Raw genomic sequence first — 109,530 nt, forward strand, 5'->3', positions numbered from 1 at the left:
AGACTTCCTCCACACCTACAACCACCACCGCTGCCACACCGCACTCGGAGGCCAACCCCCGATCAGCCGCGTCAACAACGCTGCGGGTCAATACACCTAGGGAATGCCGGTGAGGTCGGGTTCCTCGTGCACCACCCGGTACATGAGGGCGTGCGGGCGCCCCTCGGGCGTGTCGAAGGGGAGACGTCCGCCGGCGGCGAAGGCGAGGACCGAGCCCAGCGAGAAGACGTCGCAGGCGGTGGTGAGCCGTTCCCCGCGCACCTGCTCGGGTGCCATGAAGCCCGGGGAGCCGACGACCACGCCGGTGGACGTCAGTCCGCCGTGGGTCGGGCCGTCCAGCGCACGGACGATCCCGAAGTCGATCACCTTGGGGCCGTCGATGGTGATCATGACGTCGGCCGTTCAGCGTGCGGGTCGGCGTCGAGCACGGCGGCCGTCCAGTCGCCGCCCACGCGCTGGGCGATGGCGGCACGAGCGACGAAGATTTCACCGAATGCGCTCCGTTCCCGGCGACGGCCGGCGGGCCACGGCCCGCTATTCGTACCGGTACTTCAGCGATTCCGCCTCCGCCTGCTCGATGTCGGCGATCGTGAGCTCCGGCATGCGCAGCTGAGCGAGCGTCACCTCGGCGGAGGTCGGCTGGTCGTCGGCCGAGAGCCACTGCTCCGGCTTCCAGGCCCCGCTGCGCAGAAGCGACTTGGGACAGTGCGGGTAGACCTCCTCGATGCCCACCACCAGCGCGCTGGCCGGCGGCTTGCCCACGGGGGTCAGCCGCTCCAGCAGCTCCGGGCGGGTGGAGACGCACGCCCGCCCGTTCACGCGGAGCGTCGTGGTGCGCCCCGGGACGATGAACAGCAGCCCGGCCCGGCCGGTGGCGATGACGTTCTGCAGGGTGTCCAGCCGCCTGTTGCCGGTCGCGTCCGGAATCGCCACCGTCCGCGAGTCCAGGACGGTCACGAACCCGGCGGGCCCGCCGCGCGAGGAGACGTCGCAGCGCCCTTCCGGGTCCGCGCTGGCGACCAGGACCAGTGACGAGCAGGCGATCAACTTCTGCGTCCGTGCGTTGAGTTCGGTCGTCTGCTTGCGCAGCGACGTGTCCCTCGGGAGCTCGTACGTGCGGCGCAGCTCCTCGTGATCGCGTACCGCGTCGGCTCGGAGCGCGTCGAACGCACTGCCGGTGGAGAGTGTCGTCATACGGCGACCCTACGGGTGTGGCCCGGACGGTCGCACGGGGCCCGCAATCCCCTGCAGGGGTGACCCGACCTGATCGAACGAGTTTCAGCGGCGACGGCATAGAAGCCCCACGGCCTGACCCCTCCAATAGAACTTGCGTTCACACAATGCCCTTCGATCCGGCCGTAACGGGACCGGATCCCTCGCGTTTTTAGAGCATCAGTGCCACATCGACGCCCAGACGGAGGAACGCCATGCACCCCACCCCTCCCCCTCGCAACAGCCTGCCTAAATCGAACGGCGACGTTCCGGGACCCCGCACCGTCCCCTTACCGCCCGAGCCCGAGCCGCAGATGCGTTACGTCGACCTCACCGGCAGCCGCGAGGCGGCCGGCCGGTCGATCCGGATGCGCGACATGGCCCGCCGGCTGCCGCAGCTGGTGCGCCGCTCGCTGGCCCTGGCCTGGCGGGTCGACCGGCGGGCGACGCTCGGCCTGCTGCTCTGCCAGCTGGTCACCGGGGTGATGCAGGCCCTGGGCCTGGTCGCCATCGCGGGCACCCTGACGGCCCTGCTGCGCGACGGGGAGGTCTACCACCGCCTCCTCGACGCATGGCCGTCCGTCGCCCTGCTCGCCGGGGCCGCCGGAGTGCGCGCGCTCCTCGGCATCACCGTCAACTGGCTCTCCTCCAGGCTGGGTCCGCTGATGTCCCGCGAGGCCGAGCAGATGCTGCTCACCGGCTGCGCCGAGGTCGAGTTGTGCGCGTACGACGACCCCGACTTCAACCGGGACCGCGAGGCCGCCGACCGGGGCGCCCAGGTCACCGGGGACCTGATCAACGAGGGGCAGGACCTGATCGCCTCGGCCGCCGCGTTCCTCGCCGGGGCCGTCGTGCTCGCCGGTGTGCACTGGGTGCTGCTCCCCCTCCTCGTCGCCGCGAGCCTGCCGCAGGCCGTGGCCCAGGTCAGCGCCGCCCGTGTGCGCTACCTGGCCAATCTCCGCAGCAACGGCGACAACCGGATGCTGTCCGTGCTGCGCTGGCACATCTACACCAAGGACGCCGCCGACCAGATCCGCGCCGGCACCATGGCCGACTTCCTGTCCGGCCGGTACCGGCACACCGTTGCCCGGATCAACCGCGAGGACCGGGCCGCGGCCGACCAGGGCGCGCGGATGTCCCTGGTCGGCGCGGTGTGCGGGGGGCTGGGCTCGGCGGTGGTGTGGGCGGCGGTCGTGTGGCTGCTCGCGACCGGCCGGATCAGCGTCGGCCGTGCCGGAACGGCCGTCTTCGCCCTGCAGACCGTCGGCATGTCGGTGCGCGGCCTGGTGGCCGTCGGCGCGCGCGCCGTGCGGACGGGGCTGTACATGGACGACTGGACCGGCTTCCTCGACAAGGCGGGCGGCTTCCGCATCCGCCGGGGCCCCCACCACCCCGCGCCGCCGGAGACGATCGAGGTCACGTCGGTCACCCACCGCTACGCGGGCAAGGAGCACGACGCACTGTCCGAGGTGTCCCTCACCCTGCGCCGGGGCGAGGTGACCGCGCTGGTGGGCTTCAACGGCTCCGGCAAGTCGACGCTGTCGAAGCTGGTCAGCGGCCTCTACCTGCCCACCGACGGGCAGGTGCTCTGGGACGGCGTCCCCACCACCGAGGCCGACCCGCAGGCGCTGTGGCGGCACGTCGCCCTCGTACCGCAGGATTACGCGCACTGGCCGCTGACCGTCCGCGAGAACGTCACCCAGGGGCAGCCCACCGAGCGCGGCGACGCGGCGGTCCGTGAGGCGTGCGAGGCGGCCGACGCCGACGAGGTGGTCGACAAGCTGGGCGCCGGACTGGACACCCTCCTGGCCCGCGAATGGCTCAACGGCGAGGAGCTCAGCGGCGGCCAGTGGCAGCGCATCGCCCTGGCCAGGGCGTTCTTCCGCCAGGCCGGGCTGCTGGTCCTGGACGAACCGACGGCCAACCTCGACCCGCGAGCCGAGTTCCGCATCTTCCAGCGGCTGCGGTCCCTCGCCCGGGACCGGGCGGTGCTGCTGGTGACCCACCGCATCGCGAACGTGGCCGTCGCCGACCGCATCGTCGTGCTGGACGCGGGCCGCGTCGTCCAGGAGGGCACCTACGCCGAGCTCGCCGAACAGCCCGGCCTCTTCCGGCAGTTGCTGTCCTACCAGATCACGTCCGAGCCGGACGACGACAAGCACGAGGCCCCCGCGTGAGCCGCCGCCACCTCCCCGTACCCCTTCCGCCGTCCCGAGGTCACGACATGCCGCTCACCCGCTCCCACATCCGCACCACCACCGAGGAGTACCTGGCGCGCCATCCGCACGAGCGGGAATCCCTCGCCGGGCTGCTGTCCCTCCTGGGCGGCGCCGACGACCCGGCCGACCGTGCGACGCTCCCCGCCCACGTCACGTGCAGCGCTGTCGTCATCGACCGCCGGTGCCGGGTCCTGCACATCCGGCACCGGGCCTCCGACGGGCTCGCGCTCACCCCGGGCGGCCACACCGAGCCCGGCGACCGCAGCCTGCTCACCGCCGCGCTGCGCGAGCTCCAGGAGGAGACCGGAATCCCTCCGGGCGCCGTATGCCTGACCCGGCAGGTGCTCGGCTCCCCCATCGACATCGACGTACACGACATCGACGCGCGCCCCGCGAAGGGCGAACAGGCGCACCGGCACTACGACTTCCGTTACGTGTTCCACCTCGCCGACGAGGAGCCGCCGCCGATCACCCTCCAGGACGAGGAGGTGTCCGGCGCGCAGTGGCTCCCCCTGGCGGAGGTCAGGTCACCGACCCTGCGTACAAAGCTCCTCCAGGCGCGACTGGACGGGCAGCCCGAGCCGGTGAACGCCTCCGCGCTCATCCACGACGGCCACGGCCGGTACCTGCTGCACCTGCGGGACGCCAACAAGCCGTGGATCTGGGAGTCGGGGTGCTGGTCCCTGCTCGGCGGCGGCTGGGAGCCGCAGGACCGCACGCTGCTCGACACGGTCCGCCGGGAGCTGCGCGAGGAGGCCGACCTGACGGTCGCCGGCCTGGTGCCGTACGCGGTCGAGCACGTCACCGGCACGAACGGGACCCGGGTGCCGGTCCAGGTCTTCACCGGCCGCTGGAACGGCGACCCGGCCCATCTGCCGCTCGCCGAGGGCGTGATGGTCGTCTGGGTGCGCCCGGAGAAGTTCCCGTACATGACGATGCTGCCGTCGACCCGGGCGCTACTGGAGCGCCATGCCGCCGAGCACGACGCGCCCGCCGGCCCGGCATCGGAGACGGTCCTGAACGTCGTCGGCGTCCACCTCTACCTGGAGCGGGACGGCCAGGTCCTGCTGGGGCTGCGGCACCCCGACTCGGCGTACGCGGGCAACATCTGGCACGTACTGGCGGGCCACTGCGAGGCGGAGTCCGCGACGGCCTGCCTGGTCAGGGAGGCGTACGAGGAGGCGGGGCTGGTGATCGACCCGGCCGATGTCGAACTCGTCCACACCGTGCACACGGTCAACCGGCCGGGCGGCAGGCCCAGGATCGGCCTGTTCTTCCGCGCACGGCGCTGGGAGGGCACGCCCGAGCTGAGGGAGCCGGACAAGTGCGTCGCCTGGCAGTGGTGGAACGCGAAGGACCTGCCCGAGCCGCTGGTCCCTTACGCACGGGCCGCGATCGAGGGCATCCGGGCCGGACGCGTCTACACGGAGCTGGGGTGGACGCGTTGACCCGCGCCGACGCACCGGTGGACGCGCACCTGCTGGCCGTGCGCGACGGCGACCGGGGGCCGGAGGTGCTGCTGTCCCGGCGCGCTGGTGACGTGTACGCGAGCGGCCTGTGGCACGCGCCCTCGGGCCATGTGGAGACCGAGACCGTGGTCGACGCCGTCGTACGCGAGACCCTGGAGGAGACCGGTCTCGTGGTGGCTCCGGCGGACGTGCGCGCGGCCGTCACGGTGCACCACCGGCCACCGGTCGGCCGGGCGAGGATCGGGGTCTTCTTCGAGGTGCGGCGGTGGAGCGGCACGCCGCGCGTCATGGAGCCGGACAAGTGCGATGCGATGGGGTGGTTCGCGCTGGACGCGCTGCCGGAGCCGATGGTCGCGTACTGCCGGGCGGGGCTGGACGCCTACCGGAGCGGTGCACACCTGGCCGTGCACTTCCAGGAGCCGGGCGACCCCATCGCGTACGACCCTGCCGTGGACCGGTTGCTCCTGGTCCCCGGCGACCGGGGCGCCATGCCGGACGGCCCGGTGCGCGCCTTCGCCGAGCGGGCGGTGGGGCGGATCAGCCGTTGGACGGACGTCTCCTGGGCGAGGGAGGAGAGCCGCGTCTGGCGGGCGTACGGTGCCGAGGGCGGCACCTGGTACGTCAAGGTCCACCAGAACGAGCGTTTCCACCGGCGCGAGGTCACGGCGTTACGGGGCTGGGCCACCGGGCTCGGTGAGGCCGCGCCCCGGTTGGTGGCCGCCGACGCCACCTTGCGGGCCGTCGTGCTCACGGCGGTGGGCGGCCGCTCCCTTCACGGTGCCGTGCTGGCGCCCGAGCAGGAGCGCGAGGTCTTCCGCCGCATCGGGCAGCTCGCGGCGGCCATCCACAACAGCGCCGCCCCGCGCCGACCTGGTGGCGGGGTCCCGCCCGTGGAGAAGTGGGAACGGCACCTGGACGGAGCCCGGCCCCATCTGGTCGACGGTGACGAGGAGTTCGTACGTATCACGGTCGAAGGCGCCGCCGCCCTGCCCGCCGTCCCCACGCACGGCGACTTCCAGCTGCGCAACCTGCGCTGGGACGAGGACACCGGCACGCTGTACGTGATCGACTTCGAGCGCTCCGAAGGCGGCCCCGCGATACGGGACTTCGTACGGCTCTCCGACAGCTGGCACGGCCGCCCCGACCTTCTGGCAGCCGTGATGAACGGCTACAGGCGCCCGTTCACGCGCGAGGAGGAGGCCCAACTCGTCGTCCTGGCAGCCCTCGACGCCGTCTCCGGCATCGCGTACGGCGCCGCGCACGGAGACCCCGAACTCATCGAACGCGGCCGGCGCACCCTGGCCCGGCTCCGCGCCGACCACCCGCGCCCCCGGGTGCCCGGATCCTACGAGTGACCCGAATGAACCCAAGGAGAAAGGTATGGAGATGACCACGGCATCCGCACCCGGCGAACCTCCCCGTGTCGCGATGAGCGACGAGGCGTACGGGACGCTGCGCGCCTCGGCCGCGCTGTGGGCCGGCACCAGTGTGCTGATCACCAACCGGCTCGGCCAGGTCCTGCTTCAGCGGGTCGGCTACCGGCCCACCCGCCTGCTGCCCGGCGGAGCCGTCGACCGGGGCGAGTCACCGGCCCGGGGCGCCGCCCGCGAGCTGGAGGAGGAGCTCGGCATCGCGGCGGCCGTCACCCGTGGGCTGGCCGTCGACTGGGTCTCCCCCGCCGGCCGGGCGGCGTCCCCGGCGCTGCGGTTCCCGGGCGAGCTGCTGCACGTCTTCGACGGGGGCGTCTGGGACGAGGACCGGATCGCGGCCATCCGGCCCGCGCCGGGCGAGATCGAGGGCATCGAGTTCGCCGAGCCGGCCGATCTCCCCTCGCTCATGTCCCCCGGCGATGCCCGCCGCACCCTCTCCGCGCTCCGCGCCCGGATCAACGGCGCCGGCCCGGTGCTCCTGGAGGACGGCCTCCCGATCGCCCCCACCGTCCTCGACCGGGTCGGTGTCCTGCGCACCGCCCGGGCCTGTCACCACCTGCCGTTCCACCCCGGGCCCGTGCCCGCCGGCCTCACGGTCCGGCAGTCCTGGGTCTGGGCCTTCGCCCCGGACGGGCGGGTCCTGGTGCTCTTCGAGCCGGACACCGGCGCGCCCTGTCTGCCCGGCGGCACGACGGAACCGGAGGACGGCGGCGATCCCCTGGTGACCGCCGTCCGGGAGTGCCGCGAGGAGGCCACCGCGGAGCTCGGAGACGCCCACTACCTCGGGTACCTGTCCGACCCCTCCGGCCGGCGCGCGCGGGTCCGTTACGCCGCCAGGCTGGCGAGCGTGGGCGAGGCCGCCGTCGATCCGGCCACCGCTCAGACGTACGTACGCGTCCTGGCCACCCCGGAGCAGGCCCTGGAGTTCTTCGACTGGGGGCCGTCCGAGGCGGCCGAGCAGCTTGCGGCCGCCCACCGGGGCCGCGCCGTGCTCGGCATCCCCGAGGCCCCGCACCCCCAGCCCATCACCGAGATCGTGCGCCCCACCACCTGGTAGCGCTTCTTCCCGTACCGAATCGAGGATGCGATGACCGCCGCCCCCATGCCGCCGTCCCAGCAGGCCCGGACCGGGCACTGCCAGTGCCACTACATCACGTTCCGGGTCCTGGGCGACCCGATCGACCCGCACCTGTGCTCATGCCCGCACGACACACGTATCTCCGGCGCGCCCACGGTCCTGTGGGTCGGCTTCGACGGGGACGGGCTGACGTGGACCGGTCCGGGCGGCGAGCCGACGTGGTACGCCACTTGGCCGACCCTGCGCCGGGGCTTCTGCCCGCGCTGCGGGACGCATCTCGTCTCCGTCGCCGACGACTCCGACACGATCATGGTCACCGGGTTCAGCCTCACCGACCGCAGCGGCACCGACCCTGTCGGGCACTCCTACCGGCAGGAGGCCGCGCCCTGGATGACCATCGACCTCGCCTCACCGAATCCGGACCCTACGGGACGCTCTACAACTACTGGCTCGGCTGCGCCGTACCGGCCCAGTTCAGCGCTACGGTCCCTCGGGCATCGTGGCGCCGGGCGGCGCCTCTGAGGACGGGAGCCCGCCTGCTCGGTCTACCTGGGGACGGGGTCCGGCGGAGGTTCGGACTCGGTGGTGGGGATGGAGCCCGGCGCCCAGCCGAGCACTTCTTCGAAGCGGCGGGCCGCGAAGGGAAGGGGAGCGTCTCCTCGGTCGCTTTCATGCAGCCTGATGGTCGCCTGGCTCAACCGGGTGCGCCGTGCGAGCTCCCCCACGGACATGCCCTCGGCCTCCCGTAGCGCCACGAGAGCCTTCGCCAGCCGCTCGGATTCTTCGCTCCTGCCCACGTGGCCCACCCCTGTTGTTCGCCGCATTCGTTGAGGACAGGCTACGGCTGGGTCGCCTGCCCCCGCCCCGGAGCCGGGGCGGGGGCAGGCGCCAGGTTCAGCAGGGGCGGATGTGGAAGACCGGGGTCCAGGAGGCGGTGCCGGTGCCCTTGGCGACGTGGGACCAGCGTTCGCTGCCGTCGCTGTTGTAGAAGCGGGCGCGGGTTCCTGAGGTCTGGTTGTTGTTGAAGGTGCCGTCGCCGATGCCGTTGAAGTCGTAGTAGCCGCAGCGGTAGTAGTCGTAGTTGACGCCGCGCCCGTCCGTGATGCACAGGTGCCCGTTCCCGCAGGCCAGGGCCGTGCGGGGCGAAGCCGGACTGCGGGTCTCGGACTGTCCGGGGGCGGGGAGCGTGACGGTGCCGCCGGGGATGTCGAGGGTGTTCGCGGACGTCTGGCGGGCCCGGGGCTCCTGGGCGCGTACCGCGTCGACCTGTCGCTGGAGCTCACCGGCCTGCTGGTCGGTGAGGCCGGCGGCCCGCGCCTGCGCGGCGTAGGTCTGCTGTCCGCTCGGGGCGGCGGGGGTCATGGCGTGAGCGGACAGGGTGGGACCGGCGATCAGGGCCGCCGCGGCGGCCATCAGTCCGGCGGTACGGCGGAACGGGACACGCTTCAAGGTCTTCTCCTCGGGTTGGCCGTGCGCCTCTTTGAGGTGCACGGCCAGCCTTTCCAACTGGCTCCCGTTTCAAGGGACATAGCAGCCAGGTTCACCGTTAAGTGGTGCAGATGCCTTTTTTCGCACGCTCAGGAATCCACCGCGCGCCTGTGTCAATCCCGGCCGCAGGTCTACGCAAGCACCCACCGAGGCACATGGCCGGGCTCCGCCGGGCAGACGAAGACGTGCAGATCGTGGTCCCGGCCGAACCGGAGCCGCGTGGGTTGCGCGACCGAGACACCGCCCCGGATCGACGCCTTCCCCCTCAGCGGCGGGTCCCGGTCCTCCAGCGGCGCCCAGCTGTGCGAGCCGCCGTCCATCTCGTACCCCTCCGCCGTCAGCAGCAGCTCCATGGGGGTGCCGCAGGACGCGCAGCCGATGGTCATGGGGCCCGTCGACGCCCAGCTGGGGTAGCCGCCGACACGCCAGCCGGGAGGGATGGACAGGTCGTACTGGTAGCTCGGTGCGTCGGGTCCGTGTTCCGCCACCTGCGCGTCGTCCCACGCGTCGATGTCCGCGATCAGGGACGCCGGCAGCGTGTCGTCCTCCGCCCAGGGGTACGTGTCCACCTCTTCCGGGTGCAGCACGCACGGTTCGGGGAGTTCATGCTCCCACCGCAGCAGGGGCACCTGGGGCGGCGCGGCGAGGAAGGGTTCCGCCTGCCCGGTGCGTGCGGCCTGCCTCCAACGCAGGTGGTAGCGGCGCTCCAGGTGCGGGCCGTGGGTGAACGGGCAGCGGAAGAGCTGCACCAGGTCGGCGCCGTCGGGCCCGCAGGCGAGGCCCGGGATGTCGCGGCGGAAGAGCTGGGCCAGCCCGACGAAGGGCGCCGGGCCGTCGCCTCCGGGAGACTCCCTGCTCGGCGGCCACACGCCGGCGGCGCGGGCGCTGCGGATCTCCTCCGGTGCGTACCCCTCGGTCTCGCGCCGGTGCGGCTCGTGGCAGAGGGGCCACGGCTCGTCCGCCGGCCACAGCATCGGCCCGCCGATATGGCTGTCGCGCGGGCCGGGCCGCCCCGGCCTGGGGTGCAACCGTGTGGTCCGGGCCCGGTAGGGGGCCAGCTCCGGGAACACGGCCTCCACGGACACCGGTCGGGCCGGCGTGGTCCTCGTCATGCCGGGTCCCCTGCGCGCAGGAATGCGCGGGCGCCCCGGAGCCGGGTGTCGAGCTTGCGCTGCGTGGCACGGCAGTCCAGTCGTACGTCGATCCCGCCGGGCAGACCCGTATCGCTGCGGCGGGCGGAGGGCAGCCGCGCGGGGTCGAGGCCGTCCCGGCGGGCGATGAGCTCGCCCAACCGGTGGCGGCTGAGGGCGTCCGGGCCGGCGAGGTGGAAGACCCCGGCGGCGTCGGGACGGGAACGGTACGTGGCGGCCGGGGGGCCGTCCGAGGGGGCGGCCTGGCGCACCAACTCGGTGCCCAGCAGGCCGCTGCCGCCGATGATCAGCACAGTCATGCCGCCCCACGCTACGGGCGGTCACCGCCACCCAGTGCCACTTCGGCGGAACTCATATGGCTGGAAAGCGATCTTCCCCCTCTCGGACGTAGAGGTGGCAGACACGATGAGCCGTAACCACCGCAGTTGTGGCACCCGGTGCTGGTGAGGCCCACAGGCGTCGCCGCGCCCGTCTGGTGCGCGCCGGTGTGGAAAACCACGCCCGGGCGGCGTCGAAGAACACTTCGACGTCCACGGCCGCGTAGTTCAGCGCCGAGGCCGAGGGCGACCTGAGCTTCGCCCTGGGCAGCCTGCACACGGCGGACTTCCCATACCAGGCCGTGAGTTACCGGGTCCGCCCCATCCGCTGACCGGTCAGCCGGCGCCCACCCAGGTCACGACGGCCAGCGTCAGCGGGACGGGGCACGCCACCGCAGCCAGGAGCAACCAGCGCCGGGGCGGGGCCATGCGGCGTACCGGCGGCAGGAAGGCGAGTGCGACGAGCAGCGCGGCTCCGCCGGCCAGGCATGCGGCGTAGCCCCCGAGGAACCCGCCGACCGCCGCCCCCGAGGCCGCGCCCCAGACGGAGATCATCAGGACCATGAAGGTCAGCCACGTCACCGACAGGGCCGTGGCAGCGCCCAGCAGGGCGGTGGCCACGGCGACTCCGGGCCGCGCAGCGGAAGCCGGCTGGACAGGTGCCCACAGGGCGGGGGGCGTTGCTCGGGGTCGTGTGTTCATGAGGCGATGCTCTCCCGCAGCCGCCGGGCCGCTCATGAGCGTCGATACTCACTCGAACGCACCAACGTACTCAGTCCCGTCCCGCGCGCCCCCGCCCCCGGTCGGTTCAACCGGTCGGCAGCGTCGGCAGGTACCGAGGCGCGCGCCGGCCGTCCAGCCGGTGTTCCACCGCCGCCCCCAGGGACAGCAGGTCGGCGTCCTGGTTCTTCCCCGCCATGAGCAGCAGCCCGACCGGCAGTTCGCCCACGAAACCGGCGGGCACCGACAGCGAGGGGTAGCCGGCGACGGCGGCGGGCGTCGACGACGGGATCACGTCGTTGTCGCCCCGGCCGCAGTCGGTGGTCCACGCGGGCGGGTTCGCCGGGGAGGCGATCGCGTCCAGGCCGTGTTCGGTCATGACCTCGTCGATGGAGCGACGGGACAGATCCGCCAACTCGGCGCGCATGGAACGGTATTCCGGGTCGGTGGTGGGCGGCGCGGCGAGTGCCTGCTCGAAGAGCTCCTGTCCGGCGAAGCAGGTCCGCTCCTGCGGGTGGGTCCGGTTGAACTCGATGAGCCCGGCCAGGTCGCGCGGCCCCTTTCTCGTCGCGAGGTAGGCGTCGATGTCCCGGTGGAACTCGCTGAGCAGGGCCGGGAATTCGAGTGCGGCCAGGCGCTCCTGGTACGGAAGGTCCACCTCCACGACCTCGGCGCCCGAGGCCCGCAGCCGTTCGGCGGTGCGCGTCATGAGGGCGTCGACCTCGGCGCCGAGCACCGGCAGCCGCCACAGGCCGATCCGCTTGCCGCGCAGCGCACCGGGGCGGGCCGCCGCTGCCGCGAGGCCGGGGTCGGGGTCGCCGCCGCTGAGGACCGACAGAGTGAGCGCGGTGTCGATCACGTTCCGGGCCATGGGGCCGGCGGTGTCCTGTTCCGCGGAGATCGGGACGACGCCCGACTGGCTGACCACGCCGAGGCTCGGCTTGAGGCCGACGACGGCGTTCATCCCGGCGGGGCAGACGATGGAGCCGTCCGTCTCGGTGCCGATCGCCACCTGTGCCAGCGACGCGGCGAGCGCGGCGGCCGAACCGGCGGACGAGCCGCAGGGGTTGCGGTCCAGTACGTACGGGTTGTGGGTCTGGCCGCCCACCGCCGACCAGCCCGATGTCGGCTTGGCCGCACGGAAGTTGGCCCACTCGGAGAGATTGGCCTTGCCGAGGATCACCGCGCCGCCCGCGCGCAGCTTCGCGACCAGCTCCGCGTCGGCCGCCGGCGGCTTCCCGGCGAGGGCGAGCGACCCGGCGGTCGTCGGCATGTCCCGGGTGTTCACGTTGTCCTTGAGCAGGACGGGGATGCCGTCGAGTGGGCCGCGGGTCCGGCCGAGGCGGTGCCTGATGTCACTGGCCGCCGCCTGCCCCAGTGCCGTGGGGCTGGTGCGGAGGACCGCGTTGATCTTCGGGTCGATGGCCTTGATGCGCCGCAGGTAGGCGAGGGTGAGCCGGACCGAGGACAGTGATCCGCGGGCCATGCGGGTCTGGAGCTCGGGGATGGTGACCGTATCGAGGTCGATGCCGCCGACCAGCGCGGATCCGGCGGATCGCGCCGAGCCGCCGGGGCGGGACTGAGGGGCTGCCTGCGCACCGGGCGCCACCGCGGCCAAAGGGGCCACGACCAGGATCGCGGTCAGGGCCGCCACGCTTCTCGTCTTCATGGCGGCCACCCCACTACACCGAGCCGGTACGGCACAAGAGGCCCTCACCGCACGCCCGTTCGGGACCCTCGCATCAACTATTCAAATTTGACTAGACTGAAGGCATGAGCGAGAAGACGATCCCGATCCTGCCCTGCCGGACCATCCAGCCCATTGTCGACTTCTACGCCGCCCTCGGATTCGAGGCGACCTTCCGGCAGACGAGCCCCAACCCGTACGCGGTCGTGGAGCGCGGTGATATCCAGCTGCACTTCTTCGGCATGAAGCGGTACGAACCCGCCGCGTCGTACAGCACGTGCTACATCCGGACCGATGACGTCGACGGGTTGTACGCGTCCTTCCGGAGCAGCCTCAAGGCCGCGTACGGCAGGATCCCGACGCGCGGGCTCCCCCGCGTGGGGCCGCTGAAGGACACCTCGTACGGCGCGAGGCAGTTCCTCGTCACCGATCCGGCCGGCAACTGCCTGCGCATAGGGCAGCCAACCAGCCGGGACCAGCATCACCGGCCCGCCCCCGAGGAGACCTTCGCACGGGCGCTGCATCACGCCTCGCTCTTCGCGGACTCGAAGAACGACCCGGCGGGCGCCGCGAGGATCATCGACCGGGTGCTCGGCCTGGAGGACGAATCGCCCACCCCCGTGCAGTTGTTGCGCCTCCTGATCCTGCGTGCGGACGCCGCAGGGCGCCTCGGTGACGACGCGACCGCGGCGTCCGCGCTCGCCCGGGCCGCCGCGCTCCCCCTCACCGAACGGGAGCGCGAGTCGGCGCGCGACGACCTGGAACGCGTTGAGGAGCTACGGGACTGAGCCGGCGCCCGGCGCAGGGCGGATCAGGTCCGGAGCAGCTGCCGGGCGAGGAGTTCGGAACGGGTCAGCTCCAGCAGCCGGCCCATCCAGTTCCGCCCCCGGTCGTCGGGGACGTCGCGCCAGAAGGGGGAGTCCTCGAAGCCGGTGTAGCTGATCCTGGCGTCCCCGGTGGAGAGGAGGACCTGGGCGAGTTCGGGGTGTTGGGTGAACTTCGCGCGCAGGAGTCCGGCCATGACCGCGAGCCGGACGTCGGGCCAGTCGCTCCGGCGCGCGGCCCGTCCGCCCAGGTCGTGCGCCTCCCTGCCGGAGGCCGCGTCCCGGATCCCGCGCCTGTCGGAGGCGTCGGACGCCGACAGGGCCCAGTACCCGTGCAGTACGGAGGCGTAGGAGTCGCCGGCGAACTCGACGGGGGCGGGAAAGTCGTTGCGGAGCACGAACAGCCCCGGCTCGTCGGGCCATCCCTGCGGGTAGACGGTCTCATGGGAGACGAGCGCCGGGCGGCCGGGTTCCACGGGATCGTCGGCATGCTGGACGGCCCGCCGCTCCCGCTCGTCCTGGACGGCCTTGCTCGTGCGGGCGAAGTAGTCCAGGGCGCCCTGGTGCATCTCCGGCGTCACCACGGGGCCGTCGCCGTCGACGGCCTCGCCGATCTCCGTGAGCAGGATCCGCAGGGGCCGGTCCTGGAGGTCCATGTCGCCGAGGACATAGACCCGGAGGTGCGCGGGAACCGCCAGGTAGGCCGCACGGAGCAGTTCCCGGTTCGCCTCGGTCGGCTGCTGCTCGTGCTGCCGGATCGCGTCCCAGCAGCGCTCACCGGAGGTCGGCCGCTTGTTGAGCTTCTCGATGCGGTCGGCGACCTCCAGGAGGAAGCCCTCCGGTGTCACCCGTTCGCTGTAGCGGGCCTCCCACTTCGACGGCGGGTCCGGCGGCGCCGGAATCTCCGGGTCGGTCACCGCCCAACGCCCCGCCACCAGCTTCTTCGCGAGGCCGGCCAGATCCGTGCGCTCTCCGCAGGTGATCCTTCCGTCCGCGAAGACGATCAGGTCGTCGAGGTAGTACCCACCATCCATCTGGTGCCGCCGCCAGATGTGGCACCAGGCCCCGTCGATTCGTTCCCCATCCACCATCCGATACGTCGGTCCCCGCCATGTCATGGACGCACGCTATCGCCTTCGGCACGCACGTCGGCCTCGGGCCGGCGAAGGACCGGCTCAGCGGATGGATCGACGTACACGAGCGGTTGCCGTGAGCGGCGGTCAACGGCGGGCGCGGCGGCGGTAGTAGTGCGTGGTGACGACCGCCAGCAGCGGTCCCCACGCCACGATCGGCACGTAGCAGACGGTCATCACCCACTCTCCCCACGGGGTGATCGCCATGTCGGAGTGCAGCGTCGTCCAGACGAACAGCACGCCGTATACCGTGCAGGCGAGTGCCCCGAGCGCCGCCGGTATCGTCGTGGCGAGTACGCGTATCCGGCGCCCGCGCAGGTGAGGGACCCACCGCGGCCACACCTCGCCCCACGGCCGTACCAGCCCCAGCGTCAGGAAGGCCAGGGCTTCCTGGAACACGGAGAGCAGGGGCACCGCGAGATACCCCCAGCCGGGAATGAGCATCGCCTCGTACTCGGAGTCGGCGAGCCCCAGCGGGACGCCGAGCACCACGGCGAACCGCCACAGCGCGGACGGCACGGACGCCCACAGAACCGCCGAGGCCGTACGACGGGCCCACAAGGGGACGGGCGCCGTCGTCACGGTGCGGGCGGGGGCGGACGGCAGCGCGCTGCTGGTCATGCGGAGGCTCCTCGTGGTGCGGCCGATGGCGACATCACGGAGGCTGCCACGCGCCCCTGTACGCCCACATCCGTCCCGGCGGCGGAGCGGGCACGCCTTCCGGCGCACACACCGGGGGCGGCATCAGACCGTGGGCGTAACGCCCCTCCCCCCGCCGGGGGGTCAGGCGATCGGGGCGCTGCCGCACGTGAACACGGTGTCTTCGAGCAGTTCCGGCGTGACGGCGACGCCGGTCAGGTGCTGGGCGAGAGCGAATGCGGCCAGGGGCGAGAGGTCCGGGTCCGGGGTGTCGTCACCGAAGTGAAAGCCGATGCTCAGCATGGCCTGCACCAGTTCGTCGGGTGTGGTGCCCCAGCGCTCGTCGGGAAACATCGGCTCGAACCAGAGGCGCCGCACGGAGTCCTCGGCCCAGAGAAAAGCATCGAGACCGTTGATGTTGACGAAATGCGACACCCAGCGGGTGCCGGCCGAGGCGGCCAGAGCCAGTTCCTCGGTGACTCCCAGGTAGCCGTTGGGTTCGATCACAAGGGTCCATGACCCGACGGTGGCCATGGCGACGAGCTGCCGCTTGCCGTCCGGGCGGTCGAAGAGGTCGTGGGCGGCCTCGACGAGTGCGCCCGTGCCGGTCAGGGCCGGTTCCGCACGACCGCCGAGGCGGTGGAGCAGCGCGGACGGCGCGAGATCGTGCACCAGCGTGAAGCAGTACGCCTCTGCGAGGTCCGGGAAGCGTTCCTCGAACCATGCGTAATCCGTGGCAGTGGTCGTCATGCGGGGGATCTTGGCACGCGCCGGCCTGGACGTCCCTTCGGGCGAGACCGGCGACGCCACGCTGGGCGGCATCGACTGGAAGGGCCTGGCCGAGGATCACGAGCTCTGGCCGCGGGCCCGGGCAGCCTCCGTCACTGGTCCAGACGCGCTTGACGGGGCAGCCGGGGCGGGCGCGGCCATCATGGGGTGGGCGGGGTGACCCATCTGTGAGGGAGAGGCATGAAGGAGACCGGCGCGGACGTGGGGCTCTCCGGTGCGGTGGATCTGCGGCGCGTCGGTGCTGATCCCGACTACTGGTACCCGGTGGCGCTGACCCGGGACGTGCGTGTCGGGAAGGTGGTCGCGGCCGTGTTCGCCGGTGAGCGTCTCGCGCTGTACCGGGGGAAGAGCGGGGCCGTGCACGCGCTGGAGGACCGGTGCGCGCATCGGCAGGTTCCGCTGAGCATGGGCGTCGTGGAGGGTGACGTGCTCCGGTGCCGGTATCACGCGTGGGCCTACCGGGGTGACGGGCGCATCTCGCAGATCCCGTATCTGACGAAGGAGGACCGCAGGCCGCCCCGGGGTGTGCGCGGCTTCCCCGTGCGCGAGGCGTACGGTCTCGTCTTCGTCTTTCCCGGCGACCCGGACAAGGCGCAGGCCACCGCTCTTCCGGAGTTGCCCGCCTTCAGCTCGGGGCGGTACAAGACGCTGACGTACTCGCGGCTCGTGCGCTGCCACTACTCGTTCATGCACGAGAACCTGCTGGACATGAACCACCAGTTCCTGCACCAGGGTGTCGTCGGCCGGCTCCGTCCCGAGCTCATCGGCCAAAGCGGCGACGGCCGGTCGGTGGAGGCCCGGTATCTGTTCACCCACGCCGGAGGCAAGCGGAACGCCGGCGCGAGCGTGCTGGCGGCCGAGGGGATCTCGGGCGGCTCCCGCGACGTGATGACCATCCGCACCAAGTACCCGTACCAGACTCTCGATCTGGTGCCGGAGGGCGCCGACGAGCCGGTCTTCAGCCTCTGGGCGGTGTACGTGCCCGTGGGCGCCGACCAGCGCGCCTGCCATGTCTACGGGCTGCTCATGATCAAGAAGCCCCGCGTCCCCGCCGCGCTCACCGTGGCCGCGCCCCTCATCCGGCGCTTCACCGAGCGCATCTTCGCGCAGGACCGCATGGCGGTCCAGGCGGAGCAGCGGGCGTGGGACGAGCAGGGCGAGGACCGTAACCACGAGGTGTTCTCCCTGATCCTGGACGTACGCGAGACGCTGCGGTCCAACGGAGTCCCCCTGGCCGTCTCCGCGGGGCCGCGTGGCGCGGAGCCCTGCGCGGGTGGGGCGGGGATGTGCGGGGGCGGAGCCCCGGAGCCTCTGCGAACGGACTCGGCACCTGTACGTTGAGGGCCGCTCGCGGGTACGGGTGGGCCCCGGGACCCGTCAGCGCCCGGCCAACAGCCCCTCCACCAGGGCCTTGAGGCCCTCACCGTAAGTGTCCTCGGCGGTCAGCGGGGCCCAGCGGTCCGCCGCCCGCGCGAGGCGGGGCAGCTCGTCCGGGTCGAGACCGGAAAAGACTTCCTCCCGGTACGTCGCGCGGTCGTCCTCGGCACGCCGTCGGGCGGCCGTCCTGCGCACCACGATCTCCCCGGCGGTGTAGTACCAGATCGCGCGGTAGCCGTGCACGGCCTCGTCGAGGGACAGGCCGCCTTCGACCAGGCCGCCGACGATCTGCTCCACGAACCACAGCGCGCTCTTCGACATCAGATCGTCGGCCGTCAGCACCTCCACGATCCACGGGCAGGCGGCCAGCGCCTCGTGGATGGCGGCGGCGGCCACGACGACCCGCTCGCGGGGGTCGGCGGGCAGTTCCGGGCGGTGCAGGGCGCGGACTGCGTAGTCGTCCAGCAGCAGGACGAGCAGTTCCTCCTTGTCGCGGACGTGGTGGTAGAGCGCCATCGGCGTACTGCCGACTTCCGTGGCCAGCCGCCGCATGGTCAGCCGGTTCACGCCCTCCTCCTCCACGATCCTGCGGGCCGTCCCGATGATCGCCTCGCGCGAGATACGAGGAGGCCGGCCCGGGGTTCTGCGTGCTTCGGATGGTTGCGGCATGCCCCCCATCATTCCTCAGCCATCGACAACGGCGGATCCCGGCGCTACATTTTTATACATGTATAGAAACTCTCGTGGGAGGCCCGGTCTGGTGCTCGCGGCCGCCGCCGTCGCCCAGTTCGTCGTCGCCCTGGACATGTCCGTCGTCAATGTCGCCCTGCCCGCGATCCGCTCGGCGCTGGGATTCGCGCCGCTCGACCTGTCGTGGGTCGTGCACGTGTACGCGCTCACCTTCGGCGGGTTCCTGCTGTTGGGGGGCCGGGCCGCCGATCTGTACGGCCGGCGCCGGATGTTCGTGCTGGGGCTGGCCGTCTTCGGCCTGTGCTCGCTGGCCGGCGGGCTGGCCCAGGCGCCTTGGCAGTTGATCGCCGCGCGCGCCGGCCAGGGCCTGGGCGCCGCCGCGGCGGCACCGGCCGCGCTGGCGATGCTCACCACCACCTTCACCGAAGGCCCCCAGCGGGTCAGGGCGTTGGGCGTGTGGAGCGCGGTGACCGCCGCGGGCGGTGCGCTGGGCGTGCTGGCCGGTGGGCTGCTGACCGAGTACGCGGGCTGGCGCTGGGTCGTGCTGATCAACCTGCCCATCGTCGCGGCGGCTCTCGCGCTCGTCCCGGCGGGCGTACCGGCCGACGTCTCACCCGCCCGGCGGGAGCGGCTGGACACGCTGGGCGCCGTCCTGGCGACGGGCGGCATCGGGCTGCTGGTGCTGGGTGTCGTCCGCACCGACACCGTGGGCTGGGGCTCCCCGGTCACCTGGGCGACCCTCGCCGCCGCGGCTCTGCTGCTGGGCGCCTTCGTCTTCGCCGAAGCGAGGATGGCCGCGCCGCTGCTGCGGCTCGGTCTGCTGCGCAGCCGATGGGTGTCCGGCGCGAACGTGCTGGTGTTCCTGGCGGCGGCCGGGCAGTTCACCGCGTTCTACTTCGTGTCCCTGTACATGCAGCAGGTCCTCGGCATGGGGGCCGCGGCGACCGGCGCCGCGTTCCTGCCGTTCTCGCTGGGCCTGGTCGCGGGGACCGTCGTCGCCACCCGCATCACGTCGTCCCGCACTCCCCGGGTGGCTCTGGTGCCCGGGGCGCTGCTGGCGGCGGCGGGCCTGGCCTGGTTCGCCCTCATCAACCCCGGCGGCAGTTTCCTGGTCGACGTGCTGGGCCCGTCGCTCGTCACCAGCGTCGGCGCCGGGCTGGTCCTGGCACCGGTCGCCGCCGCCGCGACGACGGGCGTCGCTCCGCACGAGGCCGGTATGGCCTCCGGCCTGATGAACAGCTCCCGCCAACTCGGCGGCTGCATCGGACTGGCCGCCCTGGCCACGGTTGCCGCGCACCACACCGGCCCGACCACGGACCCCGTCGCGCTGAACGACGGCTACGCCCTGGGCCTGGCCGCGGCCGCCGCCATCTTCGCGCTCGCGGCCGCGGTGGCCGTCTGGGTGCTGCCGCGCCGCCGGACCGTGGCGCCTGTCCGGCGGTCCGGCGACACCGCGGAGAACCGGCTGGAGGGAACCCCTTCGTGACGACCGCGACCATCAATCTGTTCGCCACCACCGGGCGCCCGTTGCTACAAGTGGGGCATGGGAATCTGGACCGACGCCTTCATCGCACCTCCCGAGCCGGTTCTTCTCCAGCCGGAGGCCTTCGGCCGGCTGGCGGTCGAGTTGGCGCGCGAGCGTGTGGTGCGGACGCCGTGGGCGCTGGTCGCCGGACGGCTCTGCGTCAACGCGAGTCTCAACTGGGGCAGCGTCAGCGGGCAGGCCAGGTGGGGCAAGGCGTCCGTGGGAGCCGTGCTGTGGACCGAGCAGTTTCCGTGGGACACGGACGACGAACCCCCGCCGTGGGGCCCGTCGCACGAGGAGGGGCGGCTGCTCGCCACCGGTGACAAGCTGCTCGACCTGCCGGTGGCGCTGCGGGCCGCCCCGTACGGGGACGAGGACGTCGCCGTCGTCTTCGCACACATGGACTTCGGCAACCGGGCGGTCACCGACTATTTCCGGTTCGAGGACAGACGCACGACGTTGGCCTGCTTCGCCCTGGCACGTCCGCAGAACCGGCCGTGCAGCGCCAATTCCCTCGGGGACATGGACGACGGCCCGATGCATCCGGTGCGCACCTGTGTGGTTCATACCTTCAAGCACGCCTGGGGTGCCTCGGAGGGCGAACCCCTCCCGCCGCTCGCCTCCGTGACCGTCCGCTACTTCGGGCCCGACCAGGTGAGTGGCAGGACTTACGACTGAACCGTCCGGGCATGCCAACGGCCCCGCACCGCTACGTGGTTCGGGTGCGGGGCCGCGTGGCGTGACCGGGGTTCAGACTCCCGTCAGGGAGTACGTGCCCGTGCCGTCCTGCCTGCCGCTGGAGTACTGGCGGATGAACTCGCCGTCCGCGTAGCGGTCGTGGCCCATCATGGAGCCGGTGTACTTGTTCTGGACGCCGATCGACGTGCTGCCGGGGACGTCGCGGTAGATGTAGAAGCGCTGGAGGTCGTCCTCCGTGCAGGAGGCCGTCGTCAGGATCGCGCGTTCGGTGGCGGCATCCGGTTCGGCGATGGTCGCGCAGCCGCCGTTGCCCCAGTTCCACAGGGTCGCTTCGAGGACGCCGTTGCTCTCCGTCACGTTGCACAGGCGCCAGTTGTCCAGGTGGGCGCTGAAGATGGAGGAGGGCCGCAGCCGGACGCCGTCGTCCGCGAGGAGCGGCGCGCCCCAGGACAGGGGCTTTCCGGGTACTTCGATCTTGTACACGGCGGACTGGCAGTCGAGAGCGGCCTGCGCGGCGGCCCCGGAACGCCCTGCCGGGGCCGCGGGCTGGGCGGCGCGGTCCTGGCGCTGCTTCGCCGTCGGGGCGACCGCGCCCGCCGGGTGCGCGGCCTTCGCGGTGGGCGAGCCGCAGTCGAGGAGGCTCTGCGCCTTGGCCATGATGCTTCCGGCGGGGACCTGGTCCTCGCAGCGCACGGCGCCCTCTTCGAGGGTGGTGTACGTGGTGAAGCCGCCGTTGCCGGGGCCCTCGGCCCACCGGAGCGCCCAGCTGCCGTCGGACTGCTGGGCGCGGTTGCAGTTGAGGCTTCCGTAGGTGCCGGTGACCTTCTTGGTGCCCTTGTAGACGCCGTAGTAGCCGGGCTGGTTGAAGCTCCACGTCACCGCGTTCGACTCGGTGCTCGTGGTGGAGGACTCCAGCTTCACGCTCAGGCCCACGGTGACGCCGGCCTTGCTGAGGGCGTCGGCGGCGAAGCTCGCCTCGATCTTGTCGTCGAGGCCGACGGAGACCGTGATGGTGGTCGCGGTGGTGGTGGTGACGGCTTGTTCGCCGGTAGTGCCCTCGGTGACGTACCAGCCCTTGAAGTGGGTGATCGTCGGGGACACTTCGGTGCTCTTGATGTACGGGTGGCGGGTACCGAGGTCGGCCGTCGTACAGGCGTCGCCGGGCTGGGGCGAGGTCGCTCCGGCGGGTGCCGCGGCGGCCGGTGCGGCCGCGGCGGGGCCGATCGCGGTGACCGCCAGGGTCGTCGCCGTGGCGGTCACCGCGATGAGCAGAGCGGTGGTGCGGCTGCCGGAGCGTAAGCGTATGGCTCGCATCGTTACGTGTTCCCCCTCAGGTGTACGGGTCCGGGTCGGGGTGAATGTAACGGCCACGGGAGTTGCGGCGTGAGGGCGTAACTGGCCAGAGATGTGCCGTGAGCGGCCGGATTCCCGGGGTCAGACCGCCTCGCTCTGGGGCTCGGGCGCGGGAACCGGCGCGGCCACCACGGCCGCGCCCGGCGTCATCCGGAACATCAGGACCGCCGCGACCAGGCTGACGAGGCTGATGCCGCCGGCGTAGAACGTGACGCCCAGCGAGGAGCCCGTGGCGTCCTGGAGGGCGACGGCGATCATGGGGGCGAGGCCGCCTCCGATGATCGCCCCGGTCTGCATGACGAGGGAGGAGCCGGAGTAGCGGACGTGCACCGGAAAGGTGTCGGCGATGATCGCGCCCTGCACGCTGTGCGTGATCGGCATGACGAGCCCCATCAGCAGGAAGGCCACCAGGGTGACGGCCCGGGAGCCCGAGTCCATGAGGGGCAGGAAGGCGGAGCCCGCCACCAGGAGCGCGACGGAGCCCGCCAGGAACATCCGGCGGCGGCCGAAGCGGTCGGCGATCGTCGTCCAGAACGGGATCAGGCAGCACCAGACGGCGGCAGCGGCGGTGACGCACAGCACCAGGAACTGGCGGTCGAAGCCGACGGTGGAAGTGCCGTAGGAGAGGCCGTAGACCATGAACACATAGCCCACGGCACCGCTGGCGACGGCGGCGAACAGGGTGGTGGTGAGGCGCGGGAATCCGACCTTGAGGGATTCCGCCAGGGGGTTGGCGACGACCTTGTCGTGGGCGACGGCGGACGCGAAGGACGGCGACTCGGTCACGCGGAGGCGTACGAAGAGGCCGACGACGACCAGCACTGCGCTGAGCAGGAACGGGATGCGCCAGCCCCAGGCGGTGAAGGCGGCGTCCGGCATGACGGCGCCGGTGGTGAGGATGACCAGGTTGGCCAGGACGAGCCCGGCCGGTGTGCCCATCTGCGGGAAGCCCGCGAACAGGTTCTGCCTGCCGTCCGGGGCGTGCTCCATGGAGAGCAGGGTCGCGCCGGCCATCTCGCCACCGAGGGCGATGCCCTGCACGAAGCGCAGCAGCACCAGGAGGACGGGCGCCCAGACGCCGATGACGGCGTAGTTGGGGACGAGCCCGATGAGGGTGGTCGCGATCCCCATCATCAGGAGGGACACCACCAGGGTGCCCTTGCGGCCGACCCGGTCGCCGAAGTGCCCGAAGACCAGGCCGCCGACGGGGCGGGCGGCGAATCCCACGGCGAAGGTGCTGAACGCGGCGAGCGTGCCCGCGGTGGGGCTCAGGGAGGGGAAGAACTGGGAGTTGAAGATGAGGGCGGAGGTCGTTCCGTAGACGAAGAAGTCGTATCCCTCGAGTACGGTCCCGCTGAGGGTCGCCAGGGCGACTCTGCGGGTCGCCCTGCCGTCCCGGTCGTTGTTCTCGGTGTGCCTGCGGTTCGACGTCATGTCTCGGTTCACTCCTCGAAAGGGACCGGGTGGGAAAAGGACTGCCGCGAGGTGCCCCAGACGGGGGCGGTGATGAAGCGGTCGAGCCGGCCCCGCTCGATGACGCGCCGGGCCTCCCCCGCCGCCTCGGCGACCACCTCGGCCTCGTCGACGAGGGTCGGGCGGCCGGCGCGCAGGAGGACGCGGCCCGCCACGACGACATGGCTGACGTCCTGGCCACTGGCCTTGTACACCAGCGCGTGGACCGGCATGTGCAAGGGCTGGAGATGGGGCCGGCGGGTGTCCACGACGATGATGTCGGCCGCCTTGCCCTCTTCGAGCGAGCCGATCTCGTCGTCCCAGCCGAGGGCGCGCGCCGCGTCGACGGTGACCATTTCGAGCAGCTTGCCCGGGGGCAGCAGGTAGGGGTCCCGCTGTTGCAGCTGGGTGAGCGTCTGCGCCTGGCGTACGGCGGTGAAGAGGTCGAAGCCCGACATGGGGGCGCAGCCGTCGGTGGTGACCGCCACGGTGACCCCGGCGTCGAGGAGTTCGGGGACCGGGCAGCGGCCGCGCAGGGCGCCGACCACCACACCGGGCCCGTGCGTCACGCTCGTCCCCGTGTCGGCCAGGACGGCCACCTCGCGCGCGCTGAGGCCGAAGCCGTGCTGGAAGTGGACGTCCGGGCCGAGCAGCGCGTGCGGGTCGAGCCGGTGGGCGAGGTCCACCATGCCGCCGAAGGCGTCCGTGTGGATGCGGGTGCCGTAGCGGGCGGCGAGGTCCCGTACACGCTCGGACTGCTCCCGGTCCTGGCCGGTGAGGCGGGTCGCGCGGTCCGGGGTGGTCGGGCCGCTGGGGTCGAGCGAGGGGACCATGGTGTACGGGGTGACGCTCACCCGGATCCGCCCGTCGGCGCCGTTGTGCCAGGCGGCGACGGTCTCCTCCGCTCCGGCCATCATGCGGTCCAGGTCCACGGTCTCGCGGTGGTGCGTGCCCCGGTCCGTCCAGTGGCCGGCCTCGCGCGGCCAGGGCAGGCCGCTGGGCCCGACGCCGAGCACCTGGCGGATGCCCGTCCCGGCGTAGGCGCGGGCGTGGGCGTCGCCGAAGGCGGGCTGGTCGGAGCGGGGCTGGGAGCCGAGGACGCTCACCCCGCAGGTGACGCCGGACTTCAGCCGTTCCAGGGCGGCGAGGCGCCCGTCCGCGTACCAGTAGCCGGTGCTGACGTGCTCGAAGTAGGTCCGGGTGGCGATCCGCATCCACCAGGACAGGGTGTCGACGCCGATGGTCTTCAGCAGGGCGTGCCCGCCGTGGCCGTGTGCGTCGATGAGCCCGGGCAGCACCACCTGTCCGGTGCAGTCGATCGTCTCGGGGGCCGTCCAGCGGGCCCGTATCTCCTGGCTGGTGCCGAGGTCCGCGATGCGGCCGTCCTGCACGGCGACCGCGCCGTCGGTGAGCACGCGCCGTCGCGGGTCCATGGTGATCAGGCAGCCGCCGGTGAGGAGGAGGTCGGCGGTGCGCGGGGCGGGGCCGTCGTGGGCGGTCATCGGGCGGCCCTCCTGACCGGGTAGGTCGGCGGGAAGAGCTCCCGCTCGGTGCGGCCGAGGTGGTCGCGTTCGGTGTAGCCGGCCCGGTAGCGGTCGAGGTGTGCCTGGGCGCGTACGCGGTCGTCGGGGCGGGCGCCGAGGAGGACGCCGTCGTCCACGACGGTGCGTCCGTCGACGACGGCGGTGCGGACGTCCCTGCCGTTGGCGGCGAGGACGAGGGTGCGTATCGGGTCGTCCACGGGGCCGGTCCTGGGGGTGGACAGGTCGATCACGGTGAGGTCCGCCCGGGTGCCCTCGGCCAGGCGTCCGAGGTCGGGGCGGCCCAGGGCGTCGGCTCCCGCGATGGTCGCCGCGTGGTACAGGTCGCGGCAGGAGCCGGCCGAGCGTCGCCGTTCGACCGCCTTGGTGAGGAACATCCCGGTGTCCATCGCGCGGATCATGTCGGGCGGTGCGGTGTCGGTGCCCATCGCCATGCGGATGCCGTGGGCGAGGTAGCGGTCGAAGGATTCCAGGACCACGGCGTACCGGGCGACGGCCATGGGGCAGAAGATCACGGTGGTGCCGCTGTCGCGGAGCAGGTCCAGATCGTCGCCCGGGACCGGCAGTTCGCTGTGGCCGGCGACCGCCCAGGCGTGCGGGATCAGGGTGCGCGGCCCCAGGAAGCCGAGTTCGTCGAGGAGTTCGATGGGGCGGCGGCCGTGGGCTTCGCGGAGCAGGCCGACCTCGAACATGGTCTGCCCGGCGTGCAGGCGGACCGGGCAGCGCAGTTCGTCGCTGAGTGCGCGGGTGCGGCGCAGGAGTGCGGGCTCGACGGTCTCGATGCGGGAGGGGGCGAGCATGCCGTGCACCAGGCCGTGGCCGGTGCCGTCGAAGTCGGCGACGAAGCGGGCGGCTTCGTCCAGGCCGGTCGCGCCGAGCCGTGGTTCGTGGTGCAGCCGGGTGCGGCCCCGGGCGTCGACCACGGGCACGGCGGAGCGGTAGCTCGGGCCGAGGTAGACGCGCAGGCCGAGCTCCACGGCGGCTTCGGCCGCGTCGGCCAACTCCTCGTAGGTCTCGGCCCACTCCTTGGATATCTCGGAGGCGATGGGCAGGGCGGTGGTGATGCCGTTCAGGAGGAGCTGTCCGAAGGCGTAGCGGCGTTTGAACGCCTCCTCCTCGCGGCCGAACACCTCGTGGCGCCGTGCCAGGTACGCCTGCGACCAGCGCTGGCCGGTGGCGAGTTCGTCGTCCTGGTACGTGTCGAACACCGCGTGGTCGATGTCGCCGAGGGCGTTGAGGTCGACGAAGCCGGGGCCGACCAGTGCCAGGCCCTCGTCGCGCTCGATGTCGACGTGCCCGTCGAAGCCGTGGCCGACGTGGATGACGGTGTCGTCCTCGTACACGACCGCGCCGTCCTCGTGGACGACGTGCCCGGTCCCGTCGTAGCCGACGACGAACCGCGCGGAGATACGGGTCCTCATCGGGCGGTCCCGTCGGCGGCGATGATCTCGCGGAGGTGGGCGGCCGTACGCGAGATGAACCGGAGCTGTTCGGGGCCGTCGCACGGGTTGCCGGTGAGGTGGTCGAACGTCGGCCGCTCCCCCGCCGCGGCCATGTCCTCGTAGGCGTGGGTGAGGCGGAAGGTCTCGGCGAGTTCGGCGGTGGTGAGGTCGGGGTGCGCGGCCAGCCACTCGGGGTCGTACACATGCAGGGGCATGACCGTGCGGTCGCGGGAGTTCTCGATGGAGAGCCGGAGGTCGGGGCGGTGTTCGCCGAGGGCCGCGAGGATCGCGGGCCAGTCCATGACGCCCTCGCCGCAGGGCGCGAGCATGCGGCCGATGCCGTAGTCGGTACGGAACAGCGCGACGTCCCGGACGTGGCTCATCCGTACGTAGGGCGCCACCCGGCGGGCGGCCTCGACGGGGTCCTCGGCGCGGGCAACGACGTTGGCGGAGTCGTAGGTGATGCCGACGGCGTCGGGGCCGACGGCCTCCACCAGCCGGACGACCTCGAAGGAGGTGATCTCCTCGTGGGTCTCGACGTTGAGGTGGCAGCCGAGGTCGAGTGCGGCCGGGCGGAGCGTGGCGAGGAACTTCTCCGTGGCGGCGAGCTGGTCGCTCCAGGTGACGTCGGTGCGGAACCGGTCGAAGACGCGGTAACCGGGCAGCCGGGGCTTGTAGTTGGCGGTGCCGACCCAGAGTTCGCGGCAGTCGATCTCCGCGCACGCCTCCATCATGCGGAGCATGCCGGCGGTGTAGTCGCCGCCGCCCAGCTCCCGGACCTCGGGGGCCTCGGCGTTGGCGTACGGATTGACCTTGGCGAGGCCCATATCCAGGTACAGGCCGAGTTCGTCGGCGCGCCGGCGCAGTTCCTTCAGGATGTGCCGGTCGAGCGTGGGGGTGATGTCGAGGACGGTCCTGAAGAAGACCCCATCCATTCCGAGTTCGGCGGCGGCTTCGAGGTTCTCCACCGCTGAGCGTGCCGACGCCCCGGGAAGCTTGCGGCCGTCCACTCCAACCTTCATGCGTGTTCTCCTTGCGCTGTTCCGTGGCGTTCTCATGGTGTATTCACGGCTTGGCGGCGACCGGTGCCGGAAGGTGGCACTTCACGGTGACCGCGCCGTGCGGTGAGGCGTACGGGGTGGGGCCGGGGATCTCGTGGCGGCACCGGTCCTGGCCCCGGCCCCGGGGGCAGTGCGGTTCGAAGAAGCAGCCCCTGCCCGTTCCCGTGCCGTCCGGGGGTGCGGTGGAGCCCGCGCGCAGCGCTTCGGTGAGGCGGTGGCGCGGCCGGGCGCGGAGTTCGGCGGCGGGCCCCCGCTCCACGATCCGCCCGCCGGCGACGACCTGGAGGGTGTCGCAGAGGGCGGCGAGCGTCTCGAAGCGGCCGCCCAGGACGATGAGCGCGGTGCCGTCCGCGTCCAGGGCGGGGGCCTCGGCCCGCAGCCGGTCGGTGCGGGCCAGGCCTTCTTCGTCGGACAGGGCCGTCAGGTCGGCGACGAGGACCCGGGGCCCGGGGTGCGGGCCCGGGGCCGCCGCCGGGTCGTACGGGGTGACGCAGCCGCGCTCCCCGGCCTGTACCGGCCCCGCCGCGAAGAGGGCGGAGCCCGCGAGGAACCGGTCCCCGGGGGCGGGGCGGCCGGTCAGGACCCGGGCGAGCAGCGGGAGGGCGCGGGCGGTCTCTCCGAGGACTCCGAGGCGTTCGCCCCGGCGCAGGTCGAAGTTCACGTCGTCGAGCACCGGGCGCTCGGCCGCCCCGCCGGCGGCCGCCCTGACACCGCGTACCCGGAGCAGTACCTCGCGGTCCGCCACCCTCGGTCCCGGCGAGGCGGGTATGTGGTGCGTCACGTCGTTCTCCCGCCCCGCCGGTCCACCCGGCCGTTCACGTGGTGTGCGTTCCCGGTGAGTCTCAGCGCGGGGAGACATGTGTGTCCAATGCCTCTTACGGACTACGACATAGCCGTGTGGGCATGTTGCGTCATAGCCGAGGAGGCATAACCTGAGGCGATGGACGATCCCGAGAGGCTGCTGGACGGCCGCCTGAAGCTGCGTCATCTGGTGCTCCTGACGACCATCGCGGAGCACGGCAGCGTGATGCGGGCCGCCGAACATCTGCGGGTGACCCAGCCGGTCGTCACCCGTGGTCTGCGGGAGCTGGAGACGATCCTCGGCGCGGAGGTCTTCGCCCGGGGCCCGCGCGGCGTGACGCCCACCGTCTGCGGCGAGGCGTTCATCGAGCACGCGCAGCTGGCCCTGGCGCACATCCGCAAGGCGGGCCGGCATGTGGCGGAACTGAACAGCGGCCAGGTGGGCACGGTCACCGTGGGCACGCACCTGGCGGGGGCCGGTCTGCTGCTGCCCAAGGCGATCACCCGGCTCAAGCGGGAGCGCCCCCGGGTGACCGTCATCGTGAAGGAGGCCCCGCCGGACGTGCTCCTCGCCGACCTCATGGCCGGCCAGGTCGATCTGACGGTGGGCCGGCTCAACGCACCCGACAGCGCGGGGCGCACCCGGCAGATCCGGCTGTACAACGAGCCGGTGAAGCTGGTCACCCGGGCCGGGCACCCGGCGCAGGCCCTCGGCTCACCCCGGCTGGCGGACCTGCTGGACTACCCGTGGAGCCTCCCGGTGGCCAACACGTCGCTGCGCCGGGAGGTGGAGCGCGTCTTCCACGAGGCGGAGCTGCCGCTGCCGGAGGACCGGGTCGAGTGCACGTCGATCCTGACCCTGCGCACGCTGCTGGAGGAGTCGGACACCGTGGCCACGCTGCCGGTGCTCATCCCCCAGCGCGACGACCGGCTCGCCGTCCTGCCCACCCCGCTGCCGTCCGTGTCGCGGCTCGTCGGTGTGACGCTGCCGGACGACCGGGCGCAGAGCCCCGGCACCGGGGCCCTGCTCCAGCATCTGCGGGACGTGGCGGCCGAGATCCGGGGGATGCTGGCCGACGCCTGAGCCCGTCAGCGCGGCGGCGCGACGAGCGGTGCGGGCAGCGGTCCCGGGTCGCCGGTGCGGGCGAAGGAGGCCCAGGCCGCGCGCATCCCCCGGCCCACCGCGTCCACCTCCGCCCGGCCGAGGTCGCCCAGCATCGGGGCGTGCCGCCAGGCGTGCTCCGACCCCAGGAGCAGCGGGATCTCGACGCAGTGCGTGGCGCCGTGGGGCGAACCGGCGGGCCGCCAGTCCAGCCGGTAGCCGTGGACACGGGCGCCGTGGGCTTCCAGCCGCGCGTGCAGGTCCCGCAGGGGCTCCTCGTAGATGCGCCGGGTGCGCTCGGCGACGCTTCCCGAGTCGGACGGGCCCTCGGGGAAGGCCGACATGTCGTCGGCGTTCCACCCGTGGAGCACGTCCGGCGCGGGGCCGGTGAAAGGCGCTGGGCCGGTCCCGGCGGGCAGCGGCGCGAGGCCGCCGACCGGGCCGAACGGCGGGGCCAGGAAGTTGCCCGTCCGCCGCTGGTAGTCGGCCGCGGTGCGCGCCTGGGCGGTGAGGAGGTCCGCCGCCGGGGCGGTGCGGGGGTCGGCGCCGAGGTGGGCGGCGAAGATCCTTCCGGTCTCCCGCGCCTCGGCCGGGGTGCGGGTGGCGATGGACAGGGGCGGGCTCTGGAGGATCACCCGGCCGAACAGCCCGTGCGCTTCGGGGGCCTTGAGGAGCAGCAGGGCGGACAGGGCTCCGGCGGACTGCCCGAAGACGGTGACGTTACGGGGGTCGCCGCCGTGGTCCGCGATGTGCGCCCGGACCCAGCGCAGCGCCTCGATCTGGTCGTACAGGCCGAGGTTGCCCTCGCTGACCCCGTCCCGGAGGAGGTAGCCGAGGGCGCCGAGCCGGTAGCTCGCGCCGACCACGACGACGTCCTGTTCGGCGGCGAGGGAGCTGCCGTCGTACCAGTCGAGGATGCCGGCGCCGCTGCTGAAGCCGCCGCCGTGGAACCAGACGAGGACGGGGCGGCCCGTCGTGGTCGGGGCGGCGGGTGCGGTGACGGTGAGGTGGAGGCAGTCCTCGCTCTGCGGGTGCCGGCCGGGCGGCGGGCCCATCAGCGCCTCCAGGCGGGAGGGCGGCTGGGGGCAGACCGCGCCGGCCTGTGGTGCGTGGTCCTCGGCCGTTGCGGGGCGCGGCCGGGCGAAGCGGGGCGCTGTGGCGTAACGGAGGGGGCCGGTACGGACCGTCCGGGGGGTGTTCATGCCTTGCCTGCCGTTTCGGGGACGCGTGGGGCCCGCTCCACAGGAGTCTCGGGAACCATCCGGAACAGCGCCACCGCACCGACGAGGCTGAGCGCGCACATCCCCACGAGATACCAGGTCACACCGGTCGAGGAGCTGCCGCCGCCGAGGAGCGCGCTGGAGATCATGGGGGCCAGTCCGCCGCCGAGGACCGCGCCGATCTGGAGGACCAGCGAGGTGCCGGAGTAGCGCACCCGGACCGGGAAGGTGTCGGCGATGATGGCGCCCTGGACGCAGTGGGTCACCGGGATGATCACGCCCATGCCGGCGAGCGCGAGCAGGGCGGACGCCCGGTTGCCGGTGTCGAGCAGGGGGAAGAACACCGCGCACCACAGCAGGATGGCCACGGAACCGCCGATGAAGAGGGTGCGGCGCCCCTTGCGGTCGGCGACCTTCGTCCAAACGGGGATCGACACGAACCACAGCACGGCGGCGCCGCTCACCCCGAGGACGAGGAACTGCTGGTCGAAGCCGAGGTGCTTGGTGCCGTAGGACAGCGTGAAGACCATGAAGACGTACGCGACCGCGGAGTTCGCCACGACGGCGAGCAGGGTGACGGCCAGCCGGGGCAGTCCGGCCTTCATCGCCTCGGCCAGCGGGAAGCGGACCACCTCGTCCTCCTGCCGGGCCCGGTCGAAGGACGGCGATTCGGTGACGCGCAGCCGTACGACCAGTCCGACGCCGACCAGGACGAAGCTCAGCAGGAACGGGATGCGCCACGCCCAGGCGGTGAACGTGGCGTGTCCGGCGAGGGAGTTGGTGGCCAGGAAGATGAGGTTCGCCAGGACCAGGCCGGCGGGCGTCCCCATCTGCGGGAAGCCCGCGTACAGGTTGCGCCGGCCCTCGGGGGCGTGCTCCATCGACATCAGAGTGGCGCCGGCGCCCTCGCCGCCGAGGCCGATGCCCTGGACGACGCGCAGCAGGACCAGGAGGACCGGGGCCCACAGGCCGATGGAGCCGTAGCTCGGGACGGCTCCGATGAGGGTGGAGCCCAGCCCCATCATCACCAGCGAGACCACCAGCGTGGAGCGGCGTCCGAGGCGGTCGCCGAAGTGTCCGAAGACCAGGCCGCCGAGGGGCCGGGCGACGAAGCCGACCGCGAGGGTGGAGAACGCGGCGAGGGTGCCCGCCGCGGGGCTCAGGGACGGGAAGAACTGCTTGTCGAAGATGAGTGCGGCGGCCGTGCCGTACAGGAAGAAGTCGTACCACTCCAATGTGGTTCCGAGAAGGGTGGCAAGCGCAGTCCTGCTCGCGCCCTCGGGACGGTCCGCGTCGCTCATGGAACACCTCGTCTGCTGGGGAAGGCGGGGAAGCCCGCGCTTTCGGTGGATCCTGGGTCCCCGGGCAGAGGGGAACAAATGCCGTTTCGTCCCGCCGCTATAGCGGGACGGGTATACCGGGCGACCGAACCTGTACTCGCGGCCGCCCGCTCCCCGGGAAAACGCCTGTTCGCCGGGGACATACCGAAGTCGGCATAGCTGAGCCCCGAAACGTCATTTGTCGTCATGGCCGTGTGATCCCAGGGTGTGAGTCATGACGGCACAGACTTCGCGGTGGATCCGCAACTTCGTGGACGGGCGTTTCATCGACCCGGCCGACGGCGGCAAGAGTTTCGAAGCGACGGACCCGGCCACCGGCCGCGTGCACTCGCTCGTCCACGAGGCCGACGCCCCCTTGGTCGACCGGGCCGTCTCGGCGGCGCGCAAGGCGCTCGGGCCCTGGTCGGCGACCCCGGTCCGGGAGCGCACCGAGGTCCTGCGACGGGCGGCCGACCTGATCGAGGCCCGGTTCGAGGAGTTCGTGGCCGCCGAGGTGGCCGACACGGGCAAGCCTGTGACCCTCGCCCGCGACCTCGACGTGGCCAGGGCCGTATCAAACTTCCGTACGTTCGCCGATGTCGTCGCGGCCGCCGGACAGGAGTCCTTCCTGACCGACCTGCCGGGCGGCCGCCAGGCCCTCAACTACGCGGTGCGCAAGCCCCTCGGGGTGGTCGCGGTCATCGTCCCCTGGAACCTGCCGCTGCTCCTGCTCACCTGGAAGGTCGCCCCGGCCCTGGCCTGCGGCAACACCGTCGTGGTCAAGCCCAGCGAGGAGACGCCCGGCACCGCGACCCTGCTGGCGGAGGTGCTCGCCGAGGCGGGTCTGCCGGCCGGCGCCTACAACGTGGTGCACGGCTTCGGCGGCGGCTCGGCCGGGGAGTACGTCACCACGCACCCCGGGATCGACGGCGTCACCTTCACCGGGTCCACGGCGACCGGCGCGCAGGTGATGAAGACCGTGGCACCGCGCGTGCGCCCCGTCTCCTTCGAGCTGGGCGGCAAGAACGCGGCGCTGGTCTTCGCCGACGCGGACATCGAGGAGACCCTGGACGGCCTGACCCGGTCGGTGTTCGCCAACACCGGCCAGGTGTGCCTGTGCACGGAGCGGGTCTACGTCCATCGCTCGGTCTTCGCGGACATCGCGGACGGCCTGGTGGAGCGGGCCCGTTCGCTGCGGCTCGGCAGCCCGCTGGACCCGGCGACCACGACGGGGCCGCTGATCTCGCAGGCGCACCGGGAGAAGGTGCGCGGCTACCTGGACCTGGCCGGACAGCTCGGCGCGAAAGCCCTCACCGGGGGCGGCACGCCGGGCCTCGGCGAGGAACTGGACGGCGGTTCGTGGATCGAGCCGACGCTGTGGACGGGGCTGACGAACGCCGACCGTCCGGTGCGCGAGGAGGTCTTCGGGCCGGTCGCGGCGCTGATCCCGTTCGACACGGAGGAGGAGGCGATCGGGCTGGCCAACGACACGGAGTACGGCCTCGCCGCGTCCGTGTGGACCCGGGATCTGCGTCGCGGGCACCGCGTGGCCCAGGCGATGAACGTCGGCATGTCCTGGGTCAACACCTGGTTCCTGCGCGACCTGCGCTCGCCCTTCGGAGGCGTCGGCCTCTCCGGGCTCGGCCGCGAGGGAGGCGCCTCGTCCCTGCACTTCTACACCGAGCCGACCAACGTGTGCGTCCAGCTGTGACGCCCGGACGCGCCTCGGCTTCCCCGACTCCGACCGAGCAGGCCGCCCCCGACCCGGGCGGCCGGAAGGACATGACCATGGGCGACCACGCCCAGCACCCAGGTGAAGGAGGCCTCCGTTGATTCCCGAGGAAACGGTCAGGACGCTGGCCGCGCGGCTCGACACCGCGCAGCGCACCGTCGCGGACACCCTCAGCCTCGCCGACACGCACACCCTGACCGTGGACGACGCCTACGCCGTGCAGGCCGCGCTCCTCGCCCTGCGCGAGGGGCGCGGTGAGCGGATCACCGGCGTGAAGCTGGGCTTCACCAGCAAGGCCAAGATGGAGCAGATGGGTGTCTCCGAGATCATCGTCGGCCGGCTGACCGACGCCATGGGTGTCGCCGACGGCGGCGTGGTCGAGCTGTCCCGGTTCATCCACCCGAAGGTGGAACCGGAGGTCGCCTACCGGCTGGGCCGGGACGTGGACCCGGACGATCCGGACACCGACCTCGTCTCCTGCGTGGACGCCGTCGCCCCCGCCCTGGAGATCATCGATTCCCGCTACCGGGACTTCCGCTTCACCTACGAGGACGTCGTCGCGGACAACACCTCGGCCGCGGGCTATGTGATCGGCGCCTGGGCCCCCGTACAGGACGTGTCCGACCGTGCCGTACGGCTGTCGGGCGCGAGCCGGGAGGTGGCGGGCTCGACCGAGGCCATCCTCGGGGGTCCGGACAACGCGCTGCGGGCCCTGCTCGACCTGGCGCGGCGGCGGGGCATCCCGCTGCGGGCCGGCCAGGTGGTGCTGGCCGGGGCGGCGACCGCGGCGATCCCGCTGGGGCCCGGGGAGACCGTGTGCGAGGTCGACGGCGTCGGCCGCGTCGGCGTGAGGGGGATCTGATGGGACAGGGACGGGTCATCCCCGGCAAGGCGCGCCCGCGCGGCCGGTTCCCGCACTTCCGCCGCGCCGGAGACCTCGTCTTCGTCTCCGGCACCAGCTCCCGCCGGCCCGACAACTCCTTCGCCGGGGTGGCGACGGACGAGCTGGGCACCACCGACCTCGACATCCGCGCGCAGACCCGGGCGGTCATCGAGAACATCGGGGAGATCCTCACCGACGCGGGCGGCACCCTGGCGGACGTCGTCCAGGTCACCGCGTACCTCGTCTCCATGAACGACTTCGGCGGCTACAACGAGGTCTACGGCCAGTACTTCGACGAGACGGGCCCGGCCAGGACCACCGTCGCCGTGCACCAGCTCCCCCACCCCCATCTGCTCATCGAGATCCAGGCCGTGGCGCATCTGCCGGCCGCGACCACCACGAAGGAGACACCGTGACCGACATCCCCGAGGTCATCGACTTCCAGGGCTGGATCGACGCCCACGCGCACCTGCTGAAGCCCCCGGTGAACAACCGCACCATGTCGCTCGGCAACGACTTCATCGTGCAGATCGTCGGCGGCCCGAACCAGCGCACGGACTTCCACCTCGACCCGTACGAGGAGTGGTTCTACCAGGTCAAGGGGGACATGCACGTCAACCTCATGACCGACGAGGGCCCGCGGACCGTGCACATCAAGGAGGGCCAGGCGTGGCTGCTGCCGGGCCATGTGCCGCACTCCCCGCAGCGCCCCGACCCCGACTCCATCGGCCTGGTGATCGAGCGGGTGCGTGAGGAGGGCACGCTGGAGAAGTTCCTGTGGTTCTGCCCCTCCTGCTCGGCGACCGTGTACGAGGTGGAGCTCCAGGTCCGCGACATCGTCGCCGACCTCCCGCCGGTCTTCGAGAAGTTCTACGAGGACCAGCGGGCCCGGGTCTGTTCCGCCTGCGGTGCGCTCCACCCCGGGAAGGGCTGACCGGTGGCCGACCTGATCGACGTCCACACCCACTACGTCCCGCGCGGCTGGCCCGATCTGTCGGAGCTCGGCGGGCCGGACGCCCCGTGGCTGCGGATCGAGTCCGAGACCGAAGCCATGATCATGACGGGTTCCTCGGAGTTCCGCCGGATCCAGGCGGACTGCTGGGACGCCGGGGTCCGGCTGCGGGACATGGACGCGGACGGGGTGGGCGCCCAGGTGGTCTCCCCCACCCCGGCGTTCTTCCACTACGGCCGCAGCGGCGACGAGGCCGCGAAGATCGCCCGGATCTTCAACGATCTGGCCCTGGAGATCACCGCTTCGGCGCCGGACCGGCTGATCCCGTTCTGCCAGGTGCCGCTCCAGGATCCGGACGCCGCGTGCCGCGAGGTGGAGCGGGCGGTCGCCGCCGGGCACCGGGGGGTGGAGATCGGCAACCATGTCGGTGACCGGGACCTGGACAGCGAGGGGGTCGTCACCTTCCTCCAGCACTGCGCGTCGCTCGATGTGCCGGTGTTCGTCCACCCCTGGGACATGGATTCCTCGCCCCGGCTCGACCGGTGGATGGCGCGGTGGCTGACGGCGATGCCGGCGGAGACCCATCTGTCGATCCTGGCGCTGATCCTGGGCGGTGCGTTCGACCGTATCGACGAGCGTCTGAAGATCTGCTTCGCGCACGGCGGCGGGTCGTTCGCGTTCTGGCTGGGCCGGATGGAGAACGCCTGGCACGGGCGCAACGACGTCATCGGCACGTCGCAGTACCCGCCCTCGCACTACCTGGGCCGGTTCTACGTGGACTCGGTCGTCTTCGACGACCGCGCGCTGCGGCTGCTCGTGGACACCGTGGGCGAGGACCGGGTCATGGTGGGCAGCGACTACCCGTATCCGCTGGGCGAGCGCCCTGCGGGTGCGGTGGTACGCAAGAGCCGTTCGCTGAGCGAGACGGCCCGGCAGAAGATCACGCGCGGGAACGCGGAGCGCTACCTCGGGCTCTGATCCTCGGCTCGTCCGGCCCCCGGTCCGCCTCTCGCGGGTCCGGGGGCCTTGCCGTCATCCCGGCGGCCGCCTCCTCCAGGCTCTCCATCAGCGCCCGTGCGGACGGGCTGAGGGTGCGGTCGGCCGACAGGGTCAGCCCCACGCGGTGGCCGATGCGGTCCAGCGGTACGGGGAGCTCGGCCAGTCTGCCGTCGTCCCGGACCAGGGAGCCGGGCAGGACGGCCACCACCTCGGTCTCCAGGAGCAGTTGACGCACGGTCAGGAACGAGGTGGCCTCGACCCGGTTGCGCGGCAGGCCGAGGCCCTGGAGCGCGAGAAGCTCCTCCACCTCGCGGCGGAGCACGGTCTGCTGGCCGGGCAGGATCCAGGGGAAGTGGAGGGTGTCCGCGAGTTCGGCGCCGGGGGTGGCGGTCAGCGGATGGCCGGACCGGACGACCAGGCCGATGGACTCGTCGTAGAGGGGGCGCCGGATCAGGCCCTCGCCGGAGGAGGCGGTCAGCCGGCCCACGATGAGGTCGACGCGCCCGGCCTCCAGGTCGAGGAGCAGGTCCTCGGGGGACGCCTCGCGGACGACGACCGTGAGGAAGGGGTGGGCCCGCTTCAGCGCGGCGACGGCCCTGGGCAGCAGGAGGTTGGAGCCGGCCAGGTGGGTGCCCACGACGGCGGTGCCCCGGTCCGCCTCGGCGAGTTCCACGACGTGCCGGCCGGCCTGGGCGAGCTGGGCGAGGACGGCGCGCGCGTGCTGGGTGAACGCCTCGCCGAAGACGGTCGCGCTGACGCCCCGGGGGCCCCGTTCGAAGAGCGGGACGCCGAGGATGTCCTCCAGCTCGTGGAGGCTGCGGGTGGCGGCGGGCTGCGTGGTGTGCAGCTCACCGGCGGCCGCGACGACCGATCCCTGCCGCGAGAGGGCGTCCACCAGGAGCAGGTGCCGCATCTTCAGCCGGCCGTCGAGCAGGCGGGGAATGTCCACGTAACGACCCTAACGGAGCCGTCCCCGGCTCCCTTCTCGAAGCGGCGGCGGGCCCGGTCGTCACCGTGGTGCACGATCGGGCCCGCCCATTCGTCTCACGCGGAGGCGTCCGCCCCCGTCAGGTCGAGCGCGATGTCCGTGATCATGTCCTCCTGGCCGCCGACCATCTTGCGCCGCCCCACCTCCACGAGGATGTCGCGGGTGTCGAGGCCGTACCGGCGGGCGGCGGTCTCGGCGTGGCGCAGGAAGCTGGAGTAGACGCCCGCGTAGCCGAGGGTCAGGGTCTCCCGGTCGACGCGGACCTCGCGGTCCTGGAGCGGGCGGACCACGTCGTCGGCGGCATCCATCAGGGGGAACAGGGCGCAGCCGTGGTCCCAGCCCATGAGGTCGGCGACGGCGACGAACGCCTCCAGCGGGCAGTTCCCGGCGCCCGCGCCCTGGCCCGCGAGGGAGGCGTCGACGCGGGTGACGCCGTTCTCGACGGCGACGACGGAGTTGGCGACGCCCAGGCCGAGGTTGTGGTGGGCGTGGATGCCGAGTCCGGTGGCCGGGTCGAGGACGTCGCGGTAGGCGCGGACGCGGTCGCGTACGCCGTCCATGGTGAGCCGCCCGCCGGAGTCGGTGACGTAGACGCAGTGGGCGCCGTAGGACTCCATCAGCTTGGCCTGGCGGGCGAGTTCGGCCGGTTCGGCCATGTGGGACATCATCAGGAACCCGGCGACGTCCATGCCCAGGTCCCGGGCGGCCGCGATGTGCTGGGCGGAGATGTCGGCCTCGGTGCAGTGGGTGGCGACGCGCACGGAGCGGATACCGAGGGCGTGTGCCTGCCTGAGGTCGTGCAGGGTGCCGATGCCGGGGAGCAGCAGGGTGGTGGGGACGGCGTGTTCGACGCTGTCGCAGACCGCCTCGATCCACTCCCAGTCGGTGTGGGCGCCCACGCCGTACGTGATGCTGGAGCCGGACAGGCCGTCGCCGTGCGCGATCTCGACGGCGGCGACCCCGGCGGCGTCGAGGGCCGTGGCGATGGTGCGGGCCTGGTCCACGGTGTAGCGGTGGCGGACGGCGTGCATGCCGTCCCGCAGGGTCACGTCCTGCAGGTAGAGAGCGGTCATCGCGGGGCCACCTCCGTGGCGCGGTGGGCGGCCATGCGTTCGGCGGTGCGCAGGGCGGCCGACGTCATGATGTCGAGGTTTCCGGCGTAGGCGGGCAGGTAGTGGGCGGCGCCCTCGACCTCCAGGAACACGGAGACCCTGGCGGCGGCCCCGGACCGGGTGCCGGCCGGGAGGAGCGTGCGCAGCGGGTCGTCGCCGGTGACCCGGTCGAACTGCACCTTCTGCTTGAGGCGGTAGCCGGGTACGTAGGTCTGGACCCGGGCCACCATCTCCTCCACCGAGGCGGTGACCGAGGCGTCGTCGCAGTCACCGACCAGGCAGTGCACCGTGTCCCGCATGATCAGCGGGGGTTCGGCCGGGTTGAGGACGATGATCGCCTTCCCGCGCGCGGCTCCGCCGACCTGTTCGATGGCCGAGGAGGTGGTCTCGGTGAACTCGTCTATGTTGGCCCGCGTCCCGGGTCCGGCCGAGCGCGAGGAGATCGAGGCGACGATCTCCCCGTAGTGCACCGGGGTCACGGCGTTCAGGGCCGCGACGACGGGGATGGTGGCCTGGCCGCCGCAGGTGACCATGTTGACGTTGGCGGCGCCGAGGTGCGCGTCGCCGTTGACGGGCGGCACGACGTACGGGCCGAGGGCGGCCGGGGTGAGGTCCACGACCGTGCGTCCCAGGGCGCGCAGCACCTCGTCGTGGCGGCGGTGCGCGCCGGCCGATGTGGCGTCGAAGACGATCTCGACATCCGCGAACTCGTCCAGCTCCACCAGTCCGTCGACGCCCTCGTGGGTGGTGGCCACCTTGAGGCGGCGGGCCCGGGCGAGGCCGTCGGATGCGGGGTCGATGCCCGCCATGGCGGCGATCTCCAGGGTGTCGGAGAGCCGCAGCACCTTGATCATCAGGTCGGTTCCGATGTTCCCGGACCCGATGACGGCGACCTTCGTGGTCATGCGCGCGCTCCTTGCGTGGTGGCGGACGCGAACGCGGCGGAGACCGTGCCCAGTCCTTCGATACGGGCGGTGAACTCGTCGCCCTCGGCCGCGACGGCCATGGGCCCGAGCGCGCCGGTCAGGACGAGGTCCCCGGCCTTCAGCGGATCGCCGAGCCCGGCGAGGGTGGAGGCGAGCCAGAGCGCCGCGGTGAGCGGGCTGCCCAGGCAGTCGCGGCCGGTGCCCCGCGAGACGGTCTCGCCGTTCCTGGTGAGGGTCATCGCCACGTCGCGCAGGTCGACCCGGTCCAGCGGGACCGGGGTGCCGCCGAGCACGTACAGGCCGCAGGAGGCGTTGTCGGCGACGGTGTCCACGATGCCGATGTCCCAGCCGGCGACGCGGCTGTCCACGATCTCCAGCGCGGGCAGGGCGAAGGCGGTGGCGCGCAGGAGGTCGGCGACGGTCGGGTCGCGGTGCGGCAGGTCCGTGCCGAGCACGAGCGCGACCTCGGCCTCCACCTTGGGCTGCATCAGCCTGCCCGGGGCGATCGGCAGGCCCTCGGGCACGGCCATGTCGGCGAACAGGGCGCCGAAGTCGGGCTGTCCGACCCCGAGCTGGCGCTGCACGGCGGGCGAGGTCAGGCCGATCTTGCGGCCCACCAGGCGCCGGCCCTCGGCGAGCGAGCGCTCGACGTACAGCCGCTGTACGGCGTACGCGGCCGCGACGTCCTCCTCGGGGAGCAGCGTGCGTACCGGGGGGCACGGCACGCCGGTGCGCGCGGCCTCCCGCAGGACGGCCGCCGCCTCGTGCACGGCGTCGGGGGCGCTCACGACCGCCGCCCCTCGGTTGCGGCACTGCGGTGTGGGACGTACATGCGCGTTACCTCCGGCAGGAAGGGGGTGGGGCGGCCGTCGACCGCACGACAGGTATAGGCGTGCGGCCGGAGGCGCGGCAAAATATGTTCCATGACACGGAACAGCGCGTCGGGAAACATGCTCGACAAGGCGGCAGCCGTCCTGGATTGCTACCGCCCGGACGGCGGAGCGTTCCGTCTGACAGAAATCGCCGCGCGTACGGGCCTGGCCAAGACCACCGCGTTCCGGCTGTGCGCCGATCTGGTGCGCCTGGGCCTGCTGGACCGTGCGGGTGAGACGTACCGCCTCGGCGGCAAGCTGTTCGAGCTGGGCTCCCTGGTGCCGCGCCGGCAGGATCTGCGGGAGGCGGCGCTGCCCTTCCTCCAGGACCTGTTCGAGGCGACGCACGAGACCGTGCACCTGGGCGTGCGCGAGGGCTTCGACGTGGTGTACGTGGAACGCATCCACGGCCATGACGCCCTGGCCCTGCCGTCCCGCATCGGCGGCCGGCTGCCGCTGACGTGCACGGGGGTCGGCAAGGCCCTGCTGGCGTTCTCGGACGGCGCCCTGGTCGAGGAGGTACTGGCCCGGCCGCTGCCCCGGCTGAGCCCCCACTCGATCACCGACCCGGCCCGGCTGCACACGGTCATCGAGCAGATCCAGGTCTCCGGGCTCGCCTACGAGGAGCAGGAGGCGGCCCTCGGCGTCAGCTGCATCGCCTCACCGGTCTTCGACGGCCCGACGGCGGTCGCGGCCCTGTCCGTCGCCGTGCCACGCGCCCGGTACCGCCCCGCCCAACTGGCCCCGGCCGTACGCACGGCCGCCCTCGGGCTCTCCCGGGTGATGCGGGGCGGCGACGCACCGCGCAACCGCGCCACCTGAGGCGGGGCGGCACGCGGGTGATGCGGGGCGGCGACGCACCGCGCAACCGCGCCACCTGAGGCGGAGCGGCACGCCGCCTTCAGGACTGAGGCGGTACGAGACATGGTGCGGCTCCTCGGACCGTGGAGTTGACGGACAGTCAGAAGCGGTGCAGGGCCGCCGGCCGCCGGCGGCGCAGCGCCGGGCGGGCCGGCAGGAGGATGCCCGCCGCCACGGTCACGCCGACGACCAGGACGATGGCCGCCACCTGGACCGGCGGCAGATAGGGCAGCGATCCCGTGACGGACAGGCTGAACGTGGTGAGGGGGATCAGGGCGGCCGCCGCGCCGACCACCAGTCCGGTGACGGTCACGATCGCCGCCTCGACCCGCAGCATGCGCCGGACCTGGCCGCGCCCCGCGCCCACCAGCCGGAGCAGGACCAGTTCCGGCCGGCGTCCGATGACGATCAGGACCAGGGTGCTGAGGACGGCGATGACGGTGAACCCGCCGACGACGCCGACGGCCACGGCGGTGAGCACCTGGCTCACACCCCGGTCCTCGGACCGCAGGTGCTCCGGGCTCGGGTGCGCGGTCACCCGTGCGCCGAGCACGGCACCGGAGAGCGCCTTGTCCACCGCCCGCCGCACGGCCTCCTGGTCGGCGTCCGGGGCGACCCGGGCGAGGATGCGGGTGTCCAGCGGCGAGGTCACATGGGGTGCCAGCGCCTCGCGGGCGAACAGGAAGTCGCCGAGCGCGAGGGCCCGTTCGTATACCGCGACCACCCGCAGGGAGGCGGTGACCCCGTCCCCGTAACGCAGCCGCACCATGGAGCCGACTCCGGCGTCCAGCGCGTCGGCCCGGGCCGCGCCGAGCGCGACGGTGCCCTCGCGCAGGTCCCGCAGCGAGCCGGAGGTGACGTCGGGGTCGAGCGTGGCGGGCAGGGCGCCGGGCGTGACGCCCACCACCGGGAGCCGTTCGAGGACGGGCTCGCCGGCCTCCTTCCCGGCGAGGACGACGGTGCTGTGCAGCACGCCCGTCGCGGCCTCGACGCCCGGTACGGCGGCTACCCGGCGGACGGCCCCGGCGGGCAGTCCGGTGTCCTCGGTGGTCACGACGAGGTTCGCGCGCATCGCCTGCCGCGCCTGGGCGCTGCCCTCGTGGTCCATGGTGGCGCCCGCCGCGAGCTGGACGCCCACGAAGGCGACGACCAGGACGACCGGGGTGATCGCCGCCCCGAGCCGGTGCGAGTTCGCGGTGGTGGAGGCGGCGGCGAGGTAGCCCCCGGCGCCGCCGAGCTTCCGGGCGGGCGGTGCGAGCAGGCGCATGGCGCCCCGGGCGATCCAGGGGCCGAGGAGCGCACAGGCGATCACCAGGGCCAGGGCCGCGCTGCCCGCCGCCATGGCCGCCGGCTCGCCCGACTGCAACGCCGCGGTGCCCGCGGAGCTGAGGCCCGCGAAGAGCACGATCAGGCCGGTCACGGTGCGGCCCCGGCCGGGCTGCCCCGGTTCGCTCCGGGCCTCGCCGAGCGCCTGGGCGGGACGGATCTTGGCGATGCGGCCGCAGGCCAGGGCGGCCGCGACCCGGGCCACGACCAGGGTCAGGACGGCCGTCAGGACCGGGGTCGCGAACATCCAGGGCAGGACCGGGAGGTCGAGCCCGACGGGGACGGCGCCGCGGTCGCGCAGCATCCACAGGAGCATCAGGAAGACCGGGACGGCTCCCACCGCGCCCACCACGGCCGCCGTGGTGGCGACGCCTGTCACCTCCCGGCCGACTGTCACACGCAACTGCCAGGGGGTCGCCCCGACCGCGCGCAGCAGCGCCAGCTCGCGGGCCCGCTGGTGGACCGCCTGGGTGACCGTGCCGGCCACCACGAGCACGGCGATCATGATGACGGTCGCGCACAGCATGGCCAGCAGGTTGAGTAGGCCGGCCCGGCTCGGCGCCGCGTCCAGGAACTCCGCCTGGCCACGCCCGTTGCCGGTCAGGACCCGCAGCAGGGAGCTGTCCTGCGGGTCCCGGCTGCCTGCGACGGCGTCCCGGGCCGGTTTCTCGCCGGCCAGGGCCTTGCGCAGGGCGGGGTAGAGCTCGTGCACGCTCACGCCGTCGTCGGCGAGCACCCCGATGGCGTCGACGGTGCCGGGGTGGCCGGACAGCCGGCCAGCCTCGCCTTCGGTGAAGAAGACCGCGCCCTGGTGGTCGAGCCCGGTGTCGTCGGCCTCGCCCTTCGGGGCGACGATGCCGGAGACGACGTAATCGGCGGGTGCGCCGAGCATCTGGAGCCGAAGCCGGTCGCCGGGGCGTACGCCCGCGCGTGCGGCCAGATCGCCGTCGACCGCCACCTGGCGGGCCCCCGCGGGCGCCTTGCCGACGCGCAGGGTGAACGGGGCGAGCGCCGCCGTCGGCCAGCCGTGGCCGTGGACGGGCGCGGTCCCGGAGTCGCTGTCCGGTCCGGGCACGCCGCGTCCGTCGGGGCGGGCGAGCGCGACCGGGAAGCTGCTGTCCGGGACGGCGGCACGGACGCCGGGCACCTCGGCGAGCCGGTCCACGACGGCGGCCGGGACGCGGACGCGTTCGGTGAGCGGCTGGGTGACCGTGGTCATCGGGTCGCCCCAGGGCTTGGCCCGGTAGCGGGTGGTCTGGTCGGCGGCGACGACGGCGGTGGTCGCCGCGTAGCGCTCGACGTGGGCGTGGCCCATGAACGCCGACAGGGTGGCCAGGGCGAAACTGCCGAGAAGCAGCGCGGTGAGCACGAGGGCGGTGAAGACGGCGGCCCACGCCTTGCGGTGCAGCCGCATGGAGCGGCGGGCGAGGAAGCGGGCGGTGCGCCGGCCGCGCCCCACCGGCTCCCCGCGCCGTTCCCGGGGTCCGGTGCGGCCGGCGGGCGGCAGGGTGTCGACGGCCACGGTCATCGCTCCCCGAGCCCGGCGAGCCGCCGGGCCACGGTCTCCGGCTCGGGGCGGTCCTCGCGGGCGACGATGTGCCCCGCCTCGATGAAGACCGCCTCGTCGGTCCAGGCGGCGGCCTGCGGGTCGTGGGTCACCATCACCACGGTGTGGCCCGAACCGTCCACGGCCTCGCGCAGCAGCCGCAGCACCTCGCGGGCGGTGACCGGGTCGAGCGCCCCGGTCGGTTCGTCGGCGAAGATCACGGCGGGGTCGGTGACCAGGGCCCGGGCGATGGCCACGCGCTGCTGCTGGCCGCCCGAGAGACGGAGCGGGGAGTCGTCCGCGCGGTCGCCGAGGCCGACGGCCGCCAGCACCCTCAGGGCGCGCTCGCGCACGGCGGGGTCCTGGGGGTTCATGCCGCGCAGCAGCAGCGGCAGGGCGGTGTTCTCGCCGACGGTGAGCGACGGTACAAGGTTGAGGGACTGGAAGACGAAGCCGATCCGGTCCCTGCGCAGCCGGGTGAGCGCGGCCTCGGAGAGCCGGGAGAGGTCGGTGCCGCCGACCCGTACCGTGCCGGAGGTGGGCTGGTCGAGTCCGGCGGCGCACTGCAGGAAGGTGGTCTTGCCGGAGCCGGAGCGGCCCATGACGGCCAGGAAACGGCCCGGCGGCACGTCCATGCTCACGTTGTCCAGCGCGTGGAAGTCCCGCCCGCCGCGCCGGTAGCGCCGGGTGACGGATTCGAGGGTGAGCGCGCCGGCGCCCGCCGTGTCCGCTTGCGCGGGGATCCTTCTCCCCATGCGAAGTGCCATTGATTCGCCTTCCGGTCGTGCTCCTGCCGCGCCTCTGTGGCGACGGTAGGGCCGCGACCAGGGGCGACACGATGGAGCACGCACCCCTGTACGGGTTCAGCCGGCACCACCCGGCTTCGGGCAGATGAGACCACCGACCGGGGCGCCCACCGCCGACTACGGTGCGTTCATGGCGTATCTCTCCTCCCAGCTCCAGCGGTCCTGGCAGGCGTCCTGCCACCTGTTCTTCGGACTGCCGTTGGCCATGGCCGCGTTCCTGGGCTGCTTCGCGGTCCCGGCCGGGGTGTTCTTCACGCTGGTCCTCGTCGGCGCTCCGGCCTGGCCGGAGATCGTGCGTGTGCTGCGCCGGTTCGCCGGATACGAACGGGGGCGCGCCGGCGGCTGGTTGGGCAAGCCGATTCCGGAGCTGTATCTGCCGCTGGACGGCTCGCCGAGCGACCGGGTGCGTCTGGCGCTCACCGATCCCGGCACATGGCGGGACGCGCTCTGGCTGCCGTACGCCACCGTGAGCATCCTCGGCTTCAGCGCGGTGGTGCTGGTGCTGTGGCCGGTGGCGCTGCTCGTCGACGGTACGGCGGCGGCGTTCGGCCGCCGCCCCCGCGCGCTGACGGTGTTCGAGAACCTGGCGGACGCCCAGGCCCGGTGGACGGCCGCGCTGCTGAAGCCGTCGCCATCGGCGAAACTCGGCCAACGTGTCGCGGAGCTCTCCGAGTCCCGGGCCGGGGCCATGGAGTCGCACAGCGCCGAGCTCCGCCGTATCGAACGGGACCTGCACGACGGGGTGCAGGCCCAGCTCGTGGCGCTGTCCATGCGGGTCGGGCTCGCACGCCAGCAGGTCAGGAGCGACCCGGACGCGGCGACGAGGTGGCTGGACGAAGCGCAGGAGGAGATCGACGCCACGCTCGCGGCGCTGCGGGGCATCGTCCGTACGGTGCATCCCCCGGTGCTCACCGACCGCGGCATGGCCGGGGCGGTCCGCACGCTCGCGGTCTCCGCAGACATCCCGGTGGAGATGAATCTGGCGGCCGTGGAGACCGGACACCGGCTGCCGGCGGCCGTGGAGGCCGCTGTCTATTTCGTGATCGCGGAGTGTCTGACGAACATCCGCAAGCACAGTGGGGCGACCCATGCCTCAGTACGCTTCGCCAGGGCCGACGGGTCACTTCAGGTCGTCGTCACGGACAACGGGCGCGGCGGCGCCGAGGAACACGGGGGAAGCGGGCTGCTCGGCATACGCCGCCGGGTCGCCGCGCTCGACGGCACGACCGAGATCACCAGCCCTCCCGGGGGGCCGACGAGGATGAAGGTGGAGCTGCCATGCGGATCTTGATCGCGGAGGACAACGCGCTGCTCCGGGAGGGGATGACGCTGCTGCTGACGCACAACGGCCACGAGGTGGTGGGGACTTGCGCGTCCGGCCCGGAGATCATGCCGATGCTGCACCGCACCCGGCCGGACGCGGCGGTCCTCGACGTGCGGCTGCCGCCGAGCTTCCGCGACGAGGGCCTGCGCGCGGCGGTGGCGGCCCGGCAGGAGTTCCCGGACCTGCCGATTCTCGTACTGTCGCAATACGTCGAACAGGCTTACGCGGCAGAGCTGCTGGCCCTCGGTGCGCGCGGGATCGGCTATCTGCTCAAGGACCGGGTGGGCCGGGTCGAGCAGTTCCTGGAGGCCCTGGAGCGCATCAGCGAGGGCGGCACGGCGCTGGACCCCGAGGTGGTCAACGAGATCATCCAGCAGCGGGCGTCGACGCGGGCGCTGGACGGGCTGACGGCGCGTGAGCACGAGGTGCTCGGGCTGATGGCCCAGGGGCTGGCCAACGCGACCATCGCCGAGCGGCTGTTCGTCACGGAGCGGGCCGTCAGCAAACACATCCGGGGGATCTTCGACAAGCTGAACCTGCCGGCGGAGGGCACCAGCGTCCACCGCCGTGTGTTGGCGGTCCTCGCCTACCTGGGCAACGACATCTCCGACGAGGCGTCACGGTAGGTGTCGAGCGGCCGTTCCACGGCGGTGGTCCCGGCCGAAGCGAGTGCTTTGTCAGCTCGCGGACCGGCGCCGGCGAATGACCGCCCAGATCACCGCGATCGCGTCGAGGGCGAAGCCCGCGCTCATCACGGCGGTGTAGGCCCCGTCGTCCACGGCGTGCGAGACCACGGACGTGAGCATGGCGCCCACGAGGAACACCAGCAGCGGCGGCACGTACCACGCTCCGCGGGCCTTCCGGGAGGAGCGGTCCTCGTCGTAGTCGGTCGAACGTCCCATGAGAACTCCTACTTCGCTCCGTGCTCGTCACGCGGTCGCCCGCGCCTTCCCCTCCATGCTGCCCGGCGGAGGGGGCGCGGGTCAGTACACCGCGCACCCGGACCGGGGTGAAGCCCGCACCACCGTCCGGGGTTCTCCGTCGGCCGGGCAGGTCGATTTCAGCCCTCTCGGTTCCCGCCGGTCATCCGTGCTCACCCGCGCCGACGGGCCCCGTGGCGGCCGGCCACCACCGCGCGCACGGCGCGGTCGCCGCGGGGGTCGGCCATCAGGCGGGCGATGTCCCACCAGCGCAGCAGCAGTGCCGGGAAGTGCGGCGGGATCGCGTTCAGGCGGTCCTGCTCGAACCGTGCGCGGACGCTTTCGTGGCGCAGGGCGGTCCGGATGTCGTCGAAGGACGGTGGCCGGTGGCGTAGCGCGGGCGGCAACGCGGCCTCGTGCTCCGGCGCCAGATCGCGGCCGGGCTGGGCCATGATGTTGCCGCGCAGCGCGGAGGCGATGTCGTCCTCCAGCTTCTCCTGGGCCTCCACGGCGCGCCCCCACCAGTGGTCCAGGAAGGCGGCGACGGCCTCCGGTTCGGCCAGGTCGAGCGCGTCGCGCCGCTCGTCGAACGCGTCGCGCTCGTCGCCGGGCAGGGCCTCCCGGATCGCGCCGAGGGTCTTGGCGGGATGGCGCGGCGGGGCCTGGCCGAGGTGGCGTACCCACTGGTCGGCGCCCTCGCCGGCCGGCGGTCCCCACACCAGGGCGCCGTTCAGCATGCCGGGCTTCTCCGGGCCCGCCGCCGTCAGGGGGGCTTCCAGGCTGATGGCCATGAGGTCGAGGTAGGCGGGCAGCGACTCGTACTCCCGGTCGCGATCCCCGTACCTGGTCCAGCGGTGCACCGCGCCGGTCCGGCCGTCGAGGTAGAGGCCGTAGACGGTGTCGTCGGGGCCGTAGGAGCAGAACGGGATCCACGCGGGCTCCCAGAACGCCGGTCCTTCGTCGCCGAGTTCCTTCTCGATCTCCATCTGCCGCCGGTGGACCTCGGCCACGGCGTCGAGCGGCATCAGGGCCCAGTCGCCGAGCATGAGCCCCGAGCCGTTCACGCCGTCCTCACCGGCGGACAGCTGCCACACCGCCTTCAGCTCCTCCGGGACCTCCGCGCCCAAGGCCGCCTCCAGCGCGGCTATGTCGTCGTCGGATGCGCCGGGCCGGAGGGCCGCGTACGACTGCGGGGTGTACTCGGCCAGCCATTCCAGGATCTGGGCCCATGCCCGGGCGACCCGGGTCTCTGGTGCGTCAGTGGTCATGGTCCTACGTTCGCATCACGCGTCGGCCCGCCAGGCGGCGGGGCGGGTCAACTCCCCACGGCGGATGGGGCATTCGCCGCCCGGCACGGCCCTCGCCTACGACGTACGCGGCCCGCTGCCGGCCGCTCCCGGAGTCCCTTGAGGACGCCGCGCAGGCGGACGGCCGCTGCTTCGGGGGAGTCTGGCTTGTCGCGCGCATGACGATCAGCCCGACAGGGGACAGTCACAGAGCGTCACGGAGAAGCTCGGGACGGCCGGCGGCGGCAGCTGCGGCGGCCCCTTCACCTCCGGCACCGCCCACACCGTCTTCGACCAGCAGGTCAGCTGCCTCGCCCAGGGGCTCGGTGACACCCTCGTGCAGAACGTCGTGACCTACCACTGGTCCGGCGGGCAGACGAGCACCATCACGTACCCCGTCACCACCGTGGTCCACGCGGCGAACCAGGAGATCGTCACCTCCACGGGCACGGTCACCTCCGGTTACGGCGTGGGCTCGGTGTCGGAACGCATCGCCGTCCACCCGAGTCTCAGCCTCCTGGACTGCCTCGGCTCCGCCATCACCCAGCAGACCGGACTGCTCACCGTCACCCTTCTCTGAGGCGACGCGCGCCGCCCGCCGACCGGGCCGGCGCGTCTTCTGCCGGTGCGGGGCGGGCGGGTGCGGTGTAGAGAGGAGACATGGCGCAGCACGCCGAAAGACGCCGCCGGCCGCTGCGAGCGGGCCGGGCACTGCTCGCTGTCCCCATCGGCTGGATCGTCGCGGTCTTCCTGGTGGACATATTCGCACCGCCCGACATCCATCTGGGCCCGCTGCTCGTGGCGGCCCCGGCGATCACTCCCTCGATCGGCGGCCCCCGGGCGGTCGGGTTCGTGGCCGCGCTGGCGGTGATCGCGCAGACGCTGGTCGGGGTGCTGCGCGATCCGGACGAGCTGCTGTCGGCCAACCACGAGGCGCAGATCGTCGCCCTGGCCCTGGTCGGGGTGTGCCTCGTGGTCTTCTGTGTGCTGCGGGAGCGCCGCGCCCGGGAGCTGGAGCAGGTGCGGTACGTCTCCGAGGCGGTCCAGCGGGTGGTCCTGCCCCCGCTGCCCCGGCGTCTCGGGCCGTTGCGCGCGGCCTCGCTCTATCTCGCGGCGGAGGCTGAGGCGCAGATCGGCGGGGACCTGTACGCGGCGGCGCGCACCGAATCGGGGACGCGGGTGATCATCGGTGACGTACGGGGCAAGGGGGTGAGCGCGGTCAGTGACGCGGCGCTGCTGCTCGGCGCGTTCCACGCCGCGGCCCGGCACCGGGCGAGCCTGGACGAGCTGGTCGCCTATCTCGACGAAAGCGTGTCCTGGGGGCTGCCCGATTCGGACGGTCCCGGGGAGTCGTTCATCACCGCCACCGTTCTGGACATCCCCGACCGGCACGACCGCGTGCAGATGGTCTCCTGCGGGCATCCCCCACCGGTCGTCCTGCGCGACGGGCGGCCGCTGACGGTGGACGCCGCGTCGCCCGCTCCCCCGCTGGGGCTGGGCGGCCTGTCGCGGCCGCGCTATCACACCGACAGCTTCCGGTTCGTCCCCGGCGACCTCCTGCTGCTGTACACCGACGGTGTCACCGAGGCCCGTGACGCCTCCCGCGCCTTCTACCCGCTCGCGGAACGCGTCACCGGCTGGACCGAGGACGACCCGGACTCCTTTATCGACCGCTTCCGCGACGATCTGCTGCGGTACGTCGGCGGGCATCTGGACGACGACGCGGCCATGATCGCGATCGGGTACGCCGCCACTCCCGGGGCCTGACTTGGCGGGCCGGGACCGGCTCCCCCTTGACGACACCGTTGGTCCAGTCCAATCTTGGGCACCCCATGCGTTGTTGTGCCCCTGCCAAGACGGTGAGGTCCCGCCATGCTTCGTACCCCTTCCTCCTCCGGCCGGTCCGGGCGCCCGGTGCGGCGCGCCGCTGTCGCCGCCGTGCTCGTCGGCGCCGGCCTGCTCTCCGCCCCCGGCGCCGCCTCGGCCGCGACCGGGACCGCCGACGCGGCGGTGCGGGTGACGAACGGCAAGGAGCTCAAGGCCGCGCTGGCCGCCGCCGTACCGGGGCAGACGATCGAGTTGGCGGACGGCTCCTACTCGGGCAACTTCAAGATCACGCGGGGTGGCGCCGCGAGCGCGCCGATCACCCTGACCGGCTCGCGGGCCGCGGTCCTCACCACCCCCTCGGGCGGCGGGAACGGCATCCAGCTCACGAGCGCGCCCTACTGGGTGATCCGGGGCATCACCGTCACCGGCGGCCAGAAGGGCATCATGATCGACGCCTCCGACCATGTCGTCGCCGACTCGGTGGAGATCCACCACACGACCATGGAGGGCATCCACTTCCGGACGTCGAGCAGCTACGGAGTCGTACAGAACTCCTTCATCCACGACACTGGCCTGTCGGGCAACGGCATGGGCGAAGGGGTCTACGTCGGCACCGCGAACACCCTCACGGACGCCAGCGACCACGTGCGCATCGTCGACAACGTCATCGGCCCCGGTATCGGCGGCGAGAACATCGACGTCAAGGAAGGCACCACCGGCGGCCTGATCTCCGGGAACACCTTCGACGGCGACGGCCTCACCGGGGCCAACTACGACGACTCCTGGGTCGACATCAAGGGCAACGGCTACACGGTCGAGAACAACCGGGGCACCGGCACGACCAACGACGGATTCCAGACCCACACCCAGGACCCGGGCTGGGGCTGCGGCACGGTCTTCCGCGACAACACCGCCGACCTGACCGGCGCCACCGGCCCCACCCGCTTCGCCATCGACATCACCAACTACTCCGCGTCGGACTGCCCCGCCACGGTGACCTCGGACAACCGGGTGACCGGCGGAGCCGGGCTGGTCAACCCGGGCGTCCCCGTCAGCTGACCGCCCCCGACCGGACCGCCGCGCCCACCTGGGCCGGTGAAATGCGCCAGGGCTCGCCGTGGCCGGGGAGCACCCAGGAGGCGGACAGGCCGGCGATCCGGTCCAGCGAGGTGAGCGCTTCGGCCGGGTCGTCCGTGAAGGGCGCCGGCTGGGGCCCCGTGCGCCCGGTCAGGACATGCCGTGTGGTCAGGGCATCGCCCACGAAGACCGCGTCGGCGAGCGGGACGTGCACGGCCACGCTCCCCGGGGAGTGCCCGGGCATGCCGACGATCACCGGGCTGCCGGGCAGGTCGAGGACGTCGCCGTCGGCGATCTCCGTCACCTCGCCGACGTAACGGGGGCGCAGCCCGTTCTTGCGGAGGGAGTACCCGAGGAAACCGAGGGCGGGGCCCGGGCGCATGGGGCCGGCGGCCACCTTGGGCTTCTCCCCGGTACGGGCGCGGAGCGCGTCGTCGGCGTGGACGAACACCGGCACGCCGTGGGCGGTGCGCAGGCGTTCGGCGAAGCCGATGTGGTCCGAGTCGCCGTGGGTCAGCACGACGCCCCGGATGTCATCGGCGGACTTGCCCAGGGCGCGGAGTTCGCGCCCCAGGTCCCGCCAGTGGCCGGGCAGCCCGGCGTCGATGAGGGTGATGCCCTCGTCGGTGTCGACGAGGTAGCAGGACACGACGTCGTTGCCGAGTCGGTGCAGATGGGGCGCGAGCTGCATGGGGGACCTTCCTGGAGGGAACGCGGGCCGGACTTCGGAGGTATGGACTAGCTCATCAGTGCGTGCAGTGCGGTGATGACCTGGCGGCCGGTGGGGTCGGTGAAGTCGCGGACCATGTCGGTGACCAGGCTCGCCACCGAGGTCGTGGTGGCTCCCGCCGCCTCGATCCGACGCAGCGCCGCCGTCTCCGTGCGCTCCGACATGCCGCCGCACGCGTCGACCGGGACGATCACGTCGTACCCGTCTGCCAGGGCGTCGAGCGCGGTGTGCAGGACCACGATCTCGGTGGTCACCCCGCAGAGCACCAGGGTGCGGCGGCCCCGGGCCGCCACCGCTTCGCGCCAGGGCCGGTCGTCCCAGCAGGACGGCCCGCCGCGCACGTACGGGGGCGCTTCGGGGAGTTCCGCGATGATGCCCGGGCCGCCGGGCCGGGGCGCGGCGGACACGGTGAACGGGATGTCGAGCACCTGGGCGACGTGGCCGAGGACTCCCGCCGAGCGCCCGATGTCCGCCGGACTGTTGGTGCGACTGAGGGCCACGATGCTGTCCTGCAGATCGGCGAAGACCACCTGCACGGTACGAGGGTCGATCACTGTTCTCACCTCAAATCATTCACACTATGAATGGTTCGAGGAAGGTAGCATGGTGTCCGTGAACGACGTCAAGTGGACCGGGACCCTGAGCTTTCGCCTGGGTTCCCTGGGCGCGCTGATCTCCGATCAGTACGCGGAGGCTCTGGCCGAGGTCGGCCTGAAGCCCAAGCACGTCGGGGTGCTGGGCGTCCTCGATGCGGGTCTTGCCGCCTCGCAGCTGGAGATCGCCAGGCTGATGCGGGTGGCCCCCAGCCTCGTCGTATCACTCGCCGATCACCTGGAGTCCAAGGGCGCGATCAGGCGGCTGCGCGATCCGGCCGACCGGCGCCGCCAGATCCTCAGCCTCACCGACGAGGGCCGCGAGCTCCTCGGGCGGTGCACGGACATGGCGCTCGCGATCGACGCGCGGCTGGACGCCCGACTCACCCCGCCCCAGCAGGCCGCGCTCCGTGACGCACTCGGCCGCCTGGCGGAGTCGTACGGCCTTCCGGTACGCGAATAGCACGCGCCCCGCCGCCCGGCACCCGGGACGTACTCCGACCGGAGGAACCGCGGGGCGACACGCCGTCCCGAGCCCTGTACTCGGCGGCGGGCGGGGTGAGATCGCCCGATGCGCGTCCCGGCAGGAGGCCGGCGTGCGTGCGACCGAGAGCGAAGAGGGGGCCGCGCATGCCCGGACCGCCGGACGGGGAGGCCGGATGAAGGGCGTGCCGGGCCCCACGGACCATGTCGTCGTAGTGGGTGCGGGCTTGTCCGGACTGGCCTGTGCCCTCCATCTGCTGGGCGCGGGCCGCCGGGTCACCGTCGTCGAACGGGACGCGGGTCCCGGTGGCCGGGCGGGGCGGATGCGGCTGGGCGGCTTCGAGATCGACACCGGCCCCACGGTCCTGACGATGCCGCATCTGGCGGACGAGGCGTTCGCCGCCGTCGGCGACAGCCTGTACCGACGCGTCGAGCTGACGGCCCTGCACCCGGCATACCGGGCCTGCTTCGCGGACGGGTCCTCGCTCGACGTGCACACCGACGGCGAGGCGATGGAGGCGGAGGTGCGGCGCTTCGCCGGGCCGGTGGAGGCGGCGGGCTACCGCGATCTGCGGCGGTGGCTGGAGCGCCTGTACCGGGCACAGATGAGCCGCTTCATCGACACGAACTTCGACTCGCCGTTCGGGCTGCTGCACCCGGACCTGGCGCGGCTCGCGGCGCTGGGCGGGTTCGGACGCCTCGACGCCCGGATCGGCCGCTTCCTCTCCGACGAACGACTGCGCCGGGTCTTCTCGTTCCAGTCGCTGTACGCCGGCGTGGCCCCGGCCAAAGCACTCGCGGCCTACGCCGTGATCGCCTACATGGACACCGTGGCCGGTGTCTGGTTCCCGAAGGGCGGGATGCACGCGCTCCCCCGGGCCATGGCCGACGCGGCGGCGGACGCGGGCGCCGATCTGCGGTGGGCGGCCGAGGTGAGCGCGCTGGAGCGTTCGGCGGGGCGGGTGCGCGCCGTGCGGCTGGCCTCCGGCGAGCGCATCGTCTGCGACGCGGTGGTGCTGACCTGCGAGCCGCCCGTCGCGTACGAGCTGCTGGGGCACCGCCCCCGGCGCCCGGTCCGGCCACGCCACTCGCCGTCCGCCGTGGTGCTGCACGCCGGTACCGACCGCACCTGGCCGCACCTCGCGCACCACACCCTCTCGTTCGGCGCCGCCTGGGAGCGGACGTTCGAGGAACTGACCCGGACGGGCGCGCTGATGAGCGACCCCTCGCTGCTGATCACGCGCCCCACGGCGCACGATCCGTCGCTGGCGCCCCCGGGCCGTCATCTGCACTACGTCCTCGCCCCGTGCCCCAACACCACGACCGGCCCCCCGGCCACCGCGTGGGCGGATCTCGGCCCACGCTACCGCGACACGCTGGTCCGCGAACTCGAACGCCGGGGCCTGGACGGCTTCGCGGACAGCATCGAGGAGGAACTTCTGGTGACCCCGCTCGACTGGACGGCCCGGGGCCACGCCGCCGGCAGTCCGTTCTCCCTGTCGCACACCTTCGCCCAGACCGGCCCCTTCCGCCCGCGCAACCTCGTGCGGGGGACGGAGAACGCGGTCCTCGCGGGGTGCGGTACGACTCCGGGCGTCGGCGTGCCGACGGTGCTCATCAGCGGCAAGCTGGCCGCCGCCCGGATCACCGGCGTCGCCGGGCCCCGCCCCCGCCGGGTGCGCGCCGGCGCGTCCCCTCTGGTCGGGGCAGGTGCCGATGACCCGTCGTGAACTGGACGCGGCCGGCATCACCGACCCCGGGCTGCGCACCGCGTACGCCCGGTGCCGGCAGCTCAACGCCCGCCACGGCCGTACGTACTTCCTCGCCACCCGCCTGCTGCCGACCGAGCGGCGGTCCGCCGTGCACGCCCTGTACGGCTTCGCCCGCTGGGCCGACGACATCGTCGACGACCTGGACCGGCACCGGACGCCCGTGGAGCGCGACCGGCTGCTGCTGCGCCTCGAACGCGATCTGGCGCACGGCCTGCGGACCGGCACGGGCGACGAACCGGTGGTCCGGGCCGTGGCCGACACCGCCGCGCGGTACGGCATCGGCCACGATCTGTTCGCCGACTTCATGGCCTCGATACGGGCCGACCTGACCGTCACCCACTACCCCACCTACGCCGATCTCCAGACATACGTGCACGGTTCGGCGGCGGTGATCGGTCTGCAGATGCTGCCGGTGCTCGGTACGGTCGTGCCCCGCCAGGAGGCCGAGCCGCACGCGGCCGCGCTGGGGGTGGCGTTCCAGCTCACCAACTTCGTACGGGACGTGGGCGAGGACCTCGACCGGGGCCGTGTCTACCTGCCCGGCGATCTGCTGTCCTCCCACGGGGTGGACCGGGCGCTGCTGGAGTGGAGCCGTCGCACCGGGCGCGGGGACACGCGCATCCGGGCCGCGCTGGTGGCCGCGACGGAGCTGACGCGCGGGGTGTACCGGACGGCTGAGCCGGGCATCGGCATGCTCGATCCACGGGTACGCCCCTGTATCCGCGCGGCGTTCACCCTCTACGGCGGCATCCTCGACGCGGTCGCCGAGCAGGACTACCGCGTCCTGCACCGCCGTGCGGTCGTCTCCCGGCGACGGCGCGCCGCCACGGCCGCCGCCGGGGTGCTGCGCGTGGCCGGGGCCCGGTGGCGTGCCCGCGGCCGGGTGCCGGCGGAGGAACTCGAGGTCGAGCGGAAGGAACCGGTGCGGTGACCCGGCGGAACGGGAGGCGGTGGTCGCCGCCGCTGCGGCTGCGGGGGTCCGGCCCCGACTGGGCTTCGCAGGAGCCTACGTGGCGCGCGGCGCGGCCGGCGCTCATCGCCGGGGCGCTGAAGCGGGCGACGACACGCCCGTCCGGCAACTGGTACGTGGTGGGCGCCTCGCGCGAAGTACGCGTCGGTGAGCGCCCGTACGGCCGGACGGTCGGCGGCACGGAGGTCGTACTGTGGCGCACCGGAGGCGGTGACCTACGCGCCGGGTCCGGTGTCTGCCCGCACCTGGGCGCACCGCTGCGGGACAGCCGGGTGGTGTGCGGCACGCTGGTGTGCCATTGGCACGGACTCGCCCTGGACGGCGCCCCGTTCGCGGGCTGGCAGCCGTTCCCGGTGCACGACGACGGCGTACTCGTGTGGGTGCGGCTTGACGAGGTGGGCGGCGAGGAGCCCACCGACCGGCCCGTGGTGCCTTTGCGACCCGCACGCGAGGGCGCGGTGGACGCGGTGTTCACGGCGGTCGGACGGTGCGAACCGCAGGACGTGGTGGCCAACCGGCTCGACCCGTGGCACGGTTCGTGGTTCCACCCGTACTCGTTCATCGATCTGTCGGTGGTGCGTGAACCGCAGGGCGACGAGGACGACGCGTTCGTGGTCGATGTGTCCTTCCGGGTGGCCGGGCGCCTGGTGGTGCCGGTGCGGGCCGAGTTCACGGCTCCGGGGCCGCGTACCGTCGTCATGCGCATCACGGACGGCGAGGGCGCGTCCTCCGTGGTGGAGACGCACGCGACGCCCCTGACCCGCCCGGACCACGAGCGCCCGCGCACCGCCGTCGTCGAGGCGACGGTCGCCGCCTCGGACCGGCCGGGGTTCGCGGTCGCCCGGGCCGTCGCCCCGGTGCTGCGGCCCCTGATGCGCCGCACGGCCGGGCGCCTGTGGGTGGACGATCTGGCGTACGCGGAGAGGCGCTGGGCGCTGCGCAGCACCGGGCGCTTCCCGGGCTGAGGCGTTTGCCGAGGCGCTTCAGGCACGCCCTGCGGCGGCGAGCGCCCGGAGTGCGCGGGAGCGGCCCCTCCGGGGCACCGTCCACAGCACCTGGCCCCGGACGCCCCGGTCGGCGAGCAGGGCGTTCGCCGCCAGGAAGCCGGTAGTGGCGGCCCGTTCCATGAGGGCGACGGGCAGGTCGCAGCGGATCGCGTCCCCGGCGAGGGCCAGCCAGGGGTGCGGGGTGCGCACGGTGGGGCGCAGAGGGTACGTACCGGCCTCGAAGAGCGGGCAGTCGGCGCGCCATTCGTGCCGGGAGTCGACCACGCGCGCGTCGCGGGTCTCCGGGTACACCCGGTGCAGCCGGTCGATGAGCCGTTCCTGCACCTCCTTGTGTTCGGCGCCGGGATCGACGGCGTACGCGTGCAGTTCCACGACGGAGCCCCCGGTGCGCGCGGCCCAGCGGGCGGCCTCGCCCTCGTACCGTTCCAGGACGCTGATGTTGTCGAGCCCGTCGTAGCCGCTGGTGCCGAGGAAGCCGGGCCGGTCCGCGCGCACGGGGCGGTCGAGCCAGAGCCGGGAGACGAGGAAGGGCGGTGCCGTGCGCAGGGCGGCGATCCCGTCGCGCCAGGGGTCGGTGCCGAGGCCGGGCGACGCGGCGACGGTGTGCCGCAGGCCGTCGGTGTCGAGGGCGAGCACCACGGCGTCGTGCCGGTGGGCACCGGTCTCGGTGTGGACGTGGGCCCCGCCGCCGTCGCGAGGGGCGATCCGGTGCACGGGCGTCCCGGTGCGGATGTCCGCGCCCAGACCCTCGACGTACGCGGCGAGCGGTTCCCAGAGGGCCTGTGGGAAGGGGTCGGCCGGTACGTCGAAGAGCAGGCCCTCGGACGAGCCGAGGAAGTAGATGTGGAACATCAGCAGGAGTTCGGCGGCGGAGAGCCGGCGCGGGTCGGCGAAGAAGCTGCGCGAGAACACCTCGAACGCCAGATGGTGGGCGGCCTCCGGGAAGCGCACGCCCTCCAGGAAGGCGGTCGCGCCGACGCCGTCGAAGCGCTCGTACACCTCGGGCACGCGGACGTCGAGCAGCGGGAGCGCGGCCCGGGGGTCCATGGCGGCCAGGTCCCGCCATCCGAAGGTGGGGCTGAGCGCGACGAAGCCGAGCGCGCTGAGGGGCGGTGTCCTCGGGACCCGGGCGAAGCTGTCGGTCAGGCCGCCGCTGTGCCGCAGGGGGTAGTCGGGCAGCGGTACGAGGCGGGTGAGGGCGGGGTCGGTACGCCGGAGCAGACCGCGCAGGTTGTAGTACTGGCGGAAGAACGCGTGGAACCCGCGCGTCATCGTCACCGGTGAGCCGTCGGCCAGCGCGGTGCGGTGGCCGGAGAGACGGCCGCCGAGTGCGTCGTCCTTCTCGTACAGGGTCACTTGGGCGCCGCGCTCGGCCAGCAGGGTCGTCGCTGCCAGGCCGGCGATTCCGCCTCCTACGACGGCGACGGACGGTTCGTCACCCCGTCGGAAGCGTGGTGCGCCGGGGGTGGGCAGCAGGACTTCGGCCTTGCGGTCGCGGCCTCGTCGGGCGGCGGGGGGTCGGGGGTTCACGGGGCGTGCTCCGGTGTCGTGGCCGGGTGGCCGTTGCGGGCGAGGAAGGTGTGCACGATGCCCGTCTGCCATCCGGCGACGGGGGCGACCCGCACCGAGGTCAGACCGGCCCGGGCCAGCCGGCCGGCGAAGACGGGCGCGGTGTCGAAGAAGAGGACGCTGCGCCAGAGGTGGCGGTAGAGGGCCCGGTCGCCGGTGAGCGTGCCCGCCGGGATGATCACCCCGTGGCAGACCCCGGTCCACAGCGCCCGGTGCGCCCGGGAGCCGCTGAGGCTGTACTCGTGTGCGGCGAAGCGGCCGCCCGGCGCCAGCAGGGCCCGTACGGAACCGAGAACCGCGTCCGGGTCGGTGACGTTGCGGAACAGGTAGGCGGCGAACACCGCGTCGAAGGGCCCTTCGCCGGCCGTGGCCAGCTCCTCGGCGGTCAGATGGAGGAAGCGCACACGGGCCGGCCAGGGCTTCGTCAGGGCGCGGCGCAGTATGCCCGCCGACGCGTCCACGGCGGTGATCCTGGCCAGGGGCGCGGCGGTGAGCAGGGCGCGGGTGGACGCGCCGGTGCCGCACCCGAGGTCGAGGAGGTGCAGCCCCGCACCGCCGCCGGGGAGGCGGAGGCGGCGGGCCGAGCGCAGCAGGTCGGTGCGGTAGCCGGGGTTGAGGGAGGTCAGGCCGTCGTAGGTGCGGGAGGCGTGGTCGAAGGCGTGGGCCAGGTCGTGGTCGCGCAGAAGGGTCATCGGTGGCTCTCTCCGTCTCCGGCGGTGGACCGGATCCGGCGTGGGAGGAAGGGGAGTTCGGCGGCGGTGGTGAGCATCGGCCGGACGGGGGTGCGCAGCCCGATGCCCCACTCCTCCCGGAGCGAGGCCGTGCCGTCGAGGAACCTCAGCAGCCGTTCGGCCGGGACCCGGCGGAACAGGCCGGTGAAGAAGTCGGGGCCGTCGATCCGCCCGGTGTCCAGGGCGCGGAGCACGATGGCGTCCATGGCGAGGGCCCGCCGGCCGTGGGGGGCGGGGACGGCGCCCCGGCCGTCGCGCAGTGCGGCGGCGATGGCCCGGGCCTGGCGTTGCACGGCGGCGAAGGTGTAGCCGGTGGCGGGGCGGGTGGCGCCGCCCGCTGTGCCGATCCGGAACACGGAGGGTCCGGCCCGGTGCGGGAAGCGGGCGTCGGTCATGGGGATGACGCCCTGCTCCGTACGCTCCACGGTGAACGCGCCGAGCCGGAGGACGTCGCGGCAGTAGTGGCCGAGCGCCGACTCGTACGCCTCGGTGGTCAGCGGGCGGCGGGAGAACTCCGTGTACTCCACGAGCGCCCGGTCCGGGGCCAGCGGCAGCACGTAGCCGAAGGCGAGTCCGTGGGCGGGCCGGGGGACGCGGAAGTCCATCAGGTCGGCGACCCCGGGATCGAACCGGTCGGCGGCGGTGCGGACGAACCAGCCCCGGAAGTGCTGGAGCAACTGGGTGCGCGCGGGCGGCAGTGCGGGCAGCGGCCGGGAGTCGAACACGCGGCGGGCGCGCACGTTCACCGTCGAGCCGTCCGGCAGCGTGCAGCGGACCTCCGCGCCGCCGGGTACCGCGCGCACCGCGTCCGCCGTGGCCCGCAGCACGTGTCCGCCGTCCGCGCGGGCCAGGCGGCCGTGGACCAGGCGCTCGAAGTCGGCGGAGCGCACCATGCGGTAGGTGAAGGGGGCCGGTTGGACGGTGACCGGGCGGCCGTCGGCGCCGTGCACCCGCAGCACGGACCAGGACGCGCTGACGGCTTCGTCGAGGCCGTCCGGCTCCGCGTGCCAGTAGCACCAGGTCCGCTCCGCCGGGCGCGGCGGCCCGTCCGGCGGCTCGATCACGGTCACGGTGGCGGCGCGGGTCTCGGTCAGCCGGTGCGCGAGGCTGAGCCCTGCCGCGCCGCCCCCGATCACGGCCACGTCGCAGCGGCTCATGTCCGGCGCGCCAGGTCCGCCGCCACCTCCCGGGCGGCCCGGGTGCCCGAGGCGAGGGCGCCCTGGACGGAGCCGGTGGCCCGGTGGTCCCCGCACACGTACCGGCCCGGGCGGATGCGGGTGGTACGGCTGAGCGGCCAGGGCGGGCGCATGGCCGGCAGCGCGCCCTCGACCGTGCGGGCGGCGATCTGCGTCCAGCCGCCGGTGTCGGTGGCGTACAGGTCGGCCAGGCGCCGCAGCACCGCCTGCGCACGGCCCGGGAGGTCCTCGCCCAGCACGGAGGTGGAGATCAGCGCGGTGCCGGGGGGCGCGTACGTGGGGGCGACCTCGCTGAGCACGCAGGTGTTCACGACCGGTCCGGTGCTGTCCACGAGCAGGGTCGGTTCGGCGAGCGGGGTGCGGTCGGTGGCGTGGTAGTACGTCGTGACGGTGCGGGTGTCCGGCACGGTCAGGTCCGGGAGCAGGCGGGCGGCGGCCGCCGGTTCCGTCGCCACCACGACGATGCTCGCGGGGACTTCGCTCCCGTCCTCCAGGGCGACCCCCGTGTCGGTGATCTGCGCGACGGGGGCGCCGAGCCGCAGTACGCCGTCGGGGAGGCCCTGGGCGAGCTGGTGGGGGACGGCGCCGATGCCCTGGGCGGGCAGGCACAGCGTGCCGCGCACCATGCTCCGCCAGACGAGGTGGAAGAAGCGGGCGGAGGTCTCCAGACCGTCCTCCAGGAACACCCCTGCCAGGAACGGCCGGAGTACGCCGGTGATCGCGTCGTCCGACAGGCCGGCCCGGAACAGCGCCGCCGAGGTGGTTTCGTCGCGGCGGCGCCTGACCGAGGAGGCGGGCAGCATCGCGTCGCGTGCCGTGAGTGCCGCCAGTACGCCCAGATCACGGGCGGAGAGGATCCGGCCCGGCAGCAGGGCGCCCACCGCGCCCTGTTCGCGCGTCGGGTCGGCGAGGCGGACGGGGCCCGTCCGGGTGTGGGCGATGATGCCCGCGGTGAACGGCCGCAGGCGTAGGCTTCTCAGGTCCAGGCGCCGCTTCACCTGCGGATACGAGGTGTTGAACACCTGGAAGCCGCGGTCGAGCAGGAATCCGTCCCGGCGGTCCGTGCGCATCCGGCCGCCCACCGAGTCGGACGCCTCAAGGAGGGCCACCTTCAGTCCGGAGCGGCAGAGATCCAGCGCGCAGGCCAGTCCGGCCAGTCCGGCTCCGACGACGATGGCGTCCGTGGGCCGGCGGTGCTCGTCGGTCATGTCGCTCCTCGCCCCGGCGGTCATTCCGTTCAGCCGACCACGTTCCGCGGGCCGATGCGAGGAGCCACGCATGTGCGTACCGGGTGACGTACGGGGAGCCCCGGGCGCGGGGGCTCCCCTCGCGTGGGCGTCAGCCGGCCGAGCAGACCGCGCCGTTCAGGCGGAATACGGCCGGGTCGGGATTGGGGCCGTCGTTGGCGCCGACGAACCCGAAGGAGGTGGTCGACCCGCCGTCCGGCGCCAGCGGGCCCGCGCCGTCGGGGGCGGTGACCCGCACATGGGAACCGGTCTGGTGGAAGGTGGCGTTCCAGCCGGAGTCCACCGACTGGCCGGTGGTCGGCCAGTCCCAGTCCACCGTCCAGCCCGTGATCGGGGTGCCCGCCAGATTCCGCACGGTCACGGTGGTCACGAAGCCGTTGCCCCAGCTGGAGTCGCGGTGGTACGTCACCGAGCAGACCGCGTCCGCCGGGGTGCCGGTGGTGAAGGTCAGGGGCGCGGACGGGCCGGAGAGCCGCCCCGCCGAGTCGGCGGCCAGCACGTTGACGGTGTGGGTGCTGCCCGGTGGCAGGTTCCGCAGGGTGACGGAGGTGCCGGTGGTCTCGCCGATCAGGCGGGTGTGGGCGCCGTCGCGCTCCTGGACCAGGTAACGGGTCGCGCCCGTCGCCCCGCCCCAGCTGAGGCGCGCGGTGGTGTCCGTGACCGCGTCCCTGCGCGGGGTGCCCGGGGTGCTCGCGGCCGAGGCGGCCGGACCGGTGCCGGCCTTCGGTTCGAGGGTCACGGTGAGCAGGGCGTACGGGGGCACCGTGACCCGGGACGCGGAGGCGTCGCCGTCGGTGACCTCGGTGATGTCGCTGTCGCCACGCGCGTAGCGGCTGACCTCCGGCGCGGTGGCGGACGGGGTGAAGCCGGCGTAGTCCAGGGCGACGGTGCGCGCGGTGTCCGGGTCCTTGTTGACGAGCATGACGCTCAGCCGGCCGTCGTCGCGGAGCACGGCGTGGGCCGAGACGTCCTGCGCGGAGGACTCGGCGGCGACCATCGTGTCGCCCGCGGTGCCCAGTTCGGCGGTCATCTTCATCCCGTAGTACGGGGCGAAGGGTGTGTTCGGTGCCGGTTCGCAGACGTCGCCGGTGCAGGCGCCGCTGGACAGCATGCCCATGTCGCCGTAGTCGGTCTCCCCGTCGACGGTGGTGATCTCGCCGCCGCCGTTGTGGGTGTTCCACCAGTCGACGTTGAACACGCCGTTCTCCAGCGCCGTCATGAACGCGTCGGCGGCGAACAGGCCGTTGGGGCGGGCGGTGAGCCGGGCGCCGCCGGTGTTGGTGTTGATCTCGGTGAGCGCGATCCCGATGTCGGGTGAGTGCGCGCCCGCGACCCGGTCGATCTGGTTGCGTACCTCGCGGAGTTCACCGGGGAGCTTGGCCAGCTTCGACAGGGCGGCGTCGGCGGTGGTGTCCGAGCCGCCCGCATACCAGTGGACGCTGACGAAGTCGATGACGTCCGCCACCGCCGGGAGCACGGTGTGGTTCCAGTCGCCGGAATCGCCCTCGCCGACGACGCCGTCCGGCCACTCCCCCGGGCTGGTGAGGACCGCGCCGATCTTCACCGTGGGGTCGACGGCCTTCATCGCGGCCGCGTAGGCGCGGACCTCGCGTGCGTACTCCTGCGGGCTCTTGTCCGTGTGCCCGTCGTTCTCCCAGCCGCTGCCGTAGTGGCCGTTGCCGTAGATCTCGTTGCCGATCTCCCAGTACTTCGCGCCGTACTTCTTGGTGACGTTCGCGTACCTGACCCAGCCGGCCGCCTCCTCCGGGGTGCCGGAGCCGTAGTTGGCGATGAGGATGGGCTGCGCCCCGGCGGCGCGGACGGTGCCCATGAAGGCGTCGAAGCCGGTGCCCGGGGCGACGTAGCCGCCGGGTGCCGTGTGCGTCTCCCAGTGGTAGATGTCCGCGTACGAGCCTCCCGGGTAGCGCATCACCCCGACGTCGGCCGCCGTCATCAGGTCCGCCACCTCGGGGTCGTTCATGTGCGCGTCCCAGATGGCGGTGTTGACCCCTCGGGCGGCTCCGGTCAGCGTGCCCAGCGACGCCTGGGCGTTGACCTGTACGTCGACGTCCGGGTCGGCGGCGGCCTGCGGTGCGGCGGGGGCCGCAACGGTCAGCGAGGCCAGCACGGCGAGCGAGGCGGCCAGAACGGCGGCGGCACGGGCGAGGGGGCGGAAGCCTTGCGGGGGTCTGTGCGTTGGCGCCATGGGTGATCCTCCCTGGGATCTCGGCGGCACGGGCGGGGTGGGACAGACGTGGGAGCGCTCCCATCATGGGGAGGGCGTGACGCCCTGTCAACAGCGGTGACACGCAGGGGAATTGAGCCGAATGGGGGCTTCCGGAGCGGACCCGATCTTCTCTACTGTCGATGATCGGCCCATCCGGAACTGCTGGGAGATCACATGAAGGCGCAGACCTTGTTCTGCTATACGTGCGATTCCGACGAGATGCACCGGCCTCTCACGGACGTCGAGAAGACCTGGCTGAAGGGGCGGACCGGGCGCACCAAGGTGGACGAGTTCTTCATGTGCGAGGCACCGGAGTGCCGCAATGTCCGCAGCGGATACGTCAAGCGCCCGTTCCATCCCGTCATCCGCATCCCGGTGCCCTGACGGGTACGAGGAGGTTGATGTCCTGTGTCCGTGCTGGTCGTGCAGAACACCGCGCGCGGGGGACCCGGGCGGGTCGCTGCCTGGTTGAGCGCGGCGGGGCTCGGCCTGCGGGTGCTGCGTCCGTACGCCGGTGAGGCGCTGCCCTCCGCACTCGGTGGCCGCCCGCTCGTCGTGCTCGGCGGCGGCTTCCTCCCCGACGACGACGCCCGCGCGCCCTGGCTCGCCGCCACCCGCCGCCTGGTCGGGCAGGCGCTGGCGGACGGCACACCGATGCTGGGGATCTGCCTGGGCGGGCAGATGCTCGCCCAGGTGGCGGGCGGGACGGTGCGTGGTGCGTACGGGGAGCCGGAGTTCGGCAGCACGACCATCCGGCTGCGGCCCGAGGCGGTGGACGACCCCCTTCTCACGGGCCTGGGCGACACGGTCCCCGCGATCGAGCGGCACGTCGACGCCATCACGCGACTGCCGGCGGGGGCGGCCTGGCTCGCTTCCAGCGACAGCTGCCCGTACCAGGCATTCAGGGTGGGCGAACGGGCCTGGGGCGTGCAGTTCCACCCCGAGGCGGAGGCCGGGAACATCACTGCGTGGGACCGGACCCGGCTGGCCGCCCAGGGCGTCGACCGGGACCGGCTGCACGCCCGGGCCATGGCCGACGAGAAGGCCGCCGTCGCGGCGTGGTCCGTCTTCACCGGACGGTTCGCGTCCGTGTGCCGTTCCACGGGGCGGGCGCGTCGGTCCTAGGGCCGGGTACGCTCAGCGCCGCTCGTTCGCGTAGACGAACGCCGCGCAGTGCTCGTCCACGTCCTTCCGGCCGTACCGGGCCCGCAGCGACAGGTCCGAGGCCAGTCTCCGCGCGAGCTCCCGGGCCTCACCCTGCGGCGCCGACCCCTCCGCGTACTCCAGAAGCGTGCGCAACGCGTCCAACTCGCCGCTGCGAAAGACCATCTCGACGACCTCCTGCTCCCCCGCCGCCAGAGCGCTCAGCACACGCTTCCCGTACGCGTCGGCGCGTCGGCTCGCGAACCGGCGCTCATGATCCCGGATTCGCTCCGCACCCTCGTACGTGTCGAAGACCGCGAGCCGCTCCAGCAGCTCCTCCGGCTCCGTGTGCGACGTGCGGTAGAAGGGCCGGTCCTCGCTGCCCGCGAAGTCCGGATCCAGTCGGACCTCGGAGAGGAACGCGGCGACCCGGCCGGGTTCGGGCGTCAGGCCGCCGCCCATCCAGCGGGCGGACTCGTGCAGACTCTGGCCCGAGCCCTCGGGTATGCGGAAGAAGCACCAGCCCGACACACCGCACCACAGCAGCCCCGCGTCCCGGCCCCCGCCGAAGGACTCCCGGCAGAACCCGCCGGTGAACTCGACGCTTCCTTCCACGTCCGCGCCGAAGTCGTCCTGGCTTTCGTCGTCATAGGCCCCGTACGCCGAGATCGCGGCCACGGGCAGACCCTCGTCGAGGAGTCGGCTCGCCACGACCGCCATGTAGTGACCGATGGCGGATTCGAGGTCGTCCCTCACCTGCTGAGCGTCTTCCTGATCGTCGGTCACGCCTGTTCTCCCGATTCGGCTCCGGTCGCAGTTCCGCTCAAAGCCGTTCCCCGAGATCGCGCTCGTACACCGCGGCCACGCGACGCCCGTACGCGCCCTTACCCCCGTGTACAACCCATGGATAACGTTGGCATAAGGTGAGTGCGGCGCCGACTCCTCCGGGAAGGACGGCGGCTCGTCCTCCCAGGGGTCCAAGGACTCGAAGTCGGTCGCCAAGGGCGGCAAGGACTTCGGCGACGCGGCGGCGAAGACCGCGGCCCTCGGCACGGACGCGAAGCCCGGTCAGTGGCCGCGTACGGTCAAGCACGCCATGGGCAGCACCGAGATCAAGCAGCAGCCGAAGCGCGTGGTCATGCTCGACGTCGGTGAGCTCGACAACGTCGTGTCGCTCGGTGTGAAGCCGGTCGGTCTCGCGCCGACCGAGGGGTCGCCGGAGCTGCCCTCGTATCTCAAGAAGGACGCGGGCACACCGAAGAACATCGGCACGATCAACAGCCTCAACCTGGAGGCGATCGCCGCGCTCAAGCCCGACCTGATCCTGGGCAGCCAGCTGCGCGCCGCCAACTCCTACGACGAGCTGTCGAAGATCGCGCCCACCGTCTTCTCCATCCGGCCCGGGTTCACCTGGAAGGAGAACTACCCCCTCAACGCCGCCGCGCTGGACAGGACCGCGCAGGCCGAGGCGAACCTCGCCGCGTACAAGAAGAAGACCAAGGCCCTCGGGGAGGACGAGTTCCGCTTCTGGCAGGTCGGCTCGATCGGTGGGCGCGACGGCGAAGTGATCGGCCAGGTATGGCCGTTCGTCCTGGCCGGGACGATCCTGGTCGCGATGATCGCCCGGGGTCTGGACGCCCTCGCGCTGGGCGACGACGCCGCACGGAACCTCGGCAACAACGTCGGGCGGCTGCGGGCCCTGGGTGCGCTCGGCGCGCTCGTGCTCACCGGGACGGCCGTGGCGTCGGTGGGCCCGATCGCCTTCACCGGTCTGGCCGTCCCGCACATCGCCCGCGCGCTGGTGGGCACGGCACACCGGGCATCTCGTCATGAGCCGCCCGTCCGCCAGCCGCCTCGCGGCGCACGACCTGACCCTCGCCTACGAGGACCGCACCGTCGTCGAGGGCCTGGACCTGGAGATACCCGACGCCAAGGTGACCATCGTCGTCGGGCCCAACGCCTGCGGAAAGTCCACGCTCCTGCGGGCACTCGGCCGCCTTCTCAAACCGCGGCGCGGTGCCGTGCTGCTGGACGGCGCCGAACTGGCCGGCCTCCCCGCCAAGGAGATCGCGCGGACCGTCGGCGTGCTCCCGCAGTCCCCCACGCCGCCCGACGGCATCACCGTCGCCGACCTCGTGGCGCGGGGCCGCCAGCCGCACCAGAAGTGGTGGCAGCAGTGGTCGGAGGCCGACGAGCACGCCGTGAGCGAGGCCCTGGAACGTACGAACACGGCGGCCCTCGCCGACCGTCCGGTGGACGAACTCTCCGGCGGTCAGCGCCAGCGCGTGTGGATCGCGATGGCCCTGGCGCAGGACACCGAACTCCTGCTGCTGGACGAGCCCACGACGTATCTGGACGTCGCCCATCAGGTGGAGGTCCTGGACCTGGTGCGCCGTCTCAATCTGGAGCGGGGGCGGACCGTCGTCGCCGTGCTGCACGATCTGAACCAGGCCATCCGCTACGCCGATCACCTCGTCGCGATGAAGGACGGGCGCATCGTGGCGCAGGGTGCGCCGGACGAGGTGGTCACCTCGGAGATGGTCCAGGAGGTCTTCGGGCTGTCGTCCGTCATCATCCCGGATCCCGTCACGGGCGGCCGCCTCGTCGTCCCGGGGTACAGCTGGCAGCCGTCGGCCGCGACGGAGAAGACGATCACGCGCTGACGGGTCCGGGGCGTCGAAACCCTGACATTCCCCTGACCGGGCGGAGGCGGAGTTCTGCGGGAGTCCTGAACCGGCATGCCTTGTCCCGTCCGTCGGGCGCGCCCGATGCTGGAGAGGAGCCCGCGGTGGACCCCCGACCAGAACGGGAGCGCATGATGCTGACGACCACGGCACGCCCTTCACCGGAGACCAGCGCCCCCGGCCGTCTGTCGCCGGGGGTCCGCAGGATCACCCTCGACGCGGCCGGCATCCCCCTGTCCGCGCTGCTGAGCGAGCCCGTGGACGGACGTCCGGCGCGGGCGACCGTCGTCGCTCTGCACGGCGGCGGGATGAGCGCCGGATACTTCGACGGGCAGGCCCATCCGGACGTCTCCCTGCTGACGCTCGGCGCCCGCCTCGGCTGCGCCGTGCTCGCACTCGACCGGCCCGGATACGGCGCGTCGGCCCCGTATCTGCCCGCCGGGCAGTCGTTGTTGGAGCAGGCGGCGACGGTCCGTGCGGCGCTCGCCGACGCGCGGGACCGCCATGTGTCCGCGCCGCTGTTCCTGCTCGCCCACTCCTTCGGCGGCAAGCTCGCCCTCGCTCTCGCGGCCGACGCCCCGCCCGGCGCCTTCATCGGGCTGGACGTCTCCGGATGCGGACACCGGCCGGCCGCCTCCGCCGGGCCGCTCGGCCGCTCCACGGCCGCCGGGCTGCGGCGGCTCAACTGGGGTCCGCTGCGGCTGTATCCGGCCGGGACCTTCCGCGAGAGCGGGGCGGTCGTCGCCCCGGTGCCCCGGCGGGAGGCCGCATCCATGGTGGAGTGGGGCGCGCTGGCCCCCCGCCTGCTGCCCCGGGTGCGGGTGCCGGTGCGGTTCACCTTCGCCGAGCACGAGGCGTGGTGGCGTCACGACGACGCCGATCTGGTGGACCTCGCCGCGCAGTTCTCGGCGGCCCCACGGGTGCTGGTCGACCGGCTTCCGGCAGCCGGGCACAACGTCAGCCTGGGTTCCGCCGCCCGGGCCTACCACCTGCGCGCCCTGGCCTTCCTCGACGAGTGCCTCGACGCCGGCGACCGGGCCGCCGCACGGTGACCGCCGCCGCCCCGGCCCGTGTGAGCCCTCCGGCTCGGGTCCGGCTGCGGACGCTGTCGCTGCCCGCCCCGGGTTCGCGGTTCCCCGTCCCCGGCTGCCTTGACGCGGGAGAGCTGGCCCGTGCCGCCGGTTTCGCCGCTCCGCGCGCCCGGCTTCGCTTCGTCACCGCCCATGTCGCGCTGCGCGAGGTCCTCGCCGCGTGCACCGGTACGGATGCGGCACGGCTGCGGTTCGGGCGCGACCGGCCCGGTGGAACGGGCGGCGGTCCGGGAGGGCGGCCGGTGCTGCTCGGCTTCCCGGAGGGGCCGCACTTCTCGCTCTCGCACAGCCACGACCTGATCGTGATCGCCGTCGCCGACGTGCCCGTGGGCGTCGACGTGCAGCGCGTGCCGCGGACCGGCACGGTCGACGCGCTGCTGCCCCGGCTTCACCCGGCGGAGCGCGCGGGCCTGTTACGCGTCCCCCGGGCTGCGCGGGCAGCCGCCTTCGCCCGGCTGTGGACGCGGAAGGAGGCGTACCTGAAGGGGCTCGGTACGGGCCTCGCGCGCGGTCTGGCCACCGACTGCCTCCTGGACGGGACGCAGCCGGCCGGCTGGCACGTCCGCGACCTGGCCGCTCCTCCCGGGTACGCGGCGGCGACCGCAGTCGCGCACCCCGTACCGCTAGCCGGCGTCCACCGCCCCGGCACGGCGTGAACCGGCCACCGAAGCGAGCAGTTCCCTCGTGTACGGGTGGGAGGGCTCGGCGAACACCTGCGCCACCGGACCCGACTCGACCAGCCGGCCGCCCCGCATCACGCCGACGTGGTGGGCGATGCCCCGGACCACGGCGAGGTCGTGCGAGATGAACAGGCAGCTCAGCCCCGACTCGTCCTGGAGCTCGGTGAGCAGCTCCAGGATGCGCGCCTGCACCGCGACGTCGAGCGCCGAGACCGGTTCGTCGCACACCACCAGATCGGGGCGCAGCGCCAGCGCGCGGGCGATGGCCACCCGCTGCCGCTGCCCGCCCGACAGCTCCTGCGGGCGCCGCCGGAGGGTGCCGGCCGGGAGATGCACGCGGTCCAGGAGGGCCGCCGCCTCCCGGGAGCGCCCGGCCCGGTCGCCCACCCGGTACGCGCGCAGGGGCTCGGTGATGATGTCCCCCACCGTCAGGCGCGGGTCGAGGGAGGCGTAGGGGCTCTGGTAGACGATCTGCATGCGGCGCCGCAGCCGGCGCAGCGCCTCCCCGCGCAGCGAGGTGATGTCCTCGCCGTCGAAGTGGACCGTGCCGGACGTGGGGTCGGCGAGGCGGACCAGCAGCCGGGCGGTGGTCGACTTGCCCGAGCCCGACTCCCCGACCAGGGCGAGGGTCTCCCCCCGCCCGATGGTCAGGTCCACGGAGTCGACGGCCCGGACGGGCGCCCGGCCGCGACGGCCCCGGTCGAACTCCTTCACCAGCCCCCGGGCCACCACCAGGTCCCGCGAGGTCCCGGTGGGCCGGACCGGCGGGGTCCGCTCCCGTACCGAGCCGAGACTCGGCGCGGAACGCAGCAGTTGCCGGGTGACCGGGTGCCGGGGATCGCCCAGCACCTCGTCGACCGTCCCCGCCTCGATGATCTCGCCCTGGGACATCACCCCCACGCGCTGGGCGCGGTCGGCGGCGACACCCAGGTCGTGGGTGATGAGCAGCACCGCCGTGCCCGTGCGAGCGACGAGTTCGTCCACGTGGTCGAGGAGGGCGCGCTGCACGGTGACGTCGAGCGCGCTGGTGGGCTCGTCGGCGATCAGCAGCTTGGGCCGGGCGGCGAGCGCGATCGCGATGAGCGCCCGCTGGCGCATGCCGCCGGACAGTTCGTGGGGGTACTGCCGGGCCCGCAGGTGCGGCTGGGGCAGGCCCGCCTCGGCGAGCAGTTCGACGGCGCGTTCCGCAGCCTCGCGCCGGCCGGAGGCCAGTTTGTGGATCAGGAGCACTTCGCCGATCTGCGGGCCGATGCGGCGCACCGGGTTCAGCGACACCATGGGGTCCTGCGGGACGAAGCCGATGTCCCGGCCGCGGTGGCGGCGCAGCTCCGGTTCGCCGGCCGCGGCGAGGTCGGTAGCGCCGAAGAGGACGCGGCCCGCCGTGACCGTCGCCCCGGGCGGCAGCAGGCCGACGACGGCGTGGGCCGTCGTGGACTTGCCCGAGCCCGAGGCGCCGACCAGGGCCACGACCTCGCCCGGTGCGACGGTGAGGGAGACCTCGCGCACCGCGTCCACCCGGCCCGCCCGCGTGCGGTAGGAGATGCTCAGCCCTTCTATGCCGAGCAGGGGGCCGGATTCCCCGGCCCGTCCGGCCGGCGCGGTCAGGGGTTTCGTCATGGGGTGTTCTCCTTCGCCTCGCCGTCGAGGGCGCGGGCGATGCGGTTGGCGGCCAGGACCGTCGCCGCCAGGGCGAGTCCGGGCAGGGTGGTCAGCCACCAGGCGGTGGCCAGGTAGTCACGGCCGCCGGCGACCAGCGACCCCCACTCGGGGGCCGGGGGGCGCGCCCCGTAACCGAGGAACGACAGCGACGACACCTGGAGCACGACGCCGCCGAAGTCCACCGCCGCGTAGACGAGGACGGGTCCGGCCGCGTTCGGCAGGACGTGCCGCAGCAGAACCGCGTACCACCGGGTGCCACTCGCCCGGGCGGCCTCCACGTACGTGGAGCGGGCGACCCGCAGGACCTCGGCCCGCATGATCCGGGCGAACATGGCCACACTGGTCACCCCGACGGCCACGGCGACCTGCACGGTCCCGAAGCCGAGGGCGGTGACCAGGGCGAGCGAGAGCAGCAGCCCCGGCACGGCGAGGAGTACGTCGGTGAGCCGCATCAGCACGCTGTCGGCCCACCCGCCCGCCGCACCGGCCACCAGCCCGGTCAGCGACCCCGCCACCAGGCCGACGACGACGGCGAGCGCCGTCGCCCGCAGGGTGAGGGCGCTGCCGTGCACCAGCCGGGTGAACAGGTCACGGCCGAGTTGGTCGGTGCCCAGGAGGTGGTCCCCGCCGGGCGGCCGGAGCCGGTCGGTGGGCACCCCGGCCAGCGGATCACGGCCGGTGAACAGGGCGGGGTGCAGCGCGGCGAGCAGGACCAGGGCGATGAACACGACGGACAGGACGAGCCCGGGCCGGGCGAGCCAGAAGCCGGCGGTCCGGCGCAGCCGCGCGGGCGCCTCGCGCGGCTCGCCGTCGAAGGACGCGGTGACGGGGGCTCCGCCGTCGGGGGACGTACCGAGTGCGCTCACGCGGCCACCGCCGTGGGGCCGGTCGCCGTGAGGCGCGGGTCGAGCACCGGGTGCAGGAGGTCCACGGCCAGGTTCGCCAGGACGAAGGCGCACGCCCCGGCCACCACCAGCCCCTGGACGACGGGAATGTCCTGCGCGGACACGGCGGTCGCCGTCAGGCGGCCGATCCCGTTGCGGGAGAAGACGGTCTCGACCACCACGGAGCCCGCCAGCACATGGCCGACCAGCACCCCCACGACGGTCAGTGGTGCGAGCGCCGCGTTGCGGGCCGCGTGGGAGAAGTGGACCCGGAGCCGGCTCGCCCCCTTGGCGACGGCCGTGCCGATGTACGGCTCGGCGAGTGCGGTGCGCAGGCTCTTCGCGAAGACCTGGGCGATCAACGCGGCCGCCGGCAGCGCCAGCGTCACCGCCGGCAGCAGCAACGTGGCGGCGCTCCCGTCCCCGAAGGCCGGTAACAGCCCCCAGCGGAAGGAGAACAACTGGATGAGCACCAGGCCGGTCCAGAAGGTGGGGGCGGCCACCCCCGCAGACGGGAGCGACAGCAGGAGCTGCGCCGCCCAGCGTCGGCGGGTGTACGTGCCGGCCAGGGCGACCCCGGCCCCCAGCGGCAGGGCCAGGGCCAGTGTGGCCGCCGTGAGTTCCAGCGTCGCGGGAGTCGCGTCCGCGATCATCCGTCCGACCGGTTCGCCGGTGTGGACGGAGGTGCCGAAGTCCCCGTGCAGGGCGTGGCCGAGCCGTGTCGCGTACTGCTCCGCCACCGGCCGGTCGAGACCGTACCGGGTGCGCAGCGACGCGAGTTGTTCCGGGGTTACGGAGGTGCTGTCCCCGCCCCCGGCGGCCATGACGGTCACGGGGTCGCCGGGGAGCAGGTACAGCACGCCGAAGGAGAGGGTGTAGGCGGCCCAGAGGACGAACACGGCCTGGGCGAGCCGGCGCACGATGTACGTGGTCATGGTCAGGACAGCCACGCGTCGTGGAACTGCGGGTAGGACGTCGAGTCCAGGGTCAGGCCGTGCACCTTCTCGCCGATTCCGTAGACGCTCGCCATCTCGAACACGGGGATCTGGTAGCCCTGTTCCAGCACCCGGCGCTGCGCGGTCGCGACGAGGGCGGCCCGCTTCTCCGGGTCGATCGCGGCGGCCTGGGCGTCCAGTGAGTTCTCCAGCCGGGGGTCGTCGATGCGGCCGAGGTTGAGCAGTTTGCCGGAGAACGCGGTGCGCAGGATGTCGGGGTCGTTGCGGGTGCCGTTGCCCCAGGCGAGGTCGTAGTCGCCCGCGCCGCGCGCCTGCTGGTAATCCGGCAGGGAGAGCAGTGTGAGGGTGAGGCCGATCCCGGTCTTGCGCAGCTGCTGCTGGATCAGTTCCAGAACGGTCTGGTTGGGCCCGAAGTTCGCGCCCAGGATCACCTTCAGGTTCAGCTTCTTGCCGTTCTTCACCCGGATGCCGTCCGGGCCGGGCACCCAGCCGGCCGCGTCCAGCGTCTTCCGGGTCTTCTCCGGATCGTGGGCGAGCAGCGCGCTGTTGTCGGCGTACGCGCCCGTGCTGCTGGACAGCGCGCTGGTCGCGGGGAGGTAGCTGGGGCTGAGGACGGTCTGCACGACCTCGTCCCGGTCCACGGCCGTCTGGAGGGCGTGCCGCACGGCCGGGTCCTTCGTCAGCGGCCGTGCGGTGTTGACGCTGAGGGCTACGGGGACACCAGGGTTGGGCCGGTCGAGGACGCTCAGCCCTTGCCCCGCGAGGGTCTCCTGGTCCTGCGGCGCGACGCCGGCGATCGCGTCGACCTGCCCGGAGTTCAGGCTCCCGCTGCGTACACCGGCCTCGGGGACGACTCTGAGGGTGAGCTTGTCCAGATAGGCGGCTCCGGAGTGCTTCCAGAGCGGGGAGCCCCATGTGTAGCCCTTGCGCCTGGTCAGTTCGACCGAGGTGTTCGGGGTGTAGCCGTCGAGGGTGAACGGCCCGGAGCCGATCAGTTCGGCGGTGCAGCGCTTGTCCGCCGGGATTTTCAGGCTCGCGGGGGCGAGGAGCCCCAGTGTCGCCGTCGAAGTCGCCTGGAGGAACTGCTCGTTGGGCCCCTTGAAGGTGACCTTGGCCGTGTAACGGTCGACGACCTCGGTGCCGCGGTAGCCCTGGAGGTAGCCGGCGCCCAGCATCGACTTGGCGCCCAGGGCGGCGACGGCGTCCAGGTTGGCCTTGACCGCCTTGGCGTCGACCGGGGTGCCGTCGGCGAAGGTGGCGTCCGTGCGCAGGCTGAAGGTGAACTGCGTGGCGTCGGGCGAGACCTGCCACGAGCGTGCGATCCACGGCACGATCTGGCCGGTCGTCGGGTTCTGGTCGGTGAGCGAGTCCACGAAGGCGCGGGCCCCGTACAGGGCGTCGGTGGTGGTGGCCTGGTGCGGGTCGACGCAGCCGGGGTCGGCCGCCATCGCGAACCTGAGGTGGCCGCCGGACCGCGGCGTGGACGCCGCCTTGCCGGAGGACCCGGATGCTCCGGAGCAGGCCGTCGCGGTGAGCGGGAGGACGAGCGCGGCGGCGAGGGCGGCCGTCGGGGAGCCCGCGAAACGGCGCGCGGGCGTGGGACGTCTGGACATGAAGGTACGACTCCGGGTGAGCGAGAGCGGAAATGAGGAGACTGGGGTGGGGGCACGGGCATCGGGGGCCCGTGTGGCACACGCGTGCCCGCGCGAGGTGCGGGAGGTGGGGTCAGTGCCCCGGACAGAGGAAGCCGGCGAGGCGTTGCAGATCGATGTGCCGACGGGTCGTCAGCGGTACCCGCTCAGACACGGCCCATCCTGAAGCCGACACCGCGGACGGTGATGATCCAGTCGGGTGAGCCGAGCTTGGAGCGGACCGCGCTCACGTGGGTGTCGATCGTGCGGCTGGCCCGGCCGCCGGGGACGTGACGTCCCGGGAACCCCCACACGGCGGCCATCAGCGAGGCCCTGGAGTGCACGGTGTGCGGCTCCGACGCGAGCCTGTGGAGCAGGTCGAACTCCTTGAGGGTGAGCCCGATCAGCCGGCCGTTGAGCCGCACCTCCCGCGTCTCCGGATCGATGCACAGCGAACCGTGCGCGATCGCCGCCGCCCGCGTGCTCCGTGCCGTCACCGGGCGGGACCGCCGGAGTACGGCATCGATGCGGGCGAGGAGCTCACGGAATCCGTACGGCTTCGCCATGCAGTCGTCGCAGCCCGCCTGCAGGCACAGGATCCGGTCGAGTTTCATCCCGGCGTCCGTGAAAGCGATGACAGGAATATCGCTGGTCGCCCGGACGGCCCGGCAGACCTCCAGGCCATCGATGTCGGGCAGGAGGAGATCGATCAGAAAGAGGTCGAACTTCGCGTGCTTTTCCAGAGCTTCGGTGCCCGTCGTGCAGATCTCCACGTCGTACCCGTGACGCTTCAGCTGGGCACTCAACGTGTTTCCGTTCGACCTGTCGGAATCAACGACCAGGACGCGCATCAATTCCCCCGTTCCATGGTGCGGGCGCAGCACCGAAGTTGCGGTCCTCAGGCTAGACACCCGGCCACGCACCTGACTGTGAGCGGGGTCACAGGAAGCGGTCCCAGGGGGTGTCCTGCGCCTTCCTGAACAGGGATTTGTACTTCCTCTGACATTTCCTTGGCACCGGCCGCGCAGTCGGCCCGGCGCCGGGCTTTTCCCCGCCGCGTGAATGTCAGACATCCGCCCCGGCGACTTGACGATCGCTTGACATCTCCTTGCGCAGGACCTTGACGTTTCCGCCTTGAAAACAAAAAGTGCGGCGGCCGAGGATGTTTCACGTCAGCAGGAATCGAACGGACCTTCAGTCGGGAGACTCCATGGATGCTTCGGTCATCATTGTCGGAGCGGGGCCGGCAGGACTCGTACTCGCCGGTGAATTACGTCTGGCCGGAATCGATGTCATCGTGGTCGAACGCCTTTCCCGGCGTACCGGGGAATCGCGGGGACTGGGTTTCACCATCCGTACGACGGAAAGTCTCGACCAGCGTGGTCTGTTGTCCCGGTTCGGCGAACTGGACACCAGCACCCGGGGCCACTTCGGCGGCATCCCGCTGGACCTGGCCATCCTCGGCGGCGCGCATCCCGCCGCGCGCGGCATCCCGCAGTCCGTCACCGAGACGGTCCTGGAGAGCTGGGCCCGGGAACTGGGCGCCGACATCAGGCGGGGCCATGAGTTCCTGTCGCTCGATGACACCGGCGATGCGGTCTCCGTACGCGTCAGGGCGGGCGACCGGGAATCCACGCTCACCGCGCGCTATCTCGTCGCGGCGGACGGCGGACGCAGCGCGGTCCGCAAAGCGGCCGGTTTCGACTTCCCCGGCACCGAGGCCACCACGGAACTGCTCCTCGCCGACATCAGGGGCGTGGACGTGGATCCCCGGGCGACCGGGCAGAGCCTCGCCGGCGGGATGGTCATGGCCGCCCCGCTCGGCGACGGCCTGCACCGCGTCATCGTCGGCGAACGCGGCGCCCTGCCGGGGCGGCGCACCGGGCCGCCCTCCTTCCACGAGGTCGCCGACGTGTGGAAGCGGCTCACCGGCGGCGACATCTCGGGGGCCGAGGCCGTCTGGGTGTCCGCGTTCACCGACGCCACCCGTCAGGCGTCCGAGTACCGGCGGGGCCGCGTCCTGCTGACCGGGGACGCGGCCCACATCCACCTGCCGGCCGGCGGGCAGGGCATGAACACCTCCATCCAGGACTCGTTCAACCTCGGCTGGAAGCTCGCCGCCGTCCTGCGCGGGACGGCTCCCGCCGCCCTGATCGACACGTACCACTCGGAACGCCACCGGGTGGGGCGGCAGCTCCTGGCCAACACCCGCGCGCAGAGCCTCCTCATCCTCGGCGGCGACGACGTGCAACCGCTGCGGGACGTCCTGTCCGAGCTCCTCCCGTACGACGAGGTGGCCCGCCATCTCGCCGCCAAGGTCAGCGGGACCGACATCCGGTACGACGTCGGCACCGGCTCCCACCCGTTGCTCGGCGCCCGCCTGCCCCGCCTGGAACTGACCACCCGGGCCGGCCGGACCAGCTCCACCGCCCTGCTCCGCTCCGGCCGCGGGGTGCTGCTCGACCTCACGGACAACCCCTGGCCGCGCCACCGGGCCGCCCGCTGGCGGGACCGGATCGACGTGGTCACCGGCGCCCCGCACGGCCCCGTGCCCGCCGGGCTCGCCGGCACCACCGCGGTCCTGCTCCGCCCGGACGGCTACGTCGCCTGGGCCGCCCCCGGCAGCCACCACGACCTGCCCACCGCGCTGGACCGCTGGTTCGGCCCGGCCTGACCCCGACCGCTCTCAGAGAGGCCACCATGCACAGCAACCTCATCGTCGCCCGGATGGAGCTCGGAAGCTCCGACGAAGTCGCCCGTCTCTTCGGCGAGTTCGACACCACCGACATGCCCCACCGAATGGGCACCCGCCGCCGCCAGCTGTTCGCGTACCGCGGGCTCTACTTCCACCTGCAGGACTTCGACGGCGAGGACGGCGGCGAGCGCATCGAGGCCGCCAAGTCCGACAGCCGGTTCATCGGCATCAGCGACGACCTCAAGCCCCACATCGCGGCCTACGACCCCGCCACCTGGCGCTCGCCGGCCGATGCGCTGGCCCGGCGCTTCTACCATTGGAGCGCCACGTGACCGCCACCCCGCCCGGACAGGAACGCCGCGTCGTCATCACCGGGGTGGGTGTCACCGCTCCCGGCGCCCTCGGCACCAAGGACTTCTGGCGGCTGATCTCCGACGGCCGGACCGCGACGCGGCGGATCTCCCTCTTCGACCCCTCGCCGTTCCGCTCCCAGGTCGCCGCGGAGGTCGACTTCGACCCCGAGCTCGCCGGCCTCGGCCCGCAGGAGGTCAGGCGGATGGACCGGGCCGCGCAGTTCGCCGTCGTCACCGCCCGCGAGGCCGTCCACGACAGCGGGCTCGACTTCACGGCCCTGGACCCCGTGCGCACCGGGGTCACCATCGGCAGCGCCGTCGGCGCCACCACCGGACTCGACCAGGAGTACCGCACGGTCAGCGACGGCGGCAGGCTCGACCTGGTCGACCACCGCTACGCCGTGCCGCACCTCTACAACTTCCTGGTCCCGAGCTCCTTCGCCACGGAGGTCGCCTGGGCCGTCGGCGCCGAGGGCCCGGGCACGGTCGTCTCCACCGGGTGCACCTCCGGGCTTGACGCCGTCGGCCACGCCGCCGGGGTCATCAGGGACGGTCTCGCCGACGTGATGGTGGCCGGCGCCACCGACGCCCCCATCTCCCCCATCACGGTGGCCTGCTTCGACGCCATCAAGGCCACCACCCCCCGCAACGACGACCCCGAACACGCCTCCCGTCCCTTCGACTCCAGCCGCAACGGTTTCGTCCTCGGTGAGGGCGCCGCCGTCTTCGTCCTGGAGGAGCTTTCCGGCGCACGGCGGCGAGGGGCGCACATCTACGCCGAGGTGGCCGGCTACGCCACCCGGTCCAACGCCTTCCACATGACCGGGCTGCGGCCCGACGGCAAGGAGATGGCCGAGGCGATCCGGGTGGCCCTGGACGAGGCACGGCTGGACGCCGAGGACATCGACTACATCAACGCCCACGGTTCCGGTACGAAGCAGAACGACCGCCACGAGACCGCGGCGTTCAAGCGGAGCCTCGGCGAGCACGCCTACCGGACCCCCGTCTCCTCCATCAAGTCGATGGTCGGCCACTCGCTCGGTGCCATCGGATCGATCGAGGTCGCCGCCTCCGTGCTCGCGATGGAGCACCACGTCGTCCCGCCCACGGCCAACCTCCACAACCCCGACCCCGAATGCGACCTCGACTACGTGCCCCTGACCGCCCGCGACCGGCGGACCGACGCGGTGCTGTCCGTCGGCAGCGGCTTCGGCGGCTTCCAGAGCGCGGTCGTCCTCGCCCGACCCGATCGGAGCACCCGATGAGCGCCCGGACGGTCATCACCGGAATCGGCGTCGCCGCCCCCAACGGACTCGGCCTGGAGACCTATTGGCGGGCCACCCTCGCGGGGCGGCGGGCCATCGCCCCGCTGACCCGGTTCGACCCCACCCCCTACCCCTCCCGGCTGGCCGGCGAGATCAGCGGCTTCGAAGCCGCCGAACTGCTGCCGGGACGGCTCCTGCCGCAGACCGACCGGATGACGCGGATCTCGCTCGTCGGGGCCGACTGGGCCCTGGCGGACGCGGACGTCACCCCCGGCGACCTGCCCGACTACGACGTCGGCGTGATCACCGCCGGCCACTCGGGCGGCTTCGAGTTCGGCCAGAACGAGCTCAAGGCGCTGTGGAGCAAGGGCGGCACCTACGTCTCCGCCTACCAGTCGTTCGCCTGGTTCTACGCGGTCAACAGCGGGCAGATCTCCATCCGCACCGGTGCCCGGGGGCCGAGCAGCGTCGTCGTCAGCGACCAGGCCGGCGGCCTCGACGCCCTCGCCCAGGCCCGGCGCCAGGTCCGCAAGGGAACCCCCGTCCTCATCGCGGGCGCCGTGGACGCCTCCCTGTGCTCCTGGGGATGGGTGGCGCAGATCGCCGGCGGCCGGCTCACCACCTCCGACGACCCCGAGCGCGCCTACCTCCCCTTCGACAGCGAAGCCTCCGGACACGTGCCCGGGGAGGGGGGTGCCCTCCTCGTCGTGGAGGACGCCGAGCACGCCCGCCGCCGGGGCGCCCCCCGGGTGTACGGGGAGATCACCGGCCACGCCGCCACGATGGACCCGCGGCCCGGCAGCGGACGGGCCCCCGGCCTCCAGCGCGCGATCGAGCTGGCCCTGGCCGACGCCGGAAGCGAACCGGCCGACATCGACGTCGTGTTCGCCGACGCCGCCGCCGTGCCGGAACTCGACCGGGCGGAGGCCGAGGCCCTCACCAAGGTCTTCGGGCCGCGCGGGGTGCCGGTCACCGCCCCCAAGACGATGACCGGCCGGCTGTACTCCGGGGCGGCGCCGCTCGACGTCGCCACCGCCCTGCTCTCCCTGCGGGACGGCGTCATCCCGCCGACGGTCGGTTCCACCCCCGCCGAGGGGTACGAGATCGACCTCGTCGGGCCCGCCCCCCGCCCCGCCGCGCTGCGCACCGCACTGGTGCTGGCCCGTGGACAGGGCGGCTTCAACTCCGCGCTCGTCGTGCGCCGCGCCGGCGAACCGGGCTGACACGCCCGTACACCGCGACTCCCACGCCCCCGACGACCGGCCCGCCCGCGGGCGCGCGCCGCGCGACCGTCCGTAACGCCCCCACGCCACGAAAGGCCTCGCCATGTCCGTGCCCGGCACCCACACCGTCTTCGTCCTGGACGACCTGCGCCGCATCCTCCGGGAGGCCGCCGGCGCCGAGGAGGGGGTCGACCTCGACGCCGACATCCTCGACACCACCTTCGACGCCCTCGGTTACGAGTCGCTCGCCCTGCTGGAGACGGGCGGCCGGATCGAGCGGGAGTACGGCATCACGCTCGACGACGACACCCTGACCGACGCCGACACCCCCCGCGCGCTGATCGACGTGGTCAACGCGCAACTGACCGCGACCCGCACCGTCTGAGGAGACCTCATGAGCCAGCACACGGGCCCCGTGGCCCTCGTCACCGGCGCCACCAGCGGCATCGGCCTCGCCGTCGCCCGGCTGCTCGCCGGCCAGGGCCACCGGGTCTTCGTCGGAGCCCGTAACGGCGACAACGTCGCCGCCACCGTCAAGGAACTGCGGGCGGAAGGGCTGGACGTCGACGGCACCACCCTGGACGTCCGGTCCGCCGACGACGTGCGCACGTTCGTCGGCGCCGCCGTGGACCGCTACGGCACGGTCGACGTCCTCGTCAACAACGCCGGCCGCAGCGGCGGAGGGGTGACCGCGGACATCGCCGACGACCTCTGGGACGACGTCATCGACACCAACCTCACCAGCGTCTTCCGTGTCACCCGGGAAGTCCTGAACACGGGTGGCCTGCGGCAGAAGGACCGGGGCCGGATCATCAACATCGCCTCCACCGCCGGCAAGCAGGGCGTCGTCCTCGGCGCCCCCTACTCGGCCTCCAAGCACGGGGTGGTCGGCTTCACCAAGGCGCTCGGCAACGAACTGGCCCCGACCGGGATCACCGTCAACGCCGTCTGCCCCGGGTACGTGGAGACGCCGATGGCCCAGCGCGTACGCGAGGGCTATGCCGCCGCCTACGAGACCACCGAGGACGCGGTCCTGGAGAGGTTCAACGCCAAGATCCCGCTCGGACGCTACTCCACCCCCGAGGAGGTCGCCGGTCTCGTCGGCTATCTGGTGTCCGACACCGCCGCCTCCATCACCGCGCAGGCCCTCAACGTCTGCGGCGGCCTCGGCAACTTCTGACGTCCCCTCACTCCATTCCACCCACAGGAGACTTCACCATGACGACCCGCGAGGTCGAGCACGAAATCACTGTCCGGGCCGCCGCCTCCGAGGTCTACCGGCTGCTCGCCGAGGTCGAGAACTGGCCCCGCCTCTTCCCGCCCTCCGTCCACGTCGAACAGCTGGAGGTCGACGGCGACCAGGAGCGCATCCGGATCTGGGCCACCGCCAACGGCGAGGCCAAGAGCTGGACCTCCATCCGGGTCCTCGACCCCGAGGGCCTGCGGATCCGCTTCTGGCAGGAGATCCCCGCCCACCCCGTCGCCGAGATGACCGGGACGTGGATCATCGAGCCGCTCCCCGAGGGCGAGACCCGCGTCCGACTCCTCCACGAGTACCGGGCCGTGGACGACGACCCGGAGAAGCTGGTCTGGATCGACCAGGCCGTCGACCGCAACAGCCGGGCCGAGCTGCCCGGGCTGAAGACCAACCTCGAACTGGGCGCCACGGACGCCGAACTGTCCCTCTCCTTCGAGGACTCCGTGCGCGTCGAGGGCTCCGCCAAGGACGTGTACGACTTCCTCAACGAGGCCGCGCTCTGGTCCGAGCGGCTCCCGCACGTCGCCGGGGTCCGGCTCACGGAGGACACCCCCGGCCTCCAGATCCTGCGGCTCGACACCCGTACCAAGGACGGGTCGTCCCACACCACCGAATCCGTCCGCGTCTGCTTCCCGTACCGCCGGATCGCGTACAAACAGACGACGCTGCCCGGACTGCTCACCCTGCACACCGGCTACTGGCAGCTCGACGAGGACGCCGACGGAGTCACCACGGCCACCTCCCAGCACACCGTCGTCCTGAACGCGGAGAAGATCACGGAGATCCTCGGCGAGGACGCGGGTGTCCCGGAGGCCCGTGCCTTCATCCGCGACGCCCTCGGCGGCAACAGCCGCGCCACGCTGGGCCACGCCAAGCAGTACGCGGAAGACCGGCGTTGACCGGGCCGGCGGCGGAGGTCCCGGCGGCCGACGTGGTCGTCGTCGGCGCCGGGCCCGTCGGGCTCCTCCTCGCCGGAGAACTGCGCCTGGGCGGTGCCCGGGTGACCGTCCTGGAGCAGCTCGTCGAACCCACCACGGAGTCCAGGGCGTCCACCCTGCACAGCCGCACCCTGGAGATCCTGGAGGACCGCGGCGTGCTGCGGCGCCTGGGCGCCCTGCCGGACGGCGGGCCCGGCCACTTCGGCGGGCTCCGCCTCGATCTCGCCGAAGCGGAGCCCGGCCACCCGCACGCCGGTCAGTGGAAGTGCCCCCAGACCCGGCTGGAGGCCGTCCTGCAGCTTTGGGCCACCGGCCTCGGGGCCCACATCCGGCGCGGACACCGGGTCACGGGGCTCACGGTCCGCCCGCACCGCGTGGAGGTCGCCCACACGGGCACCGACGGCACCGCGCACAGCACCACGGCCGCGTTCGTCGTCGGCTGCGACGGCGAGCGCAGCACGGTACGGCGGCTCGGCGGCTTCGAACTCACCGGCGAGGACGGGACGCTGGAGATGCTGCGTGCCGACGTGGCCGGCATCGACGTACCCGACCGCCGCTTCGAACGGCACCCGCACGGGCTGGCCACGGCACACCGCTGGCCCGACGGCTCCACCCGGGTGATGGTCCACCTCTTCGGCGCGCCACCGGCCCGGCGCACCGGTCCGCCGTCCTTCGCGGAGGTCACCACCGCCTGGGCCGAGGTGACCGGCGAGGAGATCGGCCACGGCACACCGTTGTGGCTGAACGCGTTCGACAACACCAGCCGGCAGGTCACCGCCTACCGGCGCGGCCGGGTCCTGCTCGCCGGTGACGCCGCCCATGTCCAGATGCCGGTGGGCGGCCAGGCGCTCAACCTGGGCCTCCAGGACGCCGCCGCCCTCGGTCCCCGCCTCGCCGCCCGCGTCACCGGCCGCGCCGGCGACGACGAGCTCGACGCGTACCACCGCGAACGGCACCCGGTGACCGCCCGCGCGCTCACCGGAATCCGGGCCCAGGCACGGCTGCTGCTCGGCGGCCCCGAGGTGGACGGCGTGCGTGAGGTCGTCGCCGGGCTCCTGCGCCTGGGCACCGTACGCCGCCATCTCGCCCGGGTCGTCACCGGGCTCGACACCCCCCGACCGCCCGCATCCACAGGGAGCTGACCACATGAGCAACAGGCTCGAAGGAAAGACCGCACTCGTCACCGGGTCGAGCCGGGGCATCGGACGCGCCCTCGCGATCCGGCTGGCCCGCGAGGGCGCCCTCGTCGCCGTCCACTACGCACACGACCGGAAGGCGGCCGACGCGACCCTGGCGGACATCGAGGGGGAGGGCGGCCGCGGTTTCACCGTCCGCGCCGAACTCGGCGTCCCCGGCGACGTCCACGAACTCTTCCTCGGCCTGGAACGCGGGCTGAAGGAGCGGACCGGCGAGACCACCCTCGACATCCTCGTCAACAACGCGGGTGAGACCACCCAGAACGGCGTCGCCCCCGAGGACGTCACCCCGGAGCAGTTCGACCGCTTCTTCGCCGTCAACGCCAAGGCACCGTACTTCCTGGTGCAGCGCGCTCTGCCGTCGATTCCCGAGGGGGGCAGGATCGTCAACATCTCCTCGGGCCTGACCCGGGTCGCCAACCCCGAGCAGACGGCGTACGCCATGACCAAGGGAGCCATCGAGCAGCTCACCCTCCATCTGGCGCGGCAGCTCGCCCCGCGCGGCATCACCATCAACAGCGTGGCGCCCGGGATCACCGACAACGGGAGTCCCGTCTTCGACATCCCGGAGGCCGTGGCGGAGATGGCCAAGCTGTCCGCCTTCCAGCGGGTGGGAGAGGCCGGGGACGTCGCCGATGTCGTCACCTTCCTCGCCACCGACGAGGCCCGCTGGATCACCGGCTCCTTCGTCGACGCCACCGGCGGCACCCTCCTCGGCTAGGCCGTGCCGACCGTCCCCCCTTCCGAAAGGCATCTGTCATGGACGTCGGACTCCTCTTCGACCTGCGCAACCCCGACCAGTGGCACCGGCCCTGGGCAGACCACTACGCGCGGACCCTGGAGTTCTGCGAGGAAGCGGACCGCCGGGGCGTCGGCGGTCTGTGGTTCACCGAGCACCACCGCTTCGAGGACGGCTACCTGCCCCAGCCGCTCACCTTCGCGGCGGCCGTCGCCGCACGCACCCGCCGCGCACGCATCGGCACCTCCGTCGTCCTGCCGGCGCTGCACCACCCCGTCGACATCGCCGAACAGGCAGCGATCGTGGACCTGTTGAGCGGCGGCCGGCTCGAACTCGGCCTCGGGGCCGGCTACCGCGTCCCCGAGTACGCACTCTTCGACGCCGACTTCGGTCATCGCTTCGCACGGACCGAGGAACGCATGAGGGAGATCCTTCGGCTCTGGCGCGAGCGGGAGATCACTCCCCTGCCGATCCAGGACCCGCCACCGGTGTGGGGCGGCTTCTACGGGCCGCGGGGCGCCCGGCTGGCCGGGCGGCTGGGCGTCGGGCTGCTGCACATCTCCCGTGAACGCTTCGGGCAGTACCGCGAGGGACTGGTCGAAGGCGGCCACGACCCGGAGACCGCCCGCGTGAGCGATCTGCTCCCGATCCTGCTCTCCCGGGACCCGGAGGCCGCCTGGCACCGCATCGGCCCCCACCTGGTCCACCAGGTGAACTCCTACCGTCAAGGGGCCCTCCAGGGAACCGCTTTCGACGGCCCGCCGCCGCTGACCCTCGATGATCTGCGCGATCCGGACGCCGAGGACCGGCGCGGACTGCTCGACATCCTCACCCCCGAGGACGCCGCCGTCCGCATCAAGGAGCTGACCGCGGGCCTGCCCGTGAAGCACCTCATCTTCTGGGCGAGCATCGCCGGCATGCCGGACGACCTGGTCGCCGAGAACCTGGAGCTGGTCACCGAACAGCTGCCGCGCCTCCTGCCGTGACCACGACCGAACGCGCTCCCGCCGGGCACGCGTGGGCTCTGCTCCTCGTCCTCTCCGGCAACATGGTGCTGGACGCGACGGAGGTGTCGCTCGTCCTGGTCGCCCTGCCGGTCATCGGGAACGACCTGGGCCTGTCACCGCTGACCACGCAGTGGCTCATGAGCGGCTTCGCCCTCGGGTTCGCGGCCCTGCTGCCCACCGGGCCGCGGCTCGCCGCCCGGTTCGGCAGACGGCGTGTCTACTTCGCCGCGATGCTCGGCTTCGCGCTCGCGTCGGTCGCGGGCGGGCTGGCGGACGGGCCCGCCCTGCTCATCGCGACCCGGGTGGTCAAGGGCGCGTGCGCCGCCCTCACGGCTCCGATGGGGCTCGCCATCATCGGCACGGCCTACCCCGAGGGGCCGGAGCGGCGCCGTGCCGTCTCGGTGTATTCCGCCTTCGGGGCCGCGGGGTTCACGGCCGGGCTCCTCGTGTCCGGAGCGCTCCTGGAGGCGGGCTGGCGCTGGATCTTCCTCCTGCCGGCTCCCGTCGCCCTCGTCCTCCTGCTGTGGGGGCTGCGGCTCGTCCCCCACGAGGTGACCGCCCGGCCGCCGGCTGCGGCCCCCGCGCCGGGGCCGTCGGGGCACGACCGCGTACTGCTGCGCACCGGTCTGGGGGCGGCCACACTGAACGGCACCTATCACGGACTGCTGTTCCTGCTCACCTTCCAGATGCAGGGTCAGCTCGGCCTGTCGCCCTGGACGGGTGCGCTGGCGCTGCTGCCGGCCTGCGTGCCGCTCGCCGTGTCCGTGCCGTTCGCCGGCTCCCTGGTCCGTCGCCACGGAACGGGCCGGCTCATCGCGCTGGGGGCCGCGGCGCCCCTGCTGGGATATCTGCTCGCCGTGTGGCGGCCCCCTTCGGACGCGTACCTCACCCGCACGCTGCCCGTGCTGCTCCTCGTCGGCGCCGGGTTCGTGCTCTCCTTCGCCGCGCTCAACATGCGGGCCGCCGGGTCCGTACCGCCGTCGCGCCGCGCCACGGCGATCCCGCTCTATCAGATGGCCGTGCAACTCGGCGCGGTCCTGCTCCTCCCGCTCACCGCCTGGCTCCTGACCGCCTTCGACGACCGGCGCCCGGCCCTCGCCGTGCTGGCCGTCGCGGCGGCCGCGGGCCTGGCCGCCGCTCTCCCCGGACTCCGCGACGGACGTCCCGGCCCGCCCTCACGGAAGGAACCCGCATGACCTGCTTCGCACCACCGCCCCCGCTCGCCGTCACCGGCCGCGAGCGGCCCCATGAACGCTGAGCCCCGGGCCGCCGCCGCCCGGCGCGGTCCCGACCTCGCGCGCCCGGACGCCGCCTCGGTCCACATCACCCACTGGCATGCCCCCGGACGTGACGCCGCCCGCGCCCTGCTGGACGAGGTGTCCGACCGGTGGGCCGCAGCCGTGTGGCCCGACGGCCTGCTCTCGTTCCACGCCTATCTGGATACGGCCGGCGACACGGTCCTCACCTACGTCCAGTCCGCGCGGACCACCGCCCACCACGACCTCGTCCGGACGCTCCGGGGCCCGGCGGCGGCCGCGGCCGTCTCCTACCGGCTGCACACCAGCGTCGTCCTGGACGCCACCGGAACACCCCCCGGAGCCGTCGTCGTTGCCACCTTCGACGTCGACGGAGCCGACGCACAGGAGCGGATCATCGAGTCCGTGGCGCGGGCCGTCACCGACGCACCGGCGGAGCAGCGCGAAGGCATGCTCAGCGCCCACTTCCACGCGAGCACGGACGGCAGCCGGGTCCTCAACTACGCGGAGTGGACCAGTGACGAGGCGCACCTGGCCTTCCTGGAGGGCGCGGCCCGCGCGGCCACCCTCCGGGCCACCGGTGCCACCGCCGGCGTACGCCCCATAGGCTTTCGCCGCTTCCATCTCCACCACGGCATCACCCCCGAGAGGAGCGACACATGACCATCCTGGTGACCGGAGCACGCGGCCGGGTCGGCGCCGCCGTCGTACGCGAACTGCTCGCCGCCGGCGAGAAGGTGCGGGCCGCGAGCGCCGACCCGGCGACCCTGACGGCACTGCCCGACGAGGTGGAGCGCGTGCGACTCGACCTGGCCTCACCGCAGGACCTGCATGACGTCCTCCACGGCGTGCAGAAGATCTTCCTGTACGCCCAGCCGGCCGGCGCCGCCCGTCTGACCGAGGCCGCGGCGGCGGCCGGAGTCGGGCACATCGTGCTGCTCTCCTCCCTGGCCATCGAGAGCCACGGGGCGGATACAAGTCCGATCGCGCAGCAGCACCGGCTCGTCGAGGACGTGCTGCGGGCCTCGGGGATCGGCTGGACGTTCGTCCGGGCCGGCGGGTTCGCCACCAACGCCCTGCAGTGGGCCCAGGAGATACGGGAGGGGCGTCCGCTGCGGCTCGCCTATCCCGAGGCCCACAGCGAGCCGGTCCACGAGTCGGACATCGCCGCCGTCGCGGTGCGCGCGCTCCTGGACGAGGCGCACCGGGGTGCCACTCTGCGTATCACCGGCCCCCAGTCCCTCTCGGCGCGGCAACAGGCGGAGCTCGTCGCGGCGGCGGCGGGCCGGGAGGTCGTGGTGCGGCTGATCACGCCCGAGGAGTACCTCAAGGAGCTCATCGCCTTCGTGCCCGAACCGGTCGCCGCGACACTCGTCGCGTACCAGGCCGCACGGGACGGCCGGCCGCAGAGGACGTACGACGACGTGCCCGCCGTACTGGGCCGCCCCGCGCTCCCCTTCGTGCAGTGGGCGAAGGAGAACGCCGACGCCTTCCGCTGAACCGGCCTCGTCCCATGCGTGAGCGGCGCCCCCGGCGGGGCGCCGCTCACGGCCGTTCCGGTCTACCACTCGACGGGCAGGCGCGTGACACCTCGCATCACCCGGTTGGTGTTCCACTCCACCTCGTCGGCCGGCACCGCGAGCCGCAGCCCCGGCAGCCGCCGTGCCAGGGTCGCGATGACCGTCTGCAGTTCGAGCCGGGCGAGCGGGGCCGCGGGGCAGTGGTGCGCCCCGTGCCCGAACGCCACGTGCGGGTTGGTCTCCCGGTGGAAGTCCAGCTCCTCCGGGTTCTCGAACACGGTCCCGTCCCGGTTGGCGGAGTCGGTCTGCGCGACCACCGCGTCACCGGCGCGCACCAGCTGCCCGGCGAGCTCGAAGTCCTCAACGGCGATCCGCGAGAACGGCGCCACGCTGGTGGCCAGGGGGGTGTACCGCAGCAGTTCCTCGACCGCCGGGGGAACCAGGGCCGGGTCCTTGACCAGGGACTCCCACAGCGGGGGCCGGGACAGCAGGGTGTAGAGGAAGTTGCCGGTCTGGTTGGCGGTCGTCTCGTGCCCGGCGGTGAGCAGATCCACGGCGAACACGCCGAGCTCGCTCTCGGTGAGCCGGTCGCCGCCCTCGCGCGAGGTGACCAGACGGCTGAGCAGGTCGTCGCCGGGCTCGGCGATCCGGCGCGCGATCAGCTCCCGCAGGTACCCGTCGAGGCTGTCCCGCGCCGCCTGGATGGTCGCGGGATCGGCGACCGTCAGCGCCATCATGGCGTCGGTCCACTCGCGGAACCGGCCGCGGTCCTCCTCCGGAATGCCGAAGGTCTCGCAGATGACCGTGATGCCCATGGGCCAGGCCAGCCCGGTGGCCAGGTCGGCGGGCGGACCCGTCTCCTCCAGGGAGTCCACGAGGGAGTCGATGATCGCCTGCACCCGGGGCCGGACGGCGGCCACCTGACGTGCGGTGAACGCCTTCGCGGCGAGCCGGCGCAGGCGCGTGTGCTCCGGCGGGTCCATGCTGAGGAGGGAGTCGGCCTGCTGGATCAGCGGGCTGGACCGGGGGACGTCCTTGCCGACGGCGGCGGCCCTGCTCAGCCGGGTGTCGGAGAGCGCGGCGCGTACGTCCGCGTACCGGGTCACCAGCCAGGCGTCCCCGCCGTGCGGCATCGTGACCCGTGTGACGGGCTCCTCGCTCCGCAGCCTGGCATAGGCCGGATCGAGTTCGAGGCGCTCGGAGGTGAAGCCGGAGGCATGGTAAGGGCAGGAGGAGAGGGAATTCCCGGAATCGGTCGTCGTCATCGGAGCGTCTCCGTCTGTGAGGTGAACCGGTGTGCGAACCCTGCCGACTCTAGATTCCACCGTTTTCCGTCCCGGTCAGCCGGTTCATCACATCTCGACAATTCACTGTCAGGAAAAGGAAAACCGGCGGGGCAGGGGGCGGTGGCGGGCCGACGGATTTCGGAATCCGCCGACCCACCACGGGGTTTCACTCGTGTCCGACCCTGAATCCCACACCGCGTACGGTCCTTATCCAGCTGCTCCGGCCCAACTTGCTGCGCAGGGAGCTGACATGGGTGTCGACGGTGCGGGTTGCCCGGGACCCGAGCACATGCGGCATCGGGTCCTCCCAGATCTCGGTCATCAGCCGTTGCCGGCTGACCACGCTCTCGGAGTGCCGGGCGAGATAGTAGAGCAGGTCGAATTCCTTGCGGGTGAGATCGACGGGACTTCCGCGCAACAGGACCTCGCGGGACGCGGCGTTGATGCGCAGCGTTCCGATCGAGAGGACCGTCAGGGACTCCCTTAATCCCGGAGGGGCATGCCTGCGCCTGGTCACGGCCTCGATGCGCGCCACCAGTTCGCGGAATTCGTAGGGTTTGTCGAGGCAGTCGTCGGCGCCGGTCCGCAGGGCCAGGACGCGGTCGAGTTCGCTGCCGCTGTCCGTGAACGTGATGACCGGTGTCTCCGCGTCCTCGCGGATGCGCCGGCAGACTTCCAGGCCGTCGATGTCGGGCAGGTCGAGGTCGAGCAGGACGAAGTCCGCACCACGGTGTGCGTCCAGTGCCGCCGTGCCGCTGCTGACGGAGGCGACGCCGTACCCGTGGCGTTCCAGTGCCCGGGTCAGTTCGCCGTCGCTGTTGTGTGAGTCCTCCACCACGAGAATCTGCACGATGTCTCCCTTGATCGGATCGGGTGCGCGTACGCAGACGATGTTCTCCGCGCGGCCCGGGATCCGATGGCACGTGTCGAGGGTCTTAAAGAAGCGTTCACGGACGTTCACGACCGCTTCGCGTACGACCGCTCGAACCTGCCTGTACGTGTCAACTCATGAACTCGGCAAGGGATTTGACACCCCGTAAGCGCCCAGGAAGGCGCCGGTCGCCGAGCGGGCCACCTGCCGGACCTCCGCCTCCGGCACGGCCCGGGTGCCGAGCCGGGACCGGGCCTCCATCGGACCGGTCAGCAGGGCGAGGAAGTGCTCGGCCGCCTCCGCCGGATCGCAGGACCTCAGCCGGCCGGACAGGGCGAGCCGGGCCAGCCGGTCGGCCAGCGCCTCCTTGAGCCGGCTCGCACCACGCCCCCAGACGATCTCCAGCAGGTCGGGGAACTGGCCGATCTCCGCGTAGAGCAGGCGCCGCAGCGCCCAGGACTGCTCGTTGCAACATCGCAACAGCAGGCGGTACGCCAGGTCTTCGAGCCGGGCGGCCTCGTCGCCGTCCGGCACCTCGGCACCCGCGCCGCCCTCGGTGGTGAACAGGTCCACGACGGCCAGGTTCTGAGCCATCACGTCGTCGGCCGCGGCCTCCATCGCGCTGCGGAAGACGTTCTGTTTGTCGCCGAGGTGGTTGTACACCGTGTGCTTGGCGACGCCCGCGACCTCGGCGATCTCCTCCATGCAGGCACGGGCGTAGCCCCGCTGGGCGAAGACGGTGAATGCGGCGCCCAGGATCGCCTGCCGCTTGTCGATGCGGCCTCGCGACGGGGCCTTGGGGGTGCTCGTTCCGCTCACTCCGCCATCGTACCCACCGGCTCGCAGAAATGCACCAGCGAGTGCAAACCGCTGCCCCGTAGCGTTGAAACCGAACGCACGGGTGCCCTACTCTGCACTCGCCAGTGCAATTCTCGCTCGATCTCACCGGAGACAGTCATGGCGCATGCACAGGACGAACGTCTGGATCCCGCCCTGCGGCGGCTGATCGGCGTGATCCTGTTGGGCGGGATCATGGGGATCCTCGACGGCTCGATGATCGCCGTCGCGGCCGACACCCTCGCCCGGGACTTCGACACCTCGCTGTCCACCATCAGCTGGGTGTCCACAAGCTATCTGCTCGCGCTCACCGTCTCGATCCCCGTCACCACCTGGGCGGTCGACCGGTTCGGCGGACGCCGGCTGTGGCTGCTCGGCCTCGTCGTCTTCCTCGTCGGCTCGGTCGCCTCCGGCCTCGCCTGGAACGCACCCAGCCTCATCGTCTTCCGCGTCGTGCAGGGCTTGGGGGCCGGTCTGCTCGACCCGCTGATGCTCACGCTGCTCGCCCGCGCCTCGGGGCCCGCACGCGCCGGACGCGTCATGGGGGTGATGGGGATCGTCGGCTCCAGCGGCCCGGTGTTCGGGCCGGTCGTCGGCGGCATCATCCTCCAGGGCACCGACTGGCGCTGGATGTTCCTGGTCAACGTCCCCATCGGCCTCGTCGCCCTGGCGCTCGCCCTCAAGTTCGTGCCCAAGGACTCTCCCGCCGAAAAATCGGCCGCCGGCAAGCTCGACATCCTCGGCCTCGCCCTGATCGGACCGGGCGTCGCCGCCGGTGTCCTCGCGCTCTCGCAGGCCGCCGAACAGGCCGCGTTCGCCGTGCCGTCGGTGCTGGTGCCCCTGGTGCTCTCCCTCGTACTGCTGGGCGGATACGGGTTCCACGCCCTGCGAGGACGCGGCGAGGGTGCGGCCGCGCCCCTCATCGACCTGCGCCTGTTCCAACGCGGCAGCTTCGCCGCCAGTGTGACGGTCGGCTCGCTCGTCGGCCTCGCCACGTTCGCCAGCCTCTTCGCCCTGCCGCTCTACCACCAGCAGGTCCAGGGACGGAGCACCTTCGAGGCGGCCCTGCTGCTCGCCCCGCTCGGCATCGGGTCGGCCCTGTCCATGCCGGTCACCGGCCGACTCTCGGACCGGGTCGGCTCGCGGCGCCTCGTCCAGGCGGGCGGCGCTCTCGCGCTGCTGAGCGCGCTGGCCTTCACCCGTATCGGGGCGGACACGTCCGAAGTGTGGCCGGCCGTCGCCGCGTTCGCCATCGGCGTGGGTCTCGGCGCGGTCGGCGCGCCCACGATCGCCTCCCTCTACCGCACCCTGCCCGCGCCCCTGGTGCCGCAGGGCAGCTCGGTGCTCTACATGCTCAACCAGCTCGGGGCGTCGATCGGCATCGCCGTCGTGGCGCTCGTGATGCAGACGGCGGGTGACGGGGACCCGGTCCGGGGATTCCACGCCGCGTACTGGACGGTGTCCGTGGTGCTCGTCCTCGTCCTGGGTGCGGCGAGCCTGCTGCCGGGCCGCCCCGCGCCGGCGGAGGCCCCGTCCGCCGGAGGCCAATCCGCCGGAAGCCCGCCCGAGGAGGCCCCGCCCGTGGGAGTCCCCACCGCGTCCGTTCGCACGCTGGGAGAGGGCGAATGAGCACGCTGGTCATCGCCGGTGGCACCGACGGCATCGGCAGGGCGCTGGCCGAGGTGTACCTGGGACGGGGCGACACGGTGGTCGTCATCGGCCGGAACCCCGAGAAGGGCCGCCGGTTCCTCGATGACGCGGACGCGATCGGCGCCGCCGGGCGGGCCGTCTTCGTCACGGCCGACCTCAGCCTGCTGAAGGAGACCTCCCGCGCCGCCGAGGAGATCCGCGCCGCGTTCCCGACGATCGACGCGCTCGTGTTCTGCGCCCGCCACTACCGCTTCCGGCGCACGGAGACCGCAGAGGGGTACGAGGAGAACTTCGCGCTCTTCTATCTGAGCCGCCATGTGCTGGGCGAGGCCCTCGCCGAGCCGCTCTCCCGCGCACGGCATCCGGTCGTCGTCAACGTGGCCGGTCCGGGCGCCGGGCTCGACATCGTCCGATGGGACGATCTCCAGCTCAGCCGCGACTACCACGGCGGGGCCGCGCTCGGTCACGGCGGAAAGCTCAACGACCTGCTGGGCGTCTCCTACGCCGAGCAGCACGGCCCGGCCGGGATCCGTTACGTGCTCATCCACCCCGGGGTCACGGCGACCGGCTTCTCCGGTGAGTACGACCGCGCGACGCTCGCCCACATCCGGTCGATGCAAGCGCACGCGAAGCCCGTCGGGGCAGCGCTGCCACCGATCACCGACGCCATCGACCAACCCCCCGCCGAAGCGCTCAGCGCCTACGTCGAAGGCCGTCGCATCCGGGTCGACACCCCCGACTTCGCCCCCGCCGCCGCGCGCCGGCTGCGCGACCTCACCGACCGTCTCCTTGCGGGGAGTTGACACTCCTGACGAAGACCTGAGATGGCGGCCCTGGGAAACGGAGGACGCCGGACGGAGACTGAGAGGGCGCCCGCCCCTCCCGCCCCCCGACTCCCAGGAGCCGCCACCATGTCCTACGTGTCCGCCGATCCCGTACGGGCCGTCCTCGACGATCCGCGCAGCGCGGCCGTACTCGTCACCACCGTCGCCACGCGGGGACCGGACCACACCCGGCGGACCGCCGAGCGGGCCGTCGCCGCCGCACGCCGCGTGCCGTGGCCGCGCGGGCTGCTCAGCCTGACCGTGTACACCAGCGGTGACGACGACTCCGTCCTCACCTACGCCCAGTGGGACGCCGTGGACCGGATTCCGGCCACCGGCTCTCCGGCCGGAGCGGGCGCTGTCTCCCGGGTGTTCCGGCACTACCGCACGGTCCGTGGCACCGCCGTGGAGGAGCCGGCGCCCGTCCCGGAGTCGTTCCCGGCGGCGTTCTTCCCCGCCGAGGACGAGCGGGCCGCCCGCGACTGGCTCGACGGGCTGCTCGCGGGGGAAGAGCGGACGGAGGGCGACGACCGGGCCTACCCCGGCGCCCTTGCCGCGCACCTCCACATCGCCTCGGACGGTCGCCAGGTGCTCAGCTTCTCCGAGTGGGTCGCGGAGGAGCCGGCCGTCGCCCACATCGAGGCGGTATGGGCCCCGGTGCTCAAGGACTTCGGCGGTACCGGCACCCTCTACCGCCACCACCGCACCCTCCTGCCCCCGGACGCGACCGCTCCGCGATGAAACGACCGCCACGGGTCGGCGGAACACCCCGGTCCTGGCCGGTGACACCTTCACCGCGGGCGCCCCGGCGCCTCCGGCCCTCGGCAGTGTCAGGGTTGCGGCGGCGGTCACCAGCAGCCCGGCCGCCGCGAGCAGCACGCTCCAGCGCATCCCGGCGAGGAACGAGTCGGCGCCCGCCAGCAGCGCCCCGAAGACGGCCACCGCGATCGCCCCGCCCACTTGGCGCGCTGTGTTGAGCACTGCCCCGGCGGTGCCCGCGCGGTCGGCGGGCACCGCGTCCAGGAGCATCGCGGTCAGGGCCGGCACCGCCAGCGCACCGCCGAGTCCGACCGGCACCATCAGCATCGCCACCACCCACGCCCCGGTGTGCGGGCCGACGACAAACAGGGACAGCAGCCCGCCCGCACCGACGAGCTGCCCCGCCGTCATCGGGACACGCGGTCCGCACCGGGCGGCCATCCGGGCGGAGGCCAGGTCCACCAGCGCCACCAGGGCCGTCATTGGCCATGAAGCCGACCACCAGGGACACCGTCACCACCCGGGTACGGAACAGCGTCATCGGCAGCATCGGGTGGGCGCCCCGCGCCTGCGCGACGAGGAAGCCCACGGCCGCGACGGCGACGGCGCCGACGACGGTCCAGACCGCGATGGCACGCGCTCGCTCGGCCCGGTCGGGGAAGCCCTAAACGGTCCCTGACGGCGTGCTCGGCCCGGACCGTGAGGACGCGCGCCCGGAGGATGAGGGCACGTTCCGGATGAACAGCACCGGCGTGACGGCGGTCGCGGCGGCGAACAGGCCGAACGCGAGGCGCATGCCGCCCAGTTCGGCCAGGAGGCCCACCAGCGCCGCGCCCAGGGGCATGGCGCCGAAGTTGAAGAGGCGGGACGCTGCGCCGTAGCGGCCGAGCATCTCGTCCGGCACCCTGCGCTGCGTAAGGGTGCGGGCGTTGACCGACCAGAGGGTGCCACCCATGCCACCCAGGAAGGCGCCGGCCGCCACCGCCCACAGGTTCGTCGTGAGCGCGGGCAGCGCCACCATCGCGATGGTGCCGATCAGGTCGGCGAACATCGCGCGTCGGGCACCGAGCACCCGGTTGACCCAGGTCACCGTCAGCGCCCCGGCCAGGCCGCCGACGCCGAGGGCGCTGAGCAGGATGCCGTACTCACGGGATCCGAGCCCCATGACCTGCTGGGCGTAGAGCGGTATGAGGGCCAGCCAGGCGCCCCAGACGGCGGAGAGCACGGCGACGAGCAGGGACAGGGTGCGCAGCAGGCGGTCGTTCCAGAGGAAGCGCACGCCCTCGGCGATGCGGCTGTTGACCGATGCGGGTGCCGTGTCCGGGGCGGGTGCGGCGGGGCGGAAGCGGCCGACGAGCAGGAGCAGGGCCAGGGCGGCGAGGGCGTAGGAGGCGCCGGTCACGCCGAGGGCGAGGCCGGTTCCGGCGGCCAGGAGCAGCCCTCCGACGAAGGGGCCGGCGAATTCCTGCCCCACGGTCTCCGCGCCCACCATCCAGGCGTTGGCCCGTTCGCGCCCGGCGGGCGGCACCGCGGCCGGGACCAGGGCGGATGCCGAGGTCGATGCCGCCACGTCGGCGACGCCGAGGACCGCTCCGGCGGCGAAGAGCACGTGGAGGGCGACGCCTCCGGTGAGGGCGGCGACGGTGAGCCAGGCCATCGCGGCCACGCGCATGCCGTTCGCCGTCCAGAGCAGCCGGCGGCGGTCGAGGCGGTCGACGAGGACGCCGATGTGCAGGGCGATGAGCAGCCACGGCAGCGTCAGGGTGAGGGAGACGGCGGTGACCTGCGCGGGTGAGCCGGTGAGCTGGGCGGCGAGGAGGGGCAGCGCCATCTTCATCACGCCGTCGGCGAGGTTGGTCGCGGCGGTGAATGCCACGAGGACGGCGGTGTTACGGCGCCCGAGGCGCGTCTCGTGCCGCGCGGTCGCGGTGCCCGTGTATTCGGGCGCTGTCGTGGTCATGGCCGTCCATCCCCCTGGTCGTCTCGGCAGCACACCGTCTCGCCAGCACGCCGTTTCGACAGCACGCCATCTCACCACCTAACGCGTTAGCCGGTGAGAGCACTGTGCCCCACGCCGTCCGCACCACGCAACCGGTAAAACCGATAGCCGGTAGAATGGTGGGGCGTACGGAAGGAGTGAGGCGCATGCTGGAGCAGCCGGTCCCGGCCGTCCTGGTCGAAGCCTTCGCCAACACGGTCGACGTGGAGGAAGCGAGCGACGAGATCGCCACCGCCGCCGGGCTGTCCGCCTGGCTCGCCGGGCGCGGCCTGCTCGACGCCCCGGTGGAGCTCGCGGCGGACGCGCACGCCGACTATCTCGCCCTGCGCGCGGGCCTCCGGGAGGAGCTGGGCGCGCACGTGGGCGACACCCCCGACCCCGCGCTGCTCGCCGCCACCGAGCGGGTCCTCGCCGCGCACCCGGTGCTGGTCACCGCCCGGGGCGCGCTCATCACCGCCCCGGGCCTGCCGCCGGAGCGCCGGCCCCTGGCCGCCCTGGCCATCGCCTGGAACGAGCTGGTCACCACCGGCGACGCGGCCCGGCTCAAGCGCTGCGCGGAGCACACCTGCGCCTGGGCGTTCTGGGACGTCTCGAAGAACCGCAGCCGCCGCTGGTGCTCGATGAAGGTGTGCGGCAACCGCAACAAGTCCCGCACCTACGCCACCCGGAAGCGGCAGGGCGTCTGACGACGCGTCCGGCCGGGCTCATCAGGAATCGAGAAGCGGGTGGCGCCGGGGCGTCCCTAGCCTGCTGGACATGGACATCTCACCCGTACGAAGTACCCCGGGGAAGCGCCCGACGGACGTGGCGCGGCTGCGCCGCGTCCGCGACCTGATCGACCGGACCTACGCCGCGCCGCTGGACGTGGTGGCGCTCGCACGCGGGGCGGACATGGCCCCCGGCTGGCTCAGCCGGCGGTTCCGGACCGTCTACGGGCAGTCCCCGTACGCCTACCTGACGGCGCGTCGCGTGGACCGCGCGACGCTTCTGCTGCGGGGCGATCTCGGCGTCGACGCCGTGGGCGCGGCGGTCGGCTGCGCGACGCCGGGGATATTCACCGCCCGCTTCACCGAGCTGGTCGGCATGGCGCCGGAGCGCTTCCGCCGCCTGACGGAGGGCGGGGCGGACACCGCAGGCGCGGCGGTGGGGCCCGGCATCGAGGGGCTGCCGGCGTGCCTGGCGCAGCGGGTCGCGAGAGCGGTCAGGAATCAAGAAGCCCCGGCACCGGCCCGGCCCCTAACGTGAAGTTCATGAACACCACCACTGACACCAAGCCCGCCGCCTCGCTCTCCTCCGTCACCCTTGAGGTGGCCGACGTCGAGGAGGCCCGCCGCTTCTACGCCGCCTTCGGCGTGGACACGCACATCCGGCTGCGGGCCCGCGAGGCCCAGGACACCGGATTCCGCGGCTTCACCCTGGCGCTCACCGTGTCCGGGCCGGCCACCGTCGACGGCTTCGTCGCCGCCGCGGTCGACGCCGGAGCCACCGTGCTGAAGCCGGCCGCCAAGTCGCTGTGGGGGTACGGCGGCGTCGTACAGGCCCCGGACGGGACGATCTGGAAGATCGCGACCTCGTCCAAGAAGGACACCGGGCCCGCCACCCGCGAGATCGACGAGTTCGTGCTGCTGCTCGGCGTGCAGGACGTGAAGGCCACCAAGCAGTTCTACGTGGACCGGGGTCTGGCCGTCGGCAAGAGCTTCGGCGGGAAGTACGCCGAGTTCCAGCCCGGCGAATCCTCCGCCGTCAAGCTGGCCCTGTACAAGCGCCGCGCCCTCGCCAAGGACCTCGGCGTCCCGGACGACGCGGCCGGCTCCCACCGGATCGTCCTCGGCGGCACCGCCGGCGCCTTCACCGACCCGGACGGCTTCGCCTGGGAGCCCACCACCTCCGCCGACCACGCCTGACCCGCACGCCGCCCCGCTTTTCCCGTACGAGAGGACCCCTGCCATGCCGACGTCGAAGACCTCCGAGAACTACAGCGGATTCACCGCCGAGGAGCGGGCCGCGATGAAGGAGCACGCGCGCGAGGAGAAGAAGGCGGCCTCCCGGCGCGGCGCGTCCCGGGCCGAGAAGGAGGCGGCGGCGGAGCAGGACGTCCTCGCGAGGATCGCCGAGATGCAGGACGCCGACCGCGCCCTCGCCGAGCGCATCCACAAGATCATCAAGGAGGCCGCTCCGGAGCTGGCGCCGAGGCTCTGGTACGGCATGCCGGCGTACGCCAGGGACGGCAAGGTCGTCTGCCACTTCCAGAGCGCGGAGAAGTTCAAGTCGAGATACGCGACGCTCGGCTTCAGCGACCAGGCCGCGCTGGACGACGGCGCGATGTGGCCGGCCGCCTACGCGCTGACCGGGCTGACCGCGGCCGCCGAGGAGCAGATCACCGCGCTCGTCCGGAAGGCGGTGGGCTGAGGCCCACTCCCCTACGGCCCTCCCCTGCCGCTCCCTGCCGCAGGGGTTGACCGCGATGTGAGACTTGCGCCATGGACATGGGGCGCGAGTCGCGGTGGGAGAAGGACGCGATGACGGTGGAGATCATCTTCGCTCTGGTGACGGCCGCCGTGCTGGGGGCGGCCGTCTTCGCGGCCGTCTTCGCCGTCGCCCTGGCGTTCGGCGTCACCGGCCCGGCACGTGAACACACCCTGACCGGAGGTGCGCTGCTCGGCGCGGCGGCCGGGGTGTGGCGCGTGGTGCGGGTCCTGCGCCGGTTCGACGCGCGGCGCCGACAGGGTCACTGAGCCGCGGAGGCTTTCGGCCCGGGTCGCTGAGCCGCGGAGGCTTGCGCTGCGGCCTGGAGGCGCAGCCCGGCCAGGGTCAGGTCCAGCGCGGAGCGGAACTGGTCCACGTCGTCGTGACCGTCGAACTCGTCCACGATCTCGTGGACGAAGGGGTAGTCCTCCGGATCGAGCCCCCGCCAGGCCGTGGCGAACCGCCCGAGGTATTCGTCGCGGTTCACGGCGCCTTCGAGGATCTCCTCCGGCGGTTCCTGCCCCATGTCGACGGCGGAGCCGACCACGACCCCGACGACCGCGGAGACGGCGTGGAAACGCTGACGCGCGTCGAGCTTCAGGCGGAGCGTCTGCCGGCCCAGGGTCTCGTACACACGCAGGGAATTGCTCTGCACATCGGTGTTGCGCATGAAGTACGCGCCGAGCCAGGGCCTCTCCACGACCGCGTCGAACAGCGTCAGGGCCATGGCGCGCAGGTCGTCGATGGGGTCGTCGCTCTCCGGCAGCTTCTCGATCTCGGCGAGCACCGTGCCCATCACATGGTCGGTGGCGCGGTCGAGCAGCTCGTCCTTGCTCGCGACGTACCAGTAGATGCTGGCGACGCCGCCGCCCAGCCGCTGCGCGAGCGCGCGGAACGTCAGCGCGGGCGCACCGGCCTCGTCCAGCAGGGCCACCGCCTCGGTCAGCACGGACTCCATCGAGTGCGAAGCCCGGCGGCGTCCCCCGTCGGCCCGGCGCCGCTGCTGTGCCATGGCTTGCTCCTCTCGCTTTTTGCATCGTATCGAACGCTGTTCTATCGTAGCTCATCGTACGGCGTTCGATAGCCGAACGATGTTCGATCGAAAGGACCGCGCCATGACTACCGCCCCACCCGGAAACGGGTCCCGTTCCTATCCCTCGCTGCGTGCGGCGTGGATACCCCTGGCCGCCCTGTGCCTGGCCTTCTTCGTCGAGATGGTCGACAACACCCTGCTGTCGATCGCACTGCCCACGATCGGCCGCGACCTCGGCAGCGGCACGACCGCGTTGCAGTGGGTCACCGGTGCGTACTCGCTGACGTTCGGCGGCCTTCTGCTGACCGCCGGATCGATGGCGGACCGGCTCGGCCGCCGCCGGGTGCTGCTCATCGGGCTCACCGTGTTCGGGGCGCTCAGCCTGTGCGTCGCCCTCGTCTCCACCGCGGGCGAGCTGATCGCCCTGCGCGCCGCGCTCGGCGTTGCCGCCGCCGCGATGGCTCCGATCACGAACTCCCTGGTCTTCCGCCTGTTCGATGACAAGGCCCTGCGGATGCGCGCGATGACCGTGATGATCATCGTGGGCATGTCCGGCTTCGTGCTCGGCCCGCTGCTCGGCGGTACGGCGCTGGCGCACGTGCGCTGGGAGTGGCTGCTGCTCGTCAACGCCCCGATCGCGCTGATCGCGTGCATCGGCGTCCGGCTCGGCGTCCCGGCCGACCGCCCCGAGGACCTGACCAAGGACCGGCTCGACGTGCCGGGCGCGCTGCTGAGCGTCGCCGCCATCGGGCTCGCCTGCTACTCGCTGACCAGCGGTGTCGAGAACGGCTGGCTCTCCGGGATCACCCTGGGGTCGATCGCGGGCGCGGTCGCGGCCGCGTACGCCTTCGTCCGGCACGAGCGGCGCAGCTCGGCGCCCATGCTGGATCTCCGGGTCTTCTCGAACGGCACGGTGCGCGGGGCCACCCTCGCGCAGATCGGGACGTCGATCGCGATGGCCAGTGTGATGTTCGGGCTGATCCTGCACTTCCAGTACGCGTACGGGTGGAGCCCGGTCCGGGCCGGCCTGGCCAACCTGCCCATCATCGTGACGATGCTCATGGCCACCCCGCTGTCCGAGTGGCTCGCCCGCCGGTTCGGGCACCGCATCGCCTGCCTGGTGGGCGCGGCCTGCCTGGCGGGGTCGCTGGCCGGTCTCGCCTGGGGCGTCGAGCACGGATACGCCGTCATCGCGGTGTGCATGGTGCTGATGACCGTGGGGCTGCGCACTGTGATGACGATCTGCGCGGTGGCCCTCGTGGACGCGATGCCCAGCAACCGCACGTCGATCGCCGCCGCCCTGAACGACACCGCCCAGGAGGTCGGCTCCAGCGTCGGCACCGCGGTGGTCGGCACGCTGATCGCCGCACTGGTCACCACCTCGCTCCCCGCCGGGGTGTGGAGCGGCGACCTCGTCGCGTCCTTCTTCCACGGCGAACGGATCACCTACGCGCTGCTCGCCGTCGTCGTCGGCCTGATCGCGGCCGGTGGCGCGCTGAGCCTCACCGACTCGCACAGCGTCGAGGAACACCCGGTCGAGGAACACCCGGTCGAGGAACCCGTCTGATGTGCGCCCCGGCAGCGGAGCCCGTCGGTCCCGGGCTCAGCTGCCGGAGAGGCGGGGGGCCCGGCCGCGTATATGGCCGGGCCCTCCCTCATTCACCGGCGTCCGCCGAACTCCCAGTCGTGGACCTCGATGTCGGCGTACTGGTCCGTTGTGAGGACAGCGCGTGCCTCGTCCGGGCTCGCGGCCCTGAGCAGACAGGCCGTACCGAGCCATGTCCCGCCGTCGTCGGACAGCAGCGGCCCGTACGCGATCAGGTCGTCCTGCGCGGCCGGCGGGCCCGGGTCGGCTCCGGGGCCTTCGCCGAAGCCGATCACCAGGTAGCGGTTGCCGCCGCCTTCCGAACCCCCGGGAAAGTCCCACATGGTGCGGCCCAGCACGTTGCGCCAACGACGTATCAGCACGTCCCGATAGGCGCCTGCCTGGTAGTTGGGCTCATCGAAGGCGAACGCCCGGGCGGTGGCCGCATCGGGGAGGTCCACGATGTGCACGCTTCCGGTGGGCGTCTCACCGTCTGCGGCGAAGGTCGGGCCCCGGGCGATCAGCTCCTTCGCGTACCGGTCCATGTAGGACCAGTGCTCCTCCAGCAACTCTTCGCGCAGAGCGAGGGAGCCCGGCCGGTCTCGGTGGTAGCAGAAGTACTCCATGGCCACAGACCCTTCCGCGTCGACGGCGCCCGCTCAACCGGTTTCGGGCTCCCGGTGCGCGGTACCTGCGGGTCGGCCCCGGAACACCGGCCGTGCTACTGGGGTCCGACGGCCGGGTTGGCTCCCCGGTATGACGCCGTCGGTGCGGCCGTGCCCCTACCGTCCGGTCATCGCACCGAACCCGAGAAGGTGGCTCCCCATGGCACTCGCACCCGACGCCCTCCCCGCACGCCGCCGTCCACTGCCCCGGCAGGCGGCCCGGCTCCTGGCCCATGCGCTGCTGGCCCTGCCCGCCACCGTCCTCGTGCTGCTTCTGGCCCTGACCGGCCAGGCATCCACCGCCGGCCGGCTCCAGGGGCGCCTCGCGTCCCTCGGCGGGCTGACCGCGTCCCCGTCGGCCCCGGACCGCTTCCGGGCCGTCGTCGGCCGGGCCCTCCGCGGCCTCCCGGCGAACGCCCTCGCCTTCGCGCTGGCCGCCCCCTCCGTGACCCTTCTCCTCACCCGTGGCCTGCTGTACCCGCTGGCGACGGCGGGCGAGGACACCGCCAACGCCTGGGGCGGCCCCACCCCGGCAGGCGCCTGGGCAGCCCACTTCGCGATCGCCCTGGCCATGGTCACGGCGGTAGCGGCCCTCCTCACCACCACCCGCCGCCCGCACCGCTGGTAGCCGACGAGAACCGCTCCCGTCCGTCGGCGTCAGCCGGTCGCGCCGTCGACCACCCCGGACAGCGCGTCGGCGGACTCCGGGGTGAGCCGGTAGAAGCCCTGAAGGCTGATCGAGTTCTCGAGGCGGCCGTCCACCACGTACTTCAGGACACGCGTCCGGCCTCGCCGGTTCTGCCAGGTCAGCTGCGGGAGCAGGTCCCCGGGGACCTGCACGTCGAAGCGTACGGGGGTCGACGCCACGTGCACCGCCTCGGCGCCGCAGCCCTCGGCGCCGAGCATCGACCAGTCGTCGTGGCCCGGATGAGCGGGGTCCTCCCATGTGGCGGGAGGCGTGCCGCAGCAGTCACCCCGGACCCTGTCGACCACGCGCAACCGGCTCACTACGTAGACCTGGCGCTGGCTGACGTGCACCGCGTACACCGTGTCCCCGGCGCTCGCGCCCGCCCACCTGGGCAAGGAGGAGTGCACGCCACTGAAGACAACCGGCGGCCGCTCGCCCACCCGGCCCGCCTTGCGCAGGGCCCGGCACACATCATGGGTCCACAGGACCGTAAAGGCATCAGACATGGCGTGATCGTACGGACGGAGACTGACATCGACGGCCGCGGTCGTGCCAGGGTGAACGGCATGGACTGGCAGGCCGAAAGCCCGGAACTCTGGACGTTCCTCGGGTCGCTGCACGACGGCGAGATCCTCACCGGCACCGTCGCGGCGATCGAGAGGTTCGGGGTCTTCGTGGCACTGGACGAGGGCCCGGGACATCCCATATTCCCCGGCGTCGGGTTCCTCACCATGCCCGAGCTGTCATGGCGACACTTCAACGATCCGGAGGAGGTCGTGCGGATCGGACAGCGCGTCACGTGCGAGTTCATCGGCTTCGACACCCACAACGCGGAGGCCAGGCTGTCCCTGCGCGCCCTGCAACCCGATCCGCTTGAGGCCTTCGCCTACCGCACCGAAGTCGGCCACATACTGCGCGGGACGGTGGACGCGGTGTGCTCCATCGGCGTATTCGTCGATGTAGGGGACGGGATCGTCGGGCTGGTGCCGTTCAGGGAGCATCTCCGTCTCACCGAAGTTCCCGGTCTGCTCCCGGTAGGCCGGTCGGATGGCTTCGAGGTCGGTGCGGACATCACCATCGTCGTACTGGACATCGACCTGTCGCACAGACGCCTGCTGTTCGCCCGGGCGGACACCCGCCGGCAAGCACGTGTCGTACTGCCCGGTCAGGAAGCCGGCCCTTGACCGCCGGTGCTCGGCCGCCGATGAGTTTTCGGGGGATCGGCAGTCGTTACTGGGGCACGCACAGGATCGTGAAGGGACTGTCCGATGACTGGCCTCATGGTGGACTTCATCATTTCGCTCGACGGATACGCGTCCGCCGAGGGCTGGCCCGGGTTCTGGGGGATGGAGGGGCCCGAATACCTCGCGTGGATCGACAGTGAGGGCGAGAAGCGGCACGTCACCCTGATGGGGGCCACGACCTACCGGCTCATGTCCGGGTTCGCCGCGCAGATGCCCGATGACCCCGGGTTCGCCGAGCTGAACGCGATGCCCAAGGTCGTGTTCTCGTCCACGCTGGAACCGCCTCTCGCCTGGAAGAACACCGAGCTCGTCAGAGGGGACGCCGTCGAGGCCGTGCGGGAGATGAAGCGGACCGGGACGCGTCCGCTGCGTACGCTCGGCAGCCTCAGTCTGTGCAGGGCGCTGCTCGTGGCCGGTCTCGTGGACCGCTTCCGGGTCGTCGTCTTCCCGGTCATCACCGGCGCCACCGGGCGGGAAAGGATCTTCGACGCGTACCCCGATATCCGCCTCGATCTGGTCGGGAGCCGCACCTTCGACGGCCGGCTCCAGCTGCTGGAGTACGCCCCCACCATTCTCGACGGGCCGCCCGGCGAGGACGGAGAAGGTTCTGGTCAGGCGTCCTGAGGCCGTGCCGGAGCGGTGGCGTCCGCGTCCACGGCTTCCACGGCTTCCACGGCTTCCACGGTGAACGTCTCGCCGGCGGCCGGTACGCCGACTCCGTGCCAGGTGAAGGGAATTCCGCGCGCCGTCTCCAGGTCGGGTCCGTCCATCAGCTGGAAGTGCACATGGGGCTCGGTCGAGTTGCCCGAGTTGCCGCAGTGGGCCAGCAAGTGGCCGGGCTCGACCTCGTCGCCCGGCCGGACGCGCAGGGAGCCGCGCCGGACGTGCGCGTACATGGCGTGTGTTCCGTCGCCCAGGTCGAGGACCATGTGGTTGCCGACGATGCGACGGCTGCCGCCTATGGTCCGGCCGACGCCCTCGACCAGCCAGAAGTACAGGACCCCGGCGAGCGAGCTGCGGCTCAGGTGGTCGCGCTGGCCGTCCTCCGCGTGCACGACGGTGGCGCCCGCGACCGCGTACAAGGGGGCGCCGAAGGCGGGATAGTCCCGGTTGCGCCGGGCGACGGGCCAGAACCAGACGGGGGCGGGGCGCGCGGGTCCGTCCGCCGGCTCGGCCACGATGTCGATGGCGTAGGTCTGCGCCAGGCTGTGCGTTCCGTGGCTCGGGACCTTGTCGGCGGGGCTGTTGAGCGCGGACCAGCGGCCGGTCACCGGGGGCGCCACCGCGACGTGTGGCGGGGGCGCGGTCTCGATCCGATGGCGGGCGGAGCGGGCCGTCACCAGGCCGATTCCCATCGCACCGAGGGCCGGGAGCCAGCTCAGCCAGTAGTTGTACGGCAGCTCCACGAAGAATCCGACGACGATCTGGGCGAAGAAGACCACCCACAGCGCGTACTGGACCTTCGCGGCGATCTTCCGTCGGTCCACGGACATGTACTCCCCCTTGTGCGTCATCGGTGTACGCGATCGGCGTACGCGATCGGTCAGGTCATGGGGCGTGCGGCGGTGAGCACCACCAGGAGTGGCACGACTCGCCCCGCCGGTATCTCGTAGCGGCCGCGCTCCGGGGAGTGCAGCCAGCCGGCGCCCGTCAGCTGACGCAGATGGTGGTAGACCTGGCCGGTCGTCCCGACACCGTCGAGCGCGGCCAGTTCGGCCGCGGTGCGCAGGCCGCCCAGGACCTCGCGCAGCAGCGTCAGCCGTACGGGATGGCCGAGCGCGGCGAACGACGTGGCCGCCTCCGACCAGTCGTCGTCCAGCACCGTCCCGACCGGCAGCCCGTACTGCCATTCGTAGCGATGCCCGGTCGGTACGCGCACCGCGCCGGTGAACAGCACGGCGCCGTCCGCCTCCTCCGTCACCGGATGCCGCGCCTTCAGCGCGTCGAGCGCCCAGAAGTCGGCCTGCGCCACGGGGGGCGCGGGCGCGGCGGGGGCCGCCTGCACCAGCTCGGCCAGGCGTCGTTCGAGCTCGGTGACACGCTCCTCCAGGTCCATACATCGAGATTACGTAATTACGGAGTTACACGCAAGGGTGAATTTACACCATGAGTCACGCAGGCTTAATTGCGCAGCCCAAGCTGCGCACATTAGGCTGCACGCATGAACGAGACCGAGCAGACCGTCTCCGAGACGGCCGCACGCGCGGCGCACGAGATCCGCGTGGTGTACAGCCGGCTGCGGCGGCGCATGCGGGAGACGTACGACCGCGGTGAGCTCACGCCCTCCCAGACCTCCCTCCTCAGCCGGCTCGACAAGGACGGCGAGGCGTCGGTGGTCGATCTGGCCGCCGCCGAGGGCGTACGGCACCAGTCGGTGGCGAGCACCGTCGGCACTCTGGTCGAACGTGGTCTGGTCAGCCGTCGTCCGGACCCGGAGGACGGCCGCCGGCAGCTGGTGTACGTGACCGACAGCGGGCACACCTTCCTGGAGGACCGCCGTCGCGCCGGGGAGGGCTGGCTCGCCCGGGCCCTTGAGGAGCAGTGCACGGAGGAGGAACGGCGCGAGCTGCTGGCCGCGATGACCGTCCTGGAGCGGATCGTCCGGTCGTGAGTACGGGAATGACGCGCGCCCTGAAACGGTGGCGCCCCGGGCGGGACAAGGACTCGGCGCAGGGCTTCGACCGGCGGCTGCTCGCCCCGATGATGACGGGGGCCGCCCTCAACCCGGTCAACTCCTCCATCATCTCGGTCTCCCTCGTCCCGATCGGGGCGGCCTTCGGCGCTCCGCCCTCCCAGACGGCGTGGCTGATCTCCGCCCTGTATCTGGCGACCGCGATAGGCCAGCCGGTGATGGGCCGGCTGATCGACCTGTTCGGGCCCCGGCGCCTGTTCCTGGCCGGGACGGCGCTGACCGGGATCGCGGGGGTCGTCGGCATGCTGGCGCCCGGCCTCGGCATGCTCGTCGCCGCGCGGGTGCTGCTCGGATTCGGCACCTGCTCCGGCTATCCGGCCGCCATGTACCTGATCCGCAGCGAGGCCCGGCGCACGGGCGAGAAGAGCCCCGCCGGGGTGCTGACCGCGCTCGCGATCACGACCCAGACCATTGCCGTGGTCGGCCCGAGCGTCGGCGGACTGCTCGTCGGCGTCGGCGGCTGGCGCGCCACCCTGGCCGTCAACATCCCGCTGGCGCTGCTCGGCCTGTACCTCGGGGCGCGCCGCATCCCGGCGCTCCCCGGGACGGCCCGCACGGACGGCCGCTCCTGGGTGCGGAGCCTGGATCTGCCGGGGATGGGGCTGTTCGCCGTGGCGCTGTCGTGCCTGCTGCTGTTCCTGATGGACATCGGCAGCGGCGCCTGGTGGCTGCTGGTGCTCACCCTCGCGGCCGGTGCCGGATTCACCTGGCGCGAGCTGCGCGCCGGGGAGCCGTTCATCGACGTACGCGTCCTCGGCGGGAATCTGCCGCTGGTCGCCACGTACGGCCGCGCCCTGCTCTGTTACGTCGTCACCTACGCCTTCCTGTACGGGTTCACCCAGTGGACCGAGCAGGGGCGCGGGCTGTCCGCCTCGCAGGCAGGGCTGGTCCAACTGCCCCTGTTCGCCACGGGGATCGCCGTCTCCGCCCTCACCGGACGGCGCCAGGCCGTGCGCGGGAAGCTCCTGGTGGGTGCGGCCGGGCAGATCGTGGCGTGTGCGCTGCTGCTCCTCCTGCACGACGACAGCCCGGTGTGGATGCTGCTGGCCGTCGTGGTCGTCCTCGGTGTGCCGCAGGGGCTGAACGGCCTCGCCCTTCAGAACGCGGTCTACCACCAGTCCGACGCCGAGCGCATCGGCTCGTCCGCCGGGCTGCTGCGCACGTTCGGCTACCTCGGCGCGATCACCGCGTCGGCCGCGAACGGCGCCTTCTTCGGGCAGCGCGCCGACACCGGCGGGCTGCACCACCTGGCCTGGTTCATGCTCGCCACCAGCGTCCTGTTCCTGGTGGTGACCGTCGCCGACCGCTCGCTGCGCCGCATCGGCGAGAGCGCCAAGAGCGACTCCCAGAACGACTCCCAGAACGATGAGGAAAACCCATGACCCGCCCCGCCCTGCTCGTGATGGACCTCCAGAAGGCCATCGTCGGCCGCGTCCCCGATCTCGACCCCGGCTTCACGCCGAGGCTCGCCAGGGCCGTCGCCGCGGCCCGCCGGGCCGATGTGCCCGTGGTGTACGTCGTCGTCGGCTTCCGGCCTGGCCGCCCCGAGGCCCAGTCCAGCCCGCTCTTCGGGACCCTGCCCGAGGGGGCCTTCACCGGGGCCGACCCGGGGGCGGAGATCCACCCCGACCTCGCGCCACTCGCCGGTGAGGCCGTCGTCACCAAGAAGCGGGTCAGCGCCTTCACGGGCAGCGACCTCGATCTCGTCCTGCGCGGGGCGGGCGTCGACCACCTGGTCCTGGCCGGGCTTTCGACGAGCGGCGTCGTGCTGTCCACGCTCCGCCAGGCGGCCGACCTCGACTTCCGGCTCACCGTCCTGGCCGACGGCTGCGCCGACCGCGACCCGGAGGTGCACCGGGTGCTCACCGAGAAGGTGTTCCCGAACCAGAGCGCGGTCACGACGGTGGACGCCTGGATCACGGGCCTGGGCTGACCCCCTCCGCGCCGACCGGCTCCACGGCGTCCAGATCGTCGGCGTAGTGCTCGATCGCCCGCCGGTACTGGCGCACCCCGGGGTCGTCGGAGGCGGTGGCCAGCGTCTTCAGGAGCAGCCCCACCGCCTCGCGGCCCTCGCCGCGGTTGTACAACGCCATGGCCAGGAACGCCTGGAGCACCGCATCCTCCGGGAACGCGTCGAGCCCGCGCCGCAGTGTCCGCGCGGCCTCCTCGTAACGCCCCAGGACCCGGTAGGTGCTCCCGAGCCCGAGGAACACCCCGTGCCGGTCCTCGCGGGCAAGCCCCTCCCCCGCCAACGCTCGCTCGTAGAACGGCACGGCCTCCGCCTCCAGGCCGAGGACGTCGTGCGCCCAGGCGGTCTGGTAGGCGATCACGGCGTCCTCCGGATACCGCCGCGCCAGCTCCAGCAACCGCTCCCGGGCGGCCCCGGCCTCCCCCTGCTCCCGCAGCCGCACGGCGCGCGCCAGGGCGAGGTCCCTCTCACGGTCATCGCTCATGCGGCCCCACGTTGGCACACAGGGACATCGCCCGCACCACCCGCCCCCTGCCACGCTGTGCGAGTTGCCGCATGCGGACCGTTACCCGCACCATGGGATTATCGTCCGGGTCGGCTCGTACGGCCTCACCGCCAGGGACGGGATGGGTGCGGCTCATGGCCAGGTACTTCGAGAACGGCGCCGGTGAACTTGTGGCCGACGCGTTGTCCGGCTTCGCCCGTGCGCATGCGGATCTGGTGCGGTACGACGCGGCGGACGGATTCGTCACCGCGCGGCACACCGCGCCCACGCGGCGGGTGGGGCTGTTGTCGGGGGGCGGGTCCGGGCACGAGCCGCTGCACGCGGGGTTCGTCGGGGCGGGCATGCTCGATGCCGCCTGTCCGGGGAGGGTGTTCGCCTCGCCGCACAACCGGCAGATCTTCCGGGCCTCCCGCGCGGTGGCGGGGCCGGACGGCGTGCTGCACATCGTGAAGAACTACACGGGCGACCGGATCAACTTCGGCATCGCGGCCGAGCGCCTCGCCGACACGGGGATCGCCTGTGCGCGGGTCCTCGTGGACGACGACCTGGCCACCGACTCGGAGGACATCGCCGCCGGAC

Annotated in this window: 108 protein-coding genes and 4 pseudogenes (1 of these 112 only partly in view); 60 read left to right on the forward strand and 52 right to left on the reverse strand. The window is 72.7% G+C overall.

Translation table 11 applies throughout. The annotated features are described in order from the left end of the window. Positions 1-100, forward strand: a pseudogene (locus ACIQZN_RS09405) (IS481 family transposase); the annotation flags it as partial. Here ACIQZN_RS09405 and ACIQZN_RS09410 read toward each other — a convergent pair. Beyond that, positions 100-399: pseudogene (locus ACIQZN_RS09410) on the reverse strand (serine/threonine protein kinase); the annotation flags it as partial. The pseudogenes ACIQZN_RS09405 and ACIQZN_RS09410 overlap by 1 nt on opposite strands. Positions 400-534: 135 nt before the next feature. Continuing rightward, positions 535-1,194 carry an MSMEG_1061 family FMN-dependent PPOX-type flavoprotein gene (locus ACIQZN_RS09415; RefSeq protein WP_403989935.1) on the reverse strand — a complete coding sequence of 220 codons (660 nt, stop codon included), beginning with the start codon at positions 1,192-1,194 and terminating at the stop codon, positions 535-537. A gap of 332 nt (positions 1,195-1,526) precedes the next feature. Here ACIQZN_RS09415 and ACIQZN_RS09420 point away from each other — a divergent pair, with 332 nt between their 5' ends. From ACIQZN_RS09420 to ACIQZN_RS09440, 5 genes are read left to right on the forward strand one after another with little or no spacing between them, the layout of a single operon-like run. Further along, positions 1,527-3,389, forward strand: a complete 1,863-nt coding sequence (locus ACIQZN_RS09420) for an ABC transporter ATP-binding protein (protein WP_403989937.1) — start codon at positions 1,527-1,529, stop codon at positions 3,387-3,389. Positions 3,390-3,436: 47 nt separating this feature from the next. Beyond that, positions 3,437-4,879, forward strand: a complete 1,443-nt coding sequence (locus ACIQZN_RS09425; protein ID WP_403989939.1) for an NUDIX domain-containing protein — start codon at positions 3,437-3,439, stop codon at positions 4,877-4,879. Next, the gene (locus ACIQZN_RS09430; protein ID WP_403989941.1) at positions 4,867-6,255 is read left to right on the forward strand and encodes a phosphotransferase; all 1,389 of its coding nucleotides are present in this window, start codon (positions 4,867-4,869) and stop codon (positions 6,253-6,255) included. The genes ACIQZN_RS09425 and ACIQZN_RS09430 overlap by 13 nt, the downstream gene beginning before the upstream one ends. Positions 6,256-6,280: 25 nt before the next feature. Continuing rightward, complete coding sequence (locus ACIQZN_RS09435; RefSeq protein ID WP_403989943.1) at positions 6,281-7,387, forward strand: NUDIX hydrolase; 1,107 nt, start codon at positions 6,281-6,283, stop codon at positions 7,385-7,387. 30 nt (positions 7,388-7,417) lie between these two features. Then, entirely contained in the window at positions 7,418-7,930 is a 513-nt protein-coding gene (locus ACIQZN_RS09440) for a GFA family protein (protein WP_403989945.1), read from the forward strand. Positions 7,931-7,953: 23 nt separating this feature from the next. Here the strand turns inward: ACIQZN_RS09440 and ACIQZN_RS09445 are convergent, their stop codons facing one another. From ACIQZN_RS09445 to ACIQZN_RS09470, 6 genes are all read right to left on the reverse strand, one after another. Further along, positions 7,954-8,205: a helix-turn-helix domain-containing protein gene (locus tag ACIQZN_RS09445; RefSeq protein WP_403989947.1), complete on the reverse strand. Its 252-nt coding sequence runs from the start codon at positions 8,203-8,205 to the stop codon at positions 7,954-7,956. Between the two features lie 97 nt (positions 8,206-8,302). Beyond that, positions 8,303-8,857, reverse strand: coding sequence for a hypothetical protein (locus ACIQZN_RS09450; protein ID WP_403989949.1), 555 nt, complete (start codon positions 8,855-8,857; stop codon positions 8,303-8,305). A 170-nt stretch (positions 8,858-9,027) separates the two neighbouring features. After that, entirely contained in the window at positions 9,028-9,981 is a 954-nt protein-coding gene (locus tag ACIQZN_RS09455; RefSeq protein ID WP_403990832.1) for a hypothetical protein, read from the reverse strand. Between the two features lie 23 nt (positions 9,982-10,004). Continuing rightward, a complete protein-coding gene (locus ACIQZN_RS09460; protein WP_403989951.1) occupies positions 10,005-10,346 on the reverse strand; it encodes a hypothetical protein in 342 nt (113 codons plus the stop codon). 354 nt (positions 10,347-10,700) lie between these two features. Beyond that, positions 10,701-10,985 (reverse strand): hypothetical protein, encoded by a 285-nt coding sequence (locus tag ACIQZN_RS09465; RefSeq protein ID WP_403989953.1) that lies wholly within the window; start codon positions 10,983-10,985, stop codon positions 10,701-10,703. Positions 10,986-11,172: 187 nt separating this feature from the next. Continuing rightward, positions 11,173-12,753 carry an amidase family protein gene (locus tag ACIQZN_RS09470; RefSeq protein ID WP_403989955.1) on the reverse strand — a complete coding sequence of 527 codons (1,581 nt, stop codon included), beginning with the start codon at positions 12,751-12,753 and terminating at the stop codon, positions 11,173-11,175. Positions 12,754-12,857: 104 nt separating this feature from the next. On the opposite strand from ACIQZN_RS09470, the gene ACIQZN_RS09475 reads away from it, so the two are divergent. Continuing rightward, entirely contained in the window at positions 12,858-13,559 is a 702-nt protein-coding gene (locus ACIQZN_RS09475; protein WP_403989957.1) for a bleomycin resistance protein, read from the forward strand. A gap of 23 nt (positions 13,560-13,582) precedes the next feature. Here the strand turns inward: ACIQZN_RS09475 and ACIQZN_RS09480 are convergent, their stop codons facing one another. The 3 genes from ACIQZN_RS09480 to ACIQZN_RS09490 all read right to left on the reverse strand — a co-directional run bounded on the left by ACIQZN_RS09480 (position 13,583) and on the right by ACIQZN_RS09490 (position 16,117). Next, the gene (locus ACIQZN_RS09480; RefSeq protein WP_403989959.1) at positions 13,583-14,713 is read right to left on the reverse strand and encodes an NADAR family protein; all 1,131 of its coding nucleotides are present in this window, start codon (positions 14,711-14,713) and stop codon (positions 13,583-13,585) included. Between the two features lie 102 nt (positions 14,714-14,815). Beyond that, entirely contained in the window at positions 14,816-15,349 is a 534-nt protein-coding gene (locus ACIQZN_RS09485) for a hypothetical protein (protein ID WP_403989961.1), read from the reverse strand. 162 nt (positions 15,350-15,511) lie between these two features. Continuing rightward, positions 15,512-16,117: a DUF6461 domain-containing protein gene (locus ACIQZN_RS09490; RefSeq protein WP_403989963.1), complete on the reverse strand. Its 606-nt coding sequence runs from the start codon at positions 16,115-16,117 to the stop codon at positions 15,512-15,514. A 219-nt stretch (positions 16,118-16,336) separates the two neighbouring features. On the opposite strand from ACIQZN_RS09490, the gene ACIQZN_RS09495 reads away from it, so the two are divergent. Further along, the gene (locus tag ACIQZN_RS09495; RefSeq protein WP_403989965.1) at positions 16,337-17,497 is read left to right on the forward strand and encodes a Rieske 2Fe-2S domain-containing protein; all 1,161 of its coding nucleotides are present in this window, start codon (positions 16,337-16,339) and stop codon (positions 17,495-17,497) included. Between the two features lie 36 nt (positions 17,498-17,533). On the opposite strand, the gene ACIQZN_RS09500 is transcribed toward ACIQZN_RS09495, so the two are convergent. After that, entirely contained in the window at positions 17,534-18,202 is a 669-nt protein-coding gene (locus tag ACIQZN_RS09500) for a TetR/AcrR family transcriptional regulator (protein WP_403989967.1), read from the reverse strand. Between the two features lie 58 nt (positions 18,203-18,260). Here ACIQZN_RS09500 and ACIQZN_RS09505 point away from each other — a divergent pair, with 58 nt between their 5' ends. Then, complete coding sequence (locus tag ACIQZN_RS09505; RefSeq protein WP_403989969.1) at positions 18,261-19,709, forward strand: MFS transporter; 1,449 nt, start codon at positions 18,261-18,263, stop codon at positions 19,707-19,709. Positions 19,710-19,766: 57 nt separating this feature from the next. Then, positions 19,767-20,426 (forward strand): hypothetical protein, encoded by a 660-nt coding sequence (locus ACIQZN_RS09510; RefSeq protein WP_403989971.1) that lies wholly within the window; start codon positions 19,767-19,769, stop codon positions 20,424-20,426. 72 nt (positions 20,427-20,498) lie between these two features. Here ACIQZN_RS09510 and ACIQZN_RS09515 read toward each other — a convergent pair whose 3' ends face one another. The 6 genes from ACIQZN_RS09515 to ACIQZN_RS09540 all read right to left on the reverse strand — a co-directional run bounded on the left by ACIQZN_RS09515 (position 20,499) and on the right by ACIQZN_RS09540 (position 28,077). Then, positions 20,499-21,761, reverse strand: a complete 1,263-nt coding sequence (locus ACIQZN_RS09515) for a hypothetical protein (protein ID WP_403989973.1) — start codon at positions 21,759-21,761, stop codon at positions 20,499-20,501. Between the two features lie 120 nt (positions 21,762-21,881). Further along, positions 21,882-23,234, reverse strand: coding sequence for an MFS transporter (locus ACIQZN_RS09520; protein ID WP_403989975.1), 1,353 nt, complete (start codon positions 23,232-23,234; stop codon positions 21,882-21,884). Positions 23,235-23,242: 8 nt separating this feature from the next. Next, positions 23,243-24,754 carry an amidohydrolase family protein gene (locus ACIQZN_RS09525; RefSeq protein ID WP_403989977.1) on the reverse strand — a complete coding sequence of 504 codons (1,512 nt, stop codon included), beginning with the start codon at positions 24,752-24,754 and terminating at the stop codon, positions 23,243-23,245. After that, positions 24,751-26,214, reverse strand: coding sequence for a chlorohydrolase family protein (locus tag ACIQZN_RS09530; RefSeq protein ID WP_403989979.1), 1,464 nt, complete (start codon positions 26,212-26,214; stop codon positions 24,751-24,753). Before ACIQZN_RS09530 ends, ACIQZN_RS09525 begins: the two co-directional genes overlap by 4 nt. Next, the gene (locus tag ACIQZN_RS09535; RefSeq protein ID WP_403989981.1) at positions 26,211-27,257 is read right to left on the reverse strand and encodes a sugar phosphate isomerase/epimerase family protein; all 1,047 of its coding nucleotides are present in this window, start codon (positions 27,255-27,257) and stop codon (positions 26,211-26,213) included. Before ACIQZN_RS09535 ends, ACIQZN_RS09530 begins: the two co-directional genes overlap by 4 nt. A gap of 43 nt (positions 27,258-27,300) precedes the next feature. Next, complete coding sequence (locus ACIQZN_RS09540) at positions 27,301-28,077, reverse strand: hypothetical protein (RefSeq protein WP_403989983.1); 777 nt, start codon at positions 28,075-28,077, stop codon at positions 27,301-27,303. A gap of 159 nt (positions 28,078-28,236) precedes the next feature. Between ACIQZN_RS09540 and ACIQZN_RS09545 the strand changes: the two genes are divergently transcribed. After that, on the forward strand, positions 28,237-29,181 hold the full coding sequence (locus tag ACIQZN_RS09545) for a LysR substrate-binding domain-containing protein (protein ID WP_403989985.1): 945 nt from the start codon (positions 28,237-28,239) through the stop codon (positions 29,179-29,181). A 5-nt stretch (positions 29,182-29,186) separates the two neighbouring features. Here the strand turns inward: ACIQZN_RS09545 and ACIQZN_RS09550 are convergent, their stop codons facing one another. Continuing rightward, positions 29,187-30,401: a carboxylesterase family protein gene (locus tag ACIQZN_RS09550; protein ID WP_403989987.1), complete on the reverse strand. Its 1,215-nt coding sequence runs from the start codon at positions 30,399-30,401 to the stop codon at positions 29,187-29,189. After that, positions 30,398-31,720: an MFS transporter gene (locus ACIQZN_RS09555; protein ID WP_403989989.1), complete on the reverse strand. Its 1,323-nt coding sequence runs from the start codon at positions 31,718-31,720 to the stop codon at positions 30,398-30,400. Before ACIQZN_RS09555 ends, ACIQZN_RS09550 begins: the two co-directional genes overlap by 4 nt. 253 nt (positions 31,721-31,973) lie before the next feature. On the opposite strand from ACIQZN_RS09555, the gene ACIQZN_RS09560 reads away from it, so the two are divergent. The 5 genes from ACIQZN_RS09560 (at position 31,974) to ACIQZN_RS09580 (ending at position 36,283) form a co-directional block, all read left to right on the forward strand. Then, positions 31,974-33,449 (forward strand): 2-hydroxymuconic semialdehyde dehydrogenase, encoded by a 1,476-nt coding sequence (locus tag ACIQZN_RS09560; RefSeq protein ID WP_403989991.1) that lies wholly within the window; start codon positions 31,974-31,976, stop codon positions 33,447-33,449. Positions 33,450-33,567: 118 nt separating this feature from the next. After that, positions 33,568-34,332: a 2-keto-4-pentenoate hydratase gene (locus ACIQZN_RS09565; protein WP_403989993.1), complete on the forward strand. Its 765-nt coding sequence runs from the start codon at positions 33,568-33,570 to the stop codon at positions 34,330-34,332. Further along, entirely contained in the window at positions 34,332-34,769 is a 438-nt protein-coding gene (locus ACIQZN_RS09570) for a RidA family protein (RefSeq protein WP_403989995.1), read from the forward strand. The genes ACIQZN_RS09565 and ACIQZN_RS09570 overlap by 1 nt, the downstream gene beginning before the upstream one ends. After that, positions 34,766-35,287 (forward strand): 3-hydroxyanthranilate 3,4-dioxygenase, encoded by a 522-nt coding sequence (locus ACIQZN_RS09575; protein ID WP_403989997.1) that lies wholly within the window; start codon positions 34,766-34,768, stop codon positions 35,285-35,287. The genes ACIQZN_RS09570 and ACIQZN_RS09575 overlap by 4 nt, the downstream gene beginning before the upstream one ends. Before the next feature lie 3 nt (positions 35,288-35,290). After that, on the forward strand, positions 35,291-36,283 hold the full coding sequence (locus ACIQZN_RS09580) for an amidohydrolase family protein (RefSeq protein WP_403989999.1): 993 nt from the start codon (positions 35,291-35,293) through the stop codon (positions 36,281-36,283). Here the strand turns inward: ACIQZN_RS09580 and ACIQZN_RS09585 are convergent. The 4 genes from ACIQZN_RS09585 to mhpD all read right to left on the reverse strand — a co-directional run bounded on the left by ACIQZN_RS09585 (position 36,246) and on the right by mhpD (position 40,118). Continuing rightward, on the reverse strand, positions 36,246-37,253 hold the full coding sequence (locus tag ACIQZN_RS09585; protein WP_403990001.1) for a LysR substrate-binding domain-containing protein: 1,008 nt from the start codon (positions 37,251-37,253) through the stop codon (positions 36,246-36,248). The two genes, ACIQZN_RS09580 and ACIQZN_RS09585, sit on opposite strands and share 38 nt — an antisense overlap. Before the next feature lie 95 nt (positions 37,254-37,348). Beyond that, the gene (dmpG, locus tag ACIQZN_RS09590) at positions 37,349-38,365 is read right to left on the reverse strand and encodes a 4-hydroxy-2-oxovalerate aldolase (protein WP_403990003.1); all 1,017 of its coding nucleotides are present in this window, start codon (positions 38,363-38,365) and stop codon (positions 37,349-37,351) included. Continuing rightward, on the reverse strand, positions 38,362-39,309 hold the full coding sequence (locus ACIQZN_RS09595) for an acetaldehyde dehydrogenase (acetylating) (RefSeq protein ID WP_403990007.1): 948 nt from the start codon (positions 39,307-39,309) through the stop codon (positions 38,362-38,364). Before ACIQZN_RS09595 ends, dmpG begins: the two co-directional genes overlap by 4 nt. Further along, positions 39,306-40,118 (reverse strand): 2-keto-4-pentenoate hydratase, encoded by an 813-nt coding sequence (gene mhpD / locus ACIQZN_RS09600; RefSeq protein ID WP_403990009.1) that lies wholly within the window; start codon positions 40,116-40,118, stop codon positions 39,306-39,308. Before mhpD ends, ACIQZN_RS09595 begins: the two co-directional genes overlap by 4 nt. 162 nt (positions 40,119-40,280) lie before the next feature. Between mhpD and ACIQZN_RS09605 the strand changes: the two genes are divergently transcribed. Then, complete coding sequence (locus tag ACIQZN_RS09605; protein WP_403990835.1) at positions 40,281-41,024, forward strand: IclR family transcriptional regulator; 744 nt, start codon at positions 40,281-40,283, stop codon at positions 41,022-41,024. A gap of 139 nt (positions 41,025-41,163) precedes the next feature. Here the strand turns inward: ACIQZN_RS09605 and ACIQZN_RS09610 are convergent, their stop codons facing one another. Continuing rightward, positions 41,164-43,917, reverse strand: a complete 2,754-nt coding sequence (locus ACIQZN_RS09610; protein WP_403990011.1) for an ABC transporter permease — start codon at positions 43,915-43,917, stop codon at positions 41,164-41,166. After that, positions 43,914-44,702 (reverse strand): ABC transporter ATP-binding protein, encoded by a 789-nt coding sequence (locus ACIQZN_RS09615; RefSeq protein WP_403990013.1) that lies wholly within the window; start codon positions 44,700-44,702, stop codon positions 43,914-43,916. Before ACIQZN_RS09615 ends, ACIQZN_RS09610 begins: the two co-directional genes overlap by 4 nt. A gap of 169 nt (positions 44,703-44,871) precedes the next feature. On the opposite strand from ACIQZN_RS09615, the gene ACIQZN_RS09620 reads away from it, so the two are divergent. Both ACIQZN_RS09620 and ACIQZN_RS09625 read left to right on the forward strand, forming a co-directional pair. Further along, on the forward strand, positions 44,872-46,032 hold the full coding sequence (locus ACIQZN_RS09620; RefSeq protein WP_403990015.1) for a sensor histidine kinase: 1,161 nt from the start codon (positions 44,872-44,874) through the stop codon (positions 46,030-46,032). Continuing rightward, positions 46,020-46,691 carry a response regulator gene (locus ACIQZN_RS09625; protein WP_403990017.1) on the forward strand — a complete coding sequence of 224 codons (672 nt, stop codon included), beginning with the start codon at positions 46,020-46,022 and terminating at the stop codon, positions 46,689-46,691. Before ACIQZN_RS09620 ends, ACIQZN_RS09625 begins: the two co-directional genes overlap by 13 nt. Positions 46,692-46,742: 51 nt before the next feature. Here ACIQZN_RS09625 and ACIQZN_RS09630 read toward each other — a convergent pair whose 3' ends face one another. Further along, positions 46,743-46,967, reverse strand: a complete 225-nt coding sequence (locus ACIQZN_RS09630) for a hypothetical protein (protein WP_403990019.1) — start codon at positions 46,965-46,967, stop codon at positions 46,743-46,745. A 191-nt stretch (positions 46,968-47,158) separates the two neighbouring features. Then, the gene (locus ACIQZN_RS09635) at positions 47,159-48,253 is read right to left on the reverse strand and encodes an SMI1/KNR4 family protein (RefSeq protein ID WP_403990021.1); all 1,095 of its coding nucleotides are present in this window, start codon (positions 48,251-48,253) and stop codon (positions 47,159-47,161) included. A gap of 355 nt (positions 48,254-48,608) precedes the next feature. Here ACIQZN_RS09635 and ACIQZN_RS09640 point away from each other — a divergent pair, with 355 nt between their 5' ends. From ACIQZN_RS09640 to ACIQZN_RS09650, 3 genes are all read left to right on the forward strand, one after another. Beyond that, a complete protein-coding gene (locus ACIQZN_RS09640; RefSeq protein ID WP_403990023.1) occupies positions 48,609-48,851 on the forward strand; it encodes a hypothetical protein in 243 nt (80 codons plus the stop codon). A gap of 80 nt (positions 48,852-48,931) precedes the next feature. Further along, positions 48,932-50,038, forward strand: coding sequence for a PP2C family protein-serine/threonine phosphatase (locus ACIQZN_RS09645; RefSeq protein WP_403990025.1), 1,107 nt, complete (start codon positions 48,932-48,934; stop codon positions 50,036-50,038). A 105-nt stretch (positions 50,039-50,143) separates the two neighbouring features. Beyond that, entirely contained in the window at positions 50,144-51,157 is a 1,014-nt protein-coding gene (locus ACIQZN_RS09650) for a right-handed parallel beta-helix repeat-containing protein (protein ID WP_403990027.1), read from the forward strand. Here the strand turns inward: ACIQZN_RS09650 and ACIQZN_RS09655 are convergent. Then, complete coding sequence (locus ACIQZN_RS09655) at positions 51,150-51,866, reverse strand: MBL fold metallo-hydrolase (protein ID WP_403990029.1); 717 nt, start codon at positions 51,864-51,866, stop codon at positions 51,150-51,152. The genes ACIQZN_RS09650 and ACIQZN_RS09655 overlap by 8 nt on opposite strands. 47 nt (positions 51,867-51,913) lie before the next feature. Next, complete coding sequence (locus ACIQZN_RS09660; protein WP_403990031.1) at positions 51,914-52,459, reverse strand: isochorismatase family protein; 546 nt, start codon at positions 52,457-52,459, stop codon at positions 51,914-51,916. A 49-nt stretch (positions 52,460-52,508) separates the two neighbouring features. Between ACIQZN_RS09660 and ACIQZN_RS09665 the strand changes: the two genes are divergently transcribed. From ACIQZN_RS09665 to ACIQZN_RS09680, 4 genes are all read left to right on the forward strand, one after another. Continuing rightward, positions 52,509-52,961, forward strand: a complete 453-nt coding sequence (locus ACIQZN_RS09665) for a MarR family winged helix-turn-helix transcriptional regulator (protein ID WP_403990033.1) — start codon at positions 52,509-52,511, stop codon at positions 52,959-52,961. A gap of 196 nt (positions 52,962-53,157) precedes the next feature. After that, the gene (gene crtI / locus ACIQZN_RS09670; protein WP_403990837.1) at positions 53,158-54,711 is read left to right on the forward strand and encodes a phytoene desaturase family protein; all 1,554 of its coding nucleotides are present in this window, start codon (positions 53,158-53,160) and stop codon (positions 54,709-54,711) included. Further along, positions 54,698-55,684 carry a phytoene/squalene synthase family protein gene (locus ACIQZN_RS09675; RefSeq protein ID WP_403990035.1) on the forward strand — a complete coding sequence of 329 codons (987 nt, stop codon included), beginning with the start codon at positions 54,698-54,700 and terminating at the stop codon, positions 55,682-55,684. The genes crtI and ACIQZN_RS09675 overlap by 14 nt, the downstream gene beginning before the upstream one ends. Continuing rightward, positions 55,681-56,688 carry a DUF5914 domain-containing protein gene (locus ACIQZN_RS09680; protein WP_403990037.1) on the forward strand — a complete coding sequence of 336 codons (1,008 nt, stop codon included), beginning with the start codon at positions 55,681-55,683 and terminating at the stop codon, positions 56,686-56,688. The genes ACIQZN_RS09675 and ACIQZN_RS09680 overlap by 4 nt, the downstream gene beginning before the upstream one ends. Positions 56,689-56,706: 18 nt before the next feature. Here the strand turns inward: ACIQZN_RS09680 and ACIQZN_RS09685 are convergent, their stop codons facing one another. From ACIQZN_RS09685 to ACIQZN_RS09705, 5 genes are all read right to left on the reverse strand, one after another. Continuing rightward, positions 56,707-58,260: an FAD-dependent oxidoreductase gene (locus ACIQZN_RS09685; RefSeq protein ID WP_403990039.1), complete on the reverse strand. Its 1,554-nt coding sequence runs from the start codon at positions 58,258-58,260 to the stop codon at positions 56,707-56,709. Further along, positions 58,257-58,991: a class I SAM-dependent methyltransferase gene (locus ACIQZN_RS09690; protein WP_403990041.1), complete on the reverse strand. Its 735-nt coding sequence runs from the start codon at positions 58,989-58,991 to the stop codon at positions 58,257-58,259. The genes ACIQZN_RS09685 and ACIQZN_RS09690 overlap by 4 nt, the downstream gene beginning before the upstream one ends. Then, positions 58,988-60,187, reverse strand: a complete 1,200-nt coding sequence (locus tag ACIQZN_RS09695) for a lycopene cyclase family protein (RefSeq protein ID WP_403990043.1) — start codon at positions 60,185-60,187, stop codon at positions 58,988-58,990. The genes ACIQZN_RS09690 and ACIQZN_RS09695 overlap by 4 nt, the downstream gene beginning before the upstream one ends. Beyond that, entirely contained in the window at positions 60,184-61,434 is a 1,251-nt protein-coding gene (locus ACIQZN_RS09700) for an NAD(P)/FAD-dependent oxidoreductase (RefSeq protein ID WP_403990045.1), read from the reverse strand. The genes ACIQZN_RS09695 and ACIQZN_RS09700 overlap by 4 nt, the downstream gene beginning before the upstream one ends. A gap of 130 nt (positions 61,435-61,564) precedes the next feature. Then, positions 61,565-63,679 carry a cellulose binding domain-containing protein gene (locus ACIQZN_RS09705; protein ID WP_403990047.1) on the reverse strand — a complete coding sequence of 705 codons (2,115 nt, stop codon included), beginning with the start codon at positions 63,677-63,679 and terminating at the stop codon, positions 61,565-61,567. A 195-nt stretch (positions 63,680-63,874) separates the two neighbouring features. Between ACIQZN_RS09705 and ACIQZN_RS09710 the strand changes: the two genes are divergently transcribed. Both ACIQZN_RS09710 and ACIQZN_RS09715 read left to right on the forward strand, forming a co-directional pair. Next, complete coding sequence (locus ACIQZN_RS09710) at positions 63,875-64,084, forward strand: hypothetical protein (protein ID WP_403990049.1); 210 nt, start codon at positions 63,875-63,877, stop codon at positions 64,082-64,084. A gap of 24 nt (positions 64,085-64,108) precedes the next feature. Beyond that, positions 64,109-64,825 carry a type 1 glutamine amidotransferase gene (locus ACIQZN_RS09715; protein ID WP_403990051.1) on the forward strand — a complete coding sequence of 239 codons (717 nt, stop codon included), beginning with the start codon at positions 64,109-64,111 and terminating at the stop codon, positions 64,823-64,825. Between the two features lie 12 nt (positions 64,826-64,837). Here the strand turns inward: ACIQZN_RS09715 and ACIQZN_RS09720 are convergent, their stop codons facing one another. After that, the gene (locus ACIQZN_RS09720) at positions 64,838-65,629 is read right to left on the reverse strand and encodes a hypothetical protein (protein ID WP_403990053.1); all 792 of its coding nucleotides are present in this window, start codon (positions 65,627-65,629) and stop codon (positions 64,838-64,840) included. Positions 65,630-65,771: 142 nt separating this feature from the next. Between ACIQZN_RS09720 and ACIQZN_RS09725 the strand changes: the two are divergent. The 4 genes and pseudogenes from ACIQZN_RS09725 to ACIQZN_RS09740 form a co-directional block, all read left to right on the forward strand. Then, a pseudogene (locus ACIQZN_RS09725) lies at positions 65,772-66,662 on the forward strand (iron chelate uptake ABC transporter family permease subunit); the annotation flags it as partial. Positions 66,663-66,672: 10 nt separating this feature from the next. Continuing rightward, a complete protein-coding gene (locus ACIQZN_RS09730; protein ID WP_403990055.1) occupies positions 66,673-67,506 on the forward strand; it encodes an ABC transporter ATP-binding protein in 834 nt (277 codons plus the stop codon). A gap of 152 nt (positions 67,507-67,658) precedes the next feature. Beyond that, positions 67,659-68,579: an alpha/beta hydrolase gene (locus tag ACIQZN_RS09735; protein WP_403990840.1), complete on the forward strand. Its 921-nt coding sequence runs from the start codon at positions 67,659-67,661 to the stop codon at positions 68,577-68,579. A 20-nt stretch (positions 68,580-68,599) separates the two neighbouring features. Beyond that, entirely contained in the window at positions 68,600-69,274 is a 675-nt protein-coding gene (locus ACIQZN_RS09740) for a 4'-phosphopantetheinyl transferase family protein (RefSeq protein ID WP_403990057.1), read from the forward strand. Here the strand turns inward: ACIQZN_RS09740 and ACIQZN_RS09745 are convergent. The 6 genes from ACIQZN_RS09745 to ACIQZN_RS09770 form a co-directional block, all read right to left on the reverse strand. Further along, on the reverse strand, positions 69,242-70,915 hold the full coding sequence (locus ACIQZN_RS09745) for a dipeptide ABC transporter ATP-binding protein (RefSeq protein WP_403990059.1): 1,674 nt from the start codon (positions 70,913-70,915) through the stop codon (positions 69,242-69,244). The genes ACIQZN_RS09740 and ACIQZN_RS09745 overlap by 33 nt on opposite strands. Beyond that, positions 70,912-71,823, reverse strand: coding sequence for an ABC transporter permease (locus ACIQZN_RS09750; RefSeq protein WP_403990061.1), 912 nt, complete (start codon positions 71,821-71,823; stop codon positions 70,912-70,914). The genes ACIQZN_RS09745 and ACIQZN_RS09750 overlap by 4 nt, the downstream gene beginning before the upstream one ends. Beyond that, complete coding sequence (locus ACIQZN_RS09755; RefSeq protein WP_403990063.1) at positions 71,820-72,776, reverse strand: ABC transporter permease; 957 nt, start codon at positions 72,774-72,776, stop codon at positions 71,820-71,822. The genes ACIQZN_RS09750 and ACIQZN_RS09755 overlap by 4 nt, the downstream gene beginning before the upstream one ends. 2 nt (positions 72,777-72,778) lie before the next feature. Continuing rightward, positions 72,779-74,410, reverse strand: coding sequence for an ABC transporter substrate-binding protein (locus ACIQZN_RS09760; protein WP_403990065.1), 1,632 nt, complete (start codon positions 74,408-74,410; stop codon positions 72,779-72,781). A 112-nt stretch (positions 74,411-74,522) separates the two neighbouring features. Continuing rightward, on the reverse strand, positions 74,523-74,624 hold the full coding sequence (locus ACIQZN_RS09765) for a putative leader peptide (RefSeq protein ID WP_374215588.1): 102 nt from the start codon (positions 74,622-74,624) through the stop codon (positions 74,523-74,525). Then, on the reverse strand, positions 74,596-75,279 hold the full coding sequence (locus ACIQZN_RS09770; RefSeq protein ID WP_403990843.1) for a response regulator transcription factor: 684 nt from the start codon (positions 75,277-75,279) through the stop codon (positions 74,596-74,598). Before ACIQZN_RS09770 ends, ACIQZN_RS09765 begins: the two co-directional genes overlap by 29 nt. A gap of 359 nt (positions 75,280-75,638) precedes the next feature. On the opposite strand from ACIQZN_RS09770, the gene ACIQZN_RS09775 reads away from it, so the two are divergent. The 12 genes and pseudogenes from ACIQZN_RS09775 (at position 75,639) to ACIQZN_RS09830 (ending at position 87,857) form a co-directional block, all read left to right on the forward strand. Then, positions 75,639-77,102, forward strand: a complete 1,464-nt coding sequence (locus tag ACIQZN_RS09775) for an FAD-dependent monooxygenase (protein ID WP_403990068.1) — start codon at positions 75,639-75,641, stop codon at positions 77,100-77,102. Between the two features lie 26 nt (positions 77,103-77,128). After that, positions 77,129-77,455: a TcmI family type II polyketide cyclase gene (locus tag ACIQZN_RS09780; protein ID WP_403990070.1), complete on the forward strand. Its 327-nt coding sequence runs from the start codon at positions 77,129-77,131 to the stop codon at positions 77,453-77,455. Next, a complete protein-coding gene (locus ACIQZN_RS09785) occupies positions 77,452-78,741 on the forward strand; it encodes a beta-ketoacyl-[acyl-carrier-protein] synthase family protein (RefSeq protein ID WP_383740263.1) in 1,290 nt (429 codons plus the stop codon). Before ACIQZN_RS09780 ends, ACIQZN_RS09785 begins: the two co-directional genes overlap by 4 nt. Further along, a complete protein-coding gene (locus ACIQZN_RS09790) occupies positions 78,738-79,964 on the forward strand; it encodes a ketosynthase chain-length factor (RefSeq protein WP_403990072.1) in 1,227 nt (408 codons plus the stop codon). Before ACIQZN_RS09785 ends, ACIQZN_RS09790 begins: the two co-directional genes overlap by 4 nt. Positions 79,965-80,067: 103 nt before the next feature. After that, complete coding sequence (locus ACIQZN_RS09795) at positions 80,068-80,349, forward strand: acyl carrier protein (protein WP_073969202.1); 282 nt, start codon at positions 80,068-80,070, stop codon at positions 80,347-80,349. Positions 80,350-80,358: 9 nt separating this feature from the next. Next, entirely contained in the window at positions 80,359-81,144 is a 786-nt protein-coding gene (gene fabG / locus ACIQZN_RS09800) for a 3-oxoacyl-ACP reductase FabG (RefSeq protein WP_403990075.1), read from the forward strand. 38 nt (positions 81,145-81,182) lie between these two features. Then, a complete protein-coding gene (locus ACIQZN_RS09805; protein ID WP_403990077.1) occupies positions 81,183-82,121 on the forward strand; it encodes an aromatase/cyclase in 939 nt (312 codons plus the stop codon). After that, positions 82,118-84,077 (forward strand): annotated as a pseudogene (locus ACIQZN_RS09810) (SDR family oxidoreductase). The gene ACIQZN_RS09805 and the pseudogene ACIQZN_RS09810 overlap by 4 nt, the downstream one beginning before the upstream one ends. A gap of 38 nt (positions 84,078-84,115) precedes the next feature. Continuing rightward, positions 84,116-85,081, forward strand: a complete 966-nt coding sequence (locus ACIQZN_RS09815) for an LLM class flavin-dependent oxidoreductase (RefSeq protein ID WP_403990079.1) — start codon at positions 84,116-84,118, stop codon at positions 85,079-85,081. Continuing rightward, positions 85,078-86,298 carry an MFS transporter gene (locus ACIQZN_RS09820; protein ID WP_403990081.1) on the forward strand — a complete coding sequence of 407 codons (1,221 nt, stop codon included), beginning with the start codon at positions 85,078-85,080 and terminating at the stop codon, positions 86,296-86,298. Before ACIQZN_RS09815 ends, ACIQZN_RS09820 begins: the two co-directional genes overlap by 4 nt. Before the next feature lie 51 nt (positions 86,299-86,349). Further along, entirely contained in the window at positions 86,350-87,021 is a 672-nt protein-coding gene (locus ACIQZN_RS09825) for an antibiotic biosynthesis monooxygenase (protein WP_403990083.1), read from the forward strand. Continuing rightward, on the forward strand, positions 87,018-87,857 hold the full coding sequence (locus tag ACIQZN_RS09830; RefSeq protein ID WP_403990085.1) for an SDR family oxidoreductase: 840 nt from the start codon (positions 87,018-87,020) through the stop codon (positions 87,855-87,857). Before ACIQZN_RS09825 ends, ACIQZN_RS09830 begins: the two co-directional genes overlap by 4 nt. 62 nt (positions 87,858-87,919) lie before the next feature. On the opposite strand, the gene ACIQZN_RS09835 is transcribed toward ACIQZN_RS09830, so the two are convergent. The 3 genes from ACIQZN_RS09835 to ACIQZN_RS09845 form a co-directional block, all read right to left on the reverse strand. After that, complete coding sequence (locus tag ACIQZN_RS09835) at positions 87,920-89,143, reverse strand: cytochrome P450 (protein ID WP_403990087.1); 1,224 nt, start codon at positions 89,141-89,143, stop codon at positions 87,920-87,922. A 187-nt stretch (positions 89,144-89,330) separates the two neighbouring features. After that, complete coding sequence (locus ACIQZN_RS09840; RefSeq protein ID WP_403990845.1) at positions 89,331-90,014, reverse strand: response regulator transcription factor; 684 nt, start codon at positions 90,012-90,014, stop codon at positions 89,331-89,333. A 156-nt stretch (positions 90,015-90,170) separates the two neighbouring features. Beyond that, positions 90,171-90,854: a TetR/AcrR family transcriptional regulator gene (locus ACIQZN_RS09845; RefSeq protein WP_403990089.1), complete on the reverse strand. Its 684-nt coding sequence runs from the start codon at positions 90,852-90,854 to the stop codon at positions 90,171-90,173. 138 nt (positions 90,855-90,992) lie between these two features. Between ACIQZN_RS09845 and ACIQZN_RS09850 the strand changes: the two genes are divergently transcribed. From ACIQZN_RS09850 to ACIQZN_RS09860, 3 genes are all read left to right on the forward strand, one after another. Then, positions 90,993-92,501 (forward strand): DHA2 family efflux MFS transporter permease subunit, encoded by a 1,509-nt coding sequence (locus ACIQZN_RS09850; protein ID WP_403990091.1) that lies wholly within the window; start codon positions 90,993-90,995, stop codon positions 92,499-92,501. Next, the gene (locus ACIQZN_RS09855) at positions 92,498-93,325 is read left to right on the forward strand and encodes an SDR family NAD(P)-dependent oxidoreductase (protein WP_403990093.1); all 828 of its coding nucleotides are present in this window, start codon (positions 92,498-92,500) and stop codon (positions 93,323-93,325) included. Before ACIQZN_RS09850 ends, ACIQZN_RS09855 begins: the two co-directional genes overlap by 4 nt. A 108-nt stretch (positions 93,326-93,433) precedes the next feature. Next, the gene (locus ACIQZN_RS09860) at positions 93,434-94,087 is read left to right on the forward strand and encodes a hypothetical protein (protein WP_403990095.1); all 654 of its coding nucleotides are present in this window, start codon (positions 93,434-93,436) and stop codon (positions 94,085-94,087) included. A 682-nt stretch (positions 94,088-94,769) separates the two neighbouring features. Here ACIQZN_RS09860 and ACIQZN_RS09865 read toward each other — a convergent pair. Next, a complete protein-coding gene (locus tag ACIQZN_RS09865; RefSeq protein WP_403990097.1) occupies positions 94,770-96,065 on the reverse strand; it encodes an MFS transporter in 1,296 nt (431 codons plus the stop codon). A gap of 185 nt (positions 96,066-96,250) precedes the next feature. Between ACIQZN_RS09865 and ACIQZN_RS09870 the strand changes: the two genes are divergently transcribed. The 5 genes from ACIQZN_RS09870 (at position 96,251) to ACIQZN_RS09890 (ending at position 98,839) form a co-directional block, all read left to right on the forward strand. Continuing rightward, entirely contained in the window at positions 96,251-96,790 is a 540-nt protein-coding gene (locus ACIQZN_RS09870) for a CGNR zinc finger domain-containing protein (RefSeq protein WP_403990099.1), read from the forward strand. A gap of 70 nt (positions 96,791-96,860) precedes the next feature. Next, entirely contained in the window at positions 96,861-97,349 is a 489-nt protein-coding gene (locus tag ACIQZN_RS09875; protein WP_403990101.1) for a helix-turn-helix transcriptional regulator, read from the forward strand. A gap of 5 nt (positions 97,350-97,354) precedes the next feature. Then, positions 97,355-98,008 carry a glyoxalase gene (locus ACIQZN_RS09880; protein WP_403990103.1) on the forward strand — a complete coding sequence of 218 codons (654 nt, stop codon included), beginning with the start codon at positions 97,355-97,357 and terminating at the stop codon, positions 98,006-98,008. A 43-nt stretch (positions 98,009-98,051) separates the two neighbouring features. Then, positions 98,052-98,513, forward strand: a complete 462-nt coding sequence (locus ACIQZN_RS09885) for an iron chaperone (RefSeq protein ID WP_403990105.1) — start codon at positions 98,052-98,054, stop codon at positions 98,511-98,513. A gap of 71 nt (positions 98,514-98,584) precedes the next feature. After that, positions 98,585-98,839, forward strand: a complete 255-nt coding sequence (locus ACIQZN_RS09890; RefSeq protein WP_403990107.1) for a DUF6332 family protein — start codon at positions 98,585-98,587, stop codon at positions 98,837-98,839. On the opposite strand, the gene ACIQZN_RS09895 is transcribed toward ACIQZN_RS09890, so the two are convergent. Further along, positions 98,833-99,528, reverse strand: coding sequence for a TetR/AcrR family transcriptional regulator (locus ACIQZN_RS09895; RefSeq protein WP_403990848.1), 696 nt, complete (start codon positions 99,526-99,528; stop codon positions 98,833-98,835). The two genes, ACIQZN_RS09890 and ACIQZN_RS09895, sit on opposite strands and share 7 nt — an antisense overlap. Before the next feature lie 157 nt (positions 99,529-99,685). On the opposite strand from ACIQZN_RS09895, the gene ACIQZN_RS09900 reads away from it, so the two are divergent. Beyond that, a complete protein-coding gene (locus tag ACIQZN_RS09900; protein ID WP_403990109.1) occupies positions 99,686-101,170 on the forward strand; it encodes an MFS transporter in 1,485 nt (494 codons plus the stop codon). A gap of 92 nt (positions 101,171-101,262) precedes the next feature. Here the strand turns inward: ACIQZN_RS09900 and ACIQZN_RS09905 are convergent, their stop codons facing one another. Further along, positions 101,263-101,814, reverse strand: a complete 552-nt coding sequence (locus ACIQZN_RS09905; RefSeq protein WP_403990111.1) for a YciI family protein — start codon at positions 101,812-101,814, stop codon at positions 101,263-101,265. Between the two features lie 199 nt (positions 101,815-102,013). Here ACIQZN_RS09905 and ACIQZN_RS09910 point away from each other — a divergent pair, with 199 nt between their 5' ends. Then, positions 102,014-102,481, forward strand: a complete 468-nt coding sequence (locus tag ACIQZN_RS09910) for a hypothetical protein (RefSeq protein WP_403990113.1) — start codon at positions 102,014-102,016, stop codon at positions 102,479-102,481. A 29-nt stretch (positions 102,482-102,510) separates the two neighbouring features. On the opposite strand, the gene ACIQZN_RS09915 is transcribed toward ACIQZN_RS09910, so the two are convergent. Beyond that, positions 102,511-103,047 carry a hypothetical protein gene (locus ACIQZN_RS09915; RefSeq protein ID WP_403990115.1) on the reverse strand — a complete coding sequence of 179 codons (537 nt, stop codon included), beginning with the start codon at positions 103,045-103,047 and terminating at the stop codon, positions 102,511-102,513. A 60-nt stretch (positions 103,048-103,107) separates the two neighbouring features. Here ACIQZN_RS09915 and ACIQZN_RS09920 point away from each other — a divergent pair, with 60 nt between their 5' ends. Together ACIQZN_RS09920 and ACIQZN_RS09925 are read left to right on the forward strand one after the other, a co-directional pair. After that, positions 103,108-103,725 carry a S1 RNA-binding domain-containing protein gene (locus tag ACIQZN_RS09920; RefSeq protein ID WP_403990117.1) on the forward strand — a complete coding sequence of 206 codons (618 nt, stop codon included), beginning with the start codon at positions 103,108-103,110 and terminating at the stop codon, positions 103,723-103,725. Positions 103,726-103,809: 84 nt separating this feature from the next. Continuing rightward, positions 103,810-104,409, forward strand: a complete 600-nt coding sequence (locus ACIQZN_RS09925; RefSeq protein WP_403990119.1) for a dihydrofolate reductase family protein — start codon at positions 103,810-103,812, stop codon at positions 104,407-104,409. Here the strand turns inward: ACIQZN_RS09925 and ACIQZN_RS09930 are convergent. Both ACIQZN_RS09930 and ACIQZN_RS09935 read right to left on the reverse strand, forming a co-directional pair. Then, positions 104,397-105,278 carry a M23 family metallopeptidase gene (locus tag ACIQZN_RS09930; protein ID WP_403990121.1) on the reverse strand — a complete coding sequence of 294 codons (882 nt, stop codon included), beginning with the start codon at positions 105,276-105,278 and terminating at the stop codon, positions 104,397-104,399. The two genes, ACIQZN_RS09925 and ACIQZN_RS09930, sit on opposite strands and share 13 nt — an antisense overlap. A 50-nt stretch (positions 105,279-105,328) precedes the next feature. Then, a complete protein-coding gene (locus ACIQZN_RS09935; protein WP_403990123.1) occupies positions 105,329-105,841 on the reverse strand; it encodes an ArsR/SmtB family transcription factor in 513 nt (170 codons plus the stop codon). A gap of 105 nt (positions 105,842-105,946) precedes the next feature. Here ACIQZN_RS09935 and ACIQZN_RS09940 point away from each other — a divergent pair, with 105 nt between their 5' ends. Genes ACIQZN_RS09940 through ACIQZN_RS09950 form a run of 3 tightly spaced genes read left to right on the forward strand, consistent with a single transcriptional unit; the run spans position 105,947 to position 108,410 of the window. Beyond that, positions 105,947-106,396 (forward strand): MarR family winged helix-turn-helix transcriptional regulator, encoded by a 450-nt coding sequence (locus tag ACIQZN_RS09940; RefSeq protein ID WP_403990125.1) that lies wholly within the window; start codon positions 105,947-105,949, stop codon positions 106,394-106,396. Between the two features lie 8 nt (positions 106,397-106,404). Continuing rightward, positions 106,405-107,859, forward strand: a complete 1,455-nt coding sequence (locus tag ACIQZN_RS09945; protein ID WP_403990851.1) for an MFS transporter — start codon at positions 106,405-106,407, stop codon at positions 107,857-107,859. Continuing rightward, entirely contained in the window at positions 107,856-108,410 is a 555-nt protein-coding gene (locus ACIQZN_RS09950; protein WP_403990127.1) for a cysteine hydrolase family protein, read from the forward strand. The genes ACIQZN_RS09945 and ACIQZN_RS09950 overlap by 4 nt, the downstream gene beginning before the upstream one ends. On the opposite strand, the gene ACIQZN_RS09955 is transcribed toward ACIQZN_RS09950, so the two are convergent. Beyond that, complete coding sequence (locus tag ACIQZN_RS09955; protein WP_403990129.1) at positions 108,394-108,930, reverse strand: tetratricopeptide repeat protein; 537 nt, start codon at positions 108,928-108,930, stop codon at positions 108,394-108,396. The two genes, ACIQZN_RS09950 and ACIQZN_RS09955, sit on opposite strands and share 17 nt — an antisense overlap. 155 nt (positions 108,931-109,085) lie before the next feature. On the opposite strand from ACIQZN_RS09955, the gene ACIQZN_RS09960 reads away from it, so the two are divergent. Further along, a protein-coding gene (locus ACIQZN_RS09960; RefSeq protein ID WP_403990131.1) for a dihydroxyacetone kinase subunit DhaK crosses the window boundary here: on the forward strand, positions 109,086-109,530 show its beginning. Its footprint extends 554 nt past the window's final position; 445 of the gene's 999 nt are visible here — the first part of the coding sequence; the start codon lies at positions 109,086-109,088; its stop codon lies off the right edge, out of view.

The sequence above is a fragment of the Streptomyces sp. NPDC097595 genome (assembly GCF_044761525.1).
GTDB lineage: Bacteria > Actinomycetota > Actinomycetes > Streptomycetales > Streptomycetaceae > Streptomyces > Streptomyces drozdowiczii_A.

Bases quoted from the DNA above. Each gene is read 5' to 3' on its own strand.
- ACIQZN_RS09825 (WP_403990083.1), top strand. From the start codon at position 86,350: ATGAACGCTGAGCCCCGGGCCGCCGCCGCCCGGCGCGGTCCCGACCTC.
- ACIQZN_RS09550 (WP_403989987.1), bottom strand. From the start codon at position 30,401: ATGAACACCCCCCGGACGGTCCGTACCGGCCCCCTCCGTTACGCCACA.
- ACIQZN_RS09500 (WP_403989967.1), bottom strand. From the start codon at position 18,202: ATGCCGCAACCATCCGAAGCACGCAGAACCCCGGGCCGGCCTCCTCGT.
- ACIQZN_RS09435 (WP_403989943.1), top strand. From the start codon at position 6,281: ATGGAGATGACCACGGCATCCGCACCCGGCGAACCTCCCCGTGTCGCG.
- ACIQZN_RS09420 (WP_403989937.1), top strand. From the start codon at position 1,527: ATGCGTTACGTCGACCTCACCGGCAGCCGCGAGGCGGCCGGCCGGTCG.
- ACIQZN_RS09815 (WP_403990079.1), top strand. From the start codon at position 84,116: ATGGACGTCGGACTCCTCTTCGACCTGCGCAACCCCGACCAGTGGCAC.
- ACIQZN_RS09505 (WP_403989969.1), top strand. From the start codon at position 18,261: ATGTATAGAAACTCTCGTGGGAGGCCCGGTCTGGTGCTCGCGGCCGCC.
- ACIQZN_RS09885 (WP_403990105.1), top strand. From the start codon at position 98,052: ATGCCGACGTCGAAGACCTCCGAGAACTACAGCGGATTCACCGCCGAG.
- ACIQZN_RS09850 (WP_403990091.1), top strand. From the start codon at position 90,993: ATGGCGCATGCACAGGACGAACGTCTGGATCCCGCCCTGCGGCGGCTG.
- ACIQZN_RS09860 (WP_403990095.1), top strand. From the start codon at position 93,434: ATGTCCTACGTGTCCGCCGATCCCGTACGGGCCGTCCTCGACGATCCG.
- ACIQZN_RS09480 (WP_403989959.1), bottom strand. From the start codon at position 14,713: ATGACATGGCGGGGACCGACGTATCGGATGGTGGATGGGGAACGAATC.
- ACIQZN_RS09690 (WP_403990041.1), bottom strand. From the start codon at position 58,991: ATGACCCTTCTGCGCGACCACGACCTGGCCCACGCCTTCGACCACGCC.
- ACIQZN_RS09495 (WP_403989965.1), top strand. From the start codon at position 16,337: ATGAAGGAGACCGGCGCGGACGTGGGGCTCTCCGGTGCGGTGGATCTG.
- ACIQZN_RS09610 (WP_403990011.1), bottom strand. From the start codon at position 43,917: ATGACCGTGGCCGTCGACACCCTGCCGCCCGCCGGCCGCACCGGACCC.
- ACIQZN_RS09855 (WP_403990093.1), top strand. From the start codon at position 92,498: ATGAGCACGCTGGTCATCGCCGGTGGCACCGACGGCATCGGCAGGGCG.
- ACIQZN_RS09890 (WP_403990107.1), top strand. From the start codon at position 98,585: ATGGACATGGGGCGCGAGTCGCGGTGGGAGAAGGACGCGATGACGGTG.
- ACIQZN_RS09695 (WP_403990043.1), bottom strand. From the start codon at position 60,187: ATGAGCCGCTGCGACGTGGCCGTGATCGGGGGCGGCGCGGCAGGGCTC.
- ACIQZN_RS09530 (WP_403989979.1), bottom strand. From the start codon at position 26,214: ATGAGGACCCGTATCTCCGCGCGGTTCGTCGTCGGCTACGACGGGACC.
- ACIQZN_RS09520 (WP_403989975.1), bottom strand. From the start codon at position 23,234: ATGACGTCGAACCGCAGGCACACCGAGAACAACGACCGGGACGGCAGG.
- ACIQZN_RS09700 (WP_403990045.1), bottom strand. From the start codon at position 61,434: ATGACCGACGAGCACCGCCGGCCCACGGACGCCATCGTCGTCGGAGCC.
- ACIQZN_RS09605 (WP_403990835.1), top strand. From the start codon at position 40,281: ATGCTCGACAAGGCGGCAGCCGTCCTGGATTGCTACCGCCCGGACGGC.
- ACIQZN_RS09770 (WP_403990843.1), bottom strand. From the start codon at position 75,279: ATGCGCGTCCTGGTCGTTGATTCCGACAGGTCGAACGGAAACACGTTG.
- ACIQZN_RS09650 (WP_403990027.1), top strand. From the start codon at position 50,144: ATGCTTCGTACCCCTTCCTCCTCCGGCCGGTCCGGGCGCCCGGTGCGG.
- ACIQZN_RS09760 (WP_403990065.1), bottom strand. From the start codon at position 74,410: ATGTCCAGACGTCCCACGCCCGCGCGCCGTTTCGCGGGCTCCCCGACG.
- ACIQZN_RS09925 (WP_403990119.1), top strand. From the start codon at position 103,810: ATGACTGGCCTCATGGTGGACTTCATCATTTCGCTCGACGGATACGCG.
- ACIQZN_RS09745 (WP_403990059.1), bottom strand. From the start codon at position 70,915: ATGACGAAACCCCTGACCGCGCCGGCCGGACGGGCCGGGGAATCCGGC.
- ACIQZN_RS09625 (WP_403990017.1), top strand. From the start codon at position 46,020: ATGCGGATCTTGATCGCGGAGGACAACGCGCTGCTCCGGGAGGGGATG.
- ACIQZN_RS09915 (WP_403990115.1), bottom strand. From the start codon at position 103,047: ATGTCTGATGCCTTTACGGTCCTGTGGACCCATGATGTGTGCCGGGCC.
- ACIQZN_RS09525 (WP_403989977.1), bottom strand. From the start codon at position 24,754: ATGACCGCCCACGACGGCCCCGCCCCGCGCACCGCCGACCTCCTCCTC.
- ACIQZN_RS09735 (WP_403990840.1), top strand. From the start codon at position 67,659: ATGATGCTGACGACCACGGCACGCCCTTCACCGGAGACCAGCGCCCCC.
- ACIQZN_RS09755 (WP_403990063.1), bottom strand. From the start codon at position 72,776: ATGACCACGTACATCGTGCGCCGGCTCGCCCAGGCCGTGTTCGTCCTC.
- ACIQZN_RS09620 (WP_403990015.1), top strand. From the start codon at position 44,872: ATGGCGTATCTCTCCTCCCAGCTCCAGCGGTCCTGGCAGGCGTCCTGC.
- ACIQZN_RS09615 (WP_403990013.1), bottom strand. From the start codon at position 44,702: ATGGCACTTCGCATGGGGAGAAGGATCCCCGCGCAAGCGGACACGGCG.
- ACIQZN_RS09475 (WP_403989957.1), top strand. From the start codon at position 12,858: ATGAGCGAGAAGACGATCCCGATCCTGCCCTGCCGGACCATCCAGCCC.
- ACIQZN_RS09665 (WP_403990033.1), top strand. From the start codon at position 52,509: ATGGTGTCCGTGAACGACGTCAAGTGGACCGGGACCCTGAGCTTTCGC.
- ACIQZN_RS09830 (WP_403990085.1), top strand. From the start codon at position 87,018: ATGACCATCCTGGTGACCGGAGCACGCGGCCGGGTCGGCGCCGCCGTC.
- ACIQZN_RS09560 (WP_403989991.1), top strand. From the start codon at position 31,974: ATGACGGCACAGACTTCGCGGTGGATCCGCAACTTCGTGGACGGGCGT.
- ACIQZN_RS09775 (WP_403990068.1), top strand. From the start codon at position 75,639: ATGGATGCTTCGGTCATCATTGTCGGAGCGGGGCCGGCAGGACTCGTA.
- ACIQZN_RS09895 (WP_403990848.1), bottom strand. From the start codon at position 99,528: ATGGAGTCCGTGCTGACCGAGGCGGTGGCCCTGCTGGACGAGGCCGGT.
- ACIQZN_RS09510 (WP_403989971.1), top strand. From the start codon at position 19,767: ATGGGAATCTGGACCGACGCCTTCATCGCACCTCCCGAGCCGGTTCTT.
- ACIQZN_RS09875 (WP_403990101.1), top strand. From the start codon at position 96,861: ATGGACATCTCACCCGTACGAAGTACCCCGGGGAAGCGCCCGACGGAC.
- ACIQZN_RS09795 (WP_073969202.1), top strand. From the start codon at position 80,068: ATGTCCGTGCCCGGCACCCACACCGTCTTCGTCCTGGACGACCTGCGC.
- ACIQZN_RS09730 (WP_403990055.1), top strand. From the start codon at position 66,673: ATGAGCCGCCCGTCCGCCAGCCGCCTCGCGGCGCACGACCTGACCCTC.
- ACIQZN_RS09865 (WP_403990097.1), bottom strand. From the start codon at position 96,065: ATGACCACGACAGCGCCCGAATACACGGGCACCGCGACCGCGCGGCAC.
- ACIQZN_RS09705 (WP_403990047.1), bottom strand. From the start codon at position 63,679: ATGGCGCCAACGCACAGACCCCCGCAAGGCTTCCGCCCCCTCGCCCGT.
- ACIQZN_RS09415 (WP_403989935.1), bottom strand. From the start codon at position 1,194: ATGACGACACTCTCCACCGGCAGTGCGTTCGACGCGCTCCGAGCCGAC.
- ACIQZN_RS09460 (WP_403989951.1), bottom strand. From the start codon at position 10,346: ATGACTGTGCTGATCATCGGCGGCAGCGGCCTGCTGGGCACCGAGTTG.
- ACIQZN_RS09710 (WP_403990049.1), top strand. From the start codon at position 63,875: ATGAAGGCGCAGACCTTGTTCTGCTATACGTGCGATTCCGACGAGATG.
- ACIQZN_RS09920 (WP_403990117.1), top strand. From the start codon at position 103,108: ATGGACTGGCAGGCCGAAAGCCCGGAACTCTGGACGTTCCTCGGGTCG.
- ACIQZN_RS09955 (WP_403990129.1), bottom strand. From the start codon at position 108,930: ATGAGCGATGACCGTGAGAGGGACCTCGCCCTGGCGCGCGCCGTGCGG.
- ACIQZN_RS09535 (WP_403989981.1), bottom strand. From the start codon at position 27,257: ATGAAGGTTGGAGTGGACGGCCGCAAGCTTCCCGGGGCGTCGGCACGC.
- ACIQZN_RS09870 (WP_403990099.1), top strand. From the start codon at position 96,251: ATGCTGGAGCAGCCGGTCCCGGCCGTCCTGGTCGAAGCCTTCGCCAAC.
- ACIQZN_RS09905 (WP_403990111.1), bottom strand. From the start codon at position 101,814: ATGGAGTACTTCTGCTACCACCGAGACCGGCCGGGCTCCCTCGCTCTG.
- ACIQZN_RS09570 (WP_403989995.1), top strand. From the start codon at position 34,332: ATGGGACAGGGACGGGTCATCCCCGGCAAGGCGCGCCCGCGCGGCCGG.
- ACIQZN_RS09515 (WP_403989973.1), bottom strand. From the start codon at position 21,761: ATGCGAGCCATACGCTTACGCTCCGGCAGCCGCACCACCGCTCTGCTC.
- fabG (WP_403990075.1), top strand. From the start codon at position 80,359: ATGAGCCAGCACACGGGCCCCGTGGCCCTCGTCACCGGCGCCACCAGC.
- ACIQZN_RS09675 (WP_403990035.1), top strand. From the start codon at position 54,698: ATGACCCGTCGTGAACTGGACGCGGCCGGCATCACCGACCCCGGGCTG.
- ACIQZN_RS09790 (WP_403990072.1), top strand. From the start codon at position 78,738: ATGAGCGCCCGGACGGTCATCACCGGAATCGGCGTCGCCGCCCCCAAC.
- ACIQZN_RS09940 (WP_403990125.1), top strand. From the start codon at position 105,947: ATGAACGAGACCGAGCAGACCGTCTCCGAGACGGCCGCACGCGCGGCG.
- ACIQZN_RS09930 (WP_403990121.1), bottom strand. From the start codon at position 105,278: ATGTCCGTGGACCGACGGAAGATCGCCGCGAAGGTCCAGTACGCGCTG.
- ACIQZN_RS09440 (WP_403989945.1), top strand. From the start codon at position 7,418: ATGACCGCCGCCCCCATGCCGCCGTCCCAGCAGGCCCGGACCGGGCAC.
- ACIQZN_RS09555 (WP_403989989.1), bottom strand. From the start codon at position 31,720: ATGAGCGACGCGGACCGTCCCGAGGGCGCGAGCAGGACTGCGCTTGCC.
- ACIQZN_RS09645 (WP_403990025.1), top strand. From the start codon at position 48,932: ATGGCGCAGCACGCCGAAAGACGCCGCCGGCCGCTGCGAGCGGGCCGG.
- ACIQZN_RS09490 (WP_403989963.1), bottom strand. From the start codon at position 16,117: ATGACGACCACTGCCACGGATTACGCATGGTTCGAGGAACGCTTCCCG.
- ACIQZN_RS09945 (WP_403990851.1), top strand. From the start codon at position 106,405: ATGACGCGCGCCCTGAAACGGTGGCGCCCCGGGCGGGACAAGGACTCG.
- ACIQZN_RS09780 (WP_403990070.1), top strand. From the start codon at position 77,129: ATGCACAGCAACCTCATCGTCGCCCGGATGGAGCTCGGAAGCTCCGAC.
- ACIQZN_RS09630 (WP_403990019.1), bottom strand. From the start codon at position 46,967: ATGGGACGTTCGACCGACTACGACGAGGACCGCTCCTCCCGGAAGGCC.
- ACIQZN_RS09545 (WP_403989985.1), top strand. From the start codon at position 28,237: ATGGACGATCCCGAGAGGCTGCTGGACGGCCGCCTGAAGCTGCGTCAT.
- ACIQZN_RS09485 (WP_403989961.1), bottom strand. From the start codon at position 15,349: ATGACCAGCAGCGCGCTGCCGTCCGCCCCCGCCCGCACCGTGACGACG.
- ACIQZN_RS09595 (WP_403990007.1), bottom strand. From the start codon at position 39,309: ATGACCACGAAGGTCGCCGTCATCGGGTCCGGGAACATCGGAACCGAC.
- ACIQZN_RS09950 (WP_403990127.1), top strand. From the start codon at position 107,856: ATGACCCGCCCCGCCCTGCTCGTGATGGACCTCCAGAAGGCCATCGTC.
- ACIQZN_RS09470 (WP_403989955.1), bottom strand. From the start codon at position 12,753: ATGAAGACGAGAAGCGTGGCGGCCCTGACCGCGATCCTGGTCGTGGCC.
- ACIQZN_RS09935 (WP_403990123.1), bottom strand. From the start codon at position 105,841: ATGGACCTGGAGGAGCGTGTCACCGAGCTCGAACGACGCCTGGCCGAG.
- ACIQZN_RS09880 (WP_403990103.1), top strand. From the start codon at position 97,355: ATGAACACCACCACTGACACCAAGCCCGCCGCCTCGCTCTCCTCCGTC.
- ACIQZN_RS09635 (WP_403990021.1), bottom strand. From the start codon at position 48,253: ATGACCACTGACGCACCAGAGACCCGGGTCGCCCGGGCATGGGCCCAG.
- ACIQZN_RS09805 (WP_403990077.1), top strand. From the start codon at position 81,183: ATGACGACCCGCGAGGTCGAGCACGAAATCACTGTCCGGGCCGCCGCC.
- ACIQZN_RS09655 (WP_403990029.1), bottom strand. From the start codon at position 51,866: ATGCAGCTCGCGCCCCATCTGCACCGACTCGGCAACGACGTCGTGTCC.
- ACIQZN_RS09835 (WP_403990087.1), bottom strand. From the start codon at position 89,143: ATGACGACGACCGATTCCGGGAATTCCCTCTCCTCCTGCCCTTACCAT.
- dmpG (WP_403990003.1), bottom strand. From the start codon at position 38,365: ATGACCGCTCTCTACCTGCAGGACGTGACCCTGCGGGACGGCATGCAC.
- ACIQZN_RS09425 (WP_403989939.1), top strand. From the start codon at position 3,437: ATGCCGCTCACCCGCTCCCACATCCGCACCACCACCGAGGAGTACCTG.
- ACIQZN_RS09910 (WP_403990113.1), top strand. From the start codon at position 102,014: ATGGCACTCGCACCCGACGCCCTCCCCGCACGCCGCCGTCCACTGCCC.
- ACIQZN_RS09900 (WP_403990109.1), top strand. From the start codon at position 99,686: ATGACTACCGCCCCACCCGGAAACGGGTCCCGTTCCTATCCCTCGCTG.
- crtI (WP_403990837.1), top strand. From the start codon at position 53,158: ATGAAGGGCGTGCCGGGCCCCACGGACCATGTCGTCGTAGTGGGTGCG.